This is a genomic window from Citrobacter sp. Cpo091 (assembly GCF_030332645.1).
Classification (GTDB): domain Bacteria; phylum Pseudomonadota; class Gammaproteobacteria; order Enterobacterales; family Enterobacteriaceae; genus Citrobacter; species Citrobacter portucalensis.
On the sequence record NZ_JAOWHL010000028.1, the window covers coordinates 634,387 to 749,729 of the forward strand.

General features: G+C 50.2%; 116 protein-coding genes, 2 tRNA genes and 2 pseudogenes (2 of these 120 only partly in view). 73 read left to right on the forward strand and 47 right to left on the reverse strand.

Annotated elements, in window-relative coordinates; translation table 11 throughout:
* A protein-coding gene (dmsD, locus tag OGY04_RS06495; RefSeq protein ID WP_286584999.1) for a Tat proofreading chaperone DmsD crosses the window boundary here: on the forward strand, positions 1-137 show its final stretch. It extends 478 nt beyond the left edge of the window; 137 of the gene's 615 nt are visible here — the last part of the coding sequence; its start codon lies beyond the left edge, outside the window; its stop codon occupies positions 135-137.
* A 119-nt stretch (positions 138-256) separates the two neighbouring features.
* A complete protein-coding gene (gene clcB / locus OGY04_RS06500) occupies positions 257-1,546 on the forward strand; it encodes a voltage-gated ClC-type chloride channel ClcB (RefSeq protein ID WP_286585001.1) in 1,290 nt (429 codons plus the stop codon).
* On the opposite strand, the gene bioD is transcribed toward clcB, so the two are convergent.
* The 3 genes from bioD to ynfL form a co-directional block, all read right to left on the reverse strand.
* A complete protein-coding gene (bioD, locus tag OGY04_RS06505; RefSeq protein ID WP_020996409.1) occupies positions 1,502-2,197 on the reverse strand; it encodes a dethiobiotin synthase in 696 nt (231 codons plus the stop codon). The genes clcB and bioD overlap by 45 nt on opposite strands.
* A gap of 125 nt (positions 2,198-2,322) precedes the next feature.
* Positions 2,323-3,543 (reverse strand): sugar metabolism global transcriptional regulator Mlc, encoded by a 1,221-nt coding sequence (gene mlc / locus OGY04_RS06510; protein WP_003832888.1) that lies wholly within the window; start codon positions 3,541-3,543, stop codon positions 2,323-2,325.
* Between the two features lie 128 nt (positions 3,544-3,671).
* Entirely contained in the window at positions 3,672-4,571 is a 900-nt protein-coding gene (gene ynfL / locus OGY04_RS06515; protein WP_032943386.1) for a multidrug efflux transcriptional activator YnfL/SxtR(Kp), read from the reverse strand.
* 107 nt (positions 4,572-4,678) lie between these two features.
* Here ynfL and ynfM point away from each other — a divergent pair, with 107 nt between their 5' ends.
* The gene (gene ynfM / locus OGY04_RS06520; RefSeq protein WP_003832886.1) at positions 4,679-5,932 is read left to right on the forward strand and encodes a multidrug efflux MFS transporter YnfM/SxtP(Kp); all 1,254 of its coding nucleotides are present in this window, start codon (positions 4,679-4,681) and stop codon (positions 5,930-5,932) included.
* Between the two features lie 30 nt (positions 5,933-5,962).
* On the opposite strand, the gene OGY04_RS06525 is transcribed toward ynfM, so the two are convergent.
* The 3 genes from OGY04_RS06525 to OGY04_RS06535 form a co-directional block, all read right to left on the reverse strand.
* Complete coding sequence (locus tag OGY04_RS06525) at positions 5,963-6,652, reverse strand: CPBP family intramembrane glutamic endopeptidase (protein WP_137377882.1); 690 nt, start codon at positions 6,650-6,652, stop codon at positions 5,963-5,965.
* A 143-nt stretch (positions 6,653-6,795) separates the two neighbouring features.
* Positions 6,796-8,286: a sensor histidine kinase gene (locus OGY04_RS06530; RefSeq protein WP_286585003.1), complete on the reverse strand. Its 1,491-nt coding sequence runs from the start codon at positions 8,284-8,286 to the stop codon at positions 6,796-6,798.
* A complete protein-coding gene (locus OGY04_RS06535) occupies positions 8,283-9,005 on the reverse strand; it encodes a winged helix-turn-helix domain-containing protein (protein WP_008784719.1) in 723 nt (240 codons plus the stop codon). Before OGY04_RS06535 ends, OGY04_RS06530 begins: the two co-directional genes overlap by 4 nt.
* A 189-nt stretch (positions 9,006-9,194) precedes the next feature.
* On the opposite strand from OGY04_RS06535, the gene msrP reads away from it, so the two are divergent.
* The 6 genes from msrP to OGY04_RS06560 all read left to right on the forward strand — a co-directional run bounded on the left by msrP (position 9,195) and on the right by OGY04_RS06560 (position 13,986).
* Positions 9,195-10,199: a protein-methionine-sulfoxide reductase catalytic subunit MsrP gene (msrP, locus tag OGY04_RS06540; RefSeq protein ID WP_286585005.1), complete on the forward strand. Its 1,005-nt coding sequence runs from the start codon at positions 9,195-9,197 to the stop codon at positions 10,197-10,199.
* Entirely contained in the window at positions 10,200-10,826 is a 627-nt protein-coding gene (gene msrQ / locus OGY04_RS06545) for a protein-methionine-sulfoxide reductase heme-binding subunit MsrQ (RefSeq protein WP_032943378.1), read from the forward strand.
* Positions 10,827-10,873: 47 nt separating this feature from the next.
* The gene (locus OGY04_RS06550; RefSeq protein ID WP_286585007.1) at positions 10,874-12,361 is read left to right on the forward strand and encodes a carboxypeptidase M32; all 1,488 of its coding nucleotides are present in this window, start codon (positions 10,874-10,876) and stop codon (positions 12,359-12,361) included.
* 137 nt (positions 12,362-12,498) lie between these two features.
* Positions 12,499-12,894 carry an acid resistance repetitive basic protein Asr gene (gene asr, locus OGY04_RS06555; protein ID WP_048214236.1) on the forward strand — a complete coding sequence of 132 codons (396 nt, stop codon included), beginning with the start codon at positions 12,499-12,501 and terminating at the stop codon, positions 12,892-12,894.
* Positions 12,895-12,980: 86 nt separating this feature from the next.
* Positions 12,981-13,064, forward strand: coding sequence for a small membrane protein YdgU (gene ydgU, locus OGY04_RS23215; protein WP_049259791.1), 84 nt, complete (start codon positions 12,981-12,983; stop codon positions 13,062-13,064).
* 100 nt (positions 13,065-13,164) lie between these two features.
* Positions 13,165-13,986: a trypsin-like serine peptidase gene (locus OGY04_RS06560; RefSeq protein WP_174770289.1), complete on the forward strand. Its 822-nt coding sequence runs from the start codon at positions 13,165-13,167 to the stop codon at positions 13,984-13,986.
* Between the two features lie 34 nt (positions 13,987-14,020).
* Here the strand turns inward: OGY04_RS06560 and mdtI are convergent, their stop codons facing one another.
* From mdtI to OGY04_RS23220, 3 genes are all read right to left on the reverse strand, one after another.
* Positions 14,021-14,350 carry a multidrug/spermidine efflux SMR transporter subunit MdtI gene (mdtI, locus tag OGY04_RS06565; protein ID WP_008784713.1) on the reverse strand — a complete coding sequence of 110 codons (330 nt, stop codon included), beginning with the start codon at positions 14,348-14,350 and terminating at the stop codon, positions 14,021-14,023.
* Complete coding sequence (mdtJ, locus tag OGY04_RS06570; RefSeq protein ID WP_286585159.1) at positions 14,337-14,702, reverse strand: multidrug/spermidine efflux SMR transporter subunit MdtJ; 366 nt, start codon at positions 14,700-14,702, stop codon at positions 14,337-14,339. The genes mdtI and mdtJ overlap by 14 nt, the downstream gene beginning before the upstream one ends.
* A 106-nt stretch (positions 14,703-14,808) precedes the next feature.
* Entirely contained in the window at positions 14,809-14,979 is a 171-nt protein-coding gene (locus OGY04_RS23220) for a protein YdgV (protein WP_087050578.1), read from the reverse strand.
* A gap of 138 nt (positions 14,980-15,117) precedes the next feature.
* On the opposite strand from OGY04_RS23220, the gene OGY04_RS06575 reads away from it, so the two are divergent.
* A complete protein-coding gene (locus tag OGY04_RS06575) occupies positions 15,118-16,152 on the forward strand; it encodes an AI-2E family transporter (protein WP_003832866.1) in 1,035 nt (344 codons plus the stop codon).
* 31 nt (positions 16,153-16,183) lie between these two features.
* Here OGY04_RS06575 and OGY04_RS06580 read toward each other — a convergent pair whose 3' ends face one another.
* On the reverse strand, positions 16,184-17,380 hold the full coding sequence (locus OGY04_RS06580) for a multidrug effflux MFS transporter (RefSeq protein WP_191238526.1): 1,197 nt from the start codon (positions 17,378-17,380) through the stop codon (positions 16,184-16,186).
* 262 nt (positions 17,381-17,642) lie between these two features.
* On the opposite strand from OGY04_RS06580, the gene OGY04_RS06585 reads away from it, so the two are divergent.
* On the forward strand, positions 17,643-18,494 hold the full coding sequence (locus tag OGY04_RS06585; RefSeq protein ID WP_032943372.1) for an aldo/keto reductase: 852 nt from the start codon (positions 17,643-17,645) through the stop codon (positions 18,492-18,494).
* Positions 18,495-18,535: 41 nt separating this feature from the next.
* Here OGY04_RS06585 and pntB read toward each other — a convergent pair whose 3' ends face one another.
* Entirely contained in the window at positions 18,536-19,924 is a 1,389-nt protein-coding gene (gene pntB / locus OGY04_RS06590) for a Re/Si-specific NAD(P)(+) transhydrogenase subunit beta (protein WP_286585009.1), read from the reverse strand.
* A 10-nt stretch (positions 19,925-19,934) separates the two neighbouring features.
* Positions 19,935-21,464: a Re/Si-specific NAD(P)(+) transhydrogenase subunit alpha gene (gene pntA / locus OGY04_RS06595; RefSeq protein WP_020996412.1), complete on the reverse strand. Its 1,530-nt coding sequence runs from the start codon at positions 21,462-21,464 to the stop codon at positions 19,935-19,937.
* Positions 21,465-21,989: 525 nt separating this feature from the next.
* Here pntA and ydgH point away from each other — a divergent pair.
* The 6 genes from ydgH to folM all read left to right on the forward strand — a co-directional run bounded on the left by ydgH (position 21,990) and on the right by folM (position 28,455).
* Positions 21,990-22,934 carry a DUF1471 family protein YdgH gene (gene ydgH, locus OGY04_RS06600; RefSeq protein WP_286585010.1) on the forward strand — a complete coding sequence of 315 codons (945 nt, stop codon included), beginning with the start codon at positions 21,990-21,992 and terminating at the stop codon, positions 22,932-22,934.
* 245 nt (positions 22,935-23,179) lie between these two features.
* Positions 23,180-24,562, forward strand: a complete 1,383-nt coding sequence (locus OGY04_RS06605; RefSeq protein WP_286585012.1) for an amino acid permease — start codon at positions 23,180-23,182, stop codon at positions 24,560-24,562.
* 653 nt (positions 24,563-25,215) lie between these two features.
* A complete protein-coding gene (locus OGY04_RS06610; protein WP_286585014.1) occupies positions 25,216-26,361 on the forward strand; it encodes a hypothetical protein in 1,146 nt (381 codons plus the stop codon).
* 45 nt (positions 26,362-26,406) lie between these two features.
* Complete coding sequence (locus OGY04_RS06615) at positions 26,407-26,934, forward strand: hypothetical protein (protein ID WP_048214242.1); 528 nt, start codon at positions 26,407-26,409, stop codon at positions 26,932-26,934.
* A gap of 53 nt (positions 26,935-26,987) precedes the next feature.
* Entirely contained in the window at positions 26,988-27,467 is a 480-nt protein-coding gene (locus OGY04_RS06620; protein ID WP_286585015.1) for a hypothetical protein, read from the forward strand.
* Positions 27,468-27,732: 265 nt separating this feature from the next.
* Positions 27,733-28,455, forward strand: coding sequence for a dihydromonapterin reductase (gene folM / locus OGY04_RS06625; protein ID WP_286585017.1), 723 nt, complete (start codon positions 27,733-27,735; stop codon positions 28,453-28,455).
* Here the strand turns inward: folM and OGY04_RS06630 are convergent.
* Entirely contained in the window at positions 28,452-28,787 is a 336-nt protein-coding gene (locus tag OGY04_RS06630) for a GlpM family protein (protein WP_008784705.1), read from the reverse strand. The two genes, folM and OGY04_RS06630, sit on opposite strands and share 4 nt — an antisense overlap.
* A 117-nt stretch (positions 28,788-28,904) precedes the next feature.
* Here OGY04_RS06630 and rstA point away from each other — a divergent pair, with 117 nt between their 5' ends.
* On the forward strand, positions 28,905-29,648 hold the full coding sequence (rstA, locus tag OGY04_RS06635) for a two-component system response regulator RstA (RefSeq protein WP_103285166.1): 744 nt from the start codon (positions 28,905-28,907) through the stop codon (positions 29,646-29,648).
* A 66-nt stretch (positions 29,649-29,714) separates the two neighbouring features.
* Here the strand turns inward: rstA and OGY04_RS06640 are convergent, their stop codons facing one another.
* Together OGY04_RS06640 and OGY04_RS06645 are read right to left on the reverse strand one after the other, a co-directional pair.
* Positions 29,715-30,743 carry a HoxN/HupN/NixA family nickel/cobalt transporter gene (locus OGY04_RS06640; RefSeq protein ID WP_032943366.1) on the reverse strand — a complete coding sequence of 343 codons (1,029 nt, stop codon included), beginning with the start codon at positions 30,741-30,743 and terminating at the stop codon, positions 29,715-29,717.
* Positions 30,744-30,863: 120 nt separating this feature from the next.
* The gene (locus OGY04_RS06645; protein WP_286585020.1) at positions 30,864-31,706 is read right to left on the reverse strand and encodes an aminoglycoside phosphotransferase family protein; all 843 of its coding nucleotides are present in this window, start codon (positions 31,704-31,706) and stop codon (positions 30,864-30,866) included.
* Positions 31,707-31,895: 189 nt separating this feature from the next.
* Here OGY04_RS06645 and OGY04_RS06650 point away from each other — a divergent pair, with 189 nt between their 5' ends.
* Positions 31,896-32,687 carry an MBL fold metallo-hydrolase gene (locus OGY04_RS06650; protein WP_032943363.1) on the forward strand — a complete coding sequence of 264 codons (792 nt, stop codon included), beginning with the start codon at positions 31,896-31,898 and terminating at the stop codon, positions 32,685-32,687.
* A gap of 26 nt (positions 32,688-32,713) precedes the next feature.
* On the opposite strand, the gene OGY04_RS06655 is transcribed toward OGY04_RS06650, so the two are convergent.
* Complete coding sequence (locus OGY04_RS06655) at positions 32,714-33,058, reverse strand: DUF1294 domain-containing protein (protein WP_032944411.1); 345 nt, start codon at positions 33,056-33,058, stop codon at positions 32,714-32,716.
* Positions 33,059-33,292: 234 nt separating this feature from the next.
* Between OGY04_RS06655 and OGY04_RS23125 the strand changes: the two genes are divergently transcribed.
* From OGY04_RS23125 to tus, 3 genes are all read left to right on the forward strand, one after another.
* On the forward strand, positions 33,293-33,811 hold the full coding sequence (locus tag OGY04_RS23125; RefSeq protein ID WP_079933994.1) for a hypothetical protein: 519 nt from the start codon (positions 33,293-33,295) through the stop codon (positions 33,809-33,811).
* Positions 33,812-34,041: 230 nt separating this feature from the next.
* Positions 34,042-35,343 (forward strand): two-component system sensor histidine kinase RstB, encoded by a 1,302-nt coding sequence (gene rstB / locus OGY04_RS06665; RefSeq protein WP_060682245.1) that lies wholly within the window; start codon positions 34,042-34,044, stop codon positions 35,341-35,343.
* Positions 35,344-35,416: 73 nt separating this feature from the next.
* Entirely contained in the window at positions 35,417-36,346 is a 930-nt protein-coding gene (gene tus / locus OGY04_RS06670; protein ID WP_153687211.1) for a DNA replication terminus site-binding protein, read from the forward strand.
* Here tus and fumC read toward each other — a convergent pair.
* Positions 36,343-37,746 carry a class II fumarate hydratase gene (gene fumC, locus OGY04_RS06675; RefSeq protein ID WP_003028966.1) on the reverse strand — a complete coding sequence of 468 codons (1,404 nt, stop codon included), beginning with the start codon at positions 37,744-37,746 and terminating at the stop codon, positions 36,343-36,345. The genes tus and fumC overlap by 4 nt on opposite strands.
* A 141-nt stretch (positions 37,747-37,887) precedes the next feature.
* Positions 37,888-39,534 (reverse strand): class I fumarate hydratase, encoded by a 1,647-nt coding sequence (gene fumB / locus OGY04_RS06680; protein WP_003832822.1) that lies wholly within the window; start codon positions 39,532-39,534, stop codon positions 37,888-37,890.
* A gap of 262 nt (positions 39,535-39,796) precedes the next feature.
* Here fumB and manA point away from each other — a divergent pair, with 262 nt between their 5' ends.
* Both manA and OGY04_RS06690 read left to right on the forward strand, forming a co-directional pair.
* Positions 39,797-40,972 (forward strand): mannose-6-phosphate isomerase, encoded by a 1,176-nt coding sequence (gene manA, locus OGY04_RS06685; protein ID WP_286585022.1) that lies wholly within the window; start codon positions 39,797-39,799, stop codon positions 40,970-40,972.
* A gap of 106 nt (positions 40,973-41,078) precedes the next feature.
* Positions 41,079-42,587, forward strand: a complete 1,509-nt coding sequence (locus tag OGY04_RS06690; RefSeq protein ID WP_286573770.1) for a YdgA family protein — start codon at positions 41,079-41,081, stop codon at positions 42,585-42,587.
* Between the two features lie 47 nt (positions 42,588-42,634).
* On the opposite strand, the gene OGY04_RS06695 is transcribed toward OGY04_RS06690, so the two are convergent.
* The gene (locus OGY04_RS06695; RefSeq protein ID WP_048226587.1) at positions 42,635-43,663 is read right to left on the reverse strand and encodes a Mal regulon transcriptional regulator MalI; all 1,029 of its coding nucleotides are present in this window, start codon (positions 43,661-43,663) and stop codon (positions 42,635-42,637) included.
* A 169-nt stretch (positions 43,664-43,832) separates the two neighbouring features.
* Between OGY04_RS06695 and malX the strand changes: the two genes are divergently transcribed.
* The 3 genes from malX (at position 43,833) to OGY04_RS06710 (ending at position 48,156) form a co-directional block, all read left to right on the forward strand.
* A complete protein-coding gene (malX, locus tag OGY04_RS06700; protein WP_032943348.1) occupies positions 43,833-45,425 on the forward strand; it encodes a maltose/glucose-specific PTS transporter subunit IIBC in 1,593 nt (530 codons plus the stop codon).
* 10 nt (positions 45,426-45,435) lie between these two features.
* Positions 45,436-46,608 carry a MalY/PatB family protein gene (locus OGY04_RS06705; RefSeq protein WP_286585024.1) on the forward strand — a complete coding sequence of 391 codons (1,173 nt, stop codon included), beginning with the start codon at positions 45,436-45,438 and terminating at the stop codon, positions 46,606-46,608.
* A gap of 198 nt (positions 46,609-46,806) precedes the next feature.
* Positions 46,807-48,156, forward strand: coding sequence for a sensor domain-containing diguanylate cyclase (locus tag OGY04_RS06710; protein ID WP_286585025.1), 1,350 nt, complete (start codon positions 46,807-46,809; stop codon positions 48,154-48,156).
* Between the two features lie 44 nt (positions 48,157-48,200).
* Here the strand turns inward: OGY04_RS06710 and OGY04_RS06715 are convergent, their stop codons facing one another.
* Complete coding sequence (locus OGY04_RS06715; protein ID WP_267445042.1) at positions 48,201-48,617, reverse strand: DNA breaking-rejoining protein; 417 nt, start codon at positions 48,615-48,617, stop codon at positions 48,201-48,203.
* 444 nt (positions 48,618-49,061) lie between these two features.
* Here OGY04_RS06715 and add point away from each other — a divergent pair, with 444 nt between their 5' ends.
* Positions 49,062-50,063, forward strand: coding sequence for an adenosine deaminase (gene add / locus OGY04_RS06720; protein WP_153687206.1), 1,002 nt, complete (start codon positions 49,062-49,064; stop codon positions 50,061-50,063).
* Between the two features lie 104 nt (positions 50,064-50,167).
* On the opposite strand, the gene OGY04_RS06725 is transcribed toward add, so the two are convergent.
* Positions 50,168-51,208, reverse strand: coding sequence for an oxidoreductase (locus tag OGY04_RS06725; RefSeq protein WP_060682249.1), 1,041 nt, complete (start codon positions 51,206-51,208; stop codon positions 50,168-50,170).
* A gap of 241 nt (positions 51,209-51,449) precedes the next feature.
* On the opposite strand from OGY04_RS06725, the gene blr reads away from it, so the two are divergent.
* The 12 genes from blr to gstA all read left to right on the forward strand — a co-directional run bounded on the left by blr (position 51,450) and on the right by gstA (position 61,801).
* A complete protein-coding gene (gene blr / locus OGY04_RS06730) occupies positions 51,450-51,575 on the forward strand; it encodes a division septum protein Blr (protein WP_003029134.1) in 126 nt (41 codons plus the stop codon).
* A 291-nt stretch (positions 51,576-51,866) separates the two neighbouring features.
* Positions 51,867-52,082: a transcription modulator YdgT gene (gene ydgT / locus OGY04_RS06735; protein WP_008784684.1), complete on the forward strand. Its 216-nt coding sequence runs from the start codon at positions 51,867-51,869 to the stop codon at positions 52,080-52,082.
* Between the two features lie 91 nt (positions 52,083-52,173).
* Positions 52,174-52,614, forward strand: coding sequence for a DUF2569 domain-containing protein (locus tag OGY04_RS06740; protein WP_020996422.1), 441 nt, complete (start codon positions 52,174-52,176; stop codon positions 52,612-52,614).
* A 75-nt stretch (positions 52,615-52,689) separates the two neighbouring features.
* Positions 52,690-53,271: an electron transport complex subunit RsxA gene (gene rsxA / locus OGY04_RS06745; RefSeq protein ID WP_003029144.1), complete on the forward strand. Its 582-nt coding sequence runs from the start codon at positions 52,690-52,692 to the stop codon at positions 53,269-53,271.
* Positions 53,271-53,849 carry an electron transport complex subunit RsxB gene (rsxB, locus tag OGY04_RS06750; RefSeq protein WP_032943340.1) on the forward strand — a complete coding sequence of 193 codons (579 nt, stop codon included), beginning with the start codon at positions 53,271-53,273 and terminating at the stop codon, positions 53,847-53,849. Before rsxA ends, rsxB begins: the two co-directional genes overlap by 1 nt.
* Complete coding sequence (gene rsxC / locus OGY04_RS06755) at positions 53,842-55,959, forward strand: electron transport complex subunit RsxC (RefSeq protein ID WP_111465681.1); 2,118 nt, start codon at positions 53,842-53,844, stop codon at positions 55,957-55,959. The genes rsxB and rsxC overlap by 8 nt, the downstream gene beginning before the upstream one ends.
* Complete coding sequence (rsxD, locus tag OGY04_RS06760) at positions 55,960-57,012, forward strand: electron transport complex subunit RsxD (RefSeq protein ID WP_008784680.1); 1,053 nt, start codon at positions 55,960-55,962, stop codon at positions 57,010-57,012.
* A 9-nt stretch (positions 57,013-57,021) separates the two neighbouring features.
* Entirely contained in the window at positions 57,022-57,642 is a 621-nt protein-coding gene (rsxG, locus tag OGY04_RS06765; RefSeq protein WP_111465682.1) for an electron transport complex subunit RsxG, read from the forward strand.
* Between the two features lie 2 nt (positions 57,643-57,644).
* Positions 57,645-58,337 carry an electron transport complex subunit E gene (locus OGY04_RS06770; RefSeq protein ID WP_008784678.1) on the forward strand — a complete coding sequence of 231 codons (693 nt, stop codon included), beginning with the start codon at positions 57,645-57,647 and terminating at the stop codon, positions 58,335-58,337.
* Positions 58,337-58,972, forward strand: a complete 636-nt coding sequence (nth, locus tag OGY04_RS06775; protein ID WP_003029161.1) for an endonuclease III — start codon at positions 58,337-58,339, stop codon at positions 58,970-58,972. The genes OGY04_RS06770 and nth overlap by 1 nt, the downstream gene beginning before the upstream one ends.
* Before the next feature lie 613 nt (positions 58,973-59,585).
* Entirely contained in the window at positions 59,586-61,091 is a 1,506-nt protein-coding gene (dtpA, locus tag OGY04_RS06780; protein WP_020996425.1) for a dipeptide/tripeptide permease DtpA, read from the forward strand.
* Positions 61,092-61,195: 104 nt separating this feature from the next.
* Complete coding sequence (gene gstA / locus OGY04_RS06785) at positions 61,196-61,801, forward strand: glutathione transferase GstA (RefSeq protein WP_003832787.1); 606 nt, start codon at positions 61,196-61,198, stop codon at positions 61,799-61,801.
* Positions 61,802-61,884: 83 nt separating this feature from the next.
* Here the strand turns inward: gstA and pdxY are convergent, their stop codons facing one another.
* The 5 genes from pdxY to anmK form a co-directional block, all read right to left on the reverse strand.
* Positions 61,885-62,745, reverse strand: a complete 861-nt coding sequence (pdxY, locus tag OGY04_RS06790; protein ID WP_008784675.1) for a pyridoxal kinase PdxY — start codon at positions 62,743-62,745, stop codon at positions 61,885-61,887.
* Positions 62,746-62,809: 64 nt separating this feature from the next.
* On the reverse strand, positions 62,810-64,084 hold the full coding sequence (gene tyrS / locus OGY04_RS06795) for a tyrosine--tRNA ligase (protein WP_020996426.1): 1,275 nt from the start codon (positions 64,082-64,084) through the stop codon (positions 62,810-62,812).
* 126 nt (positions 64,085-64,210) lie between these two features.
* Positions 64,211-64,867, reverse strand: coding sequence for a pyridoxamine 5'-phosphate oxidase (gene pdxH, locus OGY04_RS06800; protein ID WP_003029169.1), 657 nt, complete (start codon positions 64,865-64,867; stop codon positions 64,211-64,213).
* 59 nt (positions 64,868-64,926) lie between these two features.
* A complete protein-coding gene (gene mliC, locus OGY04_RS06805) occupies positions 64,927-65,256 on the reverse strand; it encodes a C-type lysozyme inhibitor (protein ID WP_122984223.1) in 330 nt (109 codons plus the stop codon).
* A gap of 87 nt (positions 65,257-65,343) precedes the next feature.
* Positions 65,344-66,465, reverse strand: a complete 1,122-nt coding sequence (gene anmK, locus OGY04_RS06810) for an anhydro-N-acetylmuramic acid kinase (protein ID WP_008784673.1) — start codon at positions 66,463-66,465, stop codon at positions 65,344-65,346.
* A gap of 274 nt (positions 66,466-66,739) precedes the next feature.
* On the opposite strand from anmK, the gene slyB reads away from it, so the two are divergent.
* The gene (gene slyB / locus OGY04_RS06815) at positions 66,740-67,207 is read left to right on the forward strand and encodes an outer membrane lipoprotein SlyB (RefSeq protein WP_003029175.1); all 468 of its coding nucleotides are present in this window, start codon (positions 66,740-66,742) and stop codon (positions 67,205-67,207) included.
* A 46-nt stretch (positions 67,208-67,253) separates the two neighbouring features.
* Here the strand turns inward: slyB and slyA are convergent, their stop codons facing one another.
* Positions 67,254-67,694 (reverse strand): transcriptional regulator SlyA, encoded by a 441-nt coding sequence (gene slyA / locus OGY04_RS06820; protein ID WP_008784672.1) that lies wholly within the window; start codon positions 67,692-67,694, stop codon positions 67,254-67,256.
* A gap of 192 nt (positions 67,695-67,886) precedes the next feature.
* Here slyA and OGY04_RS06825 point away from each other — a divergent pair, with 192 nt between their 5' ends.
* The 3 genes and pseudogenes from OGY04_RS06825 (at position 67,887) to OGY04_RS06835 (ending at position 71,026) form a co-directional block, all read left to right on the forward strand.
* Positions 67,887-68,123, forward strand: a complete 237-nt coding sequence (locus tag OGY04_RS06825) for a DUF1656 domain-containing protein (protein WP_286585026.1) — start codon at positions 67,887-67,889, stop codon at positions 68,121-68,123.
* 2 nt (positions 68,124-68,125) lie between these two features.
* The gene (locus OGY04_RS06830) at positions 68,126-68,989 is read left to right on the forward strand and encodes an efflux RND transporter periplasmic adaptor subunit (protein ID WP_071446502.1); all 864 of its coding nucleotides are present in this window, start codon (positions 68,126-68,128) and stop codon (positions 68,987-68,989) included.
* Positions 68,986-71,026: pseudogene (locus tag OGY04_RS06835) on the forward strand (FUSC family protein). Before OGY04_RS06830 ends, OGY04_RS06835 begins: the two are co-directional and overlap by 4 nt.
* On the opposite strand, the gene sodC reads toward OGY04_RS06835, so the two are convergent.
* The 3 genes from sodC to OGY04_RS06850 all read right to left on the reverse strand — a co-directional run bounded on the left by sodC (position 71,002) and on the right by OGY04_RS06850 (position 72,793).
* The gene (sodC, locus tag OGY04_RS06840) at positions 71,002-71,526 is read right to left on the reverse strand and encodes a superoxide dismutase [Cu-Zn] SodC (RefSeq protein ID WP_286585027.1); all 525 of its coding nucleotides are present in this window, start codon (positions 71,524-71,526) and stop codon (positions 71,002-71,004) included. The pseudogene OGY04_RS06835 and the gene sodC overlap by 25 nt on opposite strands.
* An 81-nt stretch (positions 71,527-71,607) precedes the next feature.
* On the reverse strand, positions 71,608-72,504 hold the full coding sequence (locus OGY04_RS06845) for an aldo/keto reductase (RefSeq protein WP_079933980.1): 897 nt from the start codon (positions 72,502-72,504) through the stop codon (positions 71,608-71,610).
* Positions 72,505-72,553: 49 nt separating this feature from the next.
* Positions 72,554-72,793: a DUF1289 domain-containing protein gene (locus OGY04_RS06850; RefSeq protein ID WP_003832768.1), complete on the reverse strand. Its 240-nt coding sequence runs from the start codon at positions 72,791-72,793 to the stop codon at positions 72,554-72,556.
* A 101-nt stretch (positions 72,794-72,894) separates the two neighbouring features.
* Between OGY04_RS06850 and OGY04_RS06855 the strand changes: the two genes are divergently transcribed.
* From OGY04_RS06855 to rnt, 4 genes are all read left to right on the forward strand, one after another.
* On the forward strand, positions 72,895-73,494 hold the full coding sequence (locus OGY04_RS06855; RefSeq protein ID WP_003832766.1) for a TetR/AcrR family transcriptional regulator: 600 nt from the start codon (positions 72,895-72,897) through the stop codon (positions 73,492-73,494).
* 54 nt (positions 73,495-73,548) lie between these two features.
* On the forward strand, positions 73,549-74,646 hold the full coding sequence (locus tag OGY04_RS06860; RefSeq protein WP_286585028.1) for an alkene reductase: 1,098 nt from the start codon (positions 73,549-73,551) through the stop codon (positions 74,644-74,646).
* A 97-nt stretch (positions 74,647-74,743) separates the two neighbouring features.
* Positions 74,744-75,151 carry a lactoylglutathione lyase gene (gene gloA / locus OGY04_RS06865; RefSeq protein WP_003832762.1) on the forward strand — a complete coding sequence of 136 codons (408 nt, stop codon included), beginning with the start codon at positions 74,744-74,746 and terminating at the stop codon, positions 75,149-75,151.
* Between the two features lie 95 nt (positions 75,152-75,246).
* Positions 75,247-75,894 (forward strand): ribonuclease T, encoded by a 648-nt coding sequence (gene rnt, locus OGY04_RS06870; protein WP_003029200.1) that lies wholly within the window; start codon positions 75,247-75,249, stop codon positions 75,892-75,894.
* Between the two features lie 53 nt (positions 75,895-75,947).
* Here rnt and grxD read toward each other — a convergent pair whose 3' ends face one another.
* Positions 75,948-76,295, reverse strand: coding sequence for a monothiol glutaredoxin 4 (grxD, locus tag OGY04_RS06875; protein ID WP_003832760.1), 348 nt, complete (start codon positions 76,293-76,295; stop codon positions 75,948-75,950).
* A 334-nt stretch (positions 76,296-76,629) separates the two neighbouring features.
* Between grxD and OGY04_RS06880 the strand changes: the two genes are divergently transcribed.
* Together OGY04_RS06880 and sodB are read left to right on the forward strand one after the other, a co-directional pair.
* The gene (locus OGY04_RS06880; RefSeq protein ID WP_079933979.1) at positions 76,630-77,460 is read left to right on the forward strand and encodes a C40 family peptidase; all 831 of its coding nucleotides are present in this window, start codon (positions 76,630-76,632) and stop codon (positions 77,458-77,460) included.
* A 127-nt stretch (positions 77,461-77,587) separates the two neighbouring features.
* Positions 77,588-78,169, forward strand: coding sequence for a superoxide dismutase [Fe] (gene sodB, locus OGY04_RS06885; protein ID WP_286585029.1), 582 nt, complete (start codon positions 77,588-77,590; stop codon positions 78,167-78,169).
* A gap of 39 nt (positions 78,170-78,208) precedes the next feature.
* On the opposite strand, the gene OGY04_RS06890 is transcribed toward sodB, so the two are convergent.
* Together OGY04_RS06890 and cydH are read right to left on the reverse strand one after the other, a co-directional pair.
* Entirely contained in the window at positions 78,209-79,378 is a 1,170-nt protein-coding gene (locus OGY04_RS06890; protein ID WP_008784665.1) for an MFS transporter, read from the reverse strand.
* Between the two features lie 175 nt (positions 79,379-79,553).
* Positions 79,554-79,643, reverse strand: coding sequence for a cytochrome bd-I accessory subunit CydH (gene cydH / locus OGY04_RS06895; protein WP_003029209.1), 90 nt, complete (start codon positions 79,641-79,643; stop codon positions 79,554-79,556).
* A gap of 297 nt (positions 79,644-79,940) precedes the next feature.
* Here cydH and purR point away from each other — a divergent pair, with 297 nt between their 5' ends.
* Positions 79,941-80,966, forward strand: a complete 1,026-nt coding sequence (gene purR, locus OGY04_RS06900) for an HTH-type transcriptional repressor PurR (RefSeq protein WP_003832757.1) — start codon at positions 79,941-79,943, stop codon at positions 80,964-80,966.
* Here the strand turns inward: purR and punR are convergent.
* Entirely contained in the window at positions 80,963-81,895 is a 933-nt protein-coding gene (gene punR / locus OGY04_RS06905) for a DNA-binding transcriptional activator PunR (RefSeq protein ID WP_003029215.1), read from the reverse strand. The genes purR and punR overlap by 4 nt on opposite strands.
* Before the next feature lie 112 nt (positions 81,896-82,007).
* Here punR and punC point away from each other — a divergent pair, with 112 nt between their 5' ends.
* Both punC and cfa read left to right on the forward strand, forming a co-directional pair.
* Positions 82,008-83,213, forward strand: coding sequence for a purine nucleoside transporter PunC (gene punC / locus OGY04_RS06910; RefSeq protein ID WP_286585160.1), 1,206 nt, complete (start codon positions 82,008-82,010; stop codon positions 83,211-83,213).
* A 290-nt stretch (positions 83,214-83,503) separates the two neighbouring features.
* Positions 83,504-84,652, forward strand: coding sequence for a cyclopropane fatty acyl phospholipid synthase (gene cfa, locus OGY04_RS06915; protein WP_008784662.1), 1,149 nt, complete (start codon positions 83,504-83,506; stop codon positions 84,650-84,652).
* 41 nt (positions 84,653-84,693) lie between these two features.
* Here the strand turns inward: cfa and OGY04_RS06920 are convergent, their stop codons facing one another.
* Positions 84,694-85,341 carry a riboflavin synthase gene (locus OGY04_RS06920; protein WP_003832752.1) on the reverse strand — a complete coding sequence of 216 codons (648 nt, stop codon included), beginning with the start codon at positions 85,339-85,341 and terminating at the stop codon, positions 84,694-84,696.
* Positions 85,342-85,558: 217 nt separating this feature from the next.
* On the opposite strand from OGY04_RS06920, the gene mdtK reads away from it, so the two are divergent.
* Positions 85,559-86,932 (forward strand): multidrug efflux MATE transporter MdtK, encoded by a 1,374-nt coding sequence (gene mdtK / locus OGY04_RS06925; RefSeq protein WP_008784661.1) that lies wholly within the window; start codon positions 85,559-85,561, stop codon positions 86,930-86,932.
* Positions 86,933-86,968: 36 nt separating this feature from the next.
* Here mdtK and OGY04_RS06930 read toward each other — a convergent pair whose 3' ends face one another.
* Positions 86,969-87,667, reverse strand: coding sequence for an RluA family pseudouridine synthase (locus tag OGY04_RS06930; protein WP_057067234.1), 699 nt, complete (start codon positions 87,665-87,667; stop codon positions 86,969-86,971).
* A gap of 123 nt (positions 87,668-87,790) precedes the next feature.
* Here OGY04_RS06930 and OGY04_RS06935 point away from each other — a divergent pair, with 123 nt between their 5' ends.
* The 7 genes from OGY04_RS06935 to OGY04_RS06965 all read left to right on the forward strand — a co-directional run bounded on the left by OGY04_RS06935 (position 87,791) and on the right by OGY04_RS06965 (position 94,186).
* The gene (locus OGY04_RS06935) at positions 87,791-88,582 is read left to right on the forward strand and encodes a PhzF family phenazine biosynthesis protein (RefSeq protein WP_103285143.1); all 792 of its coding nucleotides are present in this window, start codon (positions 87,791-87,793) and stop codon (positions 88,580-88,582) included.
* 36 nt (positions 88,583-88,618) lie between these two features.
* Positions 88,619-88,927: a monooxygenase gene (locus OGY04_RS06940; protein ID WP_057067232.1), complete on the forward strand. Its 309-nt coding sequence runs from the start codon at positions 88,619-88,621 to the stop codon at positions 88,925-88,927.
* Between the two features lie 246 nt (positions 88,928-89,173).
* A complete protein-coding gene (locus OGY04_RS06945; RefSeq protein ID WP_071446507.1) occupies positions 89,174-89,569 on the forward strand; it encodes a RidA family protein in 396 nt (131 codons plus the stop codon).
* 27 nt (positions 89,570-89,596) lie between these two features.
* Positions 89,597-90,565, forward strand: coding sequence for a threo-3-hydroxy-L-aspartate ammonia-lyase (locus tag OGY04_RS06950; protein WP_071446508.1), 969 nt, complete (start codon positions 89,597-89,599; stop codon positions 90,563-90,565).
* A gap of 127 nt (positions 90,566-90,692) precedes the next feature.
* Positions 90,693-91,334 (forward strand): helix-turn-helix transcriptional regulator, encoded by a 642-nt coding sequence (locus OGY04_RS06955; RefSeq protein ID WP_057067229.1) that lies wholly within the window; start codon positions 90,693-90,695, stop codon positions 91,332-91,334.
* A gap of 411 nt (positions 91,335-91,745) precedes the next feature.
* Positions 91,746-92,240 carry a putative pterin-binding protein gene (locus OGY04_RS06960; protein ID WP_003832739.1) on the forward strand — a complete coding sequence of 165 codons (495 nt, stop codon included), beginning with the start codon at positions 91,746-91,748 and terminating at the stop codon, positions 92,238-92,240.
* Positions 92,241-92,257: 17 nt separating this feature from the next.
* Complete coding sequence (locus OGY04_RS06965; RefSeq protein WP_048235445.1) at positions 92,258-94,186, forward strand: putative bifunctional diguanylate cyclase/phosphodiesterase; 1,929 nt, start codon at positions 92,258-92,260, stop codon at positions 94,184-94,186.
* A gap of 12 nt (positions 94,187-94,198) precedes the next feature.
* On the opposite strand, the gene OGY04_RS06970 is transcribed toward OGY04_RS06965, so the two are convergent.
* Positions 94,199-95,158: a YbgA family protein gene (locus OGY04_RS06970; protein ID WP_008784653.1), complete on the reverse strand. Its 960-nt coding sequence runs from the start codon at positions 95,156-95,158 to the stop codon at positions 94,199-94,201.
* Positions 95,159-95,478: 320 nt separating this feature from the next.
* Between OGY04_RS06970 and OGY04_RS06975 the strand changes: the two genes are divergently transcribed.
* From OGY04_RS06975 to trpS, 4 genes are all read left to right on the forward strand, one after another.
* Positions 95,479-95,844: a VOC family protein gene (locus OGY04_RS06975; RefSeq protein WP_137377864.1), complete on the forward strand. Its 366-nt coding sequence runs from the start codon at positions 95,479-95,481 to the stop codon at positions 95,842-95,844.
* Between the two features lie 299 nt (positions 95,845-96,143).
* Positions 96,144-97,253, forward strand: a complete 1,110-nt coding sequence (locus OGY04_RS06980; protein ID WP_003832733.1) for an AI-2E family transporter — start codon at positions 96,144-96,146, stop codon at positions 97,251-97,253.
* A gap of 119 nt (positions 97,254-97,372) precedes the next feature.
* Positions 97,373-99,157: a diguanylate cyclase gene (locus OGY04_RS06985; RefSeq protein WP_060682265.1), complete on the forward strand. Its 1,785-nt coding sequence runs from the start codon at positions 97,373-97,375 to the stop codon at positions 99,155-99,157.
* A 215-nt stretch (positions 99,158-99,372) separates the two neighbouring features.
* The gene (trpS, locus tag OGY04_RS06990) at positions 99,373-100,377 is read left to right on the forward strand and encodes a tryptophan--tRNA ligase (RefSeq protein ID WP_032943285.1); all 1,005 of its coding nucleotides are present in this window, start codon (positions 99,373-99,375) and stop codon (positions 100,375-100,377) included.
* 109 nt (positions 100,378-100,486) lie between these two features.
* Here trpS and OGY04_RS06995 read toward each other — a convergent pair whose 3' ends face one another.
* The 4 genes from OGY04_RS06995 to OGY04_RS07010 form a co-directional block, all read right to left on the reverse strand.
* Positions 100,487-101,530, reverse strand: a complete 1,044-nt coding sequence (locus OGY04_RS06995) for a ParB/Srx family N-terminal domain-containing protein (RefSeq protein WP_286585031.1) — start codon at positions 101,528-101,530, stop codon at positions 100,487-100,489.
* A 155-nt stretch (positions 101,531-101,685) separates the two neighbouring features.
* On the reverse strand, positions 101,686-103,380 hold the full coding sequence (locus OGY04_RS07000) for an NAD-dependent malic enzyme (protein ID WP_286585161.1): 1,695 nt from the start codon (positions 103,378-103,380) through the stop codon (positions 101,686-101,688).
* 37 nt (positions 103,381-103,417) lie between these two features.
* A complete protein-coding gene (dcuC, locus tag OGY04_RS07005) occupies positions 103,418-104,803 on the reverse strand; it encodes a C4-dicarboxylate transporter DcuC (RefSeq protein ID WP_286585032.1) in 1,386 nt (461 codons plus the stop codon).
* Between the two features lie 114 nt (positions 104,804-104,917).
* A complete protein-coding gene (locus OGY04_RS07010) occupies positions 104,918-106,060 on the reverse strand; it encodes a M20 family metallopeptidase (protein ID WP_258735667.1) in 1,143 nt (380 codons plus the stop codon).
* Positions 106,061-106,174: 114 nt separating this feature from the next.
* Here OGY04_RS07010 and OGY04_RS07015 point away from each other — a divergent pair, with 114 nt between their 5' ends.
* Positions 106,175-107,089: a LysR family transcriptional regulator gene (locus tag OGY04_RS07015; RefSeq protein WP_103014934.1), complete on the forward strand. Its 915-nt coding sequence runs from the start codon at positions 106,175-106,177 to the stop codon at positions 107,087-107,089.
* Between the two features lie 461 nt (positions 107,090-107,550).
* Here the strand turns inward: OGY04_RS07015 and OGY04_RS23225 are convergent.
* The 3 genes and pseudogenes from OGY04_RS23225 to OGY04_RS07030 all read right to left on the reverse strand — a co-directional run.
* Positions 107,551-107,633: pseudogene (locus OGY04_RS23225) on the reverse strand (DUF1367 family protein); the annotation flags it as partial.
* Positions 107,634-107,721: 88 nt separating this feature from the next.
* Positions 107,722-108,534, reverse strand: coding sequence for a toll/interleukin-1 receptor domain-containing protein (locus OGY04_RS07025; RefSeq protein ID WP_213753037.1), 813 nt, complete (start codon positions 108,532-108,534; stop codon positions 107,722-107,724).
* 283 nt (positions 108,535-108,817) lie between these two features.
* Entirely contained in the window at positions 108,818-109,453 is a 636-nt protein-coding gene (locus tag OGY04_RS07030) for a GNAT family N-acetyltransferase (protein ID WP_234692304.1), read from the reverse strand.
* A gap of 189 nt (positions 109,454-109,642) precedes the next feature.
* Between OGY04_RS07030 and OGY04_RS07035 the strand changes: the two genes are divergently transcribed.
* The 7 genes from OGY04_RS07035 to OGY04_RS07065 all read left to right on the forward strand — a co-directional run bounded on the left by OGY04_RS07035 (position 109,643) and on the right by OGY04_RS07065 (position 112,800).
* Positions 109,643-109,804 (forward strand): GNAT family N-acetyltransferase, encoded by a 162-nt coding sequence (locus OGY04_RS07035; protein WP_286573804.1) that lies wholly within the window; start codon positions 109,643-109,645, stop codon positions 109,802-109,804.
* 161 nt (positions 109,805-109,965) lie between these two features.
* On the forward strand, positions 109,966-110,298 hold the full coding sequence (locus OGY04_RS07040) for an EmrE family multidrug efflux SMR transporter (RefSeq protein WP_063941528.1): 333 nt from the start codon (positions 109,966-109,968) through the stop codon (positions 110,296-110,298).
* Between the two features lie 33 nt (positions 110,299-110,331).
* The gene (locus tag OGY04_RS07045; protein ID WP_286585033.1) at positions 110,332-110,880 is read left to right on the forward strand and encodes a GNAT family N-acetyltransferase; all 549 of its coding nucleotides are present in this window, start codon (positions 110,332-110,334) and stop codon (positions 110,878-110,880) included.
* A gap of 168 nt (positions 110,881-111,048) precedes the next feature.
* Positions 111,049-111,531, forward strand: a complete 483-nt coding sequence (locus OGY04_RS07050; RefSeq protein ID WP_032943274.1) for a glutathione peroxidase — start codon at positions 111,049-111,051, stop codon at positions 111,529-111,531.
* A 199-nt stretch (positions 111,532-111,730) separates the two neighbouring features.
* Positions 111,731-111,807 (forward strand) — tRNA-Val (locus OGY04_RS07055).
* A 4-nt stretch (positions 111,808-111,811) separates the two neighbouring features.
* Positions 111,812-111,888 (forward strand) — tRNA-Val (locus OGY04_RS07060).
* 186 nt (positions 111,889-112,074) lie between these two features.
* Positions 112,075-112,800, forward strand: a complete 726-nt coding sequence (locus OGY04_RS07065; protein ID WP_186413439.1) for a substrate-binding domain-containing protein — start codon at positions 112,075-112,077, stop codon at positions 112,798-112,800.
* Here the strand turns inward: OGY04_RS07065 and OGY04_RS07070 are convergent.
* The 3 genes in view from OGY04_RS07070 to OGY04_RS07080 are tightly spaced (each overlapping or abutting the next) and all read right to left on the reverse strand, a layout consistent with a single transcriptional unit that may run on beyond the window.
* Positions 112,787-113,539, reverse strand: coding sequence for an ABC transporter ATP-binding protein (locus tag OGY04_RS07070; RefSeq protein WP_186413440.1), 753 nt, complete (start codon positions 113,537-113,539; stop codon positions 112,787-112,789). The two genes, OGY04_RS07065 and OGY04_RS07070, sit on opposite strands and share 14 nt — an antisense overlap.
* Positions 113,536-114,540, reverse strand: a complete 1,005-nt coding sequence (locus OGY04_RS07075; protein WP_003832715.1) for a FecCD family ABC transporter permease — start codon at positions 114,538-114,540, stop codon at positions 113,536-113,538. Before OGY04_RS07075 ends, OGY04_RS07070 begins: the two co-directional genes overlap by 4 nt.
* Positions 114,527-115,343, reverse strand: partial view of an ABC transporter substrate-binding protein gene (locus tag OGY04_RS07080; RefSeq protein WP_008784637.1) — the 3' portion only. Its footprint extends 239 nt past the window's final position; 817 of the gene's 1,056 nt are visible here — the last part of the coding sequence; the start codon falls outside the window, past its right edge; its stop codon occupies positions 114,527-114,529. Before OGY04_RS07080 ends, OGY04_RS07075 begins: the two co-directional genes overlap by 14 nt.

The window sequence follows — 115,343 nt, forward strand, 5'->3', positions numbered from 1 at the left end:
CACGCTTTCTGAATGTGTTTATCGAAAAAGCCGATCACCCGTTCTACCAGGCGCTTGGTGAGCTGGCGCGCCTGACGCTGGCACAGTGGCAATCACAGTTACTGATCCCGGTAGCCGATAAGCCTTTGTTCCGTTAATTTCGTCACAGGCAGGAATTGTCCTGCCTGTGGTGCATCCTGTTGCGCACGCTGAGCTTTTGCTTCTGTTGCCTAATAGCCGCAAAATAGAGCGTCTGAATTTTCCAGTCTGGCCACTCATGCATCATTTACATGCTTACCCTGACCTGCGTGCCATGTTCCGCCGCCTGCTGTTCGCCGCGTTGATTGGCGTCCTTGCTGCGCTGGCCGTCGCAGGATTTCGTCATGCCATGCTGCTTCTCGAATGGTTGTTTCTGAGCAACAACACGGGAAGTCTGGTCAACGCAGCGACAAACCTTTCGCCTTTAAGGCGTATGCTGACACCTGCACTCGGCGGTCTGGCGGCTGGATTACTACTGTGGGGTTGGCAAAAATTTAACCGTTTACGTCCGCAGGCTCCCACTGATTATATGGAAGCCCTGCAAACCGACGGACAATTTGACGTCAGTGCAAGCCTGGTGAAATCGCTGGCATCGTTACTGGTCGTCGCCAGCGGGAGCGCCATCGGACGTGAAGGTGCCATGATTTTACTGGCGGCGCTGGCGGCCTCCTGCTTTGCTCAACGCTTTACCCCGCGTACAGAATGGAAGTTATGGATTGCCTGCGGCGCCGCTGCAGGTATGGCTGGAGCCTATCATGCCCCGCTAGCGGGCAGTTTATTTATTGCCGAAGTATTGTTTGGCACGCTGATCCTCGCCTCACTGGGGCCGGTAGTGGTGTCCGCCGTAGTCGCATTACTCACCACCAATCTGCTTAGCGGCAGCAATGCGCTGCTGTATACCGTGCACCTGTCGCGGGAATTACATGCTCTGGAATACGTTATGATTGTCAGCACCGGTCTGGCTGCTGGCATCTGTGGACCGCTCTTCATGTGGTTGATGACCGCCAGCCATAATGTATTTTTGCGCTTAAAACTCTCGCCACCGTGGCAACTGGCGCTTGGCGGGTTGATCGTTGGCCTGCTTTCATTGCTCACGCCTACGGTCTGGGGTAATGGCTACAGCGTGGTGCAGTCATATTTACTTTCACCACCGCTGCTGGCAGTGGTTAGCGGGATTTTTATCTGCAAATTACTGGCGGTGCTTGCCAGCAGTGGATCCGGTGCCCCGGGTGGCGTGTTTACGCCAACGCTGTTTGTCGGCTTGTCGGTGGGCATGTTGCTGGGTCAGGTATGGGGATTATGGCTTCCGGGCTCGGATGAAATTGCCATTTTGCTGGGATTAACGGGGATGGCCACGCTGCTGGCGGCTACCACGCATGCACCAATAATGTCGACGTTGATGGTTTGTGAAATGACCGGGGAGTATCGCCTGCTCCCCGGATTACTGATTGCCTGTGTTCTGGCGTCGGTACTGTCGCGTACGTTACGCCACGACTCTATCTACCGACAGCACGCTGCCGAGCATTGACAGGCGGATGTACTGCGACAACTCACGCTGCTCTGCACGAGGCAGATAAGGCAGTTCACCGATCAGCGGTGCAGGTAATTTTTTACCCAGCACATCAATGATTTCCGCATAATGCGCCAGCCCAGGGTTAATGCGGTTCGCAACCCAACCAATCAACGGCAGCCCGTCGCTGGCTATCGCCTGCGCGGTGAGGATCGCATGATTAATACAGCCTTCCTGGATACCCACTACCATCAGCACCGGCAGTTGTTCCTGCACCACCCACTCCGATAACGGACGCAGATCGTTCATCAAGCTCCGCCAGCCTCCGGTGCCTTCCACGACAACGTGATCGACTTTTTCGCTGAGGCTTGCGAGACCGTTGGATAACAGGGTGTAATTGACCGGACCACTATGCGCCACGCTACTTTCATCTTCGCTCAACGCAATTGGGTTAATCGCCTCATAGGGCAGCTCGATAGATGACACACTTTGCAGTACCAGTGCATCTTTGTTGCGCAGACCTTCAGGCGTCTCTTTGCTGCCTTTGGCCACAGGTTTGTAACCCGCAACGCTTTTACCCCCTGACGCTAACGCTTGTAGTAATGCGCGGGAAACCACGGTCTTCCCAACAGAAGTGTCTGTACCTGTAATAAAGAAACGCTTCAGCATCACTAACTCCACCGTTATGCTTTGAAAATATAAGTCAGGAAAATAAAACAGTGGAGAAAGTCTAAGGTATGACGACCAGGATCAGCTTGAGATAGCGCAATTTTTCGTACAACAGTTAAAAAATGTTAACCCTGTAATAGACGAATCAACAAAGAACCGTTATACATCGCGTCCTTCACGAGTGCCGCACCCGCCATCGTCCCCTGATTGGTAAACTGCGTACTTTCAACGACAATATGCTGACTGTAAGCCGGAAGCGCCTGCTGACGAATGCTGTCCGCGATGGTTGGGAACAAGATATCTGCCGCTTTACTGAGCGGAGAGCCAATCAATATCTTTTGCGGGTTGAACAAATTCACCATGATGGCAAGAATTCGACCGACGTGGGTCCCAACGCCGCTAATGATATCTTTCGCCAATAAATCACCCTGCATGGCCGCCAGACACAGCGCGTCTACCGTTAACGGTTGTCCATGTAGAGAAGAACTCATTGACTGCTTCAGGCGCACCTGCGCCAATTCGAGCACGCTGTCGACGCTGGCGATTGTTTCCAGACAACCATGGTTGCCGCAGTAGCAGCGTTTACCGTAGGGATCGACCTGCGTATGACCAATCTCCACCAGGCTACTGCTGCCTGCATGCAGCAAATGGCCGTCAGTGATCACCCCTGCACCCACGTTATGATCGATCACCACCTGAATGACGTCGCGCGCACCGCGAGATGCGCCAAAAAGCGCCTCGGCCATCGTCCAGGCGCTGATATCGTGCTGAATATACACCGGCACGCCGGTATGGTTCTCAAGCGCTTCGCCCAACGGCATCTCTTTGACATCTTCGTAAAATGGCATGCGATGAACGATACCGTTTTCAGTATCGATAATACCAGGTAAGGTGATGGCGATGGAGGTTAAGCGCTCCAGCTTTTGCTGGTGGCGGATGAAAAACTGATCGACCTGGGTTATCACGCGATCCAGCAACGGTGTTTCGCTGACCAGCGCCATTTCAAGACAATCTTCAACCACCAGCTTGCTGCTCAGATCGCGTAGCGCCAGAAAAATCTCGCCACGACTGATACGAATGGATAAGTAGTGCCAGGCCTCCGTTTCGACAACCAGCCCAACGGCCGGACGTCCACGGCTACCCGCTTCCTTGATTTCCAGCTCTTGCACCAGATGCGCTTCGAGCATTTCGCGGACAATTTTGGTAATGCTGGCAGGTGCCAATTGTGCCAGGCGGGAGAGATCAATACGCGATACCGGACCCAGCTGATCAATCAGGCGATAAACCGCACCCGCATTGGTCTGCTTAATTTGATCGATATGCCCAGGCTGACTATCAGCAACCACCACTTACTCCCTTTATTTTCGCGCTCCGAAATAATCTGCGGGCTATGGTGAAGCACTTCAATGGCTTCCGTCAACTTTTTACTTAGCCTTGTGATTTACTGCACATTTTCGCCCATTTTTAAACTAAATTAACCGCTCTGAACGGCCGCCAGAAGCTGCTCGCGAAAGCGTTGCGCGGCGTGACTTTGCTCATGATGCTTTGGCCACACTAACCACATTTCCGAGACAGCATCTTCTTCCGCTATCGGGATCCAACACATTTCATACAGTTGCACCCGTTTAAAAGAAGCAGGAAGTATAGAAACCCCTAATCCTGCGGCCACCAGCCCAATGATAGTCATCGCCTCGCCAACCTCCTGCGCAATCGTCGGTTTCAGTCCATAGCGACGCATCAGGCCCAGAATATCGTCATACAACCCTGTCCCCACATGGGGGTCAAAAAAGACAAATGGCTCATTCGCCAGCTCGGCCAACGTGACCACGGGTTTTTGCGCCAACGGATGCGCGCGTGGGATCATCGCCATCAGTGGTTCATGCAGAATGATTTCACGCTCCAGCGTTTCCGGAAGCTGCGTATTACGCAGAAGTCCCAAATCCAGCGTTCCTTCATTGAGCGGGGCAATTTGCTCACGCGTGTTCATTTCACGGGTTTGCATATGCACTGCCGGGTAGCTTTGGCGAAACAGCGATAACGTATCTGAAACCGCTTTGATAAACGGCGCGGACGACGTAAAGCCGATACGCAATTCCCCTGCTTCTCCCAGATGCAAACGCTCAGCCCTGGCGGCGGCTTCATTAACCAGCCCGAGGATCTGCCGACTGTCCGCCAGAAACTGCTTTCCGGCAGAGGTCAGTGCCACGCTACGGTTAGTTCGGGCAAGTAACCGGGCGCCAACCTGCTGTTCAAGGATCTGGATCTGCTGACTTAGCGGCGGTTGCGAAATGTTTAACCGCGCCGCCGCCCGACCAAAATGCAACTCTTCGGCAACGGCCACAAAGTAACGTAAATGACGCAGTTCGATATTCATATTTTTAAAATATTATTTGAGATTATTAATATATTAGACAGAATATTGTGATTTTCATACTCTTAAGGCTGGTCCTGTAGACGTAATTGAATGAGCAAGGATTTCAAGTGAGCCGTACAACAACTGTCGATACCGCGCCAACAAGCGATGTTGATGAACAGATAGTTACCCCGCCGGATGGATTTATCAAACGCGGAACATCCCCATTTATGCGCGTCACGCTGGCGCTGTTTTCCGCCGGACTGGCGACTTTTGCCCTCCTCTATTGCGTACAACCCATACTGCCAGTGCTCTCGCACGAGTTTGGGGTCTCTCCCGCAAGCAGCAGTATCTCGCTTTCCATCTCGACGGCGATGCTGGCGATAGGGTTACTGTTTACCGGCCCACTTTCAGATGCTATTGGCCGCAAGCCGGTGATGGTTACCGCGCTGCTGCTCGCCTCTTGTTGTACGCTGCTTTCAACGATGATGACCAGCTGGCACGGTATTTTAATCATGCGTGCTCTGATAGGACTTTCACTGAGCGGCGTCGCAGCGGTAGGGATGACCTATCTGAGTGAAGAAATTCATCCCAGTTTCGTCGCCTTCTCAATGGGCCTGTATATCAGCGGTAACTCAATTGGCGGAATGAGTGGTCGCTTGATCAGCGGCGTGTTTACCGACTTTTTTAACTGGCGTATCGCGCTGGCGGCGATCGGCTGTTTTGCCCTTGCCTCTGCGCTGATGTTCTGGAAAATCCTGCCGGAATCCCGTCATTTCAGACCCACATCGCTGCGCCCGAAAACGTTGTTTATCAACTTCCGTTTGCACTGGCGCGACAAAGGTTTGCCGTTGCTGTTTGCGGAAGGTTTTTTGTTGATGGGGTCGTTTGTCACGCTGTTTAATTACATCGGCTACCGCCTGATGCTCTCCCCGTGGGAGCTCAGCCAGGCAGTTGTCGGTCTGTTATCTGTGGCGTATCTGACTGGGACATGGAGTTCGCCAAAGGCGGGTTCTATGACCACTCGTTATGGCCGTGGCCCGGTAATGCTCTTTTCAACAGGCGTGATGCTGGTTGGACTTTTAATGACCCTGTTCACATCGCTATGGCTGATCTTCGCCGGGATGCTACTCTTTTCAGCCGGGTTCTTTGCCGCGCACTCCGTAGCAAGCAGTTGGATTGGACCACGAGCAAAACGCGCTAAAGGCCAGGCTTCTTCCCTGTATCTGTTCAGCTATTATCTGGGTTCCAGCATTGCCGGTACGCTGGGCGGTGTGTTCTGGCACAGCTACGGCTGGAACGGCGTGGGTGGATTTATCGCCCTGATGCTGGTGCTGGCGTTGCTGGTCGGTGCACGTTTGCACCATCGTCTGCACGTATAATCCCCGATGCCCGGATTCCGGGCATCACCTTTATGAATCAGGCAGTAACGTCTGGGCTCCCATTTGCAGAGCAATAACCGTCCCGTTCATCACTATATGCAGCATAATTGGCATCAACAGACCGTTGCTTTTCAGTCTGGCCAGGATCAACACCTGCGACACAAGAAACAACATCAGCAACGTGCGTAGATCCACATACTGCGTATGCATGATGGCAAAAATGACCGATACCACCACTGACGACAGCCAGGTTTTATTATTGAACCAGTACTGGAACGCGTTGAATAAACAGCCTCTGAAAACAATTTCCTCATAAACTGGCGCGATAAATATCAGGGTCAATGTAGATAACCACAACGCATAACTACTTAAGGATATTTGGCTGGTCACCCACGCTTCAGTTTGTCTGAGACCCAAAATCAATGGCAGGATAAGCTGAATAAACAGCAGCGCCGCGAACAAAATGGCAAACCACCTGGCGTTGAAAATGCCTTTGCCCAGTCCCTCTCTTTTTCTAAAGAAGAAATAATACAGCGGAACCAGCACAACAAATTCCAGCGCAAACAGCAGCGGAAAAAGTACCCCTTTGGCAAGCAGGTCCTGACTCGCGGGGAAAAACAACGGGGTAAACGTGAGGCCAAACATCAGTAAAAACATTGAAAAGCAGCCAGCAACAGCTTTAGTCCTGGCGATATACAGGTTGTCGGCATCCTGTGACATACGATCTCCTTGCGCTCATCGAAGATAAGTTGATGAATTACCTATGCATGATAAAAATTCTCATTATCACTGACAACCTACCAACTTTTACGCAATGCCCATGAGTACAATGCCAAAACCCTCTTTACTCCGAAACTTCACCGTCAACTACTCAGGGGAGAATCCGCCAGCGGCAACGAGAAACGGAAGCAGGCCCCTGCCGTTGAGCTAACCAGATGTATATCCCCTCCATGCAGTTCGAGCATTCTACGCACGATCAGTAAGCCCAGGCCGCCGCGCTCGTCCCGCTGCTCACGGGGAATTAACGCGGTCGGGCGCTGAAACAATACTTTTCGCACAGCTTCTTCTACCCCTGGCCCACTGTCCTGCACTTCGGCGAATAAACGGTCTTCATCACGCCAGACTTTTAGCCGCACTTCGCCTCCGTCAGGCGTATGACGGATAGCGTTATCCAGCAAATTCGTCACGACTCTTTCTATCATCGATAAATCGGCATTCACCAGTGGTAACGGCCCCGTTACGTCCAGGTGCAACTGTAAATGACGCGTGGCAACAGGGAGATCAAATTTCTGCGCCACATCCTGAATCAATTCACCAATAGCAAAACGTTCACGCTGCGGTTTTATACCACCATGCTCCAGTCTTGCCAGCTCAAACAGCTGTTGTGACAGATGGCGAACTTTATGCCCCTGGCGCAGCGCGATGCTAAGATAATGCCGGTTTTCCTCCGGCGTCATCGTATCGGCTTTCAGCGACAGCATTTCCAGATATCCCAGCAGTGAAGTGAGCGGCGTACGTAAATCGTGCGAAATATTGGCTATAAACTCTCTGCGCTGACGATCGCTGTCAGCTAATAAATCCCACTGCTGGGCAATTTTCTGCGCTAACTCAATAAACGCATTGTTCAGCAGCGCAATTTCATTCTCCGGTACCGGTTCGGGATTTTTTTGCGCCAGTTGTTTGATGACGGTAATGCTGTCCTTCTCCAGTTTTACCACCTGTCCGGTTAGCCTTTTTACTGGATTCGTCACCCATCGCCACACCAGAAAACCTGCAATTCCACCGGCTAATAAAACCAGTATTAACGTCCAGGCCACGGTATTCCAGAGCGTTTTTTGCCAGGCGGTATTCGCCAGCATATTCAGATCTTCGCCCTGCAGAATAATGTACAAATAGCCATGTAACTCACCGTTATATAAAACTGGCGCGGCGCTGAATACCTTTTGCTGGCTGCTACGCGGATCGTTGCCATAGACGGGCAACGCATCTGAGTTAAGGAAATCCTGTATCGGCTGTACGCTAATTTTCTGCCGCTGGATATGCCCCGGCGGTGCGGCATCAGCAAGTATGTCACCTGACGGTGAAATCAGATACAGCTCCACGCTGGGGTTAAGCGTCATCAGGTGATTAAACAATCCTTTTAAGGTCTGGCGATTAATCTGCCCGCTGGTATCAATAAGCGACTCACTTTTGACAATCTTGCTCGCCAGCTCCAGCGAGAGCCTTTGCACCATGGCGTCGCCATACTGTTTACTGCTGCGGATCTGGACAACACTGACGGTAACCGCACAAATCAGCATAATGGCGGTAAAGACGAGGGTCAGACGCTGGCTCAGCGACAGGCGATAAATCATGGCTGATGCTCCGCGTTAACCGCAGCAAGCTTATAGCCTCGTCCCCAAACCGTGAGAATAATTTCCGGCTCCGCAGCATCCTTTTCAATTTTGGTCCGCAGGCGATTAATATGACTGTTCACCGTATGCTCATACCCTTCATGCTGGTAGCCCCACACCTGATCTAACAGCGCCTGACGCGAAAAGACCTCGCCTGGATGACGGGCGAAAAAATAGAGCAGATCGAATTCGCGCGGCGTTAAATCGAGGGATTTACCATGCAGCCGGACTTCCCGGGCTAATGGGTCAATCTCTACGCCATGAACGGTGATAATCCCCGCCTCCATACGTAGGTTCTGACTCATCGCTTCCTGACGACGAAACAATGCCTTTACCCGGGCCATCAACTCCAGCACCGAGAAAGGTTTGGCCAGATAATCATCGGCACCCATCTCCAGCCCCAATACACGGTGCGTTTCACTGGTGCGGGCGCTGATGATAATGACGGGCAAATAAAAACTCATTTGGCGAATGCGACGACAAATCTCCAGCCCGTCGACACCCGGCAGCATCAGATCGAGGATAACGGCATCCCAGACGTGTTTCTCCAGTTGTTCAAGCGCACGAGCTCCATCTGCCTCATGAACAATCTCGTAACCCTCATCCTTCAGGCTAAGCTGCAAAAGTGAGGCAATATCGCTGTCATCTTCCACCAAAAATATCTTTTTCGCGCCTGCCATCAGTGTCATCCCCCTCTCGTCATGCTGAAAGCTTACCTCAGGCAAGGGGCGGAAGTTATCACAAAATTTTTAACTTTTCGTGAGGATCCAGGGATACGCATGCGAGCAGTATGTCGTTATAGACACGTCAGGCATAAACAGGGAAACGTCGCTTTGTTTTCCTTAACATGAAAATAAAAAGGAAAAGTTATGCAGAAAAAACGTCCACTTCGGGAAGCTGATGTTACAGCCGAATCAGTTTTTTTTATGCAACGACGACAAATCCTCAAAGCACTTGGGATAGGCGCGGCGGCGGCCACGCTGCCTTACCCAACACAGGCTAATTTGCTGGATTGGTTTAAAGGCAACGATCGTCCACCCGCACCCGCAGGCAAAGCGCTTGAGTTCACAAAGCCCGAACGCTGGCAAAACAGCCTGTCACTGACGCCAGAAGACAAGGTGACGGGCTACAACAATTTCTACGAATTTGGTCTGGATAAAGCCGATCCTGCGGCCAATGCCGGTAGCCTGAAAACCGATCCCTGGACGTTAACCATCAGCGGTGAGGTCAACAAACCTTTAACCTTGGATCATGATGCGCTGACCACACGCTTTCCATTAGAAGAACGTATTTATCGGATGCGTTGCGTTGAGGCCTGGTCGATGGTTGTGCCGTGGGTGGGTTTTCCGTTGCATAAATTACTGGCGCTGGTTGAGCCAACCAGTCACGCCAAATATGTTGCCTTTGAAACACGCTACGCCCCTGATGAAATGCCGGGTCAGAAAGACCGTTTTATTGGCGGTGGGTTGAAATATCCCTATGTCGAAGGTCTTCGTTTGGATGAGGCTATGCACCCGCTCACACTTCTCACCGTAGGCGTATATGGCAAAGCATTGCCGCCGCAAAACGGGGCGCCGATACGCCTGACCGTACCCTGGAAATACGGCTTCAAGGGCATTAAATCGATAGTCAGTATCAAGCTGACGCGTGAACAACCACCGACGACCTGGAATATGTCAGCACCGAATGAATACGGATTTTACGCCAACGTAAATCCGCAGGTGGATCACCCTCGCTGGTCTCAGGCTACTGAGCGTTTTATCGGTTCGGGTGGCATTCTCGATGTACAGCGACAGCCCACGTTACCTTTTAATGGTTATGCCGATGAGGTGGCATCGTTATATCAGGGCATGGATCTTCGGGAGTATTTTTAAGTGAGGTTGACTGCAAAACAGATAACCGGTCTGAAAGTGCTGCTGCATCTCGCCGGTTTTATACCCCTGCTATGGCTCTTCTGGGCCGCACAGCATGGCGGGTTGGGTGCCGACCCGGGAAAAGATATCCAGCACTTTACGGGCATTACCGCGCTGAAGTTTTTGCTGGCTACCCTGCTGGTATCGCCGCTTGCGCGCTATGCAAAGCAGCCTTTGTTGTTTCGTACCCGGCGGTTGTTAGGTTTATGGTGCTTTGCCTGGGCCACACTGCATATAACCAGCTATGCTCTGCTGGAACTGGGTATACAAAACCTGGGATTGTTGGGTCGTGAACTGGTTTCACGCCCATGGCTAATGCTGGGTATGGCCGGTTGGATTATCTTATTCCTGTTGGCGTTGACCTCGACACAAGCCGCTCAGCGTAAAATGGGCAAACGCTGGCAAACATTGCACAACTACGTCTACCTGGCCGCCATTTTGCTACCGCTGCATTATCTGTGGTCGGTAAAAGTGCTATCACCGCTCCCTATTATCTACGCCATCTGTTTTGTGGTTCTGCTGGCTTTTCGCTATAAAAAGCTGTTACGGAAAACCGGGTACAAAGGTGTGTTTATGAAAAGTGAGTGAATCACGGTAAACTTCTTAACCACACCTAAACAGAACGAGAACAAAAAATGAGTAACAATGATAATTACCATCAGCTCACCCGCACGTTCCAGCGGCTCTCTCGCTTCTCCCACCTCTCGGCAATCGCCAGTTGGGACATGTTTACCATGATGCCGCCAGGAGGCAGTAAAGCCCGGGGCGAAGCGCTGGCCGAGCTGAGCGTGCTTGAGCACCAACTGTTAACCGATCCGAAAGTGGCAATGTGGATCGCCGCAGCGCAACAGGAAGATCTCAACGATGTAGAACAGGCGAACCTGCGCGAAATGTCGCGATTGCATCACCAGGCATCCTTGTTGCCCGAATCGTTGGTAGAAGCAAAATCTCTTGCGGGAAGCCGCTGTGAGCATGCCTGGCGTAGCCAGCGACCAGCTAATGACTGGGAAGGATTTTCCGATAACCTGAAAGAAGTTGTGAAGTACAGCCGCGAAGAAGCCCTACTGCGCGCAGAAGCTAAAGGTTGTTCGCCGTATGACGCGCTACTGGACATCTTTGAACCAGGAATGACCAGCGCTCAGTTGGATGTCCTTTTCGCAGACGTTAAAAGCTGGCTGCCCGATCTGCTAAACAAGGTGGTGGCAAAGCAGTCTCAGCAATCGCTCATCGCCCCGGTAGGTCCCTTCCCAACAGCTGTACAGCGAGAGCTGGGTCTTGAAACAATGGCACAGCTAGGTTTCGACTTTACCGCTGGTCGGCTGGATATCAGTGCACATCCTTTCTGTGGCGGCGTACCAGAAGATGTTCGCATTACCACCCGCTATGATGAAAACGAATTACTCAGCGCGCTGTTTGGCGTGATCCATGAAACCGGTCATGCGCGCTATGAGCAAAACCTGCCACGCAGCTGGTCTGGGCAACCTATTGCTCTGGCACGCTCAACCGCCATTCATGAGTCCCAGAGTCTGTTCTTTGAGATGCAACTGGGACGCAGTAAAGCCTTTCTGATGCGGTTGATTCCGGCTGTAACGCGCCACTTTGGCGATCAGGCAGCGTTTGAAGAAAGCAATTTCATCGCCTGGAACCAGCAGGTCAAACCCGGGTTTATCCGTGTTGATGCCGACGAGGTAAGCTATCCCGCTCACGTGATCCTGCGTTATGAAATCGAACGTGCGCTTATTAATGGCGATATTGAAGTGGATGATATCCCGGCATTGTGGAACGAGAAAATGCAGGCCTGGCTGGGGCTGTCAACGATCGGAAACTACCGTAACGGTTGTATGCAGGATATTCACTGGACTGACGGCGGCTTTGGCTACTTCCCTTCCTATACCTTAGGCGCCATATATGCAGCGCAGTTGTTCAGTGCCGCTAACCGCGCATTGCCTGATTTGAATCAGTCTATTGCCCAAGGTGAGTTTGGTGCCCTGTTTGACTGGTTACGTCAGAACATCTGGCAGCATGGCAGCCGCTTTACTACTGAACAGCTTATTACCCAGGCGACCGGAGAGCCGCTCAGCAGCCGTTATTTCCGTTCTCATCTGGAAGCCCGCTATTTGTAATCTCATACCGTGAGTCATTGTACATATCGTTACACGCAGAAACCAATGACTCACGGAAGCCCTGTGTTTACAGCGATATAGTTATTTCAACGGCCCCGCAGTGGGGTTGAATGAAAAACCAAATCGAGGGTATGAGAATGAAAAAAGTATTAGCTCTGGTTGTTGCCGCTGCTATGGGTCTGTCTTCTGCTGCTTTTGCTGCTGAAACAACTGCTACTACCGCTCCGACTGCTGCTGCAACCACCAAAGCAGCGCCGGCAAAAACCACGCATCATAAAAAACAGCACAAAGCAGCGCCGCAGAAAGCGCAGGCTGCCAAGAAACACGCTAAAAAATCCACCACTAAACCGGCTGTAGAACAAAAAGCGCCAGAGCAGAAAGCTCAGGCTGCTAAAAAACACACCAAAAAAGCAGCAACCAAGCCAGCAGCAGAACAAAAAGCACCAGAGCAGAAAGCTCAGGCCGCTAAAAAACACACCAAAAAAGCCGTAAAACACGACACCGCTAAACCAGCAGCTCAACCTGCAGCATAACGCATTTGTAGTCACTATGGCGTCCCCCACGCCATAGCATACGGCGCTAGATCAACCTGATGTAGCGCCGCCTTTCGGAGGGTAAAATGGTGTCACATTACCGCTTTGAGTTCATTCTTATTACTCTGATAATTTGCGCCCTTATTGCCATGCATTTTTATCTTTCCTGAGTGTAGTTATCTGATTTTACTCCCACTTTCTCGCCGTCCCGTCTATAGTATTAACTGAGGGTTTGCTGTTTATAATCATAATTCCCCACCAGAGTGTGATATGCATAAAACCATTGCTGTATTACTGGGCTCAATTTGTTTTTTTCCTGTTGTTGCGCATGCAGATCAGCCAGCAACGACCACCGCTGAAGCAGAAAGCATAAAAACGCTGTTTTTTGGTCATGACGATCGCACGAAAGTAACGGATCCAACGCAATCACCGTGGGACGCTATCGGACAACTGGAAACCGCCAGTGGTAATCTGTGTACCGCCACGCTCATTTCACCGCATCTGGCCCTGACTGCCGGACACTGCTTGCTCGCTCCACCGAAAGGCAAACCGGATAAAGCCGTCGCGTTACGCTTTGTGTCGAAAAAGGGTGTCTGGCGCTATGAAATCCATGGAATCGAAGGACGGGTTGATCCCTCACTAGGTAAGCGTTTGAAAGCCGATGGCGATGGCTGGATTGTGCCGCCATCAGCAGCCCCGTGGGATTTTGGTCTGGTGGTGCTTCGTTACCCGCCTTCCGGAATCACGCCCCTACCATTATTTGAAGGTGATAAAGCGGCGTTAACCGCGGCGCTGAAAACCGCCGATCGCAAAGTCACACAGTCGGGCTATCCGGAAGATCATCTGGACGATTTGTACACCCATCAGGATTGCGTGGTGACCGGCTGGGCGCAGAATACCGTCTTGTCGCACCAGTGCGACACGCTCCCGGGCGACAGCGGTTCACCGTTGATGCTGAAGACAGATTCAGGCTGGCAGTTGATTGGCGTACAAAGCTCCGCTCCGGCGGCGAAAGATCGCTGGCGAGCCGATAATCGCGCCATATCCGTGACCGGTTTTCGCGATAAGCTGGAAGAGTTGGCGAAGGAGTAACATATGCTGCCCGCATTAACGGGCAGCACGGATATCAGGCAAGTTTAATCATCACCATTCCGGCCAGCAGCAGCGCCACACCGATCCAGCCTTTATTATTCAGGCGCTGACCAAACAACACCCAACCAGCCGCTAACGTCGCGGCAATCCCAAACCCGCCCCACAAAGCGTAGGCAACAGAAAGGTCAATACCTTTTACCGCCTGCGACAGCGCGCTAAAGGCCGCTAACACGGCAGCCAGCGACAGCACGCCATAAACCTTGCGGCGAAATCCATCAGAAAATTTCAAAAAGACGTTAGCGACTATTTCCAGCACGATGGCCATGCCAAGCCAGGCACCATGAACCCACTCAAACTGCTGCATGGGCCACCTCTTTGCTCGTTTTGGCAGGTTTTCGAGTACCAGACTTGATCAGCACAATGCCTAATACCAGCGAGACCAGTCCAGCCACTTTCATCGTGGACAAGGTTTCGTCAAATAACAACACACTAAACAGCGTAATAAATAAAATACCGATACCTTCCCACAAGGCATAGGCCACACCAAGGGCAATTTTTTTAACAGCGAAACTAAGAAAAATATATGATAAGGCGATCATTACCAGCATTAAAATAAAGCCTGAATTACCATGGCCAACGCTTGCCCATTTCATTGACAGCGTACCAGTAATTTCAGCCGCGATGGCCAGACCTAATAATATCCAGTAAAACATGATGCTTCTCCTGCTTGAGAATATAGTCCTTTAGGCCTACTGCATGCAGTAAACCAAAAAAAAAATTAGTTAGCTCAGCGCACAGCGCCAGCTCAGGCAGAAGAAGGGACTAAAGCGCGTTGCGCCAGTGTTGCTCACCCGCAAGCAAGAAAGTGGAGGAGGTACGAAGAAGTGTAGGTAAACGCAAAAACATCCTGAACATATTGTCCATAATATTACAATTATCCGCAGTGTTGCTTCTCATCATCGCGGATGATAATTGTCCTCGGTAGTTAAACACAGATGATTTGTATCATAGCTTCAAGACGAACTCAAAGTCTTTTCACTTCTTTACCTGCCCCGTTTGATTTTTGTTATAACGGCTCGACGCAAATCACATTATTATGCAGATTCAAAAATGAAAAATGCGGGAATACACATGGCGAAACCGATCATCACGCTTAACGGTCTAAAAATAGTAATTATGCTGGGCATGCTGGTTATCATCCTGAGCGGTATTCGCTTTGCCGCAGATATCATCGTCCCCTTTATTCTGGCGTTATTTATAGCCGTTGTGCTCAATCCCGTGGTGCAGCGGATGGTCAAGCTTCGCATACCGCGCGTAATTGCGGTGTCATTGCTTATCGTTATTATTGTAATGTTAATGGTGCTGCTGTTGGCGTATTTAGGTACATCCTTAAATGAACTTGCGCGAACGCTACCGCAATATCGCTCTTCACTGGTTATCCCACTGAAAAATCTTGAACCATGGTTACAACGCGCAGGGATCGGCGTTTCCGTGGACGAGCTCGTCAAATATATCGATCCGAACGCGGCAATGACGCTGGTGACCAATTTACTGGCGCAGCTTTCAAATGCTATGTCATCGATATTTTTACTGCTACTGACTGTAGTTTTTATGCTACTGGAAGTACCGCAACTGCCCAACAAACTCAAACAAATGATGAGTCGCCCCATTGAAGGTATGGCGGCGATTCAACGCGCCATCGACAGCGTCTCCCACTATCTGGTGCTTAAAACGGCAATCAGCATTGTGACCGGGTTGGTCGCCTGGGGCATGCTTGCTGCATTGGATGTGCGCTTTGCCTTTGTCTGGGGATTACTGGCCTTCGCCCTGAACTACATCCCTAATATCGGTTCTGTATTGGCGGCCATACCCCCTATTGCTCAGGTGCTGGCATTCAGCGGTCTTTACGATGCGCTGGTGGTTCTGGCAGGCTATCTGGTCATCAACCTGGTATTCGGGAATATCCTCGAGCCGCGGATCATGGGCCGCGGGCTGGGGCTGTCTACGCTGGTGGTATTTCTGTCGTTAATCTTCTGGGGCTGGTTGCTCGGTCCCGTGGGGATGCTGCTTTCTGTGCCGCTGACCATCATCGTGAAAATCGCGCTTGAGCAAACCAACGGCGGTCAAAGCATTGCCGTGCTGCTTAGCGATCTGAACAAAGAATGAGTTTTCGCCCCGCCATTACGGGGCATTTCCTTTATCGTTTCACGCGGAAAGCCAAAACGGCGCTTAACAGCGTAAATAGCGCTATTATCCACGCCATGGTCCAGGGCGTGCCATCACTGAAGGCGGCCAGCAGCAACGATGAGATAATACCGCTGCCATATTGCAACGCGCCAATCAGCGCCGAAGCTGAACCCGCAATGTTCGGTACCGCATCCAACGCCGCGGCAGTCGACGTCGCGGCAATAATGCCATTCATCGAGAACAGCAGAAAAATGGAAACGATAATGGCAACAATTCCGCCTGACTCCAGCTTAACCAGCAGTGCAAGCGCCACTGCGGCCAGCGCCGCCAGCATCGTCGCATATTTCAGCAGTTGTTCCAGAGCATGTCGTTGAACCAGACGACGGTTGACCACGCTCATCGCCATAACACCGATAATGTTTAGCGCAAACAACCAGCCGTAATGCTGTGGATCAACATGGTAATAGCTAATATAAACAAACGGTGACCCGGTAATAAACGCGTACGCACCGACGTAATAAAACGTCAGGCTCAGGGTATAGCGCATAAAACGCCCATTGGTTAACAACGAGCGGTAATTACGAAATGCGCCAGCCAAAGAGGCTTTCACCCGTTTATCTTCCGGCAATGTTTCGGGCAGCCAGTTTAGGGAGATAAACATCAGCGCACCAATCACCACCAGCAGCCAAAAAATAGAGTGCCAGGTGCTCAGGCGAATAATTTGCCCGCCAATCAACGGTCCGGCGATTGGCGCAATCGCCATCACCAACACCAGGGTCGAGAGCATTTGCGCCGCACGAGTACGTGCAAAGAGATCGCGGATCATCGCTCGCGCCAGCATAGGCCCGGTACAGGCTCCAAGCGCCTGAAACACCCGCCAGAAAACAATTTGCGTGATACTTGTAGACAGCGCACACCCTGCGGAACCAATGATAAATAGCACCATGCCGATAAACAGCGGCTTACGCCGCCCCATATGATCGCTAATCGGCCCCCAAATCAACTGTGCGATAGTAAAACCAATTAAGAAACCAGTAATCGTCAGCTCAACATTGCCATGTAAATCCTTGGCCATCGTCGGCATTGCTGGAAGATAAATATCGGTAGAAAGCGATGTAAAGGCCATCAGGCCACTGAGGATTAGAATAAAAGTAAGACCGGTCTGGCTTGCGGTAGTTACCGGTGAGGCATGTTCACGTGTACGCATAGTGCCCTGTCATGTTCTAAAAAGTCAGGTCGCAGTATATAGACAACGTATTGCCGTGATTAGACGGTTAAAACCGCATGAGTTTATGAACTGAGATCATGAATGGTGAAATTATATGCGTCATATTTTGTGACTGACTTCCAACAATTACCTTTCAGAAATGAATTCTACTCATAGGTCCATGCGAATTTCACAGACTAATCGTATCAACACAGATTTGCTAATCTGCAGCCAATGCAACGATGATGCTCAGGAGAACCCAATGAATACAACAGTTCTGAATAACGGTGTTGAGATGCCCCTGCTCGGATTTGGCGTTTATCAAATGACTGATGCCAGCGAATGTGAGCAAGCCGTACGGGATGCCATTGATACAGGATATCGCCTGATTGATACCGCTGCCTCCTACCAGAATGAAACTCAGGTCGGCAATGCTCTTAAGCAAAGCGGAGTCCCCCGCGAGGCACTTTTTGTGACTACCAAACTGTGGTTACAGGATACCAACTATGCAGGCGCAAAGGCGCAATTCGCACGTTCTCTGCAACGGCTTCAACTGGATTATATTGACCTTTATTTGATTCATCAGCCCTATGGCGATGTGCACGGTGCCTGGCGCGCGATGGAAGAATTATATGAAGAAGGGAAAATCCGCGCGATTGGCGTGAGTAACTTTCATCCGGATCGTCTGGCGGATTTAATCGCTTTCAATCGCATTATTCCAGCCGTTAACCAGATTGAGGTGAATCCTTTTCATCAGCAGCCGCATGCCGTGGCCTGGATGCAGAGCCGGAATATTCAACCGCAAGCCTGGGCACCGTTCGCTGAAGGACGCAATGACCTGTTTCAGAACCCAGTCTTAGCGGCTATTGGTGAAAAATATGGCAAAAGCGTTGGTCAAGTCGTGCTGCGTTGGATTTATCAACGTGGGATTATTTCGCTGGCGAAAACCGTGCGTAAAACGCGGATGGCCGAGAATATTCAGGTGCTGGACTTTGCCCTAACGGCGGAAGAGATGACGCAAATTGCCGCGATGGACAGCGGGACTAGTGCGTTCTTCTCGCATCGCGATCCGGCTCGTGTGGAATGGATCACCCAGCGTAAACTGGATGTTTAAAAAAACGGCCTCCGCAGAGGCCGTCTTACTTTTACTGGCAATTACAACGCTTTCAGGATCGCATCCACGCTGGCTTTGGCATCGCCAAACAGCATATGGGTGTTATCTTTAAAGAACAGCGGGTTCTGCACACCTGCATAGCCGGTGTTCATTGAACGTTTGAACACAATTACGTTCTGCGCTTTCCACACTTCCAGCACCGGCATGCCGGCGATCGGACTGCGCGGGTCATCCTGCGCTGCTGGGTTTACCGTGTCGTTGGCACCAATGACCAGCACGGTATCGGTATCGGCGAAATCATCGTTGATCTCATCCATTTCCAGCACGATGTCATAAGGGACTTTGGCTTCCGCCAGCAGCACGTTCATATGACCTGGCAAGCGCCCTGCTACCGGGTGAATACCAAAACGCACTTTGATGCCGCGCGCGCGCAGTTTCTCAGTGATTTCCGCGACCGGATACTGTGCCTGAGCCACTGCCATGCCGTAGCCTGGGGTGATGATCACGGAGTGCGAGTTCTTCAGCATTTCTGCTGTGTCTTCCGCAGAAATCTCACGATGTTCGCCAACTTCTTCATCAGACCCGGTAGAAGAACCGTCAGAACCGAAGCCGCCCGCAATAACGCTGATGAACGAACGGTTCATTGCCTTACACATAATGTAAGACAGGATCGCACCAGAAGAACCGACCAGCGCACCGGTAACGATCAGCAGATCGTTGCTGAGCATAAAGCCCGCCGCTGCCGCCGCCCAACCTGAATAGGAGTTGAGCATTGAAACGACTACCGGCATGTCTGCCCCACCGATGGACGCCACCAGATGCCAGCCAAAGGCCAGCGCGATGATGGTCATCACCAGCAGCGCCAGAACCTGCAGGCCCACGCTTTCGGTACGAACAAACACCACCAGCAGCAGGAAAGATACAACCAGCGCCGCCAGGTTCATTTTGTGACGATTCGGCAGCATCAGCGGTTTAGAGGAGATCTTGCCGCGCAGTTTGCCAAAAGCCACCACAGAACCGGTAAAGGTCACCGCACCGATGAAGATACCCAGGAACACTTCCGTCAGGTGAATGTTCACCAGAATCGGCTCCAGGCCCGTATCGTGATACAGGTAGCTGTTGAAACCCACCAGTACCGCAGCCAGACCGACGAAGCTGTGCAGAATCGCCACCAACTCCGGCATCTCGGTCATTTCGACTTTCTTCGCCAGACGAATACCAATCGCGCCGCCGATGATCATCGCTACCAGGATCCACGCAACGTTGCCGGTATCCGGACCAAAAATCGTAGCAATCAGCGCAATCGCCATCCCGGCTATGCCGTAGTTGTTACCCTGCTGAGAGGTTTCGTGTTTCGAAAGCCCCGCCAGACTAAAAATAAACAGGATCGCGGCAACAATGTATGCAGCTGTAACTAATCCTCCAGACATATGTTACCCCTTAGTTTTTCCGGAACATTTTCAGCATGCGCTGAGTCACGGTGAAGCCACCGAAAATATTAATGCTGGCAATAAGCACCGCGATAAAGCTCAGGAAACTCACCCAGCCACCCTGGCCAATTTGCAATAACGCCCCAACCACGATAATCCCCGAGATGGCGTTAGTCACAGACATCAGCGGAGTATGCAACGCATGTGACACATTCCAGACCACGTAGTAACCCACCACGCAGGAAAGCGCGAACACCGTAAAGTGACCAAGGAACTCTTTCGGCGCGACGTCGGCGAGCCAGCCAAACAAAATCACTACCAGCGCCATCAGCGCATATTTGCGCCACGGAGAGACAGGTTTTTTCTCTTCTTTCGGCGCAGGTGCGGCTTTTGGCGCTGCCTGCGGCTGAGCAGAAACCTGGATTGGCGGCGCAGGCCAGGTGATTTCACCATCACGAACCACCGTGACACCACGCACAACCACGTCGTCAAAATCGACAGTGATATTGCCGTCTTTCTCTTTGCACAACAGTTTGAGTAGGTTGACGAGGTTCGTGCCGTACAGCTGGGAAGATTGCGTTGGCAAACGGCCTGGCAGATCGGTATAGCCGATAACCTTCACCCCGTTCTCGGTGGTGGTCACCTGATTAGGCACGGTATATTCGCAGTTACCGCCGTTTTGCGCGGCAAGATCGACAATTACGCTGCCCGCTTTCATCGAATCGACCATTTCACGGGTGATCAGTTTCGGGGCCGGTTTGCCCGGAATCAGCGCTGTGGTAACGATAATGTCGACGTCTTTCGCCTGCGCAGCGAAGAGTTCCATTTCAGCTTTGATGAACGCTTCGGACATCACTTTGGCATAGCCATCGCCGCTGCCCGCTTCTTCTTTAAAGTCCAGTTCAAGGAACTCTGCGCCCATACTCTGCACTTGTTCCTTCACTTCCGGACGGGTATCAAAAGCACGCACAATAGCACCCAGGCTGTTTGCCGCACCGATCGCCGCAAGACCTGCCACACCCGCACCAATCACCATGACCTTGGCAGGTGGAACCTTGCCTGCGGCGGTGATCTGGCCGGTGAAGAAGCGACCGAATTCATGTGCAGCTTCAACAATAGCGCGATACCCGGCGATGTTCGCCATCGAGCTTAAGGCATCCAGCGACTGTGCGCGCGAAATACGCGGCACGGAGTCCATCGCCATGACCGTCACGTTGCGCTCTGCAAGTTTTTGCAGCAGCTCAGGGTTTTGCGCGGGCCAAAGAAAACTCACCAGCGTCGTGCCCGGATTGAGTAACGGAATTTCCGCCTCCTCCGGCGCATTGACCTTCAGGATGATCTCTGACTGCCAGACTGCATTTCCATCAACAATTTCTGCGCCTGCTTGTACAAACGCCTTATCGTCAAAACTCGCCAGTTGACCTGCACCGCTTTCAACCGCGACGCTGAAACCCAGTTTAAGCAGCTGCTCAACCGTCTTCGGCGTGGCTGCAACGCGGGTTTCATTGGTTAACCGTTCTCTTGGTATGCCAATTCGCATAATGTTCCCTTCCATCTGTAATTATGATGATGGTTTATCAATGTTCGCACGAGGCATGCGCGCACTCTCGAGAGAGGTCAGTGTTACCTCAATAAAATAAAACAGTAACAAACTCTGTATAACCTACTGAAAATGACGCCTGTGATCTAGCGCCAAAAAACAGTATTTATTATGAAATTCGCGAAATAGAGATGAATCGAACCTCAGACAGATAAAATGCCCTAAAAATAGCCCCCAAAGGCTGATAATTCGCTCAAGCGAAGCGGCAAAACATGATTACCTACCTGCCAAAAACAATTGATTAACATTAAATTAACTTATGAAATTCAACTGCTTTATCAGTTTTGGTCACCAAACGCCGAAATTTTCGGCATATCACAAAATGTTATCGCTGTTGTTACCTAACGTGACATGATGAGTGAAAAATGACGCAGACACTGACACAATTTAAATGCAATAATCAGCGACGTTTCTAGTCAATAACAATACCAGTACCTGGTTTGCGCAAGGCGAAGGATTATTTTTATGAAGCTTAAGAACACTCTCCTGGCGTCCGCACTAATTTCTGCGACTGCTTTTTCTGTAAATGCAGCGACAGAATTGACGCCGGAGCAAGCGGCTGCCCTGAAACCCTATGACCGCATTGTGGTCACCGGTCGTTTTAATGCTATCGGTGATGCGGTTGCTGCCGTTTCACGCCGTGCAGATAAAGACGGTGCAGCCTCCTTTTATGTTGTTGATACCTCAGATTTTGGCAGCGGCGGTAACTGGCGCGTTGTTGCCGACGTCTATAAAGCCGACGCTGAAAAAGCGGAAGCGTCAAAAAACCGTGTCATTAACGGCGTTATGGAATTGCCAAAAGATCAGGCCGTTCTGATAGAACCTTACGACACCGTTACAGTGCAAGGTTTCTACCGTAGCCAGCCTGAAGTAAACGATGCCATCACCAAAGCAGCGAAAGAGAAAGGTGCTTACTCCTTCTATATCGTGCGTCAGGTCGATGCAAACCAGGGCGGCAACCAGCGTATTACTGCATTCATCTATAAAGCTGATGCGAAAAAACGCATTGTACAAAGCCCTGATGCGATCCCAGCAGATTCAGATGCTGGTCGTGCCGCATTAGCAGCAGGTGGCGAAGCCGCGAAGAAAGTTGAGATCCCGGGCGTAGCAACTACCGCTTCTCCGAGTGCTGAAGTCGGCCGCTTCTTCGAAACGCAATCTACCAAAGGCGGACGTTACACTGTCACGCTGCCTGATGGAACCAAAGTTGAAGAACTGAACAAAACGACCGCCGCCATGATGGTACCGTTCGACAGCATCAAGTTCACCGGTAACTACGGCAACATGACGGAAGTCTCTTATCAGGTAGCAAAACGCGCAGCGAAGAAAGGCGCGAAGTACTATCACATTACCCGCCAGTGGTCAGAACGTGGTAACAACGTGACGATCAGCGCCGATCTGTATAAGTAATACCCAATGCCATATCAGGTCTACAGTCCTTGTAGACCTGATAATTTCGTGCAGTTCTGTTTCCAGACTAAACAAAAACAGCAGTATTAAGACAACTTTTCACACTATTAGTCACAAATCTCTCTATCCCCATTGCATGCGTTCTCTTCTCTCCGTAAAATCCCGCGCCTTAGTGGCTTTCACCATTTTTATGCGGTTTGCCAAAATAATTATTCTCTCACTCTCGTTTTTGTAACTGGATACAAATGGAAAAGAAATTGGGTCTGAGCGCACTGACCGCGCTGGTTTTAAGCTCAATGCTCGGCGCTGGCGTTTTCAGTCTGCCACAAAATATGGCGGCAGTAGCCAGCCCGGCTGCATTACTGATTGGTTGGGCGATTACCGGTGCGGGTATTCTTTTGCTCGCCTTTGCCATGCTGATCCTGACGCGTATCCGTCCTGAACTGGACGGCGGTATCTTCACCTATGCACGTGAAGGTTTCGGCGAGTTGATTGGCTTCTGCTCTGCGTGGGGATACTGGCTGTGCGCTGTTATCGCTAACGTTTCGTATCTGGTCATCGTCTTCTCTGCGCTCAGTTTCTTTACCGACACACCGGAATTACGTCTGTTCGGCGACGGTAATACCTGGCAGTCGATTGTCGGCGCATCGGTACTGTTATGGATAGTCCATTTTCTGGTGTTGCGGGGAGTACAAACCGCGGCCAGCATTAACCTGGTCGCTACTCTGGCTAAACTATTGCCGCTAGGCCTCTTTATCGTGCTGGCATTCATGCTGTTTAAGCTCGACACCTTTACTCTCGATTTTACCGGCGTCGCGTTGGGCGTGCCTGTCTGGGAGCAGGTCAAAAACACCATGCTCATCACCCTGTGGGTTTTCATTGGTGTGGAAGGCGCGGTGGTGGTATCTGCCCGCGCCAGAAATAAACGCGATGTTGGTCGCGCCACGCTGTTAGCTGTACTCGCCGCACTGGGCGTTTACCTGTTAGTCACCCTGCTATCCCTCGGCGTTGTCGCGCGACCAGAACTGGCAGAGATCCGCAATCCATCAATGGCCGGTCTGATGGTTAAAATGATGGGGCCATGGGGCGAAATTATTATTGCCGCGGGTCTGATTGTTTCCGTGTGCGGTGCCTATTTAAGCTGGACGATTATGGCGGCGGAAGTGCCGTTCCTCGCCTCCACGCACAAAGCGTTTCCGCGTATTTTTGCACGACAGAATGCACAGGGTGCGCCATCGGCATCGCTGTGGCTAACCAACATCTGTGTACAAATCTGCCTTGTGCTAATCTGGCTCACAGGCTCCGACTACAATACGTTACTGACAATCGCCTCAGAGATGATTCTGGTGCCCTATTTGCTGGTCGGCGCATTTCTATTAAAAATTGCCACCCGTCCGATTCATAAGGTTGTCGGTATCGGCGCGAGTATTTATGGCATCTGGTTATTGTATGCGTCAGGTCCGATGCATCTGCTGCTGTCTGTAGTGTTGTATGCGCCAGGGCTGTTGGTTTTCCTTTATGCCCGTAAAACGCACACGCATGAAAACGTATTAAAACGCCAGGAGATGGCGCTGATCGGCCTGTTGCTTGTTGCTGCTGTGCCAGCTACCTGGATGCTGATAGGCTAACGTTATACCCATCGCTGGCTTCGGAAAATATCAGACTATGAATATCCTGATAAAGGACTATCGGGATATCATGGTTAACGCTGATTAATCGAAAATAATCGCTCTCGCTCTCCCTTCATGCTTGCCCCCCACACTATTTGTTGCTGCGTGTGAAGCGCTTATCACGGCTCTCCAGATGATGACTCATCACAAGGTGTGATCCCCCTATTGAGTTCGAGTTATTCTTTCTACACTTCACAATCGCAAACTGCTTTACGGCGCAACAGTCAGTCACGATCACCTGCTTTATCTTCTTATGAATCACAACATAACATACAGAAACACATCATAACCTTCTCAATTCTTTGTTCACTTTTCATATTGATAAAAGATAAAAAAGAAACACTTAACGAACACATATACATCATAATACATGGATAAATAAAAGAACAATTAATCATCACACAATTAACTATTTGTGCTTTATATTGTGTTGAGTTTATCATGCAGTTGTGTTGGTATTTGTGTTTGATGATAATGCAACCCGTGCGCTGGTCCCACCAGCTACACTCCCCTCGTCAATTATGTCGGAAATAAAAAAGGTTTATTAATAGCTGTTACTGCATCGATTAATTATGTAGTCGGCAGTATTTAGTCATTGAAGGACAAACAAAATGATAAATAAAGAATTAATGATGACACCCCCTATTAATCCTAAATGGAGTATTAAAATGTTTAAGAAATCAGTGGTTGCAGTATTAATAGTTCTTCCAATGTCTGCTTTTGCTCATGGTCACGGTGGCCATGGAGGTATGGGCGGTCACAATTTTGGTGGCCATGGCCATGGTGGTAACATTGGTCATGCTTTTAGTGGTCATTCGTTTGGTGGTCACTTTGCGGAGCGCATGAATGCAGGTGGTGGCTTCACAGGATTCTCTAAAGGCTCCATCAATATGAGCGATCACCCCATTGCAGATAACACGACACGTTCCATCAGTGTGAAAGATGGTGTCGTTACTAAAAACATTGCCTACAACGGTGTTAATGAACAATATTCTGCGACAACCACAATCAGTCAAGAAACAGGTGTGGTTCGTACCTCAACAGTTACTCGTGATGGTGTGACCAAAACAGCATCAACTGTTGTGTCGCCTGAAATGCGTTCCCACACCGTTGACGTGACGAACGGTGATGTAACGCATTTCTCCGACCATAGCTATGTTGAAGGCGTTGGCGGCCTGTCGATTCACGGCACTAAAGAAGGTGATGAAGCTATTGGTACAGTCACTGCATACAACGATGTATCCAACGCAGTGAAAACTACCCACACGCTCAAAAACGCTGACCTGACTCGTGTAGCATCAACAGTGATTGCACCAACCATGCGTACTCATAATGTTATGGTGAAAGAAGGTGATCTCACAATCACTCACCTTCGTGGTTATGTTGGAAATGAGACTGTTGGGTATGGTTTCTCTAAGGGCGTAGCTAAAGAAGATGGTTATGCAATCGAAACTTCAGTCAATTCACTTGGCATAGCAACTGTTGGGGCATATGGCCCTAGTCACTATGCAGAGAAGGCAGAAAATCTGAAAACGGGTGAAGTGAAAACAATCACCGATATCACTCCACCACAACCACAACCAACTCCAGTTGTCGTACACGTTGTACCCGTAACTCCTCTGACTCCTGCGACGCCTGTGAATCCTCCTGTCGTGGTTCACGTTGTTCCAGCATCAACGATTACCCCAGCCACACCAGCGACTACCGTGTATAACGATAAACTCGGTGATAGTGTCATCTTGTATTGGAATATCTAAACTAAATGAGGCTGGAGCAATCCAGCCTTTTTAGAGGAAATAATTATGTCAGTTTTAACAGCAGCAGATTTTCTAAAACTTATTGATCTTGAACCATTCAAGAAGCCAAACAATGAAGCAGGTGTCTCTGTTCAGCGTGGTATTGAATTAGAAAAGCTACGCCTTGCTGTAAAAGAAGGTCATGTAAATCTCCGTTTTTTCCTCAAATGGTTAAATGCATCTGCTGGTTGCCGTTTACAAGAACGATGGTTAAACAAGTTTTTCGCCGATGATCTCGGAGAAATTCCCGCACGATTTCAGCAGTCCCCCAGTAAGAGCACAGAAGAAAAGCTAAAGGAAGAAGTTGCCCGTCTCACAGCGGAACTGAGAGCGTCACAACAACAAAATCAGGTTATTGCTTCTATCGCTTCTGAGGACAATCAGAAAGCCATTTTTGCGGGTATCGTCGAACGTATCGAAGAAGAATCACAAGCTGAACTAAAAGCCTTTGCAGAGAAGGCAGCAACACGGGCAAAACAGAAAGCAATAGAGATGATGATAGCTATCTTTCCTAATTGGAAGCCATCAGATTGAACACAAGAGGCTGTGTGTATTATCATGCTTCCTTAATCATTTAAGGGCAGACAATGAAGAACGTAAATCTGATCTTACTCGGAGACAGCACACAGCCACAAGAACGCCGAATGAAAGAAGCGTTAAAGATAAGCAAGGACGTAAAACCTGCCGCTGTGTTAGATGCTGTGAAAGAGGCGTATGAAGGTACAGGCAAGAAACCTAAGCTGAACTATGCACAACTATCACGATGGAGAAAAGGTTTAACCTTCTATCGTTCCCCCCCGCCAGAAGACGCTGTAGATCAGTATTCAGATTTATTTTCCCCACTCTACCAACTATTAGAGAATCCGGTGATTGTTGCTTCCATCGACATAACAGAATTTGAACAGAGATTGAAGATTCAGATTAAAGAACGAGAACAAAGATTGATTGAAGCAAGAAGGATTGAAGCAGAACGTATTCTACAAGAAGCAGAAGAAAGAGATCGCAGAAAGTTCACAGAAGAATTCAATAAAATAATGGATAAACTGAGAGAGCTTAGGAAAACGTAGCTACAATGGGGAGCCTGTTTTCTGGTTCCCTTTTTTAATGACTAATCATTCTATTACGTTAATCCCCCTCTCTCTATTACTCCTTCAACTATAGCCCGACTAAAATGTGCTCACCGCTAAATCAGGATGCTGTAACAAACCCCAACAATTTTATTCCTGTGTGCTACTGTGTACAAATGAGTTTGCACTGATCACCAATGTTTCATACACCACTTACACCCTTTCTCTTGTAAAATGCTGTTTTTAATGGAGCCTGAGTATAACAATGGGTAAAAAACCTCCTTTGCCAATTCTTATCACCGGAGGTGGTCGTCGTATCGGCCTCGCCGTCGCATGGCACTTTCTGAACCAAAAACAGCCAGTTATCGTCAGCTACCGAACTCACTATCCTGCCATTGACGGCCTGCGAGAAGCGGGCGCGATTTGTATCCCGGCTGACTTTTCCACGGATGAAGGCGTGCTGGCCTTTGCTGATGAGGTCAAAGCACAGACGGATGGCTTGCGCGCCATTGTGCACAATGCCAGCGCCTGGGTCGCCGAAAAAACCGGCACACCGCTTAGCGAAGTACTGTCACGTATGATGCAGATCCACGTCAATACGCCCTACCTGCTCAACCACGCGCTGGAAGGATTGCTACGCGGTCATGGGCACGCAGCCAGCGACATCATTCATTTTACGGATTATGTTGTGGAGCGTGGCAGCGACAAACACATTGCTTATGCTGCCAGCAAAGCGGCGCTGGATAATATGACCCGCTCGTTCGCGCGCAAACTGGCACCGGAAGTGAAAGTGAACGCGATTGCCCCCTCACTTATCCTGTTTAACGAGGGTGACGATGCAGAGTATCGCCAGCAGGCACTAAACAAATCACTGATGAAAACCGCGCCTGGTGAAAAAGAGGTCATTGATTTAATTGACTACCTACTAACCAGTTGTTTTGTCACCGGGCGTAGTTTTGCCCTTGATGGCGGGCGTCATCTGCGTTAGTGCAGTTTGATCCAACAAAAGATCAGCAACCACGCGCTCAGGCTCCAGCACACTACTGCACCGCCGAGCGCGATGGGTAAGCGCATAAACCCAGTGAAATACCACAGTGAAACAAGGTAGACAAAATAGGGAATAATCGACCACATACTGAATACAATGGTTGTACGTAACGCCTCGATCCCTCGCTCACTGGCCACGATGTAGTGGGCAATCAACGCAAACGTCGGGAACAGTGGAATTAATCCAGCAATATAGTAATTCTTTGTTTTCGCCAGCAAACCTATCAACACCACCACCAGCGCACCGAGCGCCGCTTTTATAACGAGTCCCATCACTCTGCCTTAACACATCAATAACATCAGCCTCTAGCATAACGGAAGCGTTCTTGTTTAGAAAAGATTAATGGAAGGAAAAACCGGGGCGGTGTATGTTGGCGTTTTATATTCAAAATGAATGATATGAACACCATCGTATTTGTTGAAGATGATCCCGAAGTTGGCTCACTGATTGCAGCCTATCTGGCCCGGCATGATATTGAGGTTATCCTTGAACCTCGTGGTGATTTGGCCGAGGAGAAAATCCTGCACGTTCAACCCGATCTGGTGTTATTAGATATCATGCTGCCGGGCAAAGACGGGATGACTATCTGCCGCGATTTACGCGGACGCTGGCAAGGCCCGATTGTTCTGCTCACCTCGCTGGACAGCGACATGAACCATATCCTGGCGCTGGAAATGGGCGCCTGTGACTATATCCTGAAGACAACGCCACCAGCTGTGCTGCTGGCTCGCCTGCGCCTGCACCTGCGCCAGAATGAACACTCCGCACAGTCTAAAGGCATTCAAGCGGCAACCATCACACCGCACACAACGCTGCGCTTTGGCACACTCACTATCGATCCCACCAACCGCTCCGTGCTGCTCGGCGGCGAGCAAATCTCTCTTTCCACCGCTGATTTTGAATTACTGTGGGAGTTGGCAACCCATGCCGGGCAGATTATGGACCGTGATGCGTTGCTAAAAAACTTGCGTGGCGTAAGTTATGACGGCATGGATCGCAGCGTCGATGTCGCGATTTCCCGCTTACGCAAAAAACTGCTCGATAACGCGACTGAACCCTATCGAATCAAAACGGTACGCAACAAAGGTTATCTGTTCGCACCGCACGCCTGGGACGACGCGCCGCAGAAGTAATCCAACTGGGCCGGTCACTTTGATCGGCCCTCTTAATTACCTGGCGTTACACTGTCACATTGATAGCTAACTAAACGTCAGTCCGTCGTATTTTTTCCAACGGTAGTTTACGGCGGAGATAATCCAACAGCCGATAAAGACGCCAATAATCGCAAAACCGACATTCCCCATATGGTCACTCAAATTGCTGACGGTATCCCACAAACCACCCTGAAGCGAAAACGCGTCAGAGAGAAGTCCCAGCGCCTCCAGCCCGCCAATAAATAGCGCAACAATCACGGAAGTCCCGGTAATGGTCATATTGTAATAGAGCTTACGTTGCGGCTTATTGAACGCCCATCCATAGGCCTCAACCATCAGAATACTGTCGAGACAATCAATTAACGCCATACCGCAGGTAAACAGCGCCGGGAACACGAGAATTGACCAAATCGACATGCCGCTGGACGCGCTTGAAGCAGAAATTCCCAGCAGAGAAATTTCAGTGGCGGTATCAAAACCCAGACCAAACAGAAAGCCGACAAAATACATATGCCAGTCTTTACCTACCAGCCGAAACGCTGAGCGGAAAAGCCAGTTCAGAGGGCCTGAAACTGTAATGTCTTCCGTAGTGCCATCGTAAGTACCGGTGCGTTTAAGATGGCGGAATGCCTTCCAGACCTGGCAGAAAATAATGAGATTGATGGTAGCCAGAATCAGCAAAAATACGGCAGAAACCGTAGTTCCTATCAGACCACCGACATTCTGAAACCATGCCATATGTTGCTTAAACACGCTGGTAGTTAACGCAATGCCAATGCTGGCCAGCACCACAATGGTAGAGTGTCCCAGAGAAAACCAGGCCCCCGTTGTCAGGGCACGTTTTTTCTGCTGCATGAGTTTACGCGTCGCGCTGTCTATCGCGGCGATATGATCGGCATCAACGGCATGGCGCAAACCATAGCACCACGCAATCAGACTCAGTGCCAGTAAGGAAGTATTGTTGCTAAACGCGGTGAAAGCCCACAGCCACGCTACGATGTTTGCCCCGATGAGTAAGACCATCAACAAAAGAATATTCGGGCGTTTTTTTAATAATGAAAACAATGCGTTCATTGTTTCCGGCCTGTCAAATTTTCGCTCAACAACACACCACACCGCCGTTCATTAATTGATTAATACAACGTTTACCAGGCTAATGATAACTCTTAAGAATTACTAACCCAGTGTCGTAGATCAAAATTGATTACCACCTGAAGCAAGTTCTGCCATCGCTAGCTCCGCAATACGCAGAGGTACCGTTGCGCTGTCACCCTCTTGCAGAAACCAGACGGACGACAACCCACACCAGGCAACAATCCACATCAGTAAACGCTGCCGTTCAATTCTGGCGATTTCAGACACAATGTTGACTCGTTGCGTGAATCTTTCCGGCTCAATGGCGACAGGTCTGGTAGGTTCGGCAAGATCGGGATTAGTAAAGATATTGGCGTAATCAAAGCCACGCTCGCCCACCAGCCCTTTGGGATCGATAGCCAGCCATCCTCTCGTTCCGAAATCAAGAATATTGCCGTGGTGTAGATCGCCATGTAATACGACTTCATCATGGGGTGAAGATAGCAGTACGTTTGCCACCGCAGCACAACGCGTCAGGATACCGCCATGCTTTTTCGCGGCAGGAGCCAGATCGCGAAACCAATGGTGCAGAGGTGTTAACGCAGGCGTAGAAGCATTTCGGGAGAGATGGAGTCTACTGGCAGCATGGCAAATAATGCGACAGGCCTGCGCATCGTTGCCAGTCCAGGACATGTCCGCTAAAGACCCTTTCCCTGTCGCACGTTCCAGCAGAATCGCCCCTGCTGCATGAGCAAGTACTTTCGCTGCGCCATTTCCGTTCCACCAGACCATGAGTTCACAGCCGATCCGTTCACTGTCATCATCGGTGATCTTTAGTATGGCTTTCTGCCCGTCCTTGACCACCAGCACAGGCAAAAGCAGCGATGTGTGCGTTTCAAACGGTTCACCATCTGGTGTGAGCCCCCAACGGTTGAGCCAGGTGTTGAACAGACGATTTTCCAAACAATATCCTCATTTTTCTCTGGAAGATGGTAATCAAAAAGATCCGTGTCGGCATTATTCCTGTTTTCTTTTGGTTGAGCCACAACCCCCACTTCCATCATCACTGACTTATCGGGTAGAGCACTAACAGGCACATCCTTGTGTATCTGTGTGCCATGCTGACTGTGTTCGGTATATGAGGAGAACACGATGATCACGTTATGCAAAACCTGTGGAACATCCTATGAGGTAACTGGCGCCCATCCGGAACATTGCGATATCTGCCTGGATGAACGTCAATATGTCCCCACAAGCGGGCAGAAATGGATCGATTTTGACACCCTGTGTGCATCGCATACAAATAAGTGGAAGCAACACGACAGTACCCTCCTCAGCATCCGCACCGTTCCTGACTTTGCAATTGATCAGCGCGCGTTTCTTGTGCGTACCCCAGAAGGAAATATTCTGTGGGACTGCATTGCCACGCTCGACGATGCCACAAAAACGCTAATAACGTCCCTTGGCGGCCTTAAGGCTATCGCGATTTCGCATCCTCATTACTACACCACCATGCAGGACTGGGCTGCGGAATTTAACGCGCCGATTTACCTTCATGCCAGCGACAGAAGGTGGGTAATGCGCGACAGCCCGTGGATTAGATTCTGGGATGGCGACACAATAGAGTTAACCCGTGACGTCACGATGATACGTCTCGGCGGGCACTTTGCTGGCGGCTGCGTCCTGCACTGGGCGCGTGACGAAGGCGTGGTGCTTTCTGGCGACATCGTTCAAGTTACACCAGGTGCCCATGCAGTCTCATTTATGTGGAGCTACCCCAATATGCTACCGTTGCCAGCCGCCACCGTCAGCGACATCATCCAACGCCTGAGAACAGTGAAATTTAAGCAACTTTACGGCGCATTTGAAGGTAAAGATATTACGCAAAATGCCGATGAGATTGTGCGCCGTTCAGGTGAAAAATATATTTCCTGCCTCAAATAAACCGGCAGTTTATTCACCAACCATACTCAGGAAGGTAAAAATGGATAGAACTTATAAATCACACCCATCACAGAAACACTGACTATCACACTGATAATGAAGTAGGTTTTGAAAGGCTGCTTTTGTGTTTTATGGCGAAAGATTTGTTGACCCGCTATCGCGCCGCCCCATCCGCCCACAACGCCAAACACCAGCAATGTGGATTCCGGCACTCTGCGCCAGTCCTTGCGTGCCGCCATTTTGTCCACGCCGTATAACAGCAGCGTCAGAACGTTGGCGAGTAGAAACCATATAACAAGAGGATAAGCGGTGAAAATGCAGCCGACCGCTGCGAAAATGAGTAGCGAATAACAACAGCGATTGAGATTCATATTTTCAGTCACAGCACTTTTCAGGAAGTATCGGCACGCATTATACGCAAGGTCAGTCATCCCTGCCACGGGTGAGAATATCCCTTTTATTATTATGCCTATATCCCCAAAGATAGCGCAAATTCTCTGGTCTGCGGCGTACCTAACAATTCAAACAAGAGAGCCGTTTTCATTATTCAAAACAAATGGTAATTTATTAAACCCAAATGGAGAAATTGTTCTGGAGTCACAAGGATGAGAAAATACTCATATCCATATTTGTTTTTTGTTACCGTCTCATCTCTCGGCGCAATTTTTCTCTTTTATTGGTGGAAGGTAACGATATACAGAGCGACATTTCTCTACCCGCTCACATCCAAATATCTCATGCTTATTTCTCTGGCAGTGTCATTGTTAATTACCTTATTTCTGGTAGGTAATGGAATAATGAAAAAAAGTCCCTTCCAAACCTATCTGAAATTATTTGGTGGCATCAGCATTGCCATGGTGCTGTTTTCAGTGATCATGGTTATGGCGATAACCTGGTTCATTCCGGGTGTCCCCTCGTCCTATACCGCCACATACGTCTATGCTACAGGAAGTTCTAAAAGTTGTTCGGGGGCTGATGTTGACGATCCGGATCTCGGGACTAACATCAGAATTTGCTATCCCGAAGGTAACTACGAATATAACAACACCATCTACGTTGAGAAACGAAGTAACCTTTTAGGTGCGGTCGTGACATACGCCAGAACAACCCCACCCCGATTTTGATTAACTTACAGCGTAGAAAGCAATGCGTGATCCAGCGAAAGGTCATTCCGCGCCCGTAGGAGCCATAAGAATGCAGAAAAGAGATATACAGTGTACTCTGCGTGGACAAGCACGCCGGATGGTGATCGGAGAACCTTTCTGAACCCACGCATCGGCGGATACCGCTGTGCCCACTTTTCCCCTGAGGGACACGTGCACTCGCTAACTTATTGAGCGTTCGGTGATTTTTTATGAAGAAACTGTTTGTGCAGTTTTACCTCCTGCTGTTTGTCTGCTTTTTGGTGATGACCCTGTTGGTCGGTCTGGTATACAAATTCACCGCAGAACGCGCAGGCAGACAGTCGCTCGACGATTTGATGAAAAGCTCGTTGTACCTGATGCGCAGTGAACTACGCGAAATCCCGCCACGCGACTGGGGTAAGACGCTGAAGGAGATGGATTTAAACCTCTCATTTGACCTGCGCGTTGAACCGCTGAATAAGTACACACTGGATGCCCCAACCATGCAGCGTTTGCGCGAAGGCGATATTGTGGCACTTGACGATCAATACACCTTCATTCAACGCATTCCTCGCAGCCATTATGTGCTGGCCGTCGGTCCGGTTCCCTACCTCTATTTTCTCCATCAAATGCGCTTGCTGGACATCGCGCTGATGGCGTTTATTGCTATCTCACTGGCCTTCCCGGTACTGATCTGGATGCGCCCGCACTGGCAGGAAATGCTCAGACTCGAATCCGCCGCACAACGTTTTGGTGAAGGACATCTGAGTGAACGCCTTCATTTTGACAGCGGTTCCAGCTTTGAGCGCCTGGGCGTAGCGTTTAACCAAATGGCCGACAATATCAATGCGCTGATCGCCAGTAAAAAACAGCTCATCGATGGTATTGCCCATGAGCTTCGTACCCCGCTGGTACGTTTACGTTACCGGCTGGAAATGAGTGATAACCTCACCGAGCAGGAATCTCAGGCGCTGAATCGTGATATCGGCCAACTGGAAGCGTTGATCGAAGAGTTACTGACCTACGCCCGCCTGGATCGCCCGCAAAATGAACTGAAACTCAGCGTACCGGACCTGCCTGCTTGGTTGACAACCCATCTGGAGGATGTGCAAAGCGTAAATCCTGACCGTGCGGTGCAATTACGTCATCTCGAAACTGGCGACTACGGCGCGTTGGATATGCGCCTGATGGAGCGGGTCCTGGATAATTTGCTGAATAATGCCCTGCGCTATTGCCAGTCAACGGTGCAAGCCAGTCTGCTGCTGAACGGCAATCAAGCCACGCTGGTAGTGGAAGACGACGGTCCCGGTATTGCACCAGACGCTCGCGAACAGGTTTTTGAACCGTTTGTACGCCTTGACCCCAGCCGTGACCGGGCGACCGGGGGTTGTGGGCTTGGGTTAGCCATCGTCCACTCAATAGCGTTGGCTATGGGAGGGACGGTCGTCTGTGATGAAAGTGAACTTGGCGGCGCCCGGTTTACTTTCCGTTGGCCCGTCTGGCATAACATTCCTGAAATTTCGGCTGCCTGACCTATTCTGCTCGGTGGCCAGGCGGTGAATGTTGTGCTATAAAAAAGTATGTTGTAACTAAAATGGTAAATCTATGGCCCGTTACGATCTCGTTGACCGCCTGAACGGCACCTTTCGCCAGATGGAACAAGAACTGGCGCTTCTGAACGAAAACCTGTTGCAGCAGACGCTGCTGATTGCCCGCGTATTCTCGTTACCGGAAGTGGTCAAAGAGGCAGAGCATGCCCCTCTGCAGAGCATTGATGTTAAGCAGCATTTAGGCAAAGAGGCTGAAGCGCTGGCACTGCGCCATTACCGTCACCTGTTTATTCAGCAGCAGTCCGAAAACCGCAGCAGCAAAGCGGCCGTCCGCCTGCCGGGTGTATTGTGCTACCAGGTTGATAATGCGGCGCAATGTGCTCTGGAAGAACAAATCCAGCGTATAAACCAGTTGAAAACCACCTTCGAGCGCATTGTTACAGTAGAGTCAGGGCTGGCGCCGGCAGCACGTTTCGAATGGGTGCATCGCCACCTGCCGGGGCTGATTACACTGAATGCCTATCGCACGCTCACCGTTGTCAGAGATCCTGCCACCCTGCGATTCGGCTGGGCTAACAAGCACATTATTAAAAACCTGAAACGCGATGAAGTACTGCAGCAACTGGAAAAAAGCCTGACCTCACCGCGCAGCGTACATCCCTGGACACGTGAAGAATGGCAGGCGAAGCTTGAACGCGAATATCAGGATATCGCCGACTTACCGCAGCAGGCCCGCCTGAAAATTAAAAGGCCGGTAAAAGTGCAGCCTATTGCCCGAGTCTGGTACAAAGGAGAGCAAAAACAGGTGCAATATGCCTGCCCGACGCCACTAATTGCACTGCTTAATGACGACAACGGTATGACCGTACCGGATATCGGCGAGTTACTGAATTACGATGCCGATAACGTTCAGCATCGCTTTAAACCTCAGGCGCAGCCGTTGAGATTGATTATTCCCCGGCTGCACCTGTACGTTGCGGATTAACTGCCTGGCCGCATGCTGCCAACCATCAGCTCCGGACGTACCCAGCTGTCGAACTCCGCTTCGGTTAGATATCCCAGCGCCAGAGCGGAGGCTTTTAGCGTCAGCCCTTCTTTATGCGCTTTTTTGGCAATTTCAGCCGCTTTATCGTAACCGATATGGGTGTTGAGCGCGGTCACCAGCATCAGCGACTCATTGAGCAGTTGATCTATTCGTTCACGGTTGGGCTCGATTCCCGTCGCGCAATGTTCATTGAAGCTTTCCATACCGTCCGCCAGCAGGCGTACCGACTGCAGGAAGTTGTGGATGACCATCGGTCGATAGACGTTGAGCTCAAAGTTACCTGACGCCCCGCCCATATTGATGGCGACATCGTTACCCATCACCTGGCAGCACAACATGGTCAGCGCTTCACACTGGGTAGGATTGACTTTACCCGGCATGATCGAGCTGCCCGGTTCGTTTTCCGGAATTGAAATTTCGCCAATACCACAGCGCGGGCCAGATGCCAGCCAGCGTACATCGTTGGCGATTTTCATCAGCGACGCTGCCAGCCCTTTTAGCGCTCCGTGGGCATGAACCAGGGCATCGCAGGTGGCCAGCGCTTCAAATTTATTCGGAGCGGTAACGAACGGCGCGCAGGTAATGACCCGCAGTTCGTCCGCGACCCGGCGGGCGTATTCGGGATGAGTGTTCAGTCCGGTACCTACCGCGGTTCCCCCCAACGCCAGTTCTGCCACATGCGGTAAACTGTTTTCAATGTGTCTGAGGTTATGTTCAAGCATTGCTACCCAGCCGGAAATCTCCTGGCCAAGCGTAAGTGGAGTTGCATCTTGCAGATGTGTACGACCAATTTTAACGATATCGGCGAAAGCGTGGGACTTATCACTGAGCGTTTTGGTCAAAACATTTAATTGTGGGATCAAAGATTTACGCAGCGCCAGCAGTGCGGCAACGTGCATTGCGGTCGGGAAGACATCGTTCGAGCTTTGGCTTTTATTGACATCATCGTTGGGGTGTACTTTTCGCTCCATCCCCCGCACGCCGCCCAGCAATTCGCTGGCCCGGTTTGCCAGCACCTCGTTCATGTTCATATTGCTTTGCGTGCCTGAGCCGGTTTGCCAGATGGCCAGCGGAAACTCATCGCGGTGTTTATCTGCCAACACCTCATCTGCAGCCTGCATAATAGCCCTGGCTTTATCCTCCGCCAGCAGCCCCAGATCCTGGTTAACCTTTGCCGCGGCGCGTTTCGTCAGCGCCAGCGCATGGATCAGCGAGACCGGCATTTTCTCCGTAGAGATACGAAAATGCTCCAGCGAACGTTGGGTTTGCGCGCCCCAAAGCTTATCGGCAGGAACATCAATCGCCCCCATTGAATCATTCTCGCGGCGTACCGTTACCATTACCTGCTCCTTACATTAACAGTTGATTAGGTTATGTTTCGACATTGCCCATTTGCATTGGTCTTATGAGTATTAACGAGGATAAAGCTGTCGTTTGGTGGTTCGTGCGGTAAAAAAAACCGCCCCGAAGGGCGGCTGACGTTACTTAACGCAGCGTGCGCACTGCGACGTCTGAATTTGCTTGAAGAAATCGTTGCCTTTGTCATCTACCAGGATAAATGCCGGGAAATCTTCTACTTCAATTTTCCAGATGGCTTCCATCCCGAGTTCCGGGTATTCCACGCACTCCAGGCTCTTGATACTGCCCTGAGCCAGCACCGCGGCGGGGCCGCCAATACTGCCCAAATAGAAGCCGCCATGTTTATGGCAAGCATCGGTCACCTGCTGGCTGCGATTGCCTTTCGCCAGCATAATCATGCTCCCACCAGCGGCCTGAAGCTGGTCAACATACGAGTCCATACGTCCGGCAGTGGTTGGCCCCAGCGAACCAGAGGCATAGCCTTCCGGCGTTTTTGCCGGACCTGCGTAATAGATCGGGTGATCTTTAACATACTGCGGCAAACTTTCGCCGTTATCCAGACGTTCTTTCAGTTTCGCATGCGCAATATCACGGCCAACGATAATTGTACCGTTGAGCGACAGACGCGTGGAAACCGGATACTGGGAAAGCTGAGCCAGAATCTCTTTCATCGGACGATTGAGGTCAACGCGCACCGCTTCGCCCTCTCCCGCCTGGCGCAGCTCTTCCGGTATAAATTTGCCAGGATTATGTTCCAGTTTTTCGATCCAGATACCTTCACGGTTGATCTTGGCTTTGATATTTCGATCGGCTGAGCAAGAAACGCCCATTCCAACCGGACACGACGCGCCGTGACGCGGCAGGCGGATCACGCGGATATCATGCGCGAAGTACTTCCCGCCAAACTGCGCGCCAAGCCCCAAATTCTGCGCCTCAATCAGCAGCTCTTTTTCCAGCTCTACATCGCGGAATGCCTGACCATGTTCGTTACCTTCTGTCGGCAATTCGTCGTAGTATTTTGCAGAAGCCAGTTTGACCGTTTTCAGCGTGGCTTCTGCCGATGTTCCACCGATTACGAACGCGATGTGATACGGCGGACAGGCCGCAGTGCCCAACGTACGCATTTTCTCAACCAGGTAATTTTTTAATTTGCCCGGCGTTAACAGCGCTTTGGTTTCCTGGTACAGATAGGTTTTGTTCGCCGAACCACCACCTTTGGCAATACACAGGAATTTGTATTCATCTCCGTCGACGGTATACAAATCGATTTGTGCTGGCAGGTTGGTACCGGTGTTCACCTCTTTATACATATCCAGCGCTGCGTTTTGTGAATAGCGCAGGTTGTCTTCGATGTAGGTGTTATAGACGCCTCGTGCCAGCGCCTCCTCATCACCCCCACCGGTCCAGACACGCTGACCTTTTTTACCCACGATAATCGCAGTTCCGGTGTCCTGACAGGTCGGCAAAATGCCTTTTGCCGCGATGTCAGAGTTACGCAGGAATTGCAGGGCCACATATTTGTCGTTTTCGCTGGCCTCCGGGTCGCGCAGAATATCAGCTACCTGCTGTTGATGTGCGGGACGCAGCATAAACGACGCATCATGAAAGGCCTGACGAGCCAGCAGGGTTAAGGCTTGCGGTGCAACTTTAACAATCTCCTGCCCTTCAAATTCGGCAACAGAGACATAGTCGCTGGTCAGCAGATAGTATTCGGTATCATCCTTTTTGAGGGGGAAAGGATGCTGATAATGAAAGGGTTTGTTTGACATTGTGCTCTCACATACTGCTCGGTCTGGTTATTCTCTGGGCAGATGTTCCATTGCCCTGCTTCCCTGCCGCAGATCCGGTTGTAGAAGGAAGAGCTTTCTGCAACCGGAATTACTCAGGGTATTAAAAGCGAGTCACCATATCCTACACATTTTTTTAACAAAAACTGAGACAAGTACGACTTTTTACATGTGCAGGTTACTTCCCTCAGGGTTTCTTGGTTTAATAGCCGTAGAAAATTCAACATTGAAACAGGGCTTGATAATGCAAAAACTCATCAACTCAGTGCAGAACTACGCCTGGGGAAGTAAAACGGCGTTAACGGAACTCTATGGCATTGCCAACCCCACTCAGCAACCGATGGCTGAGTTGTGGATGGGCGCGCATCCGAAAAGCAGTTCGCAGGTTCTGGGCGCTGACGGTCAGACGGTTGCTCTGCGCGACGTTATCGAGCACGATAAATCCGCACTGCTAGGCGATGCCGTAGCGCAACGTTTTGGTGAACTGCCCTTCCTGTTTAAAGTGCTCTGTGCTGCTCAACCGCTTTCGATTCAGGTTCATCCTAACAAGCACAATTCTGAAATTGGATTTGCCAAAGAAAACGCTGCGGGGATCCCGATGGATGCCGCCGAGCGCAACTACAAAGATCCTAACCACAAACCAGAACTGGTATTTGCTTTGACGCCTTTCCTGGCGATGAACGCATTCCGCGAGTTCTCTGACATTGTTGCATTGTTACAACCCGTTTCCGCCGCACATCCGGCTATTGCACATTTCCTGGAAGAGCCGAGTGCGGAACGTCTGAGCTATCTTTTCGCCAGCTTGCTGAATATGCAGGATGAGGAGAAATCCCATGCGTTGGCGATCCTGAAATCAGCGCTGAACAGCCAGCAGGGTGAACCCTGGCAAACCATCCGTCTGATCGCTGACGTCTACCCGAACGACAGTGGGCTTTTCTCCCCGCTGCTGCTCAATGTGGTGAAACTCAATCCAGGCGAGGCTATGTTCTTATTTGCCGAAACCCCGCACGCTTACCTGCAAGGTGTGGCGCTTGAGGTGATGGCTAACTCGGACAACGTGCTGCGTGCCGGACTGACGCCAAAATATATTGATATCCCGGAACTGGTCGCCAACGTGAAGTTTGTCGCCAAGCCAGCAAACCAGTTACTGACCACGCCGGTTGAATCTGATGGTGAACTGGACTTCCCAATCCCGGTTGATGATTTTGCGTTCTCCCTGCATGAGCTTACTACCAGTGGCGCAGATATCAGCCAGCAAAGTGCGGCTATTTTGTTCTGCATAGAGGGTAAAGCCGTGCTGAGCAAAGGCGAGCAACGTCTGGTTCTGCGACCGGGTGAATCGGCCTTTATTGGCGCGAATGAATCGCCGGTTAACATCAGTGGCGCAGGTCGTTTAGCCCGGGTTTATAACAAGCTATAGCAAGATACTGATATTTTTAACAACTCTTGCTAAGCTGTAGTGTGTTAAAGACATGTCACTCCTCCAGGCGTCTTCAAACGCCTGGTTTTATTTTATGGATATCGAAATGAAAAAATCGCTGGTAGCTGCGGGTGTGGTGGTTGCGCTGGGTATCGTCTGGACGGGCGGCGCCTGGTACACAGGTAAGAAACTTGAAACGCATCTCGCCGAGATGGTGACACAGGCAAACGATCAGTTAAAACGTTTCTCCCCTGAGGCGGGCATTGAACTGAGTTATCAAAACTACCAGCGCGGGGTGTTCAATAGCCAACTGCAATTGGTGGTGAAACCAATCGCCGGGCAGGCAGATTCCTGGCTAAAACCGGGGCAAAGTATCGTCCTGAATGAAACCGTCGATCACGGTCCATTCCCGCTGGCTCAGTTGAAATCACTGAATCTGGTCCCGGCTATGGCCTCCGTGAAAACGACTCTGGTCAATAACGACGTTACCAAACCACTGTTTGATATTGCCAAAGGTGAGTCGCCATTTGTCATTAATTCCCGAATCGGCTACAGCGGCGATACCCGTTCCGATCTCTCCCTCAAACCACTGAACTATGAGAAAGGCGACGAAAAAGTAGCCTTCAGCGGCGGGGAATTCCAGTTTACAGCAGACAAAGAAGGTAACGCTGTCTCGCTGACAGGCAATGCGCAAAGCGGCGTGGTCAATGCGGTCAACGAGTATGACCAGAAAGTACAAATGACTTTCAATAACCTGAAAACTGAGGGTTCCAGCAGTATTGCCAGCTTTGGTGAGCGCATAGGCGACCAGAAATTGTCACTCGATAAACTGTCGATTTCCGTCGAAGGTAAAGAGTTGGCGGTTCTGGAAGGCATGGGTATTGATGGTAAATCCGATCTGATCAACGACGGTAAAACTGTCAACAGCCAGTTGGATTACACGCTGAACAGTCTGAAATTGCAGGGTCAGGATATGGGTAGCGGTAAACTGACGCTGAAAGTTGGCCAGATTGACGGTGAAGCATTACACCAGTTCAGTCAGCAGTATAGCGCCCAAACCAAGGCGCTGATGGCGCAGATTGATGTGGTACAAAATCCTGAGCTTTATCAGCAAAAAGTCACTGAAGCCTTCTTCAATGCGCTGCCGATTCTGATGAAAGGCGAGCCGGTTATCACCATTGCCCCGCTGAGCTGGAAAAATGCGAAAGGTGAAACCGCATTTAATCTGTCACTGCTGCTAAAAGATCCGACAGCAAATACTGAGGAACCACAAACGCTGGCTCAGGAAGTGGATCGTTCGGTCAAATCACTGGATGCTAAGCTGACGATTCCGGTTGATATGGCGACTGAGTTCATGACGCAGATTGCCAAAATTGAAGGCTATCAGCAGGAACAAGCGGCCGATCTGGCGAAACAACAGGTGAATGGCCTGGCGGCAATGGGTCAGATGTTCCGTATTACAACGATGCAGGACAACGTCATCGGCTCCAGCCTGCAATATGCAAACGGCCAGGTTACGTTAAACGGACAAAAAATGTCGCTGGATGAGTTTGTTGGTATGTTCGGTATGCCTTCTCTCGGCGAGCCGGATGTCCCGGCTATTCCGCAACAGTAAATACGCGTGACAACCGGCCCGATAACCGTGTGTTTATCGGGCCTTTTTTATTTTGCCACCACCAGCCGGGCGGAAAGCGTTAAGTTACGTGAATGACCATCATCGTGCCCAATGCGCTGTAGCATGCGCTCAGCAAGGGTATAACCCATTTCACGCGCGGGCGTGCAGGCCCAAATAATGGGGATATCGTCCAGTGCATTTTCCGCTACATCGGCAAATCCGGCTAACGAGATCTGCTGTTCGAAGTAGCGATCTACGCCAATTTCACCACTCTGACGCCCTGCTCTCATCAGGCCAAACCAGGCGCCAACGGCTATGGTTTCGTTGTAGCACACCACTGCGCTGATCGTTGGGTTACGACGTAACAGCGCAGTCACCTCCTCTGCGGCCTGCTTTTGGCTGGATGAGCACTCCAGCACCCAGTCGCTATGAAACGGTAAACCATACTTTAGCAATGTCGTACAATAGCCGCCGACACGCTCTGCGCGGGTCAATGAAGAACTCTGCCCCCCCAACCACGCGATGCGCTGATGTCCATGGCGTATCAGATGTTCAACCAGCAATTGCGCTGCCTGCATGTTGTCAGGCCTGACGGTGTCGACGTCATCCAGGTAGCTGGCCCGAGACGCAAACACTACCGGAATCCCCTTATCGGCGGCCAGTTGTTGTAGGTCGTCGCTACTGCCGGCAGCCCCGGCGATCACCACACCATCAACCCCTTGATTAAGCAGCATAGCGAAACGCTGCGCCAGCTGTTCGCCATCTCTGCCACCATGTAATAAAAAGACCATGCGCCCCTGCGCTTCTAAAGCTTCCGTCAGACCCGCCGTCAACTCGGCGTAAAACGGGGTGGAGAGGTCGCGCACGATCAAACCAATTACCCCGCTCTGCCCGCCACGCAGCGCTGATGCCTGGCGATTACGCACAAACCCCAGTTGCTCAATAGCGGCATTCACCCGTTCGCCGGTCGCGGATGAAATACGGCCTTTTCCACTGAGCACCAATGAGACGGTACTAACCGAAACGCCCGCGGCCAGCGCAACATCATGGATGGTTATTTTTTTGGCTATAGCCATAAAAACGGAAAACTCCCTGATAACGTGACGGATAAAACGTTTTATCAATCACATATATTTATACGCCCTATTATCGTTCGATAATGTGATTTATACCGCACTAAAATTAGGTAAAACGTTTTATCTTCTCGCCATCATTAGTCAGCTAGCTTTTACGAGGAGTCGTTTGATGACGACGAGAACCACACCAAAAATTACGTTATGGGAATTTTTCCAGCAGTTGGGCAAAACCTTTATGCTGCCCGTGGCTCTGCTCTCATTCTGCGGGATCATGTTAGGGATCGGCAGCTCGTTAAGTAGTCATGATGTCTTAACGCTGATTCCGGCATTGGGTAATCCGGTACTGCAGGCTATTTTTACCTGGATGAGCAAAGTAGGATCATTTGCGTTTAGCTTCTTACCGGTGATGTTCTGTATTGCCATACCTCTCGGCCTGGCCCGCGAGAACAAAGGCGTAGCGGCATTTGCCGGTTTTGTTGGTTATGCGGTGATGAACCTTGCCGTCAACTTCTGGTTAACCGCGAAAGGTATCTTGCCTACCACGGATGCCACGATCCTGAAGGCCAACAACGTACAGAATATCCTGGGGATCCAGTCGATCGACACCGGGATCCTCGGCGCTGTTATTGCCGGGATCATCGTCTGGATGCTGCATGAACGTTTCCACAACATTCGCCTGCCGGATGCACTGGCCTTCTTCGGCGGTACCCGCTTTGTACCAATTATCTCTTCGGTGGTGATGGGACTGGTCGGCCTGGTCATTCCCCTGGTTTGGCCGGTTTTCGCCATGGGCATTAACGGGCTCGGCCACATCATCAACAGCGCGGGCGAATTTGGTCCAATGCTGTTTGGTACCGGTGAACGTCTGCTGCTGCCGTTTGGTCTGCATCATATTCTGGTGGCGCTCATTCGCTTCACCGAAGCTGGCGGCACGCAGGAAGTCTGCGGTCACAGCGTGAGCGGCGCACTGACTATTTTCCAGGCTCAACTGAGCTGCCCGACAACACAAGGTTTCTCTGAAAGCGCAACCCGCTTCCTGTCGCAGGGTAAAATGCCGGCGTTCCTCGGTGGTTTGCCGGGGGCAGCGCTCGCTATGTACCACTGTGCTCGCCCTGAAAATCGTCATAAAATTAAAGGGCTGTTAATTTCTGGTCTCATTGCCTGCGTGATCGGCGGTACAACCGAACCACTCGAGTTCTTATTCCTGTTCGTTGCCCCTGTTTTGTATGTAATCCACGCCCTGCTGACCGGTCTTGGTTTCACCGTGATGGCGGTGTTAGGCGTCACCATCGGCAACACGGACGGTAACCTGATTGACTTTGTGGTATTCGGCATCCTGCACGGACTCTCTACCAAGTGGTATCTGGTCCCTGTCGTGGCTGCGATCTGGTTCGCGGTGTACTACGTGATCTTCCGTTTCGCCATCACACGCTTCAATCTGAAGACCCCGGGGCGGGACGTCGAAATTGCCAGCAATATCGATAAAGTCATGGCGGGAGCACCGGGTAAATCCGGTTACAACGTCCCTGCCATTCTGGCGGCGCTGGGCGGTGCGGAAAACATTGTCAGCCTTGATAACTGCATTACCCGTCTGCGCTTGTCAGTGAAGGATATGTCGCTTGTGAACGTACAGGCACTGAAGGACAATCGCGCCATTGGCGTAGTGCAACTCAATCAGCATAATCTTCAGGTTGTTATTGGTCCGCAGGTCCAGTCAGTGAAAGACGAGATCGCAGTTCTGATGAACACCGTACAGGCTTAAGGACAACAATATGTTTGATTTTTCAAAAGTTGTGGACAGGCATGGTACCTGGTGTACCCAGTGGGATTACGTTGCTGACCGTTTTGGTTCAGCCGACCTGCTGCCGTTCACCATCTCCGATATGGATTTTGCCACCGCCCCCTGCATTCTGGAGGCGCTGACTCAGCGCCTGTCACATGGCGTGTTAGGTTACAGTCGCTGGAAAAATGATGAATTTCTGGCGGCGATTAGCCACTGGTTTCTATCGCGTCATAATACCCAAATCGATCCTGAGTCGCTGGTTTATGGCCCCTCGGTCATCTATATGGTATCGGAGCTAATCCGCCAGTGGTCCTCTGCGGGTGATGCGGTGGTTATTCATACGCCGGCTTACGACGCGTTTTACAAAGCGATTAAAGGTAATCAGCGCCAGGTATGCGCTGTCGGACTTGAAAAACGCGCTGACGGCTGGTTTTGCGACATGGTTGCACTAGAGAAAGCCCTGTCCCGGCCTGAAAGCAAAATTCTCCTGCTTTGCAGCCCGCACAACCCAACCGGTAAGGTGTGGACGCGCGATGAACTGGAAACCATGGCGGAACTGTGTCAGCGCCACGGTGTAAAAGTCATCTCTGATGAGATCCATATGGATATGGTATGGGCAAACCAGCCGCACATCCCGTGGAGTAACGTCGCGCGCGACAGTTGGGCGCTGTTCACCTCAGGTTCAAAGAGCTTCAATATTCCGGCATTAACCGGGGCTTACGGGATTATTGAGGATGAGCAGAGTCGCAACGATTACCTCAGTGCGTTAAAGGGTCGGGATGGTCTTTCCTCACCTGCAGTGCTCGCGCTTAGCGCACATATCGCAGCCTACCAACAGGGCGCTAGCTGGCTTGATGCGCTGCGGGATTATCTTGCCAGTAACCTGGATTACATCGCGCACGAGCTGAATAACGCATTCCCCGAACTGAACTGGCAGGTTCCGCAATCCACCTATCTGGCATGGATTGACTTGCGTCCACTCAACCTTGATGACCACGCACTGCAGGAAGCACTCATCCATCAGCAGAAAGTCGCCATCATGCCCGGATACACATACGGAGAAGAAGGACGCGGTTTTGTGCGCCTCAATGCCGGATGTCCACGTTCCAAACTTGAAAAAGGCGTTCAGGGGTTGATTAACGCCATCCGCACAATACGTTAAATAGTCTTGCGCAATGAAGAACTCATTGCGCAACTCCTTATATAAAAAAACAAATCTGTTTTTTATCGTTTTTTTTAATACTAATTCCTCCCTGACTTTTCCTGCCAGTCAAAATCAACAGCAATAAAAATCAAAAAGACAAAATACAAAGCTGAGAAGATAGCCGAAATATAGCGCTGTTTTATATACATAAAAATCATGAATACAACACAAATAAACATTCACAAAAAGAATTTAACTTTTTTTTTACTCCTGTCCCTAACGACATCCATTTTTCTTTGGTATATCCCTTTTAGTAATCAGCGTTATAGCCTCTCTTTTTACCCGGTTATTGCAACCTTTGCTGGTGTATTGCACATTCAGACGGGGTGCTTTATGACGATGAATTACATGAGTTATCGGCGCAAAAAATATCTTTTACCCCTGGCCTGCGCGTTTTATTTCTCGGGGGTTTTCTTATTTCTCGCGCTCTATATTTATTTTTATAAAAACGGCCTTCCTGGTGTCATCTACAATGACATTGCTGTTTTATACTTTATGAGGAACATGTTAATTACGGGGTTGTTTTTTGCAACATACTATTTATATACGTTTAAAAACAAAAAAGAAAAGCATGGTAAAACAGTCGTTTACGCCACTTATTTATGGTGCATGTTGCATCTGATAATGGCTATCCTCTACTCCATCCGTATTACGCCAATATCGTTTCAGTTGGTTGACACAGAAACGTTTGAATGGCTTAGACCCTGGCGTGGTAGCTTTATTTATGTCCTCATTATCTTGTGGACCTGTATTGTTTTATTAGGGGCAAAATTAACCCGGCTAAAAACACAGTTTTGGGTAAGTATGTCACTGGTTGCTCTGAGCAATCTGTTAAGTGTCATCATTATGCTGAAGTACACACATATAGACTCCGCTGGATGGTATCTCGCCAGAGGCCTGGAGTGCCTTAGCGCAATGGCCGTGATGATCGTGCTCATGTCTGATATTTTCAAGCGCTACAAAGCCTCACGTCAGGCCTATGAATTATCCTATGAAAATTCAGTCCGCGACCCGATGACCCGACTTTTCAACCGTGGCTATTTTTATAACGCACTCAGCAATGAGATAAAAATGACAGCGCCCCATAAACCCCTGAGCATTGTCTTTTGCGACATTGATTTCTTTAAGTCGGTCAATGACACCTGGGGACATTTGCAGGGTGACAGAGTGATAATCAAACTGTCAGAAATTATGCAGCGACTGAGTCGGCGTAACGACATCGTGGCGCGTATTGGCGGAGAAGAGTTTGCTATTCTGCTACCTGAAACTAACGCAGATGCAGCATTTAACATCGCAGAGCGAATCAGAAAACACGTAGAACAACAAACTCAGGCCACGACTAAAGGTGATTTTCCACGCATCATCACCATAAGCCTGGGTATCGTAACCTCGGTTGATAACCGTTCAGCCCCCGAACAACTTGCTGATTGCGCAGACCGCGCCCTGTATATGGCAAAAAACCGAGGCCGTAATTGCGTTGTGGCCTATTCTGGCGAAGAAGTTTAATAGCAAAGGAAAAGATCACCACCAGGGCGATCTTTTCCTCATGATCAGTTGGTAATTTTCATGTGCAACTGGAATACGTTGGTTTTCCCCTCATCCTTCGCCGCGCCTTTTTGATATATTCTGATGGTATACTTACCGCTGGCAGGCAGCGTATTTTTATAAGTGTCACCACTCATCATGCCATCAAAAATGAATTGTTCGCCCGGTGCAATAATACTCATGAAAGGATGAGGCCAGGCGCTTTTCAGAACTGCTTGCATGGTCTGCCCTTTTTTGGCGACAAACGTATAATCTTTTGTTTTATCACCCGTAATTGTCCCCTTGATATCTGCGCCACTGGTGCCTTTCTTAAACTGGATTACATGCGTTTCATCCGCTTTATACGCCGCATGCGCAGGCACAGTTGCCAGCAGCAAACTTCCACAGAACATTGTACTGACAATTAGCTTTACACTTTTCACTTTATTAATACCCTCAGTCGTCATTGTGTTTTTATAACATACCTCGCAGCACATTCATAAACTGGAAAGTGTCCATTTTTCGCTATTAGCAATGTTACTCAATAAATATCTGAATAAAATAACACTGACAGGTAGTAATTAAATAAAAACGAGGTAAATAATCTTAAAAAATGAAATCCTCTTATTACACACATGCTGCAGGAAATGCGTTATTGCTTACTTTACGCCCGTCTTACCACCGCAAGGCAAAAGCATCGTGATACGGTCTCAAGGATCAGGGAGTCGGAACACCACTCTGTTGGTGCGCTAACAGCATGGTCAACAATTTAGCGATGCTTGCTTCCCCATAACCCCGAACTCTGCACTGCTTTTTTTAAAGTTTTTAGAGGAACATTTTTCTGTTGTATAATGGCCTGCACTTTACCTAAATACACGAGTGCGACCATGATTGATACTTCCCTCCCCCTGACCGACGTCCATCGCCACCTTGATGGTAACATCCGTGCACAAACGATCCTGGATCTGGGTCGTCAGTTCAACTTAACGCTTCCGGCACAAACGTTGGAAACGCTGATCCCTCATGTGCAAGTCACATCAACTGAGCCAGATTTAGTGAGCTTTTTATCCAAGCTCGACTGGGGCGTGAAGGTACTGGCCTCGCTGGATGCGTGTCGTCGCGTGGCATTTGAAAATATTGAGGACGCAGCACGTAACGGCCTGCACTATGTTGAACTGCGTTTTTCCCCAGGTTACATGGCGATGGCGCATCAGCTCCCGGTTGCAGGTGTGGTTGAAGCCGTCATCGCAGGCGTACGCGAGGGCTGCAAGACCTTTGGCGTCGAAGCACGCTTAATTGGCATTATGAGCCGTACTTTCGGCGAAGCCGCCTGTCTGCAGGAACTGGATGCGCTGTTAGCCCACCGAGACCATATTACGGCGCTGGATCTGGCCGGTGACGAACTGGGGTTCCCGGGCAGCCTGTTCCTGTCTCACTTCAACCAGGCACGCGATGCCGGCTGGCATATCACCGTACATGCGGGCGAAGCCGCGGGACCAGAAAGCATCTGGCAGGCCATTAAAGAGCTAGGCGCTGAGCGTATTGGTCACGGCGTTAAAGCCATTGAAGATCGTGCGTTGATGGATTACCTCGCCGAGCACCGTATCGGCATCGAATCCTGCCTGACATCAAACATACAGACCAGCACCGTTGCCTCACTAGCGAACCATCCGCTGAAAACGTTCCTTGAGCATGGCGTTATCGCCAGTTTGAATACGGACGACCCGGCTGTTCAGGGTGTGGATATTATTCACGAGTACACCATTGCCGCACCAGCTGCAGGCCTAACGCGCGAACAGATCCGTCAGGCGCAAATCAACGGTCTGGAAATGGCATTCCTGAGTAACGAGGAAAAACGAGCCTTGCGCGAGAAAGTCGCCGCAGCGTAACAGGTAAAGTGCCGGATGGCGCTAACACTTATCCGGCCTACGTTGGTTTTCATTGTAGGCCGGATACGATGCCAGGAAGGTATCGCCTTGCGCCATTTACCTAATCAGGCAAGGCACAGCGTCGAACGATGTTTCGCAGATTCTATACCCAGCTCAATCAGCTCCATAATTTGGATAGCCTGTCTCGCCGGTACCGGGTTTTCACCGTTGCCGTTTAGCGCATCACGAATGCCAGCATAGTACGCCGGATAGTTGCCCGGTACGGTCAGCCAGGTTTCTTCAACCTGCTCTTCGCCTTCGACTCGCGTCAATACGCCATCGCGCATATCATAACCCCAGTCTTCCTGAGGCAGGCGCTCGCCATTTTTCAGGCGCTCTTCCTGCGGGTCAAGACCATACTTCACATAGCTGCCACGCGATCCGTGCACAATATAACGGGCCGATTCTGCAGCAGCAAGCATGGTGCCATGCAGGATCACACGACGCTGCGGATACGTCAGGATGGCATGGAAGTAATCCGTCGCCTGCGCGCCCGGACGCAGCTGGGCCAGGTCTACCGTCAGGCTGACGGGCAAACCAAACAGATTAATCGCCTGATCCAAAAGATGCGGTGCTAAATCGTACCAGATACCGCTTCCCGGACCGCCCTGTTCACGCCAACGGTCACGAACCTGTGGGCGGAAACGATCGAAATGGGACTCGAAATACGCCACCTCTCCCAAAACACCATCCGCCAGCAGAGCTTTCAGCGTCAGAAAATCACTGTCCCAGCGACGGTTATGGAATACAGACAACACACGCCCCAGGCTACGTGCCAGCGCATCCAACTCACGTGCTTGTGACAGTGTCACGGTAAAGGGCTTATCAACAACCACATGTTTGCCCGCTTCCAACGCTGCTTTCGCTAACGGGAAGTGCGTGTCGTTTGGCGTGGGGATCACAATCAGGTCGATATTTGGATCGTTAAAAAGATGCTTAGGCTCAGCAACAACCGTTACCGTAGGCCAGTCTGCCTTCACTTTTGCTTCATCACTACTGGACACTGCAGCCAGTTCCAGACCCGGCGTGCCCACAATCAGTGGGGCATGGAAGGTTTTGCTGGCATAACCATAGCCAATTAGCCCAACGCGGATGTTGTCACTCATGTTATTGCCTCTCAATTCAGGACTGACCTATTTCACACCATACCTTGCAACGTCTCAATAGTTTAATAACCTTTGCGCTACAAAGGTTGTTTTTTAACTTAAGTCAAACATATGCCACTTATGCTTAACTTGCAGCGAAAAAGAGGTAGAAATCGTTCCCAATCATCTTGCTGTATTAATGAGAGATTAGTAACATTTGCAGCCTGTGTTTATGGATAAATCAAAACAAATGTCATCAGTAATGAATCGTCTTATTGAATTAACAGGTTGGATTGTTCTCGCCGTCTCCGTGATCCTGCTGGGTGTTGCCAATCATATTGACAATTACCAGCCACCAGAGCCCGTTGCGGCAGTGCAGAAGAAATAAGCATCCGCAGCCTTTTATTGCCCGGCAATTAACATTGGTAGTTGCAGGGTCTGCCGGTAAAAGATCGCTTTCTGTCAAAAAAAGCGAATTATGCCGCGTCCCGCTCCGCTGCATATTGCCAGCGATCGCTAAGCGCGTTACCCTTGCTCAAGACGCGCATAGCGCCTGATTTTTCACAGGTATGAACACTCTTCTTACATTTGCACGTAAATGCGCTTTGACCTGTGCTCGTTGTTTATTTTTATATTTTCTACTCCGTTGGTATTATTTTATTAATATGGATCTGCATTTATGACCGTTCAGGATTACTTATTAAAATTCCGCAAAATCAGTTCGCTCGAAAGTCTGGAAAAACTGTTCGACCATCTTAACTACACGCTCACCGATGATAACGACATTATCAATATGTACCGTGCCGCAGACCATCGCCGTGCGGAGCTTATCTCCGGAGGTCGTCTGTTTGATGTTGGTCAGGTACCTAAATCAGTCTGGCATTACGTGCAATAAAGAAGAAAGTAGCGCTCAACGTTAAAAGCTTTATAATAATTGCCCCAAAATGAATGGCATGATTGATTGCGCGCGTAAACCTGGAGAAGAGATGACTACGACACCGGCACAACGTATCGGAGGCTGGCTACTTGGGCCACTGGCCTGGCTGTTAGTCGCGTTGTTGAGCGCTTCGCTGGCGTTATTACTTTATGTCACTGCGCTGGCTACACCACAAACCTTCAAAACGCTGGGTGAGCAAAGTACGGCAAATTTGCTGTTATGGGGTGTTTCCTTTATTACCGCGATCGCCATGTGGTATTACACACTGTGGCTGACGATTGCGTTTTTCAAACGCAGAGCCTGTGTACCTAAGCATTACATTCTGTGGCTGCTGATCTCCGTGTTGCTGGCGATTAAAGCGTTTGCGTTTTCACCCGTCCCAGACGCTTTTGCCGTGCGCCAACTGCTGTTCCCATTACTGGCTGCAGCACTGTTGGTGCCCTACTTCAAACGATCGCAGCGCGTTAAATCGACGTTTGTGAACCCGTAATAACCCTACAGTTAACCTGTTGTCGCCTGTTGAAGATTGTCAGATAATAGGCGGCTTTTTATTTCAGGCCGAAAAATGACTGATTACCTGCTGCTGTTTGTCGGAACTGTACTGGTCAATAACTTTGTACTGGTGAAGTTTCTGGGCCTTTGCCCGTTTATGGGCGTTTCCAAAAAACTGGAAACCGCAATGGGTATGGGCCTTGCCACGACGTTTGTCATGACACTGGCATCCATCTGCGCCTGGCTGATTGATACCTGGATCCTAATTCCGCTCAATCTCATCTATCTGCGCACGCTGGCTTTTATTCTGGTTATCGCCGTCGTCGTGCAGTTTACCGAAATGGTTGTGCGCAAAACCAGCCCTGCGCTGTACCGCCTGCTGGGGATCTTCCTACCGCTGATCACCACTAACTGCGCAGTGTTAGGTGTGGCGCTACTGAACATCAACCTCGGCCATAACTTTTTACAGTCGGCGCTATACGGTTTTTCCGCCGCCGTCGGCTTCTCGCTGGTGATGGTACTGTTCGCCGCGATCCGCGAACGCCTCGCCGTGGCGGACGTCCCAGCGCCGTTTCGCGGCAATGCGATTGCGCTGATTACCGCTGGTTTAATGTCATTGGCCTTTATGGGCTTTAGTGGTTTGGTGAAGTTGTAATGAATGCTATCTGGATTGCCGTTGCCGCAGTGAGTCTACTGGGTCTGGCGTTCGGCGCTATTTTGGGGTACGCCTCACGACGTTTTGCCGTTGAAGATGATCCGGTCGTGGAGAAAATTGATGAAATTCTCCCGCAAAGCCAGTGTGGCCAGTGCGGCTATCCGGGCTGTCATCCTTACGCTGAGGCGATCGGCTCTCAGGGTGAAAAAATTAACCGTTGCGCCCCCGGCGGCGAAGCGGTGATGTTAAAAATTGCCGCCCTGCTGAATGTCGATCCGCAGCCTATTGATGGCGATGAACAAGACGTTACGCCGGTGCGAATGCTGGCGGTCATTGATGAAAATAACTGTATTGGGTGCACTAAGTGTATTCAGGCCTGCCCGGTCGATGCCATCGTGGGCGCGACCCGCGCCATGCACACGGTAATGAGCGATCTCTGCACCGGGTGCAACCTGTGCGTTGACCCGTGCCCGACGCAATGTATTGAATTACGCCCGGTAGCCGAGACACCCGATAGCTGGAAATGGGATTTAAACACCATCCCTGTGCGCATCATTCCCGTGGAACAACATGTTTAAGTTATTCTCTGCATTCAGAAAAAATAAAATCTGGGACTTTGATGGCGGCATTCATCCACCAGAAATGAAAACCCAGTCAAACGGAACGCCGTTGCGACAGGTTCCGCTGGCGCCGCGTTTCGTTATTCCGCTGAAACAACATATTGGTGCGGAGGGTGAACTGTGCGTAAACGTGGGTGACACCGTGCTGCGTGGTCAGCCCTTAACCCGCGGACGTGGCAGAATGCTTCCAGTCCATGCGCCAACATCAGGCACCGTTGTTGCCATTGCCCCGCACTCCACCGCGCATCCTTCGGCACTGGCTGAGTTGAGCGTCATCATAGATGCCGATGGCGAAGATCGCTGGATTGAGCGAGACGGCTGGACCGATTATCGCTCCCACAGCCGGGAAGAGCTGATTGCGCGTATTCATCAGTACGGCGTTGCCGGGCTGGGTGGCGCAGGTTTTCCCACCGGCGTTAAACTGCAGGGCGGCGGAGATAAAATTGAAACGCTGATCATTAACGCCGCCGAATGCGAGCCGTACATTACGGCAGATGACCGCCTGATGCAGGACTGTGCCGCTCAGGTCGTCGAAGGTATCCGCATCCTGGCGCACATTCTTCAGCCACGCGAGATCCTCCTGGGTATCGAAGATAACAAACCGCAGGCAATATCTATGCTGCGCGCGGTGCTGGCTGATTCACACGACATTAGCCTACGCGTGATCCCCACCAAGTACCCATCCGGCGGGGCCAAGCAGTTAACACAAATCCTGACCGGCAAGCAGGTTCCCCACGGCGGACGCTCCTCTGATATCGGCGTATTGATGCAAAACGTCGGAACCGCCTATGCAATTAAACGTGCAGTAATCGACGGAGAGCCGATCACCGAACGTGTCGTGACGCTAACCGGAGAAGCAGTCAGTCGTCCGGGCAACGTCTGGGCGCGTTTAGGTACGCCGGTTCGTCATCTGCTCAACGACGCGGGTTTCTGCCCTTCCGCCGACCAGATGGTGATTATGGGCGGGCCGCTGATGGGCTTTACGCTGCCGTGGCTGGATGTCCCAGTGGTGAAGATAACCAACTGTCTTCTGGCCCCCTCTGCCAGTGAAATGGGTGAAACGCCAGAAGAGAAAGGCTGCATTCGCTGTAGCGCATGCGCCGATGCCTGTCCGGCCGATCTCCTGCCACAACAGCTTTACTGGTTCAGTAAAGGGCAACAGCACGACAAAGCGACGGCCCACAATATCGCCGACTGTATTGAATGCGGTGCCTGCGCCTGGGTATGCCCAAGCAATATTCCACTGGTACAGTATTTCCGTCAGGAAAAAGCCGAGATTTACGCCATTAGTCAGGAAGAAAAGCGCGCCGCAGAAGCAAAAGCTCGGTTTGAAGCCCGACAGGCGCGCCTTGAACGTGAAAAAGCGGCACGTCTTGAACGCCATAAGAGCGCCGCTGCTCAGCCGGCGGCCAAAGATCATGATGCCATTGCCGCCGCGCTGGCTCGCGTAAAAGAAAAGCAGGCTCAGGCGCTGCAACCGGTGGTCATTCAGGCAGGTGAAAAACCTGACAATAGCGCCGTGATTGCCGCACGCGAGGTGCGTAAGGCGCAAGCTCGTGCTTCCCGTAAGGAAAATCCGCCGCAAAGTGAAGGCAGCAGCACGGGTACAGACCCGCGTAAAGCTGCCGTGGAAGCGGCAATTGCCCGCGCCAAAGCCCGCAAGCTTGAGCAAGAAACGGTAACAGAAACGGCCGAGCCGGTTGACCCGCGTAAAGCCGCCGTCGAAGCAGCAATCGCTCGCGCCAAGGCCCGCAAACTTGAGCAAGAAGCGGTAACGGAAACGGCCGAACCGGTTGATCCGCGTAAAGCTGCCGTGGAAGCGGCAATCGCCCGCGCCAAAGCTCGCAAGCTCGAGCAGCAGGCGGTAACAGAAACAACCGAACCGGTTGATCCGCGTAAAGCTGCCGTCGAAGCGGCAATCGCCCGCGCCAAAGCCCGCAAGCTTGAACAAGAAGCGGTAACAGAAACAGCCGAGCCGGTTGATCCACGTAAAGCCGCCGTCGCGGCTGCCATCGCACGCGCTCAGGCAAAGAAAGCCGCACAGCAGCAGGTTGTAAACGAGGAATAAATGGTATTCAGAATAGCAAGCTCCCCTTATACCCATAACCAGCGCCAGACATCGCGTATCATGATGCTGGTGTTACTTGCTGCATTGCCGGGGATCGCCGCTCAGCTGTGGTTCTTCGGCTGGGGCACGTTGTTCCAGATCGTTCTTGCTGCCATCAGCGCTATTGCTGCCGAAGCGGGTGTGCTTAAACTGCGTAAACAACCCATTGTGGCAATTTTAAAAGACAACTCTGCGTTACTTACCGGGTTGCTTTTGGCCGTCAGTATTCCGCCCCTCGCCCCCTGGTGGATGGTGGTATTAGGCACCGTATTTGCGGTTATCATTGCGAAACAGCTGTATGGCGGGCTCGGGCAGAACCCGTTTAACCCTGCCATGATTGGTTATGTCGTGCTGCTCATCTCATTTCCGGTACAGATGACCAGTTGGCTGCCGCCGCATGAAATTGCGGCCACGGTGCCTGGTTTCTTTGACGCCCTGAACGTTATTTTTAACGGACATACCGCCAGCGGCGGGGATATGAATTCGCTGCGTATGGGTATCGATGGGATCAGTCAGGCAACACCTCTTGATACCTTTAAGACATCCCTGCATGCCGGACGTACCGTTGAGCAGGTGATGCAATACCCGATCTACAGCGGCATGCTGGCAGGCGCTGGCTGGCAGTGGGTGAACCTTGCGTGGCTTGTTGGTGGTATTGTGCTGTTATGGCAAAAAGCGATTCGCTGGCATATTCCGGTTAGCTTCCTGCTGTCGCTCGCTGTTTGCGCCACTTTAGGTTGGATTTTTTCGCCAGACTCACTGGCATCGCCTCAGTTGCACTTGCTTTCCGGCGCGACGATGTTAGGTGCGTTCTTTATTCTTACCGATCCCGTTACAGCATCAACAACCAACCGTGGTCGTCTGATTTTTGGCGCGCTTGCGGGCCTGTTAGTGTGGTTGATACGCAGTTTTGGTGGTTATCCTGATGGCGTGGCTTTTGCCGTGTTGCTGGCCAATATCACGGTTCCCCTGATTGATTATTACACCCGCCCTCGCGTGTACGGACATCGCTAAGGACTAGATATGCTGAAAACGATTCGTAAACACGGTATTACGCTAGCGCTGTTTGCTGCGGGCTCAACGGGGTTAACCGCAGCAATCAATCAATTAACCAAGTCAACCATTGATGAACAGGCCGCGATACAGCAAAAAACGCTGTTCGATCAGGTTCTGCCTGGCGATCGCTACAATAATAACTTGTCTGAAAGTTGTTATCTGGTCAATGCGCCAGCGTTAGGCAAAGGTACGCACCGTATATATATTGCCCGCCAGGACGATCGTCCTGTTGCTGCGATTCTTGAAGCTACGGCGCCAGATGGTTATTCCGGGGCGATTCAACTGCTGGTGGGTGTCGATTTCACGGGTACCGTGTTGGGTACGCGGGTTACCGAACACCATGAAACACCTGGGCTGGGCGATAAAATCGAACTGCGACTGTCCGACTGGATCACCCATTTTAGCGGTAAAACAATTTCTGCGGATAACACCTCTCACTGGGCAGTGAAAAAAGATGGCGGCGACTTTGACCAGTTTACTGGCGCAACCATTACACCACGTGCGGTGGTTAACGCGGTTAAACGTGCCGGCCTGTATGCGCAGACGCTGCCTGCGCAACTCCCTCAACTTAGCGCCTGTGGAGAATAACCATGAGCGAAATTAAAGACGTGATTGTCCAGGGGTTATGGAAAAATAACTCCGCGCTTGTGCAACTACTCGGGATGTGTCCGCTGTTGGCCGTCACTTCTACCGCCACTAACGCGCTGGGTCTTGGACTTGCGACTACGCTCGTCCTGACGCTGACCAACCTGACGATTTCAGCCCTTCGCCGCTGGACACCGCCAGAAATTCGTATTCCGATTTATGTCATGATTATCGCCTCCGTGGTGAGTGCGGTACAGATGTTGATCAATGCCTACGCCTTCGGCCTGTATCAGTCTCTGGGCATCTTCATCCCGCTGATTGTAACCAACTGCATTGTTGTTGGTCGTGCAGAAGCCTTCGCCGCCAAAAAGGGCCCTGCGTTATCCGCACTTGATGGTTTCTCCATCGGCATGGGCGCAACAGGTGCCATGTTTGTTCTGGGCTCGCTGCGTGAAATAATTGGTAACGGTACACTGTTTGATGGTGCAGACGGTTTGTTGGGTAGCTGGGCCAAAGTCTTGCGCGTTGAGATCTTCCATACTGATACGCCATTTCTGCTGGCCATGCTGCCACCGGGCGCGTTTATTGGCCTGGGTCTGATGCTGGCAGTGAAATATCTGATTGATGAGAAAATGAAGAAACGTCGTGCCGAGGCGGCTGTCGTGGACAGTCCCGCGGGTGAAACAGGGAATGCGTAATGAACAAAGCAAAACGTCTGGAAATACTGACGCGCCTGCGGGATAACAACCCGCATCCGACAACCGAGCTTAATTTTACATCGCCGTTTGAACTGTTGATTTCGGTCTTGCTCTCCGCACAAGCGACCGATGTCAGCGTCAATAAAGCGACAGCTAAGCTATACCCCGTCGCCAATACGCCGGCTGCGATGCTGGAGCTCGGCGTTGAAGGTGTTAAGTCCTACATCAAGACAATCGGTTTGTTTAACAGCAAAGCGGAAAACGTAATTAAAACCTGCCGCATTCTGCTGGAACAACATAATGGTGAAGTGCCAGAAGACCGTGCGGCGTTAGAAGCTCTCCCCGGAGTTGGGCGAAAGACGGCTAATGTGGTGTTAAATACCGCCTTTGGCTGGCCCACTATCGCTGTAGATACCCACATTTTTCGCGTCTGTAATCGCACGCAATTCGCCCCGGGTAAAAACGTCGAGCAGGTTGAAGAGAAGCTGCTGAAAGTCGTACCCAGTGAATTTAAAGTCGATTGCCATCACTGGTTAATTCTTCATGGTCGCTACACCTGCATCGCCAGAAAGCCGCGCTGTGGTTCCTGTATTATTGAAGATCTCTGCGAATTCAAAGAGAAAGTCGATATCTAATGCTGCCGGGGCATCCTCCTAGCCCCTTACATACATAACGATTAGTTATGCACTCCCTAGCGTTTATTTTCCCGACAATGATGCCATTCAATTGCTCATATCTAATGCAATATTCTTGTTAATTAACACCTGAGCAGGTTAATCGTTTTTTTAGCAAAAGAAATTTCTATCTATACGTGATCCAGATCATCCAGCTAACACAATGTTAATAAATTTTTATTTTTTAGTTAATGTGACAATTAGATGACCTAACTGCACAGTTTCTAAACAAAACATTACACTGCCTATTTTTCAGATAATGGCCTATATCACTGGATTCAACCTTAAATAGCAGAACATATCGCCACATTGCGGTTATGGCGGTGATTAAACAGTGTAAAAATCTGCCATTTTAGAAATGAAGAAATTTAACGCTAGATAACATTTCACAGCCCCGACGATTTCACCAGCCATGATATATGTAACAGATTATTACAAACCACTTGTCTGAATGGTCAAGATAGTGAACATTACTTGCCGTTTCCCCTCCCACTATAACAATCGGACGGATGAACTTGACTCATCACGTACCTGAACACCCCCGTTGATATGGGATGTAAAAAAAGAGGTAAAAGTGTCTACTGCAAACAATAAACCAACAGAAAGCGTAAGTTTAAACGCCTTCAAACAACCAAAAGCGTTCTATCTCATTTTCTCTATTGAGCTGTGGGAACGTTTTGGTTATTACGGCCTGCAAGGGATTATGGCCGTCTACCTGGTTAAACAGCTGGGTATGTCAGAAGCGGATTCCATCACCCTTTTCTCGTCCTTTAGCGCCCTGGTGTACGGTCTGGTTGCCATTGGCGGCTGGTTAGGTGATAAAGTTCTGGGAACAAAACGTGTCATTATGCTGGGTGCCGTTGTGCTGGCCATCGGTTATGCGTTGGTAGCATGGTCCGGTCACGATGCGGGTATCGTTTATATGGGCATGGCGGCCATCGCGGTCGGTAACGGCCTGTTTAAAGCAAACCCATCCTCCCTGCTCTCTACCTGCTATGCCAAAGATGACCCGCGTCTTGATGGTGCATTTACCATGTACTACATGTCCGTCAACATCGGTTCATTCTTCTCTATGCTGGCAACACCGTGGTTGGCTGCGCGCTACGGCTGGAGCACCGCGTTCGCTCTGAGCGTCGTGGGTATGCTGATTACCGTTGTTAACTTCGCATTCTGTCAGCGCTGGGTTAAACAGTACGGTTCTAAACCTGACTTTGAACCGATCAACTTCCGTAACCTGCTGCTGACCATTGCTGGCGTTGTGGTACTGATCGCGATTGCAACCTGGTTGCTGCACAACCAGCAGATCGCACGTATGGTTCTGGGCGTCATTGCACTGGGTATCGTGTTCATCTTCGGTAAAGAAGCCTTCACCATGCACGGTGCTGCGCGTCGTAAAATGATCGTCGCCTTCATCCTGATGCTGGAAGCGATTATCTTCTTCGTGCTGTACAGCCAGATGCCGACCTCACTGAACTTCTTTGCGATTCGTAACGTTGAGCACTCTATTCTTGGCATTGCTTTCGAACCTGAACAGTACCAGGCACTGAACCCGTTCTGGATCATCATTGGTAGCCCAATCCTCGCTGCTATCTATAACAAGATGGGCGATACCCTGCCGATGCCGACCAAGTTTGCGATTGGTATGGTGCTGTGTTCCGGTGCATTCCTGATCCTGCCGCTGGGCGCGAAATTCGCTACCGATGCAGGCATCGTTTCCGTTAACTGGCTGATTATCTGCTACGGTCTGCAAAGTATCGGTGAGCTGATGATCTCCGGTCTGGGTCTGGCAATGGTGGCACAGTTAGTTCCGCAACGCCTGATGGGCTTCATCATGGGTAGCTGGTTCCTGACCACTGCCGGTGCAAACATCATCGGTGGCTACGTCGCTAACATGATGGCTGTACCAGAGAACGTGACTGACCCGCTGATGTCCCTTGAAGTCTACGGTCGTGTGTTCCTGCAGATTGGTGTTGCGACGGCTGTTATCGCTGTTCTGATGCTGCTGACGGCTCCGAAACTGAACCGTATGACTCAGGACGATGACGTCAATGAGAAAGCCTCTAAGGCCGCGACAGCGTAATTCTCAGGGAAACTCATTTTCAGGCCGCTAACTGTTGTTAGCGGCTTTTTTTTTGCCTGAGGTAGCACTACCATACGATATACCTCAGCCAAAAGGAGTTACCGATGAAACTGTTCTACAAACCGGGCGCTTGTTCTCTCGCTTCCCACATCACACTTCGTGAGAGCGGTAAAGATTTCACGCTGGATGGTGTTGATCTGATGAAGAAACGTCTGGAAAATGGCGATGATTTTTTCGCGGTAAACCCAAAAGGGCAAGTTCCCGCACTGTTGCTGGATGACGGTACGCTACTTACCGAAGGTGTCGCCATCATGCAATACCTGGCGGACAGCGTGCCAGACCGCCAGCTCCTTGCCCCTACCAGCAGCCTCTCCCGTTACAAAACCATCGAATGGCTTAACTACATTGCGACTGAACTGCATAAAGGCTTTACGCCACTGTTCCGTCCCGATACGCCGGAAGACTTTAAGCCAACCGTTCGTGCGCTGCTGGAGAAAAAAATGCAGTATGTGAACGACTCGCTGAAAGATAACCAATGGATCTGCGGCCCGCGCTTCAGCATCGCCGATGCCTATCTGTTTACCGTACTGCGTTGGGCCTATGCGGTTAAGCTGAATATGGCAGGATTAAGTAATATTGATGCCTATATGGCGCGAATGGCTGAACGCCCGGCGGTTGCCGCCGCGCTGAAAGCAGAAGGCTTAAATTAATTGTTGTTGCCGGGTGGCACTTGCACATACCCGGCCTACAGCTAAAAATATGCCCGATAAGCGTGAGCGCCATCGGGCATCGATTACAGCTGCGTTGCGCTAAAGTAGTGTTCAGGCTTGGCGATACGGTCCTGCGCGGCCACGACCTGTAGCTCATACTCGTGCATCTCTTTGGTAGTGATCATCACTTCGTACACCGCCGCAGTCACATGCTCAAGCGCCTGTTGTAAAGATGCGCCCTGCAGCAGTTTCACCAGCAACAAGCCACTCGTCACATCACCCACACCAACCGGTTGACGTGCGCCAAAATCGACTAACGGACGACTGATATGCCACGCCTGTTCAGCGGTGACCAGCAGCATTTCGAAACGGTCGGTGCTGATACCTGCGCGTGCCAGATGCTTCACCAGTACAATTTCAGGTCCCTGAGCGATCAGTTCACGCGCTGCTGCAACGGCCTCATCGACGTTGTTCACCGCATGCTCGCACAGAATTTCGAGCTCAACCAGATTTGGGGCAATAATGTCACTGGCCGGAAGCGCATGGCGTACATGAAATTCCGCCACTCCGGGTGCAACAATACACCCCTTTTCAGGGTGTCCCATCACCGGATCGCAAAAGTATTTTGCCTGCGGGTTTGCCGCTTTTACCTTGCGTACAATACCCAGAATATGCTCGCCCTGTTCTGCTGAGCCAAGATAGCCGCTCAGTACTGCGTCACAGGTCTGGAGTTTATCAATATCAGCAATGCCCTGAACAATTTCAGTCAGGTGGCTCGGCGGCATAACGCAACCGGTCCATTTGCCATACTGCGTGTGGTTTGAAAACTGAACGGTATTCAGCGGCCAGACATTTGCGCCAAGACGACGCATCGGAAATTCTGCTGCACTGTTGCCCGCATGACCAAAAACAACGTGGGACTGGATGGCGAGGATATTCTTCATTTTACTTACCACAACCCTGAAAAAATAAAGGGGCGTAGTTTCCCACGCCCCTGCTAACTCAATCTTACTTCCAGCAAATCAGACAATAGTTCTTCTTGCCACGGCGCAGTAAGGTATAGCGCCCGAACAGGATATCACTATCCTGGAAGAAATATTCCGGATCGGACTGCTTCTCACCGTTGATGGTTACCGCGTTTGACGCAATGGTCTTACGTGCCTGACCGCGAGAAGGTTGCAGCTCGGAGTCCACCAGCGCCTGCATCAAATCGGCACCTTTGTCCATCTCGATCATCGGCACACCATCCTGCGCCAGCTGTTCGAAATCTGCTTCACTCAAATCGCTGAGATTGCCGTTGAACAAGCTTTCGGTAATGCGTTTTGCCGCGACCAGACCTTCTTCACCGTGAACCAGACGCGTAACCTGTTCGGCCAGAACATACTGGGCACGCGGCGCTTTACCGCTGTTTTTATCTTCTTCTTCCAGCGCATTGATTTCTTCAATGTCCATGAAAGTGAAGAATTTCAGGAAGCGATAAACGTCCGCATCGGCGGTGTTGATCCAGAACTGGTAGAATTTGTACGGACTGGTTTTCTTCGGATCCAGCCACACTGCGCCGCCTTCCGTCTTACCGAATTTGGTGCCATCAGCTTTAGTGATCAGCGGAACGGTCAGACCAAACACCTGATTCTGGTGCAAACGACGGGTTAAATCGATACCCGAAGTAATGTTACCCCACTGGTCAGAACCACCAATCTGCAGTGCCACGCCGTGCAGTTTGTTCAGGCAGGCAAAGTCATAACCCTGCAGCAGGTTGTAAGAAAACTCGGTAAAGGAGATCCCCTGATCGTCACGGTTCAGACGCTGCTTAACCGCTTCTTTGTTGATCATCTGGTTAACGGAGAAGTGTTTGCCGATATCACGCAGGAAAGTCAGTACGTTCATACCGCCAAACCAGTCGTAGTTGTTCGCAGCAATCGCCGAGTTGTCGCCACAGTCGAAATCGAGGAACGGTGCAACCTGTTTGCGGATTTTATCCACCCACTCCTGCACGGTGTCTTCGGTATTCAGTTTACGCTCGGCGGCTTTAAAGCTCGGGTCACCAATCAGACCGGTTGCGCCACCTACCAGTGCAACAGGCTTATGGCCTGCCTGCTGGAAGCGTTTCAGGCATAACAATGGAACCAGATGCCCCAAATGCAAGCTGTCAGCGGTAGGATCGAAGCCGCAATAGAGCGCGATCGGGCCTTGCGCCAGTCGCTCTGCTAACGCTTCCTCGTCCGTCACCTGGGCCACCAGCCCCCGCTCTTGCAATTGTTTAATCAAGTTACTGCTTGCCATCAAAATCTCCATGTATAAAACGACTGCACCTTTGCCGGTACACGACTTTTCGCCTGATGCGAAAGAAACATAGAATAAAGCGCCGGATTGATCAGCACCAGCGCTTAAAACAAGAAATTTGCATCTTTAGGGGGCCAGACGATCAATTTTCCACGCGTTATCTTCGCGTTGGTATAAAAAACGATCGTGCAGACGGTTTTCACCGCCCTGCCAGAACTCCATTTGTTCAATACTCACGCGAAAGCCGCCCCAGAAACTGGGCAGAGGAACTTCCCCTTGCTGAAACTTCTGCTTCAGTTCGAGGAATTTGCTTTCGAGAATACCGCGCGCGGAGATTCGACTGGATTGTTTTGAGACCCAGGCGCCAATCTGACTGTCGCGTGGGCGACTGTGGAAGTATTTCACCACTTCGAGTGTGGAAAGACGCTCTGCCTTGCCGATCACCATAACCTGCCGTTCCAGCGTATGCCAGGGAAATAAAAGGCTGATGCGTGGATTTTTCTCGATCTGATGCGCCTTACGGCTACCAAGGTTGGTATAGAACACCAGCCCTTTGTCATCATAATGTTTGAGTAACACGATGCGCTGATACGGCTGGCCATTTTCATCGACGGTCGCAACGACCATTGCGGTGGGATCGGCCAGTTTGGCATCACAGGCTTGCCCCAGCCAGCGCTCAAACAGCGCAAGGGGTTCGGCGGGAAGATCGCGGCGGCGAAGACCGCCTTTCGTGTATTCACGGCGCAGATGCGCGATTTGCTGCAATTCGTCGTTATCAGACATGATGTTGGGCTACGGATTGTCAGTGGGTGACGCTATTGTGCGCCGCCCAGGTGAAAATCTCAACGCTTCGGGTTCTGTAACTGACAGTTATTTAGCACAATTCTGTCTCGTTTATAGACCGTTGCCTCTTCGCCTTTAGACCAAAATACGTAGATACCATCGGTATAACGAGCACCTGATGCCGACACGCCCTGTTTGAGGTTCAATAGCTGATTATCATAAACAAAGCTTGCCGTCTGGCGGGTATTGTTCAGCTTCACGGTCAGCGGTTTTTCGTCGCAGCGGTATTCAAGCGTATCCGTTTGCATACGCTCGACAAATTGGTTGTACACACTACAACCGCTAAGCAGTACGGGCAGACACACTAACAACAGTTTTTTCATAGCCATATCCTGAAGACTTTCCTGGTCCTGGAGGGTAATGGCACCCTCCCTAATATCCTTAGTTTACCGGCACACCGCGCTGAATAATTTCAGTTAACTCTGAGTTCGTGGATTGGCAGGATAAATTGCCCCTAAAACACTCGGCTCTGACGCCCCAGTCACAGACGGTAAATTTCCCGGTAATCCGGCCAGCGTTCGCCACGCCAGCCAGGCAAAGGCTAACGCTTCCATATCATCACCGCTGATCCCGGCTTCATCAGTAGAGGTAACCTCTGTACCCGGTAATAATGCCGCCAGACGCATCATCAGCAGTGGATTACGACTGCCACCACCACATACCATGAGTCGATCACAGCCGCCGCTTAACAAGACCTGCTCTGAAATGGTTACTGCCGTCAGTTCGGCAAGCGTCGCCTGTACATCTCGTGGGCTAATTCCCGGAAACTGCGCCAGATGACGCTCTATCCAGCCGTAATTAAAATACTCACGGCCGGTACTTTTCGGCGCAGGCGCGGAAAAATAAGGGTCGTTAAGCATATTCTGCAGCAACGGCAGGATCACCGTTCCTGAAATGGCCCACTGCGCATCTTTGTCGTAGGGCTGGCCACATTGCCGCCAGATCCATGCATCCATCAGCATATTGCCCGGCCCGGTGTCGTATCCGCGAACGGGTTGTTGCGGAATAAGCAGAGACAGATTGGCAATCCCGCCGATGTTTAACACCATTCGCCGTTCCGTTGGATGTGCCAGAAGTGCCTGGTGAAACGCGGGAACGAGCGGTGCACCCTGCCCGCCGAGGGCGATATCACGTCGACGAAAATCGCCGACTACGGTTATCCCGGTACGCGCGACAATCTGGTTGTTATCACCAATTTGCAGCGTGTGCGGCGCAGCACCGTTCGGTTCATGCCACACGGTTTGCCCGTGGCAACCAATCGCAACGATATCCTGCGGTTTCAATTTTTCTTGCGCCAACAGCGCATTCACCGCCTCAGCAAATAGATAACCGAGCTGTGCATCTAACTGACCAAACTGAGAAAGTGTAAGCTGCTGCCCCTGGCAGATATCCAGAATCGCTTGTTTAACATGGATGGGGATGGGCCAGGTCAGACTCGCCTGCTGCGCAACCATCGTTTCATCTATTGTCGCCAGCACAACATCGACGCCATCAAGGCTGGTTCCAGACATTACACCGATAAAACGGCCCGATTTCATAGGTCATCCTTTTAAGCAAATTAGCCTTGACACTCAACCATAAAGTGTCGACTAATGCCATGCTTCCTTAATGATTTTTGGTGGCTAATCATTACAATGATCGTTTAATTACATCAATTACATGAATGATTCGTTTATACTCGGTTGATCCGATTTCGGTTAAGATTTTCATATTGTTCCAGTAGAACATGTGACCTTAGGCTCACAAATGCCATATAATTTAGCCATGAAGGGTGCTTTATTAGCGTTTCGTGGTGACAAAGGAGATTTGTAAATGATTAAACGTGTGCTGATTGTTTCATTAATGGGCGTATCTTTAGCGGGTTGCGTTAACAATGACAGCCTTTCAGGCGACGTATATACCGCATCCGAAGCGAAACAAGTTCAGAACGTTACCTACGGTACGATTGTTCATGTTCGTCCGGTGCAAATCCAGGGTGGCGATGACGCAAACGTGATTGGTGCTATTGGTGGTGCGGTACTCGGCGGGTTCCTTGGTAACACCGTCGGCGGCGGTACGGGTCGTTCATTAGCGACGGCTGCAGGTGCAGTTGCCGGTGGCGTAGCGGGTCAAGGCGTACAAGGTGCGATGAATAAAACCCAGGGTGTGGAACTGGAAATCCGTAAGGATGATGGTAATACCATCATGGTGGTTCAGAAACAGGGTGCGACCAAGTTTTCAGCCGGCCAGCGCGTTGTTATGGCTAACAACGGCAGCCAGGTTACCGTGTCTCCACGCTAATCGAATTCACGTGTGGTCAGGCTCTGGCCACACGTAACTTATCGTTTCAACCTTGTGACTGCAGTTCAATAATATTGTGTTCGAGTTTAGCAACCAGCTTAATCAGCAGATCAATTTCCTCAGCTGAAATCCCTTCCAGAATTTCTCCACGTGTTTTGTTGATCACCGCTTCCATATCAGCGATCAGCGGCTCAGCCTTCTCTGTCAGTTTAATTCTCTTAGCTCGACGATCGCTGGCGCAAGTCTGTCGTGAAATGAGTCCCTTTTCTTCCAACTGGTCAAGCGTACGTACCAGCGAAGGCTGCTCGATGCCAATCGCTTTAGCCAACTGAATCTGCGATTGATCCGGCGGCAACTGATGAATGTTGTGCAGCGTAACCCAATGCGTCTGCGTCAACTCCAGAGGTTTCAGGCGATGGTCAATCAGAGCACGCCAAATGCGCACCAACCGTGCCAGATCAGAACCTAATGGCGATTCCAATTTCATCTCCTTATAATTAGCTTGCTAAGTTATTGTGCTGATTTTAGAATAGTGTGCAGCATTTGTATTCCCAAAACAAATGTATTGCCAAATTTGCTTACCGGCTGACATTTTTTCAGACATTATGCGTTACGGAGACTCATTGTCTCTTTTTTGCTAAACCTATAGCAATGCTCTCTTCCGTCAAGGATTTTGCCCGTGAAGTTTATGTTTAATGTAACAGGATTGCCCCTACAAGATTTAATGATCGGCGCATCTGTCTACTTTCCTCCTGTTTTCAAGGCGATTGTAGCAGGATTTATTCTCTGGCTGGTTGTTCATCGCCTGCTGCGCGACTGGATTTACTCCGGCGAAATCTGGCATCCCCTGCTAATGGATCTGTCACTCTTTACGCTTTGCGTATGTCTGGCCTTTGTTATGCTGATAGCGTGGTGATTATGTCGCTTAAAACCGTTAAATACTTCTCCACTATTATAGTCGCTGCAATCGCAGTTTTCGCCGGATGGTGGATGTGGAATTACTATATGCAATCGCCCTGGACACGTGATGGCAAAGTACGTGCTGAGCAGGTCAGCATCACGCCGCAGGTGTCAGGCAGCATTAGCGAACTCTATATAAAAGATAACCAGTTTGTGAATAAAGGCGATGTCCTTTTTATTATCGACAAGACGCCATTTCACATTGCTGAACTGAATGCGCAAGCGCAACTGGCAAAAGCGCAGTCTGACCTGGCGAAAGCCAATAACGAAGCCAACCGCCGCCGTCATTTATCGCAAAATTACATCTCAGCCGAGGATCTGGATACCGCAAATCTCAACGTGAAAGCCATGCAGGCAAGCGTTGAAGCGGCTGAGGCCAGTTTGCGCCAGGCCCAGTGGCAGCTGACGCAAACGGTGGTCAAAGCCCCCGTAGCGGGTTGGGTCACCAATCTTTCAACCCGTAGCGGAGACTACGCTTCAACCGGTAAGCCCCTGTTTGCCCTTGTCGACAGTCACTCTTTTTATGTCATGGGGTATTTTGAAGAAACCAAATTGCGCCATATTCGAGAAGGCGCACCTGCGACGATTACACTCTACAGCGGCAATGTAAAGTTACAGGGTCACGTTTCCAGTATTGGCCGTGCCATCTACGATCAAAGTGTGGAAAGTGATTCCGGCCTGATTCCCGACATAAAACCCAACGTGCCGTGGGTGCGTCTGGCGCAGCGTGTCCCGGTACGCATCGAATTCGACGCCCTGCCGCGGGAGGTCACGCTGGTGTCAGGTACAACCTGCAGCGTATCCATCGGCCAGCGTAAATGAAACTGCCCCGCCTGACACCAGGCAATTTGCCGTGGTTTAAAGCCACGGCGGCACAGTGGCGTTATGCGCTGCGTAACACCATTGCGATGTGCCTGGCGTTAACTTTTGCTTATTATCTGAATCTGGACGAGCCCTACTGGGCGATGACCTCGGCGGCGGTGGTCAGTTTTCCCACCGTTGGCGGGGTTATCAGCAAAAGTCTGGGTCGCGTGGCGGGTAGCTTACTGGGTGCCACCGCCGCATTGATTATTGCCGGTCATACTCTCAATGAGCCGTGGCTGTTTTTGCTGAGCATGTCAGTGTGGATCGGTTTTTGTACCTGGGCATGCGCGCACTTCACCAATAACGTTGCCTACGCATTTCAACTGGCGGGTTATACGGCGGCGATCATTGCGTTTCCCATGGTCAATACCGTGGAAATTACGCAATTATGGGATATCGCGCAGGCACGCGTGTGTGAAGTCATCGTCGGTATCCTGTGTGGTGGCGTGATGATGATGATCCTGCCCAGCACCTCCGATGGCACCACGTTACTGACTGCATTGAAAAACATGCATTCACGTTTACTGGAACATGCCAGCCTACTCTGGCAACCAGAAACCACGGATGCCATTCGCACAGCCCATGAAGGTGTTATCGGGCAGATTCTGACCATGAACCTGCTGCGTATTCAGGCTTTCTGGAGTCATTACCGCTTTCGTCGCCAGAATGCTTTGCTCAATTCGCTGTTGCACCAGCAGTTACGGATGACCAGCGTGATTTCCAGTCTGCGCAGGATGCTGCTGAACTGGCCTAATCCGCCGTCCAACACCCGGGAAATCATCGAGCAGTTGCTCAGCGAACTAATAAAATCCAATGCGAATAGCTACACCGTCGCATGTATTATTGCCCCGCTGCGGCCCGTCGATGCCCGCGACTATCGACACGTCGCCTTCTGGCAACGACTGCGTTATTTTTGTCGGCTCTACCTGCACAGCAGCCATTATCTGCATTTACTGGAAAATGGTGTTACCGCCGAGCGTATTAATATCGCCCGCACGCCGGGACTTGCCCGTCATACCGATAATGCGGAAGCTATCTGGAGCGGGTTGCGTACGTTCTGCACTTTGATGCTTATCGGCGCATGGAGCATTGGTGCACAATGGGAATCAGGCTCTGGCGCACTCACGCTCGCTGCGATCAGCAGTGTGCTGTATTCCGCCGTTGCCACACCGTTCAAGTCGCTTTCTTTGCTGATGCGTACGCTGGTTCTACTGTCGCTATTTAGCTTTGTGGTTAAGTTTGGCCTGATGGTGCAAATTTCCGACCTCTGGCAGTTTATTCTCTTTCTCTTCCCACTACTCGCCACCATGCAACTGTTGAAGCTACAAATGCCTGCCCTGGCAGGTCTTTGGGGGCAACTGATTGTATTTATGGGTTCGTTTATCGCGGTGACCAATCCGCCGGTATATGATTTTGCTGATTTCCTGAATGACAATATGGCGAAAATCACCGGCGTGGCGCTGTCATGGCTGGCCTTCGCCATTCTGCGCCCCGGATCGGATGCACGGAAAAGTCGCCGCCATATTCGCGCCCTGCGCCGGGATTTTGTCGATCAGCTCAGCCGACATCCATCACTGAGTGAAAACGAATTTGAATCGCTGACCTATCATCACGTCAGCCAGCTCAGCAACAGTCAGGATGCGCTGGCGCGACGCTGGTTATTACGTTGGGGGGTCGTTTTACTGAACTGCTCGCATGTGGTGTGGCAACTGCGCACCTGGGAGGCGCGTTCCGATCCGCTGGCTCGCGTCAGGGACGTGTGTATCTCGCTGCTACGCGATGTAATGAGCGAACGTGGCGTCCAGCAACGACCACTGAATGCCACGCTGAATGAGCTACAGCGCATCTGCGATACGCTTGCCCACCATCACCAACCCGCTGCGCAGGAACTGTCGGCACTGGTCTGGCGGCTACACTGCTCGCTTTCACAACTCGAACAGGCGCCGCCGCCGGGTACTCTCAGTCGTTGATTATTTGATAACACCACAGGCGTAGCGCGCTCCGCCACCGCCAAGCGGTTTCGGTTGATCGGACATATTATCGCCGCCCACATGGATCATCAGCGCTTTGCCTTTAACCTCATCGATCGTTTTCAGCCGCGGCGCAAAGACCGGCGTTGTGGCGTTACCTTCGTTATTCACCACCAATAGCGGCAGGTCGCCCATATGACCTGCGCCTTCCGGGCCTTCATGTTTACCGGTTTGATGCGGATCATAATGGCCACCAGCCGATTCTGCGGCTGAGGCTTTCCCTTCTTTAATCGCGGGTTGGCAGCTGCCGTTCATATGCACATGGAAGCCATGTTCACCTGGCGGCAACGCTTTCAGATCGGGCGTAAACTCCAGCCCCTTTGCGGTTTCAGCAATAGTGACAGTACCAATCGCCTGGCCGACACCTTGCGATGTGACCAGATTCATCGTCACTTTTTCTTCACTGGCAGCCTGCGCACCTGCACAGGCAAGTAGAGTGATGATGGCCAAACTCAAACGCTTCATAAGACCTCCGTCCAAAAGGTGTCTGATTGTTAAGTGTAAACCAGTGACACAATTTTGAACGGAGATGCGCCAAAAACGCGATTAGGGTACGTCGTAACCCAGCGCCGCTTTACGAATGCGGAACCATTGCTGGCGAGACATGTTCAGCGACTCAGACTCAATGGCAGCACGTACACGCTCTATTTTTCCTGAGCCAATAATCGGCAGCGGCTGAGACGGCAGACGTAAAATCCAGGCGTATACCACCTGCTCAATAGATTGCGCATTCAACTCTTCTGCGATCACGGCAAGCTCATTACGTAAAGGCTGGAAAGCATCATCATTAAACAGGCGACCACCGCCGAGACAGGACCAGGCCATCGGGCGAATGCGCAGCTGTTGCAGTTGATCTAAAGTACCATCCAACAGGAGCGGCTGATGTACTGGTGAAATTTCTACCTGGTTGGTCGCCAGAGTAAACGGCAGACGCGATTGCAGCAATGAGAACTGTGCCGGGGTGAAGTTGGAGACGCCAAAGTGACGCACTTTGCCACTATGGTGCAATTTTTTAAAAGCGTCGGCGACATCGTCAGCATCCATAAGCGGATCGGGACGGTGGATCAGCAGCAGATCAATATGATCGGTCGCCAGCAGCTTCAGCGACTCTTCCGCACTGGCAATAATATGTGCACTGTCGGTGATGTAGTGGCCCAGCGCATTTTCCGCGCGCGCCATCGTCGCGATCCCGCATTTGGTCACAATCTGCATTTTTTCACGCAAATGCGGAGCCAGTTTCATTGCCTCACCAAACGCCGCTTCACACTGGTATCCACCGTAAATATCGGCGTGATCGACGGTGGTCACGCCAAGATCCAGATGCTCTTCAATAAAGCTGACTAGCTGGCGCGCGGACATATTCCAGTCCATCAGGCGCCAGTACCCCATCACAAAGCGAGAAAATTCCGGGCCTTGCGGCGCAATAGTAATACGCTGAACCATAGCAGCTTCCTTTTAAGTGAATGTGCCTCGAGTATACGCAATTACGCTTTTAAAAGAGTGAAGGTTGTTGCGGTTCTTCCGAAGGGTTGGCTTTGTTTGCACGTAATTTACGCATCAGGCGCTGACGACAAAGCCGCAGCACTTCCTGCTTTTGGGTATCGCTCATCTTTTGCCAGTTAAAACGCTCATCCCGACTGCGAAAACAGCCGCGGCAAAAGCCGCGTTCGTCAGACTGACATATTCCACGGCATGGGCTCTGGACGGGGAAAAACTCCAGCTGTTCGGCCACATCCCCTCCTTTAATAAGATTGATATACCTATTGAAGACGTTAACTGAATTTCTCGCAAGCGCTATTGCATTAGACCGACTGGTCTATTACACTCCTTCCCATGAACAAAATAACTGAACACGATACACGCGAACATCTGCTGGCGACTGGCGAACTGCTGTGTATGCAGCGCGGCTTCACCGGCATGGGGTTAAGCGAACTACTGAAAACCGCTGAAGTACCCAAAGGTTCGTTTTATCATTATTTTCGCTCTAAAGAAGCGTTCGGTGTCGCGATGCTGGAACGCCACTATGCGGCCTATCATCGGCGACTGGCTACGCACTTTGATACGGGAGCGGGAAACTACCGCGATCGCATTCTGGCCTACTATCAGGAAACCCTGAACCAGTTTAGCCAGCACGGCATTATTAGCGGCTGTTTAACTGTAAAACTGTCTGCCGAAGTGTGCGATCTGTCAGAAGATATGCGCACAGCGATGGATAAAGGCGCGCGGCACATTATTGTGCTGTTAGCGCAGGCGCTGGAGAAAGGTCAGGCCAGCCATTGTCTGTCTTTTGTTGGCGAGCCGTTACAGCAGGCGCAGGTACTGTATGCGCTGTGGCTTGGCGCCAACCTGCAGGCCAAGATTTCTCGTAGCGCCACTCCGCTGGAAAATGCGCTGGCGCACGTTAAAAACATCATCACAACGCCTGCCGTTTAACAGGCGTTTTTATTTTCTTCATTACCAGACGACCGGTCTATTCAGGAGTGCCACATGTCATCTGAAAAACTGTTTTCCCCACTGAAAGTGGGTGCCATTACGGCAGCAAACCGCATATTTATGGCGCCACTGACGCGTCTGCGCAGTATTGAGCCTGGCGACATCCCTACTCCGCTGATGGCCGAGTATTACCGTCAACGCGCCAGCGCGGGTCTTATAATCAGCGAAGCGACGCAGATTTCCGCACAGGCGAAAGGCTATGCCGGAGCACCCGGCTTACACAGCGAAGCGCAAATTGCCGCATGGAAGAAAATCACTACTGCCGTACACGCTGAGCAAGGTCATATTGCTGTCCAGTTGTGGCACACCGGACGCATCTCTCACGCCAGTCTGCAGCCAAACGGTCAAGCTCCAGTTGCACCTTCCGCGATTAGCGCTGGAACCCGCACCTCGCTGCGCGATGAAAACGGCCTGGCAACGCGTGCCGATACCTCAATGCCGCGTGCGCTGGAAACCGAAGAGATTCCGGGCATCGTTAATGACTTCCGTCAGGCGATAGCCAATGCGCGCGAAGCGGGTTTCGATATGGTTGAACTGCACTCTGCCCACGGCTACCTGCTGCACCAGTTCCTGTCGCCAACGTCTAACCAGCGTACTGATCAATACGGTGGCAGCGTCGAAAATCGTGCGCGTCTGGTACTGGAAGTGGTTGATGCCGGAATTAAAGAATGGGGTGCCGATCGCATTGGTATTCGCGTCTCCCCGATTGGCACTTTCCAGAACGTAGACAATGGTCCAAACGAAGAAGCCGATGCGCTGTATCTGATTGAACAATTGGGCAAGCGCGGAATCGCTTACCTGCACATGTCTGAGCCGGACTGGGCCGGTGGCGAGCCGTATTCCGATGCGTTCCGCGAAAAAGTTCGCGCGCGCTTCCACGGCCCTATCATTGGTGCTGGTGCTTACACCCCAGAAAAAGCAGAAGCGCTGATCGAGAAAGGTCTGATCGACGCCGTTGCTTTTGGTCGCGCCTATATTGCTAACCCGGATCTGGTGGCGCGTCTGCAACGAAAAGCAGAACTGAATCCGCAACGTGCCGAAAGTTTCTACGGCGGCGGCGCGGAAGGTTACACCGACTATCCTACCCTCTAACGTCACAATCTCCGTTCTGCCATTGATAGCGGCGTAACAACGCCGCTATACTAAAACAACATTTTGAATGTATTAGCCATTTTCGAAGGGGAAAAAGATGCGTTTACTCCATACCATGCTGCGCGTGGGTGACCTGCAGCGTTCCATCGAGTTTTATACCAACGTGCTGGGCATGAAGCTGCTGCGTACCAGCGAAAACCCTGAATACAAGTACTCTCTGGCTTTTGTCGGCTACGGTCCTGAAACCAGTGAAGCAGTAATCGAACTGACCTATAACTGGGGTGTCGACAAGTATGATCTGGGTACTGCCTATGGCCATATCGCCCTGAGCGTAGACAACGCGGCTGAAGCCTGTGAACGCATTCGCCAGAATGGCGGTAACGTAACGCGTGAAGCAGGTCCAGTAAAAGGCGGCACCACAGTGATTGCGTTCGTTGAAGATCCGGACGGCTACAAAATTGAGCTGATCGAAGAGAAAGACGCCGGGCGCGGCCTGGGCGATTAATCACCCCCTCGGGCGCAGATCGTCTGTGCCCATAGTTTTATACTCATCATTTTGCCATAATACGCGCTGCAATTTTCCCGTATTAAGAGACCCAGATGTCCGATAACGCTCAACTTTCCGGTCTGTGTGACCGTTTTCGTGGTTTTTATCCTGTCGTCATTGATGTCGAAACCGCAGGGTTCAATGCCAAAACCGATGCGCTGCTTGAGATTGCCGCCATCACACTGAAAATGGATGAACAAGGCTGGCTGATGCCGGACACGACGTTACATTTCCACGTAGAGCCGTTTGAAGGTGCCAATTTGCAACCGGAAGCGCTCGCCTTTAACGGTATTGACCCTAACAATCCGCTACGCGGTGCGGTCAGCGAATATGATGCTCTGCATGCCATCTTCAAAATGGTGCGTAAAGGCATTAAAGACAGCGGCTGCAATCGGGCAATCATGGTGGCGCATAACGCTACGTTCGACCACAGTTTCATGATGGCTGCAGCAGAACGCGCCTCGCTCAAACGTAATCCGTTCCACCCATTTGTAACCTTTGATACGGCGGCATTAAGCGGTCTGTCTCTGGGGCAGACGGTGTTGTCAAAAGCGTGCCTGGCGGCGGGAATGGAGTTTGACGGGAATCAGGCGCACTCGGCGCTATATGACACCGAACGCACGGCCGTGCTGTTTTGCGAAATCGTTAACCGCTGGAAACGTCTCGGCGGTTGGCCTCTTCCCGTGCCTGAAGAAGCGTAACGGCGACATAAAAAAAGCGACCATTTCAGGTCGCTTTTTTACTTCTGCTGGTATTACTCAGCGTCCGGCTCTTCGGTTTTGTATTTCGCTGCTGTTTCTTTAATCAGCTGCTGTAACTCACCGCGCTGGTACATTTCGATCAAAATGTCACAACCGCCAACCAGCTCACCATCAACCCACAGTTGCGGGAAGGTCGGCCAGTTTGCGTATTTCGGCAGTTCGGCGCGAATATCCGGGTTCTGCAGAATATCAACGTAAGCAAAGCGTTCACCACAGGCTGACAGCGCCTGCACAGCCTGTGCGGAGAAACCGCAGCTTGGCAGTTTAGGGGAACCTTTCATGTACAGGAGAATCGGGTTTTCAGCGATCTGGCGCTGGATTTTTTCGATAGTGGTGCTCATTATCTTGCTTCCTTAAACTTCTTTTACGGCAGTAGTCTGACATTGTAACGGGTCAGACAGGCAACGGAAAATAACATTTTCATTACGCGTTATTATTTTATCCCCTGACGCTAAAAGTTGCATTCACAATCTCACTTATCCCCTTCAAACATGTGGATTTGATTATCTGTTCACCAATTCTATCTCTATTTGCTGTTTTTTTTTGCGGTCGGTTACGAAACGCAGTTTTAAACTAAAAAAGCTATTAACTTTCCCTCTTTCTATAGATTAGAATCGTCAAGTTTTGAAAATCACACGCAGGCACGATAGACCTGCCTTACCAGAGGACTGCTCAGTGGCGCGGATAAACCGAATCTCGATCACGCTCTGTGCTTTACTTTTTACTACACTGCCCTTTACGCCTATGGCTCATGCTTCCAAGCAGGCCAGGACGACACCTACCAATTCTCACACCATCAAAACGGTAGATAAAAAGAAAAGCGCAACAACCAGCCAAAAAACAACAAAGACCAGTAAGAAAACGGCGACAAAAACCACCAGCAAAACCAGCACCAAAACCGCTTCCTCTTCTAAAAAACGCACTGCCACTCCGGCAAAGTCGACTAAAACTGCAAATCGCCGTAGTAAAACTGCCGCAGCACAAACCGCAGCCGTTACCTGGACGGAAAAATGCACACCGCGCAAAGGTCATAAACCACGCTGCGTGAAGGTGAAAACCACTGCACCGACTACGCTTGCTGATGCACATAAAGTGAAAGTGCAGAAAGCGACTAAAACCGCTATGTCTACCTTGATGAACCAAATCGGCAAACCTTATCGTTGGGGCGGCTCCTCGCCAAGAACCGGGTTTGACTGCAGCGGTCTGGTTTATTACGCCTATAAAGATCTGGTGAAGTTCCGCATTCCGCGTACCGCGAATGAAATGTACCATCTGCGTGATGCCGCACCAATTGAACGTGGCGAACTGAAAAATGGTGATCTGGTATTCTTTCGTACCCAGGGTCGCGGAACAGCCGATCACGTCGGCGTCTACGTCGGCAACGGTAAGTTTATTCAGTCACCGCGCAGCGGGCAGGAAATTCAAATCACCTCTCTGAGCGAAGATTACTGGCAGCGCCACTATGTGGGCGCTCGTCGGGTAATGACGCCAAAAACAATTCGCTAAAAACTTACCCTACAGAACATGCTGTAGGGTAAGTTCTTCTTTTGCATAACCTTTCAATTTGCTACCCTATCCTTACTCACAATGAGGCTATTGTGTGTACTCAATATAAATAATAAGGAGAGAAGCAATGTCGTTTGAATTACCTGCATTACCGTATGCCAAAGATGCTCTTGCACCGCACATTTCTGCCGAAACGCTGGAATATCACTATGGCAAACACCATCAAACCTACGTGACCAATCTGAACAATCTGATTAAAGGCACGGCGTTTGAAGGCAAATCACTGGAAGAGATCGTTCGTAGCTCTGAAGGCGGTGTATTCAATAACGCAGCACAAGTATGGAACCACACGTTCTACTGGAACTGCCTGGCACCAAACGCAGGTGGTGAACCGATCGGTAAACTGGCTGATGCAATCGCCGCTTCCTTTGGCAGCTTTGCAGATTTCAAAGCGCAGTTCACCGATGCCGCTATCAAAAACTTCGGTTCTGGCTGGACCTGGCTGGTTAAAGGAACGGATGGCAAACTGGCTATCGTCTCCACCTCCAACGCAGGTACTCCGCTGACTACCGACGCGACGCCGCTGATGACCGTTGACGTATGGGAACACGCCTACTACATCGATTATCGCAATGCTCGTCCTGGCTACCTGGAACATTTCTGGGCACTGGTGAACTGGGAATTTGTTGCGAAGAACTTCGCAGCATAAAAAAGATAACGCAGAAGGACTTCCTTCTGCGTTTTTGCATTAATTCGCGGTAGTGAAAGCCTCTTCAGGCTGTCTTCTTGCGGAAATGAACACCAGCAGCAGCGCAAGACCCGCCACAATCGCCCCCATTACCGGCACAAAACTGTAGCCCAGGCCGCCAGATATTACCGCCCCACCGGCCGCAGCCCCCAGAGCGTTCCCCAGATTAAACGCGCCAATATTGACTGACGATGATAATCCAGGTGCTTCGCTGGCAACGCGCATCACACGCATCTGCAACGGTGGAACGACCGCAAACGTCGCCGCGCCCCAGACCACCATACTGACCGCCGCTCCCAGCTCATTACGCGCAAGGAAAGGAATGGCCAGCATAATAACCATCAGCAGCAGCAAAAAGCCTTTCAGCGTACCGTTGACTGAACGGTCAGCCAGTTTGCCGCCAAAATAGTTACCGATCGAGAAGCCAACGCCTATCAACACCAGCATGCCGGTAACAAATGCCGGTGTAGCATGAGTGATAGTATGCAGAACCGGCGAGATGTAGGTATACAGCGTGAACATCGCCCCAGCACCCAGTACGGTAGTCAGTAACGCCGACAGCACCTGCGGGCGCATAAGTACCGCCAGTTCGCTACGGACATCCGGGCGCTCTCCTGCTCCACCCTTGGGTAATGAGAAGAACAGGCTGACCATCGCAATGACACCCAGCCCCGCAGTGGCCATAAACGACATGCGCCAACCGATGGTTTCACCAAGCCAGGTCGCCGCCGGAACGCCGCCAATATTGGCGATGGTTAACCCCATAAACATCGTTGCCACAGCGCTGGCCTGCTTATGTTTGGGTACCACACTGGCTGCAACCACAGAACCGAGACCAAAAAAGGCTCCATGATTAAGACTGGTCAAAATACGCGATAGCATCAGCGTGGTGTAATCCGGCGAGATAGCCGAAAGCACATTACCCAGCGTGAAAATCGCCATCAGGAATATCAAAGCATTACGTCGCGCACGATGAGACAGCAGCAATGTCATCAGCGGTGCACCTACCATCACACCTACCGCATAAGCGCTGATCAGCATGCCAGCCGCCGGAATCGAGACGTCCACACCTTTAGCAATGACGGGCAATAACCCCATTGGCGAAAACTCGGTGGTGCCAATACCAAACGCCCCGATTGCCAGCGCCAGTAAAGGGTAATTGATTTTCATATTTCGACTCCGTATCGTCGAGCCGTGGCACGACATAAAATAAGAGTCAAAAGCATGACATTGATCGCAAAATTAATAAAGTTAACAAAACTGCAAAAGACTTTTGCTTATTCGCAAACAATAGAGGGGAAAAACGAATCGAAGAGATGAGGGAGAGCTAACTCCCTCGGGGAAATCAATGCAGCGCTGCGGTCAGACCACCCGCGACGATCAATCCCAGAACAATAATGGTAGTCACTAACGAAAATTTCAGATCGGTGCTCATCAAGTTTTCTCCTTTTTATTCCCACACAAAAAGTGATATTGCGCATTTTTACACACTTGAAAGCAAAAATCTCTCACGATTTATATTGATAACTGCTTTTAACTCTTCCCCTTTTCGTTAAGATCAGACAAAATTCCACGCTTACTTGATTAGCGTACCGGCCATTGACCCCTTCCTGACGTTCCGTGTCGTTTTCCCGGCGTGCCGCAACCCTTACGTTGCGATAAGGGTGTGTAAAGGCAAACGTTTACCTGGAGTATTCTCAGGAGCTTAGGATATGGTCTGGAGTGAGATGTAATGGCAACAATTAAAGATGTAGCGAAGCGAGCAAACGTTTCCACTACAACCGTATCACACGTAATTAACAAGACGCGCTTTGTCGCGGAAGAAACACGTAATGCTGTCTGGGCAGCAATCAAAGAACTGCACTATTCTCCGAGCGCAGTTGCCCGCAGCCTGAAGGTAAATCACACCAAGTCTATCGGCTTGCTGGCGACCAGCAGCGAAGCGGCCTATTTCGCCGAAATTATCGAAGCCGTTGAGAAAAACTGTTTCCAGAAAGGCTATACCCTGATCTTGGGTAACGCATGGAACAGTCTCGAAAAACAGCAGGCTTATCTGTCGATGATGGCGCAAAAGCGCGTTGATGGTTTGCTGGTGATGTGTTCTGAGTATCCGGAGTCGCTGCTTTCTATGCTCGAAGAGTATCGCCATATCCCGATGGTCGTCATGGACTGGGGCGAAGCAAAAGCCGACTTTACCGACACAGTCATTGATAACGCCTTCGAAGGCGGTTACATGGCGGGCCGGTATCTGGTAGAACGCGGTCATCGTGAGATTGGCGTGATCCCTGGCCCAATGGAACGTAACACCGGGGCTGGGCGTCTGGCTGGCTTTATGAAAGCGATGGAAGAAGCGCTGATTAAAGTGCCTGAAAACTGGATTGTTCAGGGCGATTTTGAGCCTGAATCCGGCTACCGCGCCATGCAGCAAATTCTGTCGCAGTCTCATCGTCCGACCGCGGTCTTCTGCGGTGGCGATATTATGGCAATGGGTGCGCTGTGCGCCGCTGACGAAATGGGGCTGCGCGTACCGCAGGATGTCTCACTCATCGGCTACGACAACGTGCGCAACGCCCGCTTCTTCACGCCGGCCTTGACGACCATTCACCAGCCGAAGGATTCACTGGGTGAAACGGCCTTCAACATGCTGTTAGACCGTATCGTGAATAAACGTGAAGAGTCACAGTCTATCGAGGTGCATCCGCGCCTGGTTGAGCGTCGCTCCGTTGCCGACGGTCCGTTCCGCGATTACCGCCGTTAAGCCTGTTGTGCGGGAGTCTCATCTGGCTCCCGCAGCCATTCCTTGTTCAACGTTTCACTATCCCCTAAATAGTCCAGCAGCCAACTCAATGCCGGTGACGTATCGTTCTGCTGCCATGTCAGACAACATGCGGCATCAGGAAAGGGGTTCTCCAGTTGCAGCGCAACCCATTTACCACTATCGATCCACGGCTTGGCAAAATGCGTCGGTACCATGCCCACGCACAATCCCGCGGACAAACAGGTCGCAGAAGATTCCCAGTCCGGCACGACGACGCGCTTTTGGTTGTCCAGCAGCCAGGTAATACGCTTCGGCAATGTTCGGGAGGTATCTTCGCGCACCAGTGACGGCCAGTTGCGCAACGTGTCATCACTTAACGGTCCGGGCATTGACGCCAGTGGGTGATGACTGGCTACCACGCAGCTCCAGCTCAGCATTCCCATATCGCGGAAGGTATAGCGCCCCCCGACCGGAATGGCCTGTGTGGCCCCGATGGCCAGCTCCACACGCCCATCAGACAGTGCGTCCCACACGCCGTTAAACACTTCCTGAAAAACTAACAACTCCACATCATCAAAGTGACGGTAGAAATCCACGATCATCTGTCGGGTACGATCCGGGCGGACAATGTTATCGACGGCGATCGCCAGCTGTCCGCGCCAGCCGTTGGCAATTTGCTGACATTGCTGGCGCGTGATCTGCATTTTTTTGATAACAGAACGGCCTTCTTTTAAAAACCATGCCCCGGCAGGCGTTAATTCCACATCCCGATGGCGTCGCTCAAAAAGTGGCACCGCCAGCCACTCTTCCAGCTGGCGCACGGTGTAGCTTACCGCCGAAGGTACACGGTGCAGCTCCTGCGCGGCCGAACTAAAACTGCCGTTACGCGCAACCGCATCAACCACTTCAAGTGAATATTCCGACCACATATTCTGCCTGCAAAAAATTTGAAATCAGTAAGCAAATATTAGCGTTTCACAGCGAGAATTACACTCACTACACTCAGCGGCATTGTTCTACTGCTAAAAAAGAGAAATGATGATGCAACCTGGGAAAGGGTTTTTAGTCTGGCTGGCAGGTCTTAGCGTGCTCGGTTTTCTGGCAACGGATATGTATCTACCCGCCTTTGCTGCTATTCAGTCCGATCTGCAAACACCTGCATCTGCCGTCAGCGCCAGCCTGAGCTTGTTCTTAGCGGGGTTTGCCGTCGCGCAACTGCTGTGGGGGCCGCTTTCTGACCACTATGGTCGCAAGCCTATTTTGCTGCTGGGTTTATCTATCTTCGCTCTGGGCAGTCTGGGCATGCTATGGGTTGAAAACGCCACTGGTTTGCTGCTGCTGCGATTTGTTCAGGCCGTTGGCGTCTGTGCGGCGTCGGTTATCTGGCAAGCGCTGGTTACCGATTATTATCCTTCACAAAAAGTAAACCGCATCTTTGCCACTATTATGCCGCTGGTCGGGTTATCTCCTGCACTCGCCCCGCTTTTAGGCAGTTGGATCCTGGTACATTTTTCCTGGCAGGCCATTTTTGCAACTCTGTTTGCCATTACTCTGATTCTGATGCTTCCGGCTCTGCGTCTAAAGCCAACGGCTAAAGCGCGCGATGACAGCCAGGATAAACTGACTTTCGCCACCTTGCTGCGCTCGAAAACTTACCGTGGAAACGTGCTAATTTATGCCGCCTGTTCCGCGAGCTTTTTCGCATGGCTGACGGGTTCCCCGTTCATCCTCAGCGAAATGGGTTATAGCCCAGCGGTAATTGGTCTGAGCTATGTTCCGCAAACTATCGCCTTCTTAATTGGTGGTTACGGCTGTCGTGCAGCGCTGCAAAAATGGCAGGGTCGTCAGCTGCTACCCTGGTTACTCATTCTGTATGCCTTCAGCGTTGTAGGCACCTGGGCGACCGGCTTTATTCATCATGTTGCATTGGCTGAAATCCTGATCCCATTCTGCGTTATGGCGATTGCGAACGGCGCAATCTACCCTATCGTTGTCGCGCAGGCATTACGCCCTTTCCCACAGGCCACGGGACGCGCAGCCGCATTGCAGAATACGCTGCAACTGGGTTTATGTTTCCTGGCAAGCCTTGTCGTTTCCTGGTTGATTGCCACCCCACTGCTCACCACCACCAGCGTTATGCTGACAACAGTATTGCTGGCTGCTGTGGGTTACAAAATGCAGTCGCAGAAAACTGACGCCCCGCAAACAGATGATCGTGCGCAAGTTGCCCACAGAGAGTCGCACTAATAATGGTTGCGGGCATTTAGTTAGCCCGCTAACAATTATTGGTTGAATCGTCAAAAATTCAGGCATATACTGATTTTCAGTTGTTAAAAAAACGATAATTTTAATGCGTTAACGGGGACAAGAACGTTCCCGTTTTACCACGGATGGCCTTTTCGGCAAGGGTTTCTCCCTTCCTCTGTTCTACGTCGGATTATAGATTCGCGGATTAATTCCGTGAGATTTCTCACAAAGCCCAAAAAAGCGTCTACGCTGTTTTAAGGTTCTGATCACCGACCAGTGATGGAGAAGCTATGAGTTCATCATGTATAGAAGACGTCAGCGTACCGGATGATGACTGGTACCGCATTACTAATGAATTATTGAGCCGTGCAGGCATTGCCATTAATGGCAATGCACCGGCTGATATTCGAGTAAAGAACCCCGATTTTTTCAAACGCGTATTGCAGGAAGGATCGTTAGGGTTGGGTGAAAGTTATATGGATGGCTGGTGGGAATGCGACCGGCTGGACATGTTTTTTAGTAAAGTCTTGCGCGCCGGTCTTGAAAACCAACTCCCCCGCCACTTTAAAGATACGCTACGTATCGCCACGGCTCGCCTGTTCAATTTACAGACCAAAAAACGTGCGTGGATGGTCGGCAAAGAACATTACGATTTGGGCAACGATCTCTTTACCCGCATGCTTGACCCCTATATGCAGTATTCCTGCGCCTACTGGAAAGATGCCAACACTCTGGAATCTGCCCAGCAGGCGAAGCTCAAAATGATTGCTGAAAAATTGCAACTGAAGCCAGGAATGCGGGTGCTTGATATTGGCTGTGGCTGGGGTGGTTTATCCCAGTTTATGGCATCGCAATATGGCGTGAGCGTGGTGGGTGTGACCATTTCGGCAGAACAGCAGAAAATGGCACAGGAACGTTGCGCTGGGCTGGATGTCACCATTTTGCTGCAGGATTATCGCGACCTGAACGACAAATTCGACCGCATTGTCTCCGTCGGCATGTTTGAACATGTTGGACCGAAGAACTACGCCACCTATTTTGAGGTGGTCGATCGTAATTTAAAACCGGATGGTCTCTTTTTACTGCATAGCATCGGCTCCAAAAAGACCGACAATAACGTTGATCCGTGGATCAATAAGTATATCTTCCCAAACGGGTGTTTGCCGTCAGTTCGCCAGATTGCCAACGCCAGCGAACCACATTTTGTGATGGAGGACTGGCATAATTTTGGCGCGGATTACGACACGACGCTGATGGCATGGCACGAGCGTTTCATGAGCTCCTGGCCTGAAATCGCCGATAACTACACCGAACGTTTCAAGCGGATGTTCAGCTATTATCTGAACGCCTGCGCCGGGGCGTTTCGTGCTCGAGATATTCAGCTATGGCAGGTGGTCTTTTCCCGCGGTGTTGAACACGGTCTGCGCGTTCCCCGCTAATCGTTTTCGCCCCCGTAGCAACGGGGGCTTTACTCTCAGGCTTAGGCTCCCGCTTCGCCCGTTATGTTGCTGATGGCGCTTTCACGCGCCGCCAGGACACGCTCAACGGTATCAACCACCGCCTGCGTTTGGGGATCGATTTCGATATTAACCCGTGCGCCCAGCTTTTTCTTGCCAAGCGTCGTACGCTCCAGCGTTTCCGGGATCAAATGTACACAGAAACGCGTCGGCGTCACTTCACCGACCGTCAGACTGATACCGTCAATACCAATAAATCCTTTGTACAGGATATATTTCATCAGCGACGGATCCTGGACTTTAAACCACACCTGACGGTTATTCTCCGAGGTCAGAATTTTCGACACTTCGGCAGTGGTCATAATATGGCCCGACATTAAATGTCCGCCAATCTCATCACTGAATTTTGCCGCACGTTCAACGTTAACCAAATCTCCAACCTTCAGATCGCCCAGGTTGGTGATACGCAGCGTTTCTTTCATCAGGTCGAAGCTTATCTGGTTACCGTTAATTTCGGTGACCGTCAGGCAGCATCCATTGTGGGCAACCGATGCGCCGGTCTCCAGCGCATCCAGCATATATTCAGGCAACTCCACAACATGCGTACGAAAATTCGGTTTTTCATCAATGGACACCAATTTTGCGGTGCCCTGCACAATACCCGTGAACATACTTCCTACTCCTGAACTCAATTAAGACATCTCTGCACAGCACAATAGCAGGTGGAAATTCAGGTTGCCAGCAATGCGCCACCAGCGCCTGTTTTTTCACTGGAGAATTACGTATTCCTCGCTACAATAGACTGAAATTTCCCCTGCTTTTTCTCCTTGCTGCCATATAAGGCGGCTTTTTTAGTCTCTCAAATAACAACAATATAGTGGTGTACACGTGCAAAAGTATGTAAGTGAAGCGCGTCAGTTATTAGCTCTGGCAATTCCGGTGATTCTTGCGCAAATCGCTCAAACCGCAATGGGATTCGTTGATACCGTCATGGCGGGCGGATACAGCGCGACGGATATGGCGGCAGTCGCCATTGGTACGTCCATCTGGCTACCGGCCATTCTGTTTGGTCACGGACTACTGCTGGCGTTGACGCCGGTAATTGCGCAACTCAATGGTTCCGGACGCCGCGACCGTATCGCCCATCAAATACGTCAGGGATTCTGGCTGGCGGGCAGCGTCTCCGTGCTGATTATGGTTGTGCTATGGAACGCGGGGTACATTATTCGCTCCATGCATAACATCGACCCGGCGCTGGCAGATAAAGCCGTTGGCTACCTGCGTGCCCTGCTGTGGGGCGCACCGGGTTATCTGTTCTTCCAGGTAGCCCGTAACCAGTGCGAAGGATTAGCCAAGACTAAACCGGCGATGGTGATGGGATTTCTCGGCCTGCTGGTGAACATTCCGGTTAACTATGTTTTCATCTATGGGCATTTAGGCATGCCGGAACTGGGTGGCGTGGGTTGTGGTGTGGCAACAGCAGCGGTTTACTGGGTGATGTTTATCGCCATGCTCTCTTACATCAAACGTGCGCGTTCAATGCGAGATATCCGTAATGAGCGTGGTTTCCAGAAACCTGACACCGCAGTAATGAAGCGTCTGGTACAGCTGGGTTTACCTATCGCGCTGGCGTTATTTTTCGAAGTGACGTTGTTTGCGGTGGTCGCGCTGCTGGTTTCTCCACTGGGGATTGTCGACGTAGCCGGACACCAAATCGCACTGAACTTCAGCTCGTTAATGTTCGTCCTGCCAATGTCTCTGGCTGCCGCCGTCACCATTCGTGTCGGTTATCGTCTGGGCCAGGGTTCCACGCTGGATGCGCAAACCGCAGCCAGAACGGGTCTGGGTGTTGGTGTGTGCATGGCGGTCGTAACAGCGATTTTCACCGTGACATTCCGCGAGCATATTGCCCTGCTCTATAACAATAACCCGGAAGTTGTCGCCCTGGCGGCTCAGCTCATGTTACTGGCCGCTGTGTATCAAATTTCGGACTCTATCCAGGTTATTGGCAGCGGGATCCTGCGTGGTTATAAAGATACGCGTTCCATTTTCTTTATTACCTTTACGGCATACTGGGTGCTGGGCCTGCCGAGCGGTTATATTCTGGCGCTTACCGATCTGGTAGTTGACCGGATGGGACCGGCGGGATTCTGGATGGGCTTTATTATCGGCCTGACCTCTGCGGCGATACTGATGATGCTGCGGATGCGGTTTCTACAACGCCAGCCGTCAGCGGTTATTTTACAACGCGCTGCGCGATAACTTCATAAAAGCCGCCGCCAGGCGGCTTTTTTCGCCTCAAAAGGGGCTGGCGTTTTTGGCGTTCATCCACGCTTCACTAATGGGATGCCTGAAATGCAGTTCACTGGCATGCAGCATCAGCCGTGGCGTTTGTTCAGTCCCCGGCAGCAGACGTCCACCGTACAGATCGCACCCCAAAATAGGATGTCCCAACTGCTGACAATGGATCCGTAGTTGATGGGTGCGCCCGGTTTCAGGGGTCAGTTGTACCCGCGTCAAGGGGAGCAACGTCCCCTCTTCCTGACGATGATAAAAACGCTCGACAACCTGATAGCGCGAGCGCGCGGGTTTGCCGTTGAGAGCACAAATCGACATCAATGGAAACAGCGCCGGGTCTTTGGCAATTGCGGCGTCGATAACCCCTTCGTCGTTTTCCAGATGTCCGCATAACAGCGCACTGTACACCTTAGTGATCGTCCGCTGGCTAAACTGCTGGCAAAGCGCGGCGTTGATAGCCTTGTTACGAGCGACCACCATCAGCCCAGAGGTGCCGAAATCAAGCCGATGTACCAGCGTGCAGCCAGGGTAAATCTGTACCAGCCGGTGATGTACCGAATCGAGATTCTGCGGATTTTTGCCCGACAGGCTAAGCAACCCGCTGGGTTTATTGATGAGCACCAGATGCTCGTCCTGATAGAGGGTCTCTATCTCGTCATGGCAAGGCGGGGCAATAAAGGTATCGAAGATCGTAGACATCAGGCGGCCAGAATGAGGTGTGGGAACGGATGATAACGAATTTTCACCACAGTGGCGAATCTGAGCATTGACCCAATGGCTGGCATGGTAGAGTGTGATTTATCCTGATGAGAGGGTTACTCTGTGCAACAAATCGATTTTTACATGGTGGATGCCTTTACCACCACGACATTTGGCGGTAATGCCGCAGCAGTCTGTCCGCTCACGGACTGGTTGCCCGATGAAACATTATTAAAGATGGCGCAGCAGCATAACCAGTCAGAAACCGCTTTTTTTGTCGCCAATGAGAATGGCTTTGAGCTGCGTTGGTTTACCACTCAGGGTGAAATTAATCTGTGTGGGCATGCCACGCTTGCCGCCGCGCATGTCATCTTTGAACATCTGGATTACCCGGATACCAAAATCCAATTTGCTACCCGCTTTGTGGGACCGCTGACGGTCACGCGCTGCGGTGAATGGCTGACGCTTGATTTTCCAGCCTGGCAAAGCGAATCTGCCGTGCCGCCCGCTTTACTGCTGGAAACATTAGGCATCACCGAATACAAAGAGATGCGTGTGGCACGCGATTACATGGTGGTGCTGGAAAATCAACAGCAGGTTGAGGCTGTGCGCCCAAACATCCACGCCATGATTCCGCTGGGGAAAATGGTATGCATCACCGCGCCGGGTGACGGGGAATACGATTTTGTCAGCCGTTTCTTCTGCCCGGGCGAAGCCGTCGCGGAAGACCCGGTCACAGGCTCGGCACATAGCATGCTGATCCCTTACTGGGCTGGAAAACTGAATAAAACACAGATGCTGGCACGCCAGGTCTCTGAACGCGGCGGGGATTTACGCTGTCAGTTAGCAGGAACGCGTGTATATATCAGTGGGCAGGCGATAACTTATCTGACCGGTAAAGTGCTGTTGCGCTAGCAGCCTTACCCAAAATAACCAATCCATGGAGGATTTATGTCGAACAAACTCGTGCAGATACACTTTGATTTTCATGGTCCGTTTGGGGCTGAGATGTCGAATCAGCTCGTTGAACTGGCCGAATCAATCAACCAGGAGCCGGGGTTCATCTGGAAAATCTGGACCGAGAACGAAGCAAATCACGAAGCGGGAGGCATCTACCTGTTCCAGGACGAAGACACCGCTCAGGCCTATATCAAAAAGCATACCGCCCGCCTGAAGCACCTGGGTGTGGAGGAAGTAACGTTCAAAATCTTCGATATCAATGAACCGCTAAGTAAAATTAACCACGGTCATATCAGCTAAACTTTTGCCTTAGACGCCCCCCCGGGGGCATTTCTTCATTTCCCCCCGGCTTTCCCCATTTCAACAGCGATATCCCCCTCACCGCTCCAGGACAGTGATTTAGCCTGGGCCACGTTTGCAGTAGTTCACAAAATCAGCGTTAGCGAAAACTATCGCTGGCCGAACGAACTATGAAGGAGTATAAAATAATACAAACAGTATTATTTTATACAAAATGAATCACAAACTGCGACTGGAGATTCTCATATGACCGCGGACATTACACTGAACTCATCTTCTGGAAGCTTCCAGCCAGCAGGTCATTACTCGCACAGTACAACGGCTGGCGGATTCGTCTTCATTTCCGGGCAATTGCCGGTCACTTTCGACGGTGAGAAAAAAGCGGATGCCTCTTTTGAAGATCAAACCCGGCTGGTACTCAAGAATATTGATGCTTGTCTGGCTGGTGCTGGGGCATCACGTCAGCATCTGGTGTCTGTTCGCGTCTATGTGACGGATATGAACCAGTGGCCGACGTTTAACAAAATCTATGGAGAGTGGATCGGCGATTTCCGTCCATCTCGTGCAGTAGCAGGTGTTGCGGAACTTCATTATGGTTTTGCGCTGGAAGTTGAAGCTATTGCGTTGGCCCCGCAAGCGTGACGTTTAACAACATACAGGTGAACAACAATGACTGAAATGACACTGCCTGATTATAACGATGTTGCCGCTGCGGCAGAGCGCATCGCAGATTATGCTAACAAAACGCCGGTGATGACCTCCCGAACGGTAAATGAAGAATTTGGCGCGGAAGTCTTCTTTAAGTGCGAAAACTTCCAGAGAATGGGCGCCTTCAAATTTCGTGGCGCTATGAATGCGCTACGCCAGTTCACGCCACAACAACGCGCTGCGGGCGTCGTGACGTTTTCCTCCGGCAACCATGCACAGGCCATTGCCCTGTCGGCAAAGTTGTTGGGTATTCCAGCAACAATTATTATGCCGCATGATGCCCCGGCGGCCAAAGTTGCGGCGACGAAAGGCTATGGCGGAAAAGTGGTAACTTACGATCGCTATACTGAAGATCGTGAAAAAATTGGTCGGGACCTGGCGGAGAAACAGGGGTTAACGCTGATCCCCCCTTACGACCATCCGCACGTGATAGCAGGCCAGGGCACCGCCACAAAAGAGCTAATTGAAGAAGTGGGTCAGTTAGACGCTCTTTTCGTGTGTCTGGGCGGTGGCGGCCTGCTCTCAGGATCCGCCCTGGCGGCCAGACATCTGTCTCCTGACTGCATCATCTATGGTGTCGAACCTGAGGCGGGTAACGATGGTCAACAGTCGTTCCGAAGTGGAAAAATAGTTCATATCAATACGCCCAAAACCATTGCTGACGGTGCTCAGACTCAACATCTCGGGAACTATACATTTCAGATTATCCAGCAAAACGTGAACGATATTCTGACTGTTTCAGACGCTGAGTTAATTGCCTCAATGAAATTTATCGCTGAACGCATGAAAATCGTCGTAGAGCCAACCGGGTGTCTGGGTTTTGCTGCCGCCAGAGCGCGTAAAGCTGAGCTTCGCGGCAAGAAAATCGGCATTATCATCAGCGGCGGAAACGTGGATATCAGTCGCTACAGTGAATTTCTGGCCGGATGATAAACAGGGTATCTGCCATGCAGATACCCTACTTTTACTGTCTGTACACTCCCGTCTGGAAAAACGTTCCCAGGTCACTGTAAACTGCTCGCAATCATGGCAACAGACATCACCGCAGGAGACTGGCATGCCAAAAACCGACAATAACTCGCTTCTCAGCCAAATTGATACTATCGCCAGGGGATTGAGTGAGACCTTCTCTCCGTTTTGCGAAGTGGTGGTTCATGACCTCAAAAATCCAGAACATGCCATTTTATCCATCCATAATAATCTTTCCGGACGTCAACCTGGCCAGCCAGCAACCGAGCTTGGCCTGGCGAGAATCGCATCACCTGACTTTCCCAGCATCATTGCGAACTACAGCAATCAGTTTGCCGATGGCCGCCCGGTGAAAAGTACATCGATTGGCATTAAGGACGAAGACGGCAAATACGTAGCGGCACTTTGCCTGAATGTCGATATGACGCTGTTCCGTGGTATGCAGAGTGCTCTTGCGCGTTTTACTGAAACTGAAAATTCCCCCATTAAGGAACATATCGATCCCGGCAGTAATGAAGTCATCCGCCAGCGTATTGATGACTTTGCCGCTAAACGCGCGACGACGGCCCGAGCCCTTAAACCTCAAGACCGTAAGCTGCTGATTCAACAATTACGCCAGGACGGTTTGCTGAACGTACGCAAATCTATGGATACGGTTGCACAGCATCTGGGCGTATCGAGGGCCACCGCCTATCTGTATGCCCGCCAGTCAGCTCAGGGGGGTGAATAAACGGGTTCAGATAGACCACACTTGCCGCGTATAGAATTTTTGTCCTTGATTACCGACACGAAGCGCTCCCGCTACACTAAAGGCGGCTTCGTGCCCGATATAGTTACCCACCAGTAAACAACCAAATCCAGCTGCAGTGAAAAAAATAAACCTTTATTTTCGTGCGTATTTATTGGCACTGAGTAAATAGATGATTTATTTTTGTACATACATAGTGAAATTTAGCTTTACTCAAATAACACACTAGCATTTTTAATGCACCACAGCAGAACAGGTAACAACTAACTCACTGATTTAAAAGAGTTAAAAAGCTATTGAAGTTATTACACCAATAATACCCATGCAATATATATAAATAGCGTGATATCTAAATTATAATTCTTTAACATCCGGCTGATTGGTGAGGTAAGAATGCGATTAATGGTCATGTTGGTAAGCTTTGTACTCTCCACCCAGCTATGGGCAGGTGAACTTTCCAGGCCCACCGGTAAAGTGCTTTTAACGCTGTCGGGTAATATTGAAAATACAAATGCAGACGGGAAAGCCGTTTTTGATACCGCCAGCCTTGAGAAGCTGGGCATGGTCAGTTTCCAGACCACCTCCCCCTGGTATAATGGGCGCACTACCTTTACGGGTATTCCGCTACAAAAGCTCATGGATTATGTCGGGGCGAACGGCTCTGTTGTTAAGGTCACTGCACTCAATGACTACACCACTGTTATCCCTCTTAGTGATTTCAAAAAATACAATGCTATCCTTGCGTTAAAAATCAACGGAAAATATATGCGCATCCGTGACAAAGGCCCGTTATTCATTGTGTACCCCTATGACAGCATGCCAGAATTGAATAATCAGATTTATTATTCAAGGTCTGCATGGCAGGTCAGTAGTATGGATATTGAGTAAGCGTTCAGAGGAACATCATGAACAGAATACTGGCTGGCATCATCTTTTTTCTTTTTATATCTACCGGGTATATCTCTTTCCTCGTGCATGAACGGCAACAAGAGTTACAGAAACTGACTCACTACACCGATTCCTGGTCTGCTGCTCAGCTGGTATCACAATATTACCGATTTGAATCGTTGCTTGGTCTTTACACTATCGATGATACGATGAATCTCGATGATGTACGCATGCGCCTCGACATTATGCTTAGCCAGAGTGATTTGATAAAAGAAGGTGACCTGGGGCGCTACATCGAAAGCAATATAGCCCACCGCGAGCTGGCGGTAAAACTTGAAAATACCCTTAGTTTTCTGGATGTTAATCTAGAAAAAATGAACCGTTCAGCACTCCAGGCTTATCTGAAAAAAATGCATACTCTGGATGCGCCACTGGGTCGTCTTTCATCTGGTGCGTTAAACAAAGATGTTAACTCGATCAATAACGCCAACCAAAAAATTCAGACGCTGTACTATATTTATTCTGCAACCTCTGTGCTGCTGATAATACTGAGTGCGATTCTGGGCGTGCTCATTTTCTATCAAAACAGAAATATTCTGCGGGCGCACCTGCAGGTCAAGAGTCTTGCCGAAGAACTGCAGAAATCTAAAGAAAAACTGCAAATTCAGAATGCTAAACTGGAATATGACGTCTACCATGACTCTCTTACCGAGATGAATAACCGTCAGCTATTCTGGAGCGATTTAAATAAAACAATTGAGAGAGCAGAAAAAAATCACGATTCTGTGACTGTGATGTTGTTTGATTTAGATCGATTCAAAGAAGTAAATGATACGTATGGTCATGATGCCGGTGATATGTTGCTACGCCAGATATCTGACCGACTGGTTTCGATGAGCCTTACTTCGGATACGCTGTATCGCCTGGGTGGAGATGAATTTGCGTTTCTCTCAAGTGGCCTGACAGAAAGCCACGCTGTTTCGCGCGCCCAGAAAATATGTGAATTTATCAGCCAGCCCTACACTATTTATAACACGATTATCAACATAACCACCTGTGTTGGCATTGTTATCTCAGACACTGAACGTCGTTCCGACTATCTTTATAAATTTGCCGATCTGGCCCTTTATGAAGCCAAAGGTGAAGGCTCTGGTAAGATAAAAGTCTTCCGACAACGAATGTTAGAAAAGCTACAAGAAAGCAGAACGCTTGAGCATGATATGGCATTGGCAATAGTGAACAAAGAATTCGTGGTTTATTATCAGCCCATTGTTGACTCCTTCAGCCAGGAAATTTATAGCTATGAAGCCCTAATTCGTTGGCTCCATCCTCTAAAGGGCCTCCTGTCGCCGGATAACTTTATTCCTGTTGCTGAAAAAACCGGAATGATTAATGAGATGGGGAAAGCTGTGCTTGAAATTGCCTGCCGGGAAGCGGCTTGTTGGGCGGTTCCGGCTAAAATTTCAGTGAATGTCTCTCCTGTCCAGCTAAGCAGCAAAGCCTTTGTCGGTATCGTACTGTCTATTCTGAAAGAAACTGGACTCCCAGCCGATCGTCTTGAACTGGAAGTAACAGAATCCTCTCTCTTCACTGAGAGTACGACGCCGATGAACACACTTAACAAACTCAGAGCCATGGGTGTAAAAATCTCCATCGATGATTTTGGCACCGGATATTCTTCCCTTTCGCGCCTGAGCAGGCTTGCCTTCGATAAAATTAAAATAGACAAGTCGTTTGTCCATTCAATATCCACACAGGAAGATGCGCTTAATATCATCAAACTGATCACCGGCATGGCGAAATCCCTCAATATGAAGGCTGTTGCTGAAGGTGTTGAAACGCAGGAACAACTAAAAAGCCTTCAGGCGCTGGGCTGCGATTTCGCCCAAGGATATCTGTTTGGTAAACCTCAGCCTTGTATCGATGAGAAAATCAGAAACGGTTGAATCGCTCTCAGACTATTTGATCATCAACCGTAGCGCTAAATCATTCGGATAAGGATCAAAATAGTTCTGGGTAAGCAGATAGCTGTCTGGGTATTCAGCCAGATAGTGCTTGAGTAGCGTCAGAGGCGCCAATATTGGCAGCAGCCCACCGCTATAGTTGAGGATAACGTCACGTAACTCTCCGCGCTGGCGGGAGTTCAACCGTTCGCGGAAGTAGCCCTGGATATGCATCAGTACGTTGGTGTGATTTTTTCGTGAGGCGGGCTTTTTGAGGATCGTCATGAGCTTTTCACGATAGACAACGAAAAAAGCGTCCAAATCATCCCACTGGTGAAGCGAGGCAACGAATGGGCCGATTTCCCGGTAACCGGCCTGGTGATGAGCCAGAAGCTGTAGCTTATAGCGACTGTGAAAGTTGAGTAAGCCATGGCGAGTAAGACCATTGGCCCGCAGCCTATTAAGCTCATGCAATGCGAACACGCGTTCGACAAAGTTCTCCCTCAGCACTGGATCGTGCAAGCGGCCATCTTCTTCGACTGGCAACCACGGGTAGGTTTCCATTAACGCGCCAGTAAACAGACCAGTCCCTTCTTTTCGCCCACGATTTCCCTTCTCGTCATACAGTCTCACTCTTTCCATACCGCAACTCGGTGATTTAGCACAGACGATAAAACCCGAGAGGCCACCAAGTCCCTGAAGATATGAGTTGGTGAAATCGGACATTTTATCGGTTACATCCTCACCAGGCGCATGGCTAAAACAGATGCGGACATTCCCTTGGGCGGTTTGAACCAGACGCAACGCGGGACGTGGTACAGGCAAACCGATGGACATCTCTGGGCAGACAGGTTTGAAAGTCACCCACTGAGCCAGGTCGTCCATCACAAACCCCATCCGTTTATGCCCACCGTCGAATCGCACGGCTGAACCAGTTAAACATCCACTAATCCCGATGACAGGCTGAGTGTTCATAGCGACCCCCTCGTTAATTGACGACCCTTTTTGGGAAAAAATGACGGTTTCACTATTAAATCATAGCGTAAGTTATCTGCTGTGAGTTGAACTGATAGATGCAAGTGTAAGTATCCCCCATAATCGTGCCATTCCTAATGAATATTTAGGCGGGATACAAACCAGGCAATCAAAGAATCCAATTAAAACAGCAAAGGCAGGTACTGTAGATATATAGATCTCTAAATTGATGTTCATCACATTGACAGGTTCTTACGTGAATTCGACTTCAATCTCTTTATATACTCTTTATTTATTCATATCTTCATGAGGAATAAAGAATGTTCGATCATGTAAAAATCGGTGTAAGTGATTACGAAAAAAGTAAAATTTTCTTTCTCAACGCGCTTCAGCCGCTTGGCGTAGAACTCATCGATGAAGGCACACCAAGCTACGGTGTTGAAATGGGCTCCGAGAATGTTTCACTTTGTCTGTTCCACACGAATGACAAGCCGGCTCCTCTGCATCTGGCGTTTGTCGCAAAAACCCGGCAGCAAGTTGATGAATTTTACAATGCTGCATTGCGCACGGGAGCCCAGGATAACGGAGAACCTGGCTTACGTTCCTATAGCGAAAACTACTATGCCGCATTTGTCATTGCACCTGATGGCCATAATATTGAGGCTGTCTGCCATGCGCCGGACTGATTAAGGTGCAGTTTGGATATCGAAAAATTATTCGACGTTGATATTGAATCTGTCTGAAGAGCTGTAATAACGCTGCTTATTTGAAGTCAAGACATAAGAGTATCGTTGAAAAGAAGGAATTCGTATATGTCTAAGATTAAGTTTGAACTGAGGCGAGGATAGCTCTCCCGCCAGTGAAGCAAGGACAATAAGAATGTAGCCTTAGTGCAACATCTTTATTCTAAATATCTGCAGCTAAAGTTGGTAAATCCCCTGAACGGTTCTATAGTCGGGACTGCTTCTCATTACAGGGTTTACTAATGCGATTTAACGGACTGACTAAAGGTTTCTTCATTTTCATACTTGCCCTCGTGACCTGGGCGTTCTTCGATGTATTGTCCCCCTACTTTTCCGCCATTTTGTGGGCCGCGATATTAACGACTATCTTTAACCCGGTAAAAAACAGACTGCGTAGCGCGCTTGGCGAACGCAACGGGCTGGCATCGTTGATTACCATCGTCATTATCTGTCTGATTGTCTTTATCCCGCTGATGGTAATCCTGTCATCGCTGGCCATTGAACTGAACGTGGTGTACACCAAACTGCAACAGAATGACACGCAGTTCCCGGAAGTCGTCACTTCTATTCTTTCGTACCTTCCTGATTGGGCCAGAGGATTTCTGGCAGAACACAATCTGGATGATGTCGCGCAGATCCAGAAAAAACTGTCCGATGTCGTGCTGCAAGGCGGGCAGTACCTTGCTGGCAGTGCATTTCTGATTGGGAAAGGGACATTCGGCTTTGCTATCAGTTTTGGCATCATGCTGTATCTGCTGTTCTTCTTACTGAAGGATGGACCGTATCTGGTGCGCCAGATTCTGGACTCATTACCCCTTTCTGATTTTGCCAAACAGCACCTGTTTGCCAAATTCGTCGGCGTGACGCGGGCAACCGTTAAGGGCACGGCGGTCGTCGCTTTGGTTCAGGGTATTCTTGGCGGCATCGCGTTTGCAATTGTGGATATCGACGGCAGCGTTCTGTGGGGTGCGTTGATGGCGTTTCTCTCCCTCGTGCCTGCCGTGGGCTCAGCGATCGTCTGGGTACCAGCAGCAATATTCCTGTTCGCCACCCACCAGCTATGGCAAGGGCTGTTTATCGTTGGCTTCTTCGTGATTATCGTTGGGCTGGTGGACAATATCCTGCGCCCGCTGCTGGTAGGTAAAGACACCAAAATGCCGGACTATCTGATTTTGATTACCACTCTCGGCGGCATGGAGATCTACGGCATTAACGGCTTTGTGATTGGCCCCCTGATTGCTGCACTATTCATAACCTGCTGGAACCTGTTTTCCGGGCGTGACCATGAAGGTAACGTGGAAGGAATCGACGAAGCCTTTATGGAAGAAGGAAAAAATCCTCCAGATTTATGATTGCAGGACGATAACAGAAGGCGGTTTCTGGACCGCCTTTTTTATTTTCACGCAAAATCATGCGTTTCCTATAATTGCAATCATGCGTATTCATTAATCGTCGCAGAAGGAACTAATCAGTGCGAATTGCCACAATCACCAACTGGGCCTATAGCGCGACGGTATGCCTGACCATCGCTTCAGGCGTTGTCATGCTGATGGCATCCAGCGCCGATAACACAGAACGCCAGGTGGTAGAACAGCGTTATCAGTTCGATCAACTTACCGAAGAAGTCGAACTCGATGCCTGGTCGCTGTCCGACCTGGCGCGCGACTATGTTATTGCAAAAGATCCTGAGGTGCTTAACGCCTACCGTCAGAAAGAAGCGACGCTGAAAGCTGTTGAGCATCGGCTGTCAAAGCTCAAAGACCTTGGGGCAACGGATGAAGAGCTGGCGCTATTGCACGAAGGGCTACAGATTGTTGATGCCCTGCAGGACGAGCAAGCTGCGGCGCTTGCCAGCGTCGCGCGCGCAGAAGAGTCGCAGGCTATTGCCCTGCTCTATGGGAAAAGCTATGAACAGGAACTGGAACGCGCCCAGGACCGGATAGATCATTTCCGCCAACTGCTCGATAACCGCGTACGCAATACAATTGAAGATGCAACCCAGTCATCCCGCATGCTGCGGACGGCCTCTGAAGTGATGGTCGGTCTGACGGCGCTGCTGTTTTTATTCGTTCTCGGTTTCATTTTAAAGCGTCGCGTCCTGCGCCCCGTCGTGCGTTTGAGCGATGTCGTAAACCGTCTCGCATCGCAGGATTATGCCGTTGAGACGCCCAGCTTTAACCAGATAGATGAAATAGGCGACATGGCGCAGGCGATCCGGATATTTCGCGAGAACGGTCTGGCGCGTCAGAGACTTGAGAAAGAACGAGATGCCGACTGGGCAATCCGCGATCTGCTGGCGCGTATGACGCAGCGTCTGCAAGGCTGCGAGAGTTTTGCCGATGTCATCAATGTGGCAGAGCTGTTTGCACCGAATATTGCTCCAGGTATTGCCGGGCGGCTTTACATACTGGACCAGGAACCCTGGCAAATGCGCTGCGTTGCACAATGGCTTTCTCCGCAGGGTAAAGCGGATGCGTTCCACCCGGACGAATGCTGGGCTGTGCGCCGCGGCCAGAGTCATCCTCCGGTACAAGGTGAACCCGATATCGCCTGCTACCATCTGCCAGAGTCATGCCAGCACCACACCCTGTGTGTTCCGCTGATTGCCCAGGGCGAAGCCATCGGTCTGCTCTCATTCCAGAACCTTAGCGATGATTCCGCCCCCTCCCGTGCATATCTGGAGCTGATGGCAGAAGCACTCGGCCTCGCATTAGCCAACCAGCGTCTGCGTGACGCCCTGCTGGAGAAAGCGCTCTACGACCCGCTAACCGGACTGCGCAACCGTCATCATCTTGAAGATACACTGCGTACCCAGATGAGCCAGGCAGTGCGTAACAAAGAACCAATCAGTTGCCTGATGATCGATATCGATCATTTTAAAAGTATTAATGACCGCTTTGGCCATGAGGCTGGCGATAGCGTGATTAAAAGTATCGCTGCGACTATTCAGCGCGTTGTCCACGACAGCGGCATGGCCTTCCGCTACGGCGGTGAAGAGTTTCTGGTACTGCTGGCCAATACGGATGAACAGGCCGCTAACCGCTTTGCTACGGAAATCTACAACGGCGTACGCGAACTGTCGCTGCGCTTTGGCGTTTCCGATATTGGACACGTGGATGTCTCTATAGGTGTCGCCAGTTACCCGCAGCACGCCCAGAGCGACAACCTGTTACGCGCCGCAGATGTTGCACTGTACCGTGCGAAAGAGTTAGGTCGTTCGCGCATTGTGAGCTTTGGCATGCTGGAAGCGAGCTGATATGCGCCAGCACTTCGGGCATTGCTTTACCTCTACGCCAGGTGGTATGTTAATTGGATGAACACAAAACACGATATCAACGGTTTTAATCACAACCTGTGGTGGCTGCCTTCTTAAAGGCGGTCAGAATGTGTTTTCCTCATTTTCAATAACCGCCGAAAGGCGGTTATTTGCATTTAGAGACCCCTTTCGGTTTTATAACTAAGGAGTCTGACATGAACAATAAAACCATCATCCTCACTGGCGATCGTCCCACCGGCCCGCTGCATCTTGGCCATTATGTGGGGTCTTTGCGCCAGCGCGCCACGCTGCAACACGATTATCAGCAGTTCATATTGGTGGCTGACCTACAAGGGTTAACCGATAACGGCAGCACACCGCAAAAGATCCGCAATAATATTCCCGAAGTACTTGCCGACTATCTTGCCGCAGGAATAGACCCGTCACTTACTACCATCTGTCTGCAATCGGCACTGCCTGCTCTCGCAGAGTTAACCGCGCTTTATATGAACATCGTTACCGTGGCTCGCGTGGAGCGTAATCCTACGGTCAAAAACGAAATTGCGCAGAAAGGGTTCGCTCGCTCGTTACCGGTTGGCTTTCTGGTTTATCCCATCAGTCAGGCGGCAGATATTACGGCCTTCAAAGCCGAAGTCGTTCCCGTCGGCGACGATCAGTTGCCAATGATTGAACAGACTAATGAGATAGTGCATAAGATGAATAGCCTGTTACCGGCCCCCGTCCTATCGCACTGCAAAGCGCTGCTGAGTGAAACCAGCCGCCTTCCAGGGATCGACGGAAATGCCAAAATGTCAAAATCGCTTGGTAACACATTGCTCCTGTCAGCCAGCGAAGAAACCATTCACCGCGCGGTCAGCGCAATGTACACCGACCCTAATCATCTGAAAGTGTCCGACCCAGGGCAAATAGACGGCAATATGGTATTCACTTACCTCGATGCTTTTCATCCGGATAAAGCAAAAGTGGCGGAAATGAAAGCGCATTACCAACGGGGTGGACTGGGTGACCGGACATGCAAAAACGAGCTGGAAGTGTGCTTGCAAGAACTCATCGCGCCAATGCGCGAGCGGCGTGCAACCTACATTCAGGATAAAGGCATGCTGATGGCGATGCTCAAAAAAGGAAGCGAGCAGGCGCACGAGATTACGCAGCAGACATTAAGAGAAGTGAAGCAAGGACTGGGTTTGCCGGTGTTCTGATATCGAGTTGCAACAGGAGCGATAAGTAACGATGACTCCCGTCTGAATGCCACCGCCGGGAGTTATCAGAAGCAGGCTCGCGTTATATCGACAAAATGTAGGGTAAAAATCAATCGCCCTTAACCCGCTGAAAAATCTTGTCCCGATACGCATCAAGATGATGTTTTTGCAGATAACGTTCCACCTCAGTAGCCCATTGGGTTCCCTCACCAAGAGTAACGCGGCTATGCGTTGACGCGTAAAGATATCGTCTGTCATAGAGACTAATCAGCGTCTGATTTACCGCATTGACACTGTAATTGGGGTTGTTAGCCAGCTGCTTTTCCAGCGACTGAACGATACGCGCCTGATGGGCAGCATCGGCAGGATATTCCGTTTCATTAAGCTCGCTCAGCACCAGAAATAAAGGGGGGATCTGCTCTTCGATCGCCGCCTGTAATCGATAATGCCCATCAAGGATCACATAAGATCCTAATCCGGCGATATACCAGACCAGTATCGGCGGCAACGTCCCCTCTCGGCATTTTTTACGCCACCATTTTACTCTCCCCGTATTGGGTTGAATGGCATAACGCCCCCGCAGCAAATAACCGCCCCACCACCAGTCAACCAATCTGACGTTTTCCGGCTGCGTCAGATCAGGGAAATCTTCACCGTACAGCGTCCACTGGCAGTTAATATTTTCAGTGCTTTCTGGCGCTGAGAAACGCCAGTTTTCTAACGCAATGGGTTGGGGACTGGAATAGCGCGATGAACATTGAATCGGTAACATCGGTCTTATCAACCAACGCTGCGGTGAGAGTAATGGTGTTGGCGCATTCATTAACTGACGAACAAAATACCGGCACCATTCGCCGATCCGCACCTGCTCGCCTTTGGCTTTTATCCGTTCAATATCTTCAGAAGTTACCGCAGGTAATATCTCCTGGCTCCGTGGATGATCTGCATTAAAAACCAGCCAAACGCCGGAATGATCTTCAAGCATTGAAGCCCAGAATAACGGCTCTCCGGCGAGCTGCAATGCCATACGCCCAAAATGGCCACTGAGCATTTCCATCGCTGGCTCAGTTCTTTGATTTTCTTTGAAGATCAGTTCCAACCCTTGCCACTGGTTATTACGATCAACCAGGTCTTTCCACCAATAATCTGTCATTGCCGCCTTCCCTGAGTAACGGGTTAATATCCCATGACCTTCGCCATCGATCAGCAAGGGTGTCTTGCGTTGAGAATAAGATGCATTGTGTCAAAATCCAACCTCCCTATCGATGAGTGGCGTCAATCCCCCTCCAGAGAGGGGGTTGATTAGCATCAGTATGAGGTCCGTCTGTATTGACGATACTGCGGATGCCAAAAAATCTGGTCAATTTTGCCTCGTAATGATTCCTCCGGTATACGAATGGCTACGCCATCGCGTTGCGCTGCAATACCAACACTAAAGGCAATGGCCTTTGTTACCTCCTGAATATTATTTATATCCGGTAATAATGGAGAATCTTTATTGCTTTTCATTGGCGAAAAAGAGGCTAACGTTCGGCTTGCCGTTATTAACATATTTTCTGTAATTCGTGTGGCGCGGCTTGCCAGACACCCTAGACCAATACCAGGGAAGATGTAAACATTATTACATTGTGCAATGGGATACTCCTTTCCTTTGTATATTACGGGATTAAATGGACTTCCCGTTGCAACAATGGCGTTTCCCTCTGTCCATTCAATAATATCTTCCGGCCTCGCCTCGACCCGCGAAGTTGGGTTGGATAACGGCATGATTATTGGGAGCTTACAGTACTTGTACATTTCCCTAATAATAGCTTCGCTAAACAAGCCTGGTTGGCCGGTAACACCTATCAACACCGTAGGATGCGCGTGACAAACAACATCCATCAGCCTCATTTTTTCGCTTTCCACACCCCAGCTTTCGACGATCGTTCGAGGCTGTGACAGTTGTCGCTGAAAAGGTGGAAGGTTTGCCTGGTCATCAGTCAACAATCCGAACCGATCCACCATATAAATTCTGGCGCGAGCTTCCACTTCAGACAAGCCTTCAGCGATCATCTGCTGAATAATATGCTCCGCAATACCGCAACCAGCCGATCCGGCCCCCAGAAATACAACTGTTTGCTCGCATAATGAACGACCGGAGACTGAGCTTGCCGCCATTAAACATCCTAGCGCGACGGCAGCAGTTCCCTGGATGTCGTCATTAAAACAGCACATCTCATCTCTGTATCGCTCCAGAAGAGGAAGTGCCGTTTGCTGAGCAAAATCCTCGAATTGCAGTAGGACCTCAGGCCATCGACGTTTAACCGCGTTTATGAACATATCCACAAACTCAAAATATTCTTCCCCGGTAATTCTTGGGTGACGCCATCCCATATAAAGAGGATCATTTAGCAGTTGAGAATTATTGGTTCCAACATCCAGCAGAATGGGTAATGTATTTGCCGGATTTATACCACCGCAGACGGTATACAAAGACAGTTTGCCGATTGGAATCCCCATGCCGCCAATACCTTGATCCCCAAGTCCCAGGATCCGTTCACCATCGGTGACGACGATGACACGAATATGCTGTTTCGTGGCATTGTGCAATATATCATCGATTTTATGGCGATCCGGCCATGCGATAAATAACCCTCTGGCCCGACGGTAAATATCAGAAAAATGTTCGCATGCATGGCCAACAACAGGTGTATAAATAATAGGTAACATTTCTGCTAAATGTTTATTCACCAGATAATAGAATAGTGTTTCGTTAGTGTCCTGAATGTTCCTAAGGTAGATATGCTGTGCAATAGCAGACTTAAAATCGCTAAACTGGCGATATGCTCGATGGGATTGCTCCTCAATTATTTCAACTGCATTGGGTAGCAATCCTTCCAGATTGAATATCACTCGTTCCTCTTCGCTAAAACCACTTCCTTTATTAAGAAGAGGAGATTCGAGTAGAACAGAACCTGAGTAAGGAATATAGAGTAAATTATCTACATTTTCATTTAACATAGTGTTCATCCAGATAAAAACCTTCCGTATTCAGTTACTATTGCATACTGGAAATTAGCGTATTAGCGATTAGCATAGTTATGATTCCACCAAGTGCCGGAATGACCGTTCTGCGCACGATCATAAATGGGGAACACTCACCCGATTTACTGACGGCAATAATAATACCGGCTACGGGCGACATTGCGCGTCCCATCCCAGCCATCAGTTGCATTGGCAGAAGCATATGTACGGCGTTCATACCAAACTTTGTTGCAATAGACTGCGCCATACCGGCAAATGAAAAGAAGGCTGCAACCCCCGATCCTGTCAGTACGGCCGTTACCCCGACCAAACATGCCATTACAATCGTCATGCTGGTGAAACCAAAGCCAGCGTTATGTGTCGCATCGAGTAAATAATCCACTGCACCAATTTTTTGTAATCCCTGTGCGAAAATTTCGGCGCATACCAGTAATGAAACGATACTGGTAAACATACTCCCCATACCTTTAAAGAAGACTTGTACTCCTTTGCAGCACTCTTTAAAGTTTCGTTTTACACATAGCTCAAAAATAAAGGCGACAATAGTTCCGATAACCATTGCAGTCACGACATCTACTTTAATGGTATCAACAACCAACGGACTGAACACCAATACCAGAACGACAGGAAAAATGGGCAATAACCCGTAGAACTTAGGTGCTGGCGCGTCATCTTTTTCAGCACTCTCGGGTTGCACAGCACGTTGTGACGCAACAACATGTCCATCTTTTTTGTCAAAATATTTCGCCGTAAAATAGATTAATATAGAAACGACAACCATCACCGCCGCAGCTACCGGCATCTGATAATGAGCAAAATACAGTGCTGTTTCCATGCCAGCATATTCAGCAGCTAAGTTCGCGGTGCCAACGGCCGGCCCAAGATCCATAAAGGCACACATGCCAATCATAGCCGCGGCAGCAGCCTTACTTACCCCAAGCCGAACCAAAACCGGGAAAAATGTCACCAGCAATAACATTGCAAGGCCCGCAGCACTGGAGATGGCAACATGGAGCAATTGCGCAAAAATGTAGCCGATGGCAAGGATCAGGTAAGGTGCTTTTAAAGCCTCCAGCGGCCTAATGCAGACGTCAACCATGGCCTTTGAAGCTTTAATATGATCCATATAGCTGGCGAAACCACCGGCCGCCATAATAATCAAACCGATCCCTGCTACCTGCGTTGATAATGAACCTTTTACAAAAGCAAATATATCAATCCAGACAGACCCTGTGGATTTTGCATTTCCATATAAGATACTTTTTTCAGGGTAGAAAATGGCTGTAATTGTTAACAAGGAAAGCCCCGCTAACAGCAAAATAGTTTGCGGCTGGTAATTCTTGATAATTAACCAAGCCGCAACGACAGTAATAACTATCGCAATAATAAAAGCACTCATGGATATGTCCTGTTATTTATTCGTCAAGATATTAATAATCCATATAGCCACAGTGGTTACATGAGGATAACAAACAATAATGTCGTTGAGTGTGCATGATGTATTTAGCTAAAATTATGACCCATCATCAGAATTAATATCGTTAAGCATCATTCCAGCAACCAGTGCGGTTCTGGTAACGATATTTTCGGGTAATATATGCTCATGGAGCGCATGGATACCGGCTCCTGTCGCACCAAGGCCATCTAATGTAGGAATACCTAACGCCGCGGTGAAGTTTCCATCACTACCACCTCCAGCCGATTTCGCGGTAATCGTAATACCCAGTATTTCCGCAATCTTTTGCGCTTTTTCAAATAGCTGTTCGGAAGCTGAAGAACGTTCCATCGGTGGGCGAGTTTGCCCTCCTTCAACCCTGAGTTGGCTACCCTGCAAATGAGGTGTCAAACGGGTGATAGCATCATGGATCCGTGCAGCTTCTGACTGATTTTCCACTCTGGTATCAATTTCTAATTCGGCAGAATCCGCGACGACATTGACCCTACTGCCACCCCGTACAATACCAACGTTAACGGTGGTACCGCGCTCAGGATCATTCAACTCTCGCAATTTGAGGATCTGAAAAGCCATTTCCTCAATAGCACTAACCCCCTCATCAGGATTATTGCCTGCATGCGCAGCAAGACCTGTGATAGCAATGCGGTAACGGCCAGTGCCTTTACGGGCAATTTTTAAATCACCATGAGTTGTCGCCGGTTCAACAACCAATACTTGCTCAGATCCTGTAGCATTACGGATAATCCATTCCTTCGAACTTGGACTTCCGAGTTCTTCATCACTATTGCACAGGAAAACAATGCGCTTACCACCGAGATGCCCGCTCTCTTTTAACGCACGAACCGCCCAGATAGACTGAATCATCCCGGCTTTCATATCGAGGATCCCCGGGCCATACCATTTCCCCTCTTCTTCGCGAAGTGAGAGTACCCCTTTATCCCAGACCGTATCAAAATGCCCCAAAATTGTGGTTTGCGGGCCCTCTTTTCCCAGAACAAATTTTAACTGGTTACCGTAATGTGTCTGTTTTTCAGTTTCAGCCTGTATACCCAGACGCTTTTCGAAAATAGCTTTTAAAACGTCACCACAGTGGTCAACAGCAGCTTTATCAGTTGAAGGAGACTCAGCCAGTACCAAATCGCTGATATCTTCCATGATAAGGTCAGTATGTTTCTGTAAGTAATTAACAACGCTCTTCATTGCCACACTCTCCGCATAGGTATTTAGCATTAGTATGTGATGAATCCCGGTTGAAAAAGAATCAGGCTCCTATGCTATTATTGTTGCTTTCAGGTCAACAATAATGGCAAAAACATGACATTGAGCACCTATCCAGAAAAAGCGATCCGTTATTTATATATGGTCGGATTGTACGGTGGGATCCGCAGAGCCGCCGACATCCTTGGCTTTAACCCTTCGGTTGTCAGTCGCCAAATCTCTCTTCTGGAAAGAACAATACAGCTGCCATTATTGGAGAAAAGAGGACGTAACGTTGTCCTCACCGAGGCGGGAAGATTACTGGCTGATGACTACGCCATTACTCAACAAAAACGCAATGAACTTGAGCGGCAACTCAGCGATATGCGCCATATGCGTGGAGGGACAGTTACGCTGCGCGTTGGACAAGGGATGGTCCAGGAAATCATTACCCACGTCGTGAGCGATTTTGCCCAAATCTACCCGAATGTGTTTGTAGATATCACTTCTGGCAACATGGAAACGTCGATGGAACTCATTGCAAGAGGTGAAGTGGATATGGCCGTGGGATTTGGTCCCGTTGGGCAACCGGCACTTAAACGATATAGCTATAACCGGGGAGCCATTTGTGCCATTGTCAGGAAGGATCATGTTATTTCTGATTTAAAGAAAGTAACGCTTCAGGAACTTTCCCGGCATCGCCTGATTGCTATGCATGACAATTTTGGGCTTCAGCGATATCTCACTGCGATGTTTCGCGATGAAGCGATTATGTTCAGGCCATCCTACTGCTGTAATTTGTTTACCAGCGCAATAGCCCTGTGCCGTGCGGGACTGGGGATTGCTTTTATGACAGAACAAACTGCTAATGCTAATTCTTATCCTGGGGAATTGACGGCAATACCGATTGATCATCATATTGCCAGAGAGTGTCAGTGGCATGTATTGCGTAGCTCCGATCATCGTTTTACACCGGCTGCTCATTACCTATGGAAGTTGCTGTGTAATTATTTAAGTGACTCCAGCACGTAGGAATGCAAAACATCACGCAGTTTAACAATCAGGTGCGACTCGCCCGGCGCACAGCCTGAGTAAATAGCATTCTGCAAAATTAACAAAATATAATCATTTAAAAACAAAAAAAAATACATATAAATCAGTATGATAAAAAACTTCAGGGACAGTTGATAGCGGGTTATAGCAGCTATTAATGTGTCCCTTTTTATGTCCCTGCTCCTAAAGATGCCCCCAAAATCACGCCTCAAGTGGGGTAAAACCACTCCAAAACCACACAGGTTATTCAAGCCTCTCATCATCCGTACTTATGGCCTTCAACTATTCAAATTTCACGTGAAAAACAGTACCTCCTCATACGACTGCTCAGTGCCAGAAGCGGACGTTAACTATATCAATTACCGCTACAGATAGACTCTTTGTTGAATGGGGATGCAGGGTTATGGCTCAGGAAAAACATAGTATGAACAATACAGATCGACATCGAGCGCGGCTTTGTAAATCTGTTGGAACTCGATTTCGCCCATATTTGCAAAGGAGATACTGTGGGATGTTTTCGGAGTTTAAATCCCCCTTAAATGCGCAGAAGTCACCGGAGTTGTTCAGGCTCCGATGACATGATTATGTCAGTTGATTATGAAAAATAAATTTTAAAATTTCATGTTGAAGCCACTAAAATCACTTTTTTTCTTGTACGGTATGGTCGTGTACTGATCTGTTGATGTTTTGCTCATAACATGTGCAAGATTAAGTTCATCTCCAGTATCCAGCCAAAACTCAACAGTCAAATGAATTTTTGGTTTAAGGCCATGCATTAATGCAATCATTTGTACGCTGAATGCATCCCCCGTATTTAGTTTGTAGTCTGAACGGAACCCTTGGATGAAACCACTTTCACCTAATACATTATACCTTAATTCATTATCATTTAATTTATTAGTAAATAAGAACAAGAAATCAGCAGTAACTTCACTGAAGTGGTCAGCGGAAACCCTGACGATTATTTTATTCGATTCAGTTTTAAAGTCATATGTGAGATTGGAGAATAATTCGTCCTGAGGTTTATAAGTGCTTTTGCCAGAGATAATGTCATTCATTTGAGCTATAACTACATCAACGCCATTTGTGTAAAGGTCCAAATAGACTTTTTGAGTAAGAAGCGCAGGCATAGGTGATTCATCGCAACGTATAGCAACGAATTTGACGTCTCCAATTGCAGCTTTCATAAGGGCATTTTGCCACTCTAAAGACACCATATTACTTTTAAGGCTATTCTCTGTTACAAAGAAAAAGAAAATCTTAACGGATTCGATGCCATCATTCATGCGATCAATAATCCCTTCACCAGGTTGAATTGACCAAGAATCATAAAATACGTTAGACCTGCCATATATATTTGCAATTTTATCTGCAATATGACCAACGAAGGCTTTGTCTTTGTAATTGTGACTAATGAAAATCATCGCCTAAATCCTTAATTCGTGTGTAAAAGAAGTAAAAATTCAACAATTGAAGTCTCGTTATTATAACTATAAATTTTGAAATTTCATTGACTTCATACCCCTGCAATCCCCCAAACCGTCAAAACTCACTTTATCGCCGCGCTGTTGCGGCATTCCTAGCAGATCACCTTTTATCCGTCCGCTGGATTTGTAAGTATCCCTGCAAAAGGAACCATTCACTTTAACAGATATGTCAACTTCCGCTCATCGCTCACAGCAGACCTTCTGTCCGCAAAACCTCGAGTTATTTCTCTTTCCTGTAACTGGAAAGGCGGTGCTCAAGGTTGGTCCGAACCTGCGGCCACTCATCATCAATTATGCTGTACCGTATGGAAGTACGTTTTCGACCATCAGGCATAATTCGTTCATTTCTGATGATGCTTTCCTGGATCGCACCAATACGGAGAATGGCAGCCTGCGAGCGCTCATTCAATACATCAGTCGTAAACTGAACGCGAACACACTTCAGTTGCTCAAAGGCGTACCGCAGCAATAACAGTTTACTCTCGGTATTTGCAGCTGTTTTTTGCCAGCTTTGTGAATACCAGGTGTGACCAATTTCGAGCTTTCGGTTTTCTCTATCAATCTTCCAGAAACGTGTTGACCCAATGACACGTTGATCTGACGAAAGCGTTACAGCAAACGGCATGACTGTGCCTTCGATCTGCCCCTTGAGGGCTTTCTGAATGTACGAATCTGCGGTGTCAGCAGACGGAACCACCGTAAATGGCAGGGACCAGAGTTCCCCATCCGCAGCCGCATCAATCAATAGCTGAGCATCTGTCTCAAGCAGAGGACGGAGCGTGACAAGAGATCCTTGCAATGTAGGCGTCATATTTGTGACCTCACAATTATTTTGTGTCGATTGATTGAGCTGCATAATCCTGTACTGAATGAATTACTATGCCCCGTTTGCATTGAATAATCGACTCATCAAGAGTCGATTATCTGCTCACTGCTCATGATGGTAACTTGTCAACTCCGTGCCAGTAATGGACTTCCCTCTTTTGTTAAACAACGATGTTGAAACGAAACCGTTTCATGATAAATCTATAAATGTAATGAGGCGATTAAAAGAGGGCTGAAACAGTTAACCTTGACCTCAACACCAAACGCACAAACTTTCTACGAAAAGCATGGTTTTATGTTTATCAAGGAAACGACATCCCCATCAAGACTTGCCCAAACAGATCTGCGTTGTATGGATATGTCCATCGCATTATCAGCCTGAGTTTTCTTTTGCTCTTGGCAGGAGAACTCACCAACGGAAATCTAATCGCTATGAGTTCAGTACGGCAGCTTCGAGGTCTTGGGCGGATAACTCCTGTGTTCAAACTCACCCACCCCTTTGTGATACGATATTTGCTTTAAATTGTCATATGGGGTCAGATTTTGAATTCATACATTTTCCTTGCCGGGGCCATCGTAGCTGAAGTCATAGGTACAACCCTGATGAAGTTCTCTGACGGATTCACACGCCTATGGCCATCTGTAGCAACTATTGTGTGCTACTGCACAGCCTTTTATCTTCTCTCCCAAACTCTGTCGACCATTCCAACGGGTATTGCGTACGCAATTTGGTCAGGTGCTGGAATCGTATTAATCAGTCTTTTGGGCTGGTTGGTAAGTGGGCAAAAGCTAGATTTTCCGGCGATCGCAGGTATGCTTCTTATTTGTGCTGGGGTTCTGGTTATTAATATTTTTTCAAAATCCTCCCCACATTGATCCTCTTATCTTGATCGAGTAGGAAAAGTGCATATGAAAATACCAATACTCCATACGGAACGCTTGCTGTTAAAACCATTAGAAGCCGAAGATGCCTCGCAGATTCAGGTGCTTTATCCCCGCTGGGAGATAGTTCGTTATATGGTCTCCTCAGTACCCTGGCCCTATCCTGATAACGGTGCGGAGAATTACGTCAATAACGTTGCCCTGCCTGATATGGATAAAGGGATTGCGTGGATCTGGACTATCAGACTCCGTGAGGCCCCTGACGCTCTCATAGGTTTAATTTGCCTTTATGACGTTGAGGATAATAACCGTGGATTTTGGTTAGCTCCGGAATATCAGGGGCAGGGTTTTATGCGTGAGGCCAGTAATGTCGCTACGGATTACTGGTTTAATACGTTAAATAAGACGGTATTGCGTGCGCCGAAAGCCTCTCTCAATATCCGTTCCAAACGTATTTCAGACAGAAGCGGCATGCGGCTTATCAAGACGGAAAAGAAAGAGTATGTCAGCGGTTTGCTGGATTCTGAACTTTGGGAAATCACGCGCGACGAATGGAACGCTCGTCAGGTTGGTTAATATAAATTATGGAATGTCCATAACCGAACCGCAGAGAATTTCTATTTTTGCCCTGCACCAATGGCAAGTTTATTAATCCTGCAGTTGCGATCATAATAAATAGATACGCAGCTAAGCCTTTCACTCGCGGGCAACATGAGTAATGCTATCTTATTTGAGGATTCTGGCATGGCCCCCTTTCATCAACTGACTGCCACCAGTTTGCATGGCCAGCCCATCTGTATGGCCGACTACGCTGGCAAACTGGTTCTGGTGGTTAATACCGCCAGCCATTGTGGTTTCACTCCACAATATGCAGGCCTCGAAGCGCTCTACAAGAAGTACGCCGCGCAGGGTCTGGTGGTGCTTGGTTTTCCCTGCAACCAGTTCGGTAACCAGGAGCCCGGTGGAGCCGACGAAATCGCGCAAACCTGTCACATCAACTACGGTGTGAGCTTCCCGATGTTTGAGAAAGTGGAAGTCAACGGTGCCGCTACGCACCCGGTATTTCGTTACCTGAAAGACGAATTACCCGGCGTGCTGGGTGGGCGGATCAAGTGGAATTTTACTAAGTTCCTGATCGGGCGTGACGGCAAGCCGCTCAAGCGATTTGCCCCCTTCACTACCCCAGAGAAAATAGAAACCACTATCCTTACAGCGCTTAAAGTCTGAGCACCTCTGTAATTCAAACCGCCCCTGGTATGCCCCAGTTCGCTGTCTGAATAAAAAACACGCTGCAAAATCAACAAAATATAATCAACTTGCTTAATTACTCTGCAATCGCGTGAGATCAGGAAGAAAAATGCTATTTCCCTCTTGCCTCATTCGGTCTGTGCCGCTAATATTCGTCCCCGTTGTCACCTACAACGTTGCGTTCATAGCTCAGTTGGTTAGAGCACCACCTTGACATGGTGGGGGTCGTTGGTTCGAGTCCAATTGAACGCACCATTTTGCGTCCGTAGCTCAGTTGGTTAGAGCACCACCTTGACATGGTGGGGGTCGGTGGTTCGAGTCCACTCGGACGCACCAAATCATATCCCTTTGATTTGGTGCTATTTCACTTCAAAACTATCTTTTTATCTTCAGTTTGTATCCGTCAGTTTTATCATTTCCCATGATGATTCAATAGCACTGCGCTAAATCATTCTAAATTCCATGCTCAACGCGTATCATTCACCTTCTTCGCATAATGTCATTCGCCAGAGATCGGATACCATGCCCTCTTCCATATTCCTGTTAGCCGCAGGCAGTTTGCGCCCTGCATTTACGCCACTGATAAGCCAGTTCACGCGCATGAGTGGAATAGACGTTAATGTTGAATATGGTCCGGCCGGTTTATTGCGTGAGCGTATTATTGAAGCGGGAGAACCGTGTGCGCTCTTTGCCTCGGCCAACCGGGAACATCCGCAAAACCTGTTAGCACGTAATATAGCCGTCTCTACGCACACTTTTTGCTGGAACAAACTGAGCCTTGTCAGCAACCGAACCGGTGTCTGGCTGGATTTACTCCGCGACCCAACGCTGCGACCTGGTACATCAACGCCCGGCTGCGACCCTTCCGGAGACTATACCTGGGCATTTTTCGACAATATGGATGTACTGGAACCAGGGCTCGGGCAGCAGCTTCGGACGCGCGCAATCCCGCTGGTGGGTGGTCGTGATACGGTAAAAATCCCACAAGGGGAACTGGCGAGCGCCTGGATCCTGCGCCAGGGACTGGCCGATCTGTTTATCGGTTACGCGCATTACGCACACGCGCTGCGCGCAATGCCCGACGTACATTACGTGGCTATTCCCGATGAGCACAATATTCGCTGCGAATACCAACTGGCGGTGCTTGATGCATCCAATGAAGTCATGGCGCTGGTTGATTTCATACTCTCCCGCGGCGGGCAGGAATTTCTTAGCGCCGCAGGATTCTTACCGCTTAACGACGAATAGAAAACAACGGTGCGATAAACGGCGTCTGGTAGTTCTCCACGCTGAGTTTTCTCAGCGTTAAGCCATAGGCCAGGAATAAATTCTCCTCCGTCACAATGCTGTCCGTGGGCCCTGCCCGCCATTTTCCTTCAGGGAGTAGCAGCAAAGTATGGGAAGCAACCTGTAACGCATGAAGCGGATCGTGAGTCGAAAAGAGAATACTGCATCCCTGTTGATGGGCCAGATCGCTAATGAGCTGCAGCACCACCTGCTGATTGGCGAGATCCAGCGCGGAACACGGTTCATCCAGTAACAGCGTTTGACACTCCGTCACCAAAGCCCGGGCAATCATCACCAACTGTTGCTGCCCGCCAGAAAGTGAGCCAAATGAGCTGGAGGCGAGATGCGCGATATTCAACTGCTCTAACGCCTGCATTGCTCTTTTTTGATCCTGCGGACTGGGTTGCGCAAACAGCTTCACGTGCTGTGCTCGCCCCATCAGCACCACGTCGCTGACCGTGTACGGAAACGGCAGATGGCTATGCTGTGCCACAATCCCTATCCCACCGTTATTTTCAATATTCCCGCCTAAAGCAGGCAGCGTGCCGGTTAGCGTATCGAGCAGTGTACTTTTACCCAGGCCGTTGCGTCCCAGCACGGCCCAGATCTCACCTTTCTGGCAACAGAACGTTAGCGGCTCAAATAGTGGCGCGCGATACCCATAAGTAAGCTGATGTACACGCAGTGCGGCAGGTATCATGATTTCTCCCGACGGCTGGTACGAATAAGTAAGAAAGCAAACAACGGCGCGCCGAACAATGCGGTAATAATCCCCAACGGTATCTCCGCGTGCATCAGGGTGCGAGCAATATCGTCCACCACAATCATAAATCCGCCCCCCAACCAGAAGGCGCACGGTAGTAAACGACGATGATCAACCCCCACCAGCAAACGTGCCAGATGCGGAATCACTAATCCAACCCAGGCAATACTGCCGCTGACCGCCACCTGAGCCGCGACCAAAAATGCGCAGCACACCAAAACGCTGCGTCGCAGAGGAACCACCGCCACACCCAGTGCTCTGGCATCTTTGTCATTGAGCGACAACAGGTTTATCCGCCAGCGTAGCTGGTACAAAACCGTCGCGGCGATACCGACCGGGACCGCCAACAGCAGCACTTTATGCCAGTTGGCCGTCGCGAAGCTGCCCAGTAGCCAGAACACAATATTAGGTAACGTCTCTTCGGTATCAGCCTGATACTGGATCAGGCTCACCAGCGCGGCAAAAAAACCGCTCAAAATGATACCCGACAGGATCAATACCAGCGTATTCTCCAGCCCCTGTAACGCAGCAATGGCATACACCAGGATCAACGCTGTCAAACCAAAGAAAAACGTTGATCCCATCATCAGCCAGGGCGAAAGACCGAGCAGGATGGCCAGTGTTCCACCAAAGGCCGCCCCCGACGTCACGCCGATAATATGCGGGTCGACCAGAGGGTTATGAAATACCCCTTGCAGCGTCGCGCCGCATAACCCAAGCGCCCCCCCCGCTAGCAGTGCCATCAGAATACGCGGTAGCCTGACCGTCCAGATAACCTGGCTGCCTATTCCCTCAGCGTCGCTATAGTGCGTCAGGTGGTAAAACACCTCGCTTAACGACAGCGGATACTGTCCGAGGCATAGCGAACTGACGCCCAGCAACAGGACCACAACGATTAAGAGCGGTTGCTGGGGCAAAATACGGTTACTTAGCTGCATCAGGCTGCCAGTTCACACGATAAAAACGTTGATAGTAGTCCTGGGCCTGCGCATCAACGTCCACGTTTTTATAGGCATCCGGATACAGTTTTTTGGCCATCCAAAGTTCACCGATCGCCAACGCTTCCGGCATCGGATAGCCCCAGGCTTTGGCATATTCAGGCATCAACCAGACGCGATGATTTTTCACCGCATCGATCCCCTGCCAGTTCGGATCGTTTTGGATCTCAGTTACCACCTGCGGATAGCGATCCTGGACAAAAATCACCTGCGGGTTCCACGCTAATACCTGCTCCAGCGCAACCTGACGGGCACCTTTCACACTGGCAGCCGCCACATTTAATCCCCCCGCGTGCTGCATCATCAGTCCCGTGTACTTCCCGGAGCCGTAAGTCATCAGATCGGGGTTAGCCATATAAATACGGACTTTTTGTGCATCCGGGATTTTTGCAACCGGCGCATTGAATTTTGACCGCGCGGCAAAAACGTAGTCGATTAACGTTTCGGCCTGCGGTTTGCGCCCAACCACGTCCGCAATCAGGCGAATACCCTGCTTCAACCCTTCGTTGTAGACCTGCTCTTCATCGGCCATGGTCGGGTTCATTTTATTCTGTTGCCCGGTGGCATCCTTGCGTAATGAGATAGCCACGACCGGAATACCGGCGTTCTGAATCTGCTGGATCATTTCCGCGGGCGCATAGTTGGCGACAAAAACCACCTGCGGATGAATCGCCAACAGGCTTTCGATGTTCACGCTGGTGAGATCGCCCGGCGTCGGCAATGTAGTAATCGTCGGCATAAAG

Coding starts and splice junctions, on each gene's coding strand:
- rsxA (WP_003029144.1), top strand. CDS start 52,690: ATGACTGATTACCTGCTGCTGTTTGTCGGAACTGTACTGGTCAATAAC.
- OGY04_RS06975 (WP_137377864.1), top strand. CDS start 95,479: ATGTTCGATCATGTAAAAATCGGTGTAAGTGATTACGAAAAAAGTAAA.
- rsxD (WP_008784680.1), top strand. CDS start 55,960: ATGGTATTCAGAATAGCAAGCTCCCCTTATACCCATAACCAGCGCCAG.
- pntA (WP_020996412.1), bottom strand. CDS start 21,464: ATGCGAATTGGCATACCAAGAGAACGGTTAACCAATGAAACCCGCGTT.
- OGY04_RS06955 (WP_057067229.1), top strand. CDS start 90,693: ATGCCAAAAACCGACAATAACTCGCTTCTCAGCCAAATTGATACTATC.
- OGY04_RS07050 (WP_032943274.1), top strand. CDS start 111,049: ATGGCCCCCTTTCATCAACTGACTGCCACCAGTTTGCATGGCCAGCCC.
- OGY04_RS06525 (WP_137377882.1), bottom strand. CDS start 6,652: ATGTCACAGGATGCCGACAACCTGTATATCGCCAGGACTAAAGCTGTT.
- OGY04_RS07015 (WP_103014934.1), top strand. CDS start 106,175: ATGACATTGAGCACCTATCCAGAAAAAGCGATCCGTTATTTATATATG.
- OGY04_RS06770 (WP_008784678.1), top strand. CDS start 57,645: ATGAGCGAAATTAAAGACGTGATTGTCCAGGGGTTATGGAAAAATAAC.
- rsxC (WP_111465681.1), top strand. CDS start 53,842: ATGTTTAAGTTATTCTCTGCATTCAGAAAAAATAAAATCTGGGACTTT.
- OGY04_RS06585 (WP_032943372.1), top strand. CDS start 17,643: ATGAATACAACAGTTCTGAATAACGGTGTTGAGATGCCCCTGCTCGGA.
- OGY04_RS07000 (WP_286585161.1), bottom strand. CDS start 103,380: ATGTTAAATGAAAATGTAGATAATTTACTCTATATTCCTTACTCAGGT.
- pdxY (WP_008784675.1), bottom strand. CDS start 62,745: ATGAAGAATATCCTCGCCATCCAGTCCCACGTTGTTTTTGGTCATGCG.
- fumB (WP_003832822.1), bottom strand. CDS start 39,534: ATGTCAAACAAACCCTTTCATTATCAGCATCCTTTCCCCCTCAAAAAG.
- OGY04_RS06605 (WP_286585012.1), top strand. CDS start 23,180: ATGGAAAAGAAATTGGGTCTGAGCGCACTGACCGCGCTGGTTTTAAGC.
- OGY04_RS06710 (WP_286585025.1), top strand. CDS start 46,807: ATGAATACAACACAAATAAACATTCACAAAAAGAATTTAACTTTTTTT.
- anmK (WP_008784673.1), bottom strand. CDS start 66,465: ATGAAATCGGGCCGTTTTATCGGTGTAATGTCTGGAACCAGCCTTGAT.
- ydgU (WP_049259791.1), top strand. CDS start 12,981: ATGGTGTCACATTACCGCTTTGAGTTCATTCTTATTACTCTGATAATT.
- OGY04_RS07045 (WP_286585033.1), top strand. CDS start 110,332: ATGAAAATACCAATACTCCATACGGAACGCTTGCTGTTAAAACCATTA.
- punC (WP_286585160.1), top strand. CDS start 82,008: ATGCAACCTGGGAAAGGGTTTTTAGTCTGGCTGGCAGGTCTTAGCGTG.
- OGY04_RS06940 (WP_057067232.1), top strand. CDS start 88,619: ATGTCGAACAAACTCGTGCAGATACACTTTGATTTTCATGGTCCGTTT.
- OGY04_RS07025 (WP_213753037.1), bottom strand. CDS start 108,534: ATGATTTTCATTAGTCACAATTACAAAGACAAAGCCTTCGTTGGTCAT.
- OGY04_RS06930 (WP_057067234.1), bottom strand. CDS start 87,667: ATGTCTACGATCTTCGATACCTTTATTGCCCCGCCTTGCCATGACGAG.
- bioD (WP_020996409.1), bottom strand. CDS start 2,197: ATGCTGAAGCGTTTCTTTATTACAGGTACAGACACTTCTGTTGGGAAG.
- ydgT (WP_008784684.1), top strand. CDS start 51,867: ATGACCGTTCAGGATTACTTATTAAAATTCCGCAAAATCAGTTCGCTC.
- rnt (WP_003029200.1), top strand. CDS start 75,247: ATGTCCGATAACGCTCAACTTTCCGGTCTGTGTGACCGTTTTCGTGGT.
- OGY04_RS07065 (WP_186413439.1), top strand. CDS start 112,075: ATGCCCTCTTCCATATTCCTGTTAGCCGCAGGCAGTTTGCGCCCTGCA.
- OGY04_RS23125 (WP_079933994.1), top strand. CDS start 33,293: ATGAGAAAATACTCATATCCATATTTGTTTTTTGTTACCGTCTCATCT.
- tyrS (WP_020996426.1), bottom strand. CDS start 64,084: ATGGCAAGCAGTAACTTGATTAAACAATTGCAAGAGCGGGGGCTGGTG.
- OGY04_RS06550 (WP_286585007.1), top strand. CDS start 10,874: ATGAGTAACAATGATAATTACCATCAGCTCACCCGCACGTTCCAGCGG.
- OGY04_RS06580 (WP_191238526.1), bottom strand. CDS start 17,380: ATGCGTACACGTGAACATGCCTCACCGGTAACTACCGCAAGCCAGACC.
- OGY04_RS06830 (WP_071446502.1), top strand. CDS start 68,126: ATGTCGCTTAAAACCGTTAAATACTTCTCCACTATTATAGTCGCTGCA.
- nth (WP_003029161.1), top strand. CDS start 58,337: ATGAACAAAGCAAAACGTCTGGAAATACTGACGCGCCTGCGGGATAAC.
- OGY04_RS06620 (WP_286585015.1), top strand. CDS start 26,988: ATGAAGAACGTAAATCTGATCTTACTCGGAGACAGCACACAGCCACAA.
- OGY04_RS06965 (WP_048235445.1), top strand. CDS start 92,258: ATGAACAGAATACTGGCTGGCATCATCTTTTTTCTTTTTATATCTACC.
- blr (WP_003029134.1), top strand. CDS start 51,450: ATGAATCGTCTTATTGAATTAACAGGTTGGATTGTTCTCGCCGTCTCC.
- dcuC (WP_286585032.1), bottom strand. CDS start 104,803: ATGAGTGCTTTTATTATTGCGATAGTTATTACTGTCGTTGCGGCTTGG.
- OGY04_RS06705 (WP_286585024.1), top strand. CDS start 45,436: ATGTTTGATTTTTCAAAAGTTGTGGACAGGCATGGTACCTGGTGTACC.
- clcB (WP_286585001.1), top strand. CDS start 257: ATGCATCATTTACATGCTTACCCTGACCTGCGTGCCATGTTCCGCCGC.
- rstB (WP_060682245.1), top strand. CDS start 34,042: ATGAAGAAACTGTTTGTGCAGTTTTACCTCCTGCTGTTTGTCTGCTTT.
- grxD (WP_003832760.1), bottom strand. CDS start 76,295: ATGAGCACCACTATCGAAAAAATCCAGCGCCAGATCGCTGAAAACCCG.
- OGY04_RS06855 (WP_003832766.1), top strand. CDS start 72,895: ATGAACAAAATAACTGAACACGATACACGCGAACATCTGCTGGCGACT.
- rsxB (WP_032943340.1), top strand. CDS start 53,271: ATGAATGCTATCTGGATTGCCGTTGCCGCAGTGAGTCTACTGGGTCTG.
- cfa (WP_008784662.1), top strand. CDS start 83,504: ATGAGTTCATCATGTATAGAAGACGTCAGCGTACCGGATGATGACTGG.
- rsxG (WP_111465682.1), top strand. CDS start 57,022: ATGCTGAAAACGATTCGTAAACACGGTATTACGCTAGCGCTGTTTGCT.
- trpS (WP_032943285.1), top strand. CDS start 99,373: ATGAACAATAAAACCATCATCCTCACTGGCGATCGTCCCACCGGCCCG.
- OGY04_RS07030 (WP_234692304.1), bottom strand. CDS start 109,453: ATGCAGCTCAATCAATCGACACAAAATAATTGTGAGGTCACAAATATG.
- OGY04_RS06960 (WP_003832739.1), top strand. CDS start 91,746: ATGCGATTAATGGTCATGTTGGTAAGCTTTGTACTCTCCACCCAGCTA.
- OGY04_RS06535 (WP_008784719.1), bottom strand. CDS start 9,005: ATGGCAGGCGCGAAAAAGATATTTTTGGTGGAAGATGACAGCGATATT.
- slyB (WP_003029175.1), top strand. CDS start 66,740: ATGATTAAACGTGTGCTGATTGTTTCATTAATGGGCGTATCTTTAGCG.
- asr (WP_048214236.1), top strand. CDS start 12,499: ATGAAAAAAGTATTAGCTCTGGTTGTTGCCGCTGCTATGGGTCTGTCT.
- manA (WP_286585022.1), top strand. CDS start 39,797: ATGCAAAAACTCATCAACTCAGTGCAGAACTACGCCTGGGGAAGTAAA.
- fumC (WP_003028966.1), bottom strand. CDS start 37,746: ATGGTAACGGTACGCCGCGAGAATGATTCAATGGGGGCGATTGATGTT.
- OGY04_RS07010 (WP_258735667.1), bottom strand. CDS start 106,060: ATGAAGAGCGTTGTTAATTACTTACAGAAACATACTGACCTTATCATG.
- OGY04_RS06950 (WP_071446508.1), top strand. CDS start 89,597: ATGACTGAAATGACACTGCCTGATTATAACGATGTTGCCGCTGCGGCA.
- OGY04_RS06655 (WP_032944411.1), bottom strand. CDS start 33,058: ATGAATCTCAATCGCTGTTGTTATTCGCTACTCATTTTCGCAGCGGTC.
- OGY04_RS07070 (WP_186413440.1), bottom strand. CDS start 113,539: ATGATACCTGCCGCACTGCGTGTACATCAGCTTACTTATGGGTATCGC.
- pdxH (WP_003029169.1), bottom strand. CDS start 64,867: ATGTCTGATAACGACGAATTGCAGCAAATCGCGCATCTGCGCCGTGAA.
- purR (WP_003832757.1), top strand. CDS start 79,941: ATGGCAACAATTAAAGATGTAGCGAAGCGAGCAAACGTTTCCACTACA.
- OGY04_RS06610 (WP_286585014.1), top strand. CDS start 25,216: ATGATAAATAAAGAATTAATGATGACACCCCCTATTAATCCTAAATGG.
- rstA (WP_103285166.1), top strand. CDS start 28,905: ATGAATGATATGAACACCATCGTATTTGTTGAAGATGATCCCGAAGTT.
- OGY04_RS06695 (WP_048226587.1), bottom strand. CDS start 43,663: ATGGCTATAGCCAAAAAAATAACCATCCATGATGTTGCGCTGGCCGCG.
- OGY04_RS06690 (WP_286573770.1), top strand. CDS start 41,079: ATGAAAAAATCGCTGGTAGCTGCGGGTGTGGTGGTTGCGCTGGGTATC.
- ynfL (WP_032943386.1), bottom strand. CDS start 4,571: ATGAATATCGAACTGCGTCATTTACGTTACTTTGTGGCCGTTGCCGAA.
- slyA (WP_008784672.1), bottom strand. CDS start 67,694: ATGAAATTGGAATCGCCATTAGGTTCTGATCTGGCACGGTTGGTGCGC.
- OGY04_RS06530 (WP_286585003.1), bottom strand. CDS start 8,286: ATGATTTATCGCCTGTCGCTGAGCCAGCGTCTGACCCTCGTCTTTACC.
- OGY04_RS06860 (WP_286585028.1), top strand. CDS start 73,549: ATGTCATCTGAAAAACTGTTTTCCCCACTGAAAGTGGGTGCCATTACG.
- cydH (WP_003029209.1), bottom strand. CDS start 79,643: ATGAGCACCGATCTGAAATTTTCGTTAGTGACTACCATTATTGTTCTG.
- mliC (WP_122984223.1), bottom strand. CDS start 65,256: ATGGCTATGAAAAAACTGTTGTTAGTGTGTCTGCCCGTACTGCTTAGC.
- OGY04_RS06980 (WP_003832733.1), top strand. CDS start 96,144: ATGCGATTTAACGGACTGACTAAAGGTTTCTTCATTTTCATACTTGCC.
- gstA (WP_003832787.1), top strand. CDS start 61,196: ATGAAACTGTTCTACAAACCGGGCGCTTGTTCTCTCGCTTCCCACATC.
- OGY04_RS06970 (WP_008784653.1), bottom strand. CDS start 95,158: ATGAACACTCAGCCTGTCATCGGGATTAGTGGATGTTTAACTGGTTCA.
- OGY04_RS06995 (WP_286585031.1), bottom strand. CDS start 101,530: ATGACAGATTATTGGTGGAAAGACCTGGTTGATCGTAATAACCAGTGG.
- sodB (WP_286585029.1), top strand. CDS start 77,588: ATGTCGTTTGAATTACCTGCATTACCGTATGCCAAAGATGCTCTTGCA.
- gloA (WP_003832762.1), top strand. CDS start 74,744: ATGCGTTTACTCCATACCATGCTGCGCGTGGGTGACCTGCAGCGTTCC.
- tus (WP_153687211.1), top strand. CDS start 35,417: ATGGCCCGTTACGATCTCGTTGACCGCCTGAACGGCACCTTTCGCCAG.
- OGY04_RS06615 (WP_048214242.1), top strand. CDS start 26,407: ATGTCAGTTTTAACAGCAGCAGATTTTCTAAAACTTATTGATCTTGAA.
- OGY04_RS06920 (WP_003832752.1), bottom strand. CDS start 85,341: ATGTTCACGGGTATTGTGCAGGGCACCGCAAAATTGGTGTCCATTGAT.
- OGY04_RS06725 (WP_060682249.1), bottom strand. CDS start 51,208: ATGAGTGACAACATCCGCGTTGGGCTAATTGGCTATGGTTATGCCAGC.
- OGY04_RS06845 (WP_079933980.1), bottom strand. CDS start 72,504: ATGGTTCAGCGTATTACTATTGCGCCGCAAGGCCCGGAATTTTCTCGC.
- folM (WP_286585017.1), top strand. CDS start 27,733: ATGGGTAAAAAACCTCCTTTGCCAATTCTTATCACCGGAGGTGGTCGT.
- OGY04_RS06945 (WP_071446507.1), top strand. CDS start 89,174: ATGACCGCGGACATTACACTGAACTCATCTTCTGGAAGCTTCCAGCCA.
- msrP (WP_286585005.1), top strand. CDS start 9,195: ATGCAGAAAAAACGTCCACTTCGGGAAGCTGATGTTACAGCCGAATCA.
- OGY04_RS06640 (WP_032943366.1), bottom strand. CDS start 30,743: ATGAACGCATTGTTTTCATTATTAAAAAAACGCCCGAATATTCTTTTG.
- sodC (WP_286585027.1), bottom strand. CDS start 71,526: ATGAAGCGTTTGAGTTTGGCCATCATCACTCTACTTGCCTGTGCAGGT.
- punR (WP_003029215.1), bottom strand. CDS start 81,895: ATGTGGTCGGAATATTCACTTGAAGTGGTTGATGCGGTTGCGCGTAAC.
- OGY04_RS06630 (WP_008784705.1), bottom strand. CDS start 28,787: ATGGGACTCGTTATAAAAGCGGCGCTCGGTGCGCTGGTGGTGGTGTTG.
- OGY04_RS06575 (WP_003832866.1), top strand. CDS start 15,118: ATGGCGAAACCGATCATCACGCTTAACGGTCTAAAAATAGTAATTATG.
- OGY04_RS06560 (WP_174770289.1), top strand. CDS start 13,165: ATGCATAAAACCATTGCTGTATTACTGGGCTCAATTTGTTTTTTTCCT.
- OGY04_RS06740 (WP_020996422.1), top strand. CDS start 52,174: ATGACTACGACACCGGCACAACGTATCGGAGGCTGGCTACTTGGGCCA.
- OGY04_RS06650 (WP_032943363.1), top strand. CDS start 31,896: ATGATCACGTTATGCAAAACCTGTGGAACATCCTATGAGGTAACTGGC.
- malX (WP_032943348.1), top strand. CDS start 43,833: ATGACGACGAGAACCACACCAAAAATTACGTTATGGGAATTTTTCCAG.
- OGY04_RS06890 (WP_008784665.1), bottom strand. CDS start 79,378: ATGAAAATCAATTACCCTTTACTGGCGCTGGCAATCGGGGCGTTTGGT.
- pntB (WP_286585009.1), bottom strand. CDS start 19,924: ATGTCTGGAGGATTAGTTACAGCTGCATACATTGTTGCCGCGATCCTG.
- OGY04_RS07075 (WP_003832715.1), bottom strand. CDS start 114,540: ATGCAGCTAAGTAACCGTATTTTGCCCCAGCAACCGCTCTTAATCGTT.
- add (WP_153687206.1), top strand. CDS start 49,062: ATGATTGATACTTCCCTCCCCCTGACCGACGTCCATCGCCACCTTGAT.
- mdtI (WP_008784713.1), bottom strand. CDS start 14,350: ATGCAGCAGTTTGAGTGGGTTCATGGTGCCTGGCTTGGCATGGCCATC.
- ydgH (WP_286585010.1), top strand. CDS start 21,990: ATGAAGCTTAAGAACACTCTCCTGGCGTCCGCACTAATTTCTGCGACT.